Source organism: Sporosarcina sp. GTC18466 (genome assembly GCF_055389225.1).
This window is the reverse complement of sequence record NZ_AP044037.1, coordinates 1,204,844-1,320,186: the sequence shown is the minus strand read 5'-3', so window position 1 is coordinate 1,320,186 and position 115,343 is coordinate 1,204,844. Positions and strand designations below refer to the sequence as shown.

General features: G+C 52.1%; 88 protein-coding genes and 1 other annotated feature (2 of these 89 running past the window's edge). Of the genes, 58 read left to right on the top strand and 30 right to left on the bottom strand.

Features of this window, described 5'->3' with window-relative positions; all coding sequences use genetic code 11:
- Both ACZ5FK_RS06440 and ACZ5FK_RS06435 read left to right on the top strand, forming a co-directional pair.
- A protein-coding gene (locus tag ACZ5FK_RS06440) for a DHA2 family efflux MFS transporter permease subunit (RefSeq protein WP_464807077.1) crosses the window boundary here: on the top strand, positions 1-101 show its 3' end. Its footprint begins 1,663 nt before the window's first position; only the last 101 of its 1,764 coding nucleotides appear in the window; its start codon lies beyond the left edge, outside the window; its stop codon occupies positions 99-101.
- Between the two features lie 119 nt (positions 102-220).
- On the top strand, positions 221-523 hold the full coding sequence (locus tag ACZ5FK_RS06435; RefSeq protein WP_464807076.1) for a hypothetical protein: 303 nt from the start codon (positions 221-223) through the stop codon (positions 521-523).
- A gap of 158 nt (positions 524-681) precedes the next feature.
- Here ACZ5FK_RS06435 and ACZ5FK_RS06430 read toward each other — a convergent pair whose 3' ends face one another.
- Entirely contained in the window at positions 682-1,800 is a 1,119-nt protein-coding gene (locus ACZ5FK_RS06430) for a hypothetical protein (RefSeq protein ID WP_464807075.1), read from the bottom strand.
- Positions 1,801-1,962: 162 nt separating this feature from the next.
- Between ACZ5FK_RS06430 and ACZ5FK_RS06425 the strand changes: the two genes are divergently transcribed.
- The 5 genes from ACZ5FK_RS06425 to ACZ5FK_RS06405 are packed head-to-tail and all read left to right on the top strand — an operon-like array spanning position 1,963 to position 6,533.
- Positions 1,963-2,529, top strand: a complete 567-nt coding sequence (locus ACZ5FK_RS06425; RefSeq protein ID WP_464807074.1) for an RNA polymerase sigma factor — start codon at positions 1,963-1,965, stop codon at positions 2,527-2,529.
- A complete protein-coding gene (locus ACZ5FK_RS06420; RefSeq protein WP_464807073.1) occupies positions 2,516-3,271 on the top strand; it encodes a hypothetical protein in 756 nt (251 codons plus the stop codon). The genes ACZ5FK_RS06425 and ACZ5FK_RS06420 overlap by 14 nt, the downstream gene beginning before the upstream one ends.
- A gap of 1 nt (position 3,272) precedes the next feature.
- Positions 3,273-4,148, top strand: coding sequence for an ABC transporter ATP-binding protein (locus ACZ5FK_RS06415; RefSeq protein ID WP_464807072.1), 876 nt, complete (start codon positions 3,273-3,275; stop codon positions 4,146-4,148).
- Positions 4,148-5,392, top strand: a complete 1,245-nt coding sequence (locus tag ACZ5FK_RS06410) for a hypothetical protein (protein WP_464807071.1) — start codon at positions 4,148-4,150, stop codon at positions 5,390-5,392. Before ACZ5FK_RS06415 ends, ACZ5FK_RS06410 begins: the two co-directional genes overlap by 1 nt.
- A 13-nt stretch (positions 5,393-5,405) precedes the next feature.
- On the top strand, positions 5,406-6,533 hold the full coding sequence (locus ACZ5FK_RS06405) for an ABC transporter permease (RefSeq protein WP_464807070.1): 1,128 nt from the start codon (positions 5,406-5,408) through the stop codon (positions 6,531-6,533).
- A gap of 258 nt (positions 6,534-6,791) precedes the next feature.
- Here ACZ5FK_RS06405 and ACZ5FK_RS06400 read toward each other — a convergent pair whose 3' ends face one another.
- The gene (locus ACZ5FK_RS06400; protein ID WP_464807069.1) at positions 6,792-7,244 is read right to left on the bottom strand and encodes a hypothetical protein; all 453 of its coding nucleotides are present in this window, start codon (positions 7,242-7,244) and stop codon (positions 6,792-6,794) included.
- Positions 7,245-7,468: 224 nt separating this feature from the next.
- Between ACZ5FK_RS06400 and ACZ5FK_RS06395 the strand changes: the two genes are divergently transcribed.
- The 8 genes from ACZ5FK_RS06395 (at position 7,469) to ACZ5FK_RS06360 (ending at position 17,523) form a co-directional block, all read left to right on the top strand.
- Positions 7,469-8,821, top strand: coding sequence for a transposase (locus tag ACZ5FK_RS06395; protein WP_464807383.1), 1,353 nt, complete (start codon positions 7,469-7,471; stop codon positions 8,819-8,821).
- Between the two features lie 135 nt (positions 8,822-8,956).
- Positions 8,957-9,466, top strand: a complete 510-nt coding sequence (locus tag ACZ5FK_RS06390) for a MerR family transcriptional regulator (RefSeq protein WP_464807068.1) — start codon at positions 8,957-8,959, stop codon at positions 9,464-9,466.
- Entirely contained in the window at positions 9,417-10,922 is a 1,506-nt protein-coding gene (locus ACZ5FK_RS06385; RefSeq protein ID WP_464807067.1) for a class I adenylate-forming enzyme family protein, read from the top strand. Before ACZ5FK_RS06390 ends, ACZ5FK_RS06385 begins: the two co-directional genes overlap by 50 nt.
- Positions 10,919-12,589, top strand: coding sequence for an acyl-CoA dehydrogenase family protein (locus ACZ5FK_RS06380; RefSeq protein ID WP_464807066.1), 1,671 nt, complete (start codon positions 10,919-10,921; stop codon positions 12,587-12,589). Before ACZ5FK_RS06385 ends, ACZ5FK_RS06380 begins: the two co-directional genes overlap by 4 nt.
- A 129-nt stretch (positions 12,590-12,718) precedes the next feature.
- Positions 12,719-14,329 (top strand): M20/M25/M40 family metallo-hydrolase, encoded by a 1,611-nt coding sequence (locus ACZ5FK_RS06375; RefSeq protein ID WP_464807065.1) that lies wholly within the window; start codon positions 12,719-12,721, stop codon positions 14,327-14,329.
- 135 nt (positions 14,330-14,464) lie between these two features.
- Positions 14,465-14,752: a metal-sensitive transcriptional regulator gene (locus ACZ5FK_RS06370; RefSeq protein ID WP_464807382.1), complete on the top strand. Its 288-nt coding sequence runs from the start codon at positions 14,465-14,467 to the stop codon at positions 14,750-14,752.
- A gap of 63 nt (positions 14,753-14,815) precedes the next feature.
- Complete coding sequence (gene copZ / locus ACZ5FK_RS06365; protein ID WP_464807064.1) at positions 14,816-15,019, top strand: copper chaperone CopZ; 204 nt, start codon at positions 14,816-14,818, stop codon at positions 15,017-15,019.
- A gap of 89 nt (positions 15,020-15,108) precedes the next feature.
- A complete protein-coding gene (locus tag ACZ5FK_RS06360) occupies positions 15,109-17,523 on the top strand; it encodes a heavy metal translocating P-type ATPase (RefSeq protein WP_464807063.1) in 2,415 nt (804 codons plus the stop codon).
- 62 nt (positions 17,524-17,585) lie between these two features.
- On the opposite strand, the gene ACZ5FK_RS06355 is transcribed toward ACZ5FK_RS06360, so the two are convergent.
- Complete coding sequence (locus ACZ5FK_RS06355) at positions 17,586-18,125, bottom strand: GbsR/MarR family transcriptional regulator (RefSeq protein ID WP_464807062.1); 540 nt, start codon at positions 18,123-18,125, stop codon at positions 17,586-17,588.
- A gap of 275 nt (positions 18,126-18,400) precedes the next feature.
- On the opposite strand from ACZ5FK_RS06355, the gene ACZ5FK_RS06350 reads away from it, so the two are divergent.
- The 4 genes from ACZ5FK_RS06350 to ACZ5FK_RS06335 are packed head-to-tail and all read left to right on the top strand — an operon-like array spanning position 18,401 to position 21,546.
- Entirely contained in the window at positions 18,401-19,663 is a 1,263-nt protein-coding gene (locus ACZ5FK_RS06350) for a quaternary amine ABC transporter ATP-binding protein (RefSeq protein ID WP_464807061.1), read from the top strand.
- Positions 19,656-20,507, top strand: coding sequence for an ABC transporter permease (locus ACZ5FK_RS06345; protein ID WP_464807060.1), 852 nt, complete (start codon positions 19,656-19,658; stop codon positions 20,505-20,507). Before ACZ5FK_RS06350 ends, ACZ5FK_RS06345 begins: the two co-directional genes overlap by 8 nt.
- A gap of 2 nt (positions 20,508-20,509) precedes the next feature.
- Positions 20,510-21,424 carry a glycine betaine ABC transporter substrate-binding protein gene (locus ACZ5FK_RS06340; RefSeq protein WP_464807381.1) on the top strand — a complete coding sequence of 305 codons (915 nt, stop codon included), beginning with the start codon at positions 20,510-20,512 and terminating at the stop codon, positions 21,422-21,424.
- A complete protein-coding gene (locus ACZ5FK_RS06335; RefSeq protein WP_464807059.1) occupies positions 21,421-21,546 on the top strand; it encodes a hypothetical protein in 126 nt (41 codons plus the stop codon). Before ACZ5FK_RS06340 ends, ACZ5FK_RS06335 begins: the two co-directional genes overlap by 4 nt.
- A 26-nt stretch (positions 21,547-21,572) precedes the next feature.
- Here ACZ5FK_RS06335 and ACZ5FK_RS06330 read toward each other — a convergent pair whose 3' ends face one another.
- From ACZ5FK_RS06330 to ACZ5FK_RS06320, 3 genes are read right to left on the bottom strand one after another with little or no spacing between them, the layout of a single operon-like run.
- Positions 21,573-22,421, bottom strand: a complete 849-nt coding sequence (locus ACZ5FK_RS06330) for a MetQ/NlpA family ABC transporter substrate-binding protein (protein ID WP_464807058.1) — start codon at positions 22,419-22,421, stop codon at positions 21,573-21,575.
- A gap of 2 nt (positions 22,422-22,423) precedes the next feature.
- Complete coding sequence (locus ACZ5FK_RS06325; RefSeq protein ID WP_464807380.1) at positions 22,424-23,068, bottom strand: methionine ABC transporter permease; 645 nt, start codon at positions 23,066-23,068, stop codon at positions 22,424-22,426.
- The gene (locus ACZ5FK_RS06320; RefSeq protein WP_464807057.1) at positions 23,016-24,095 is read right to left on the bottom strand and encodes a methionine ABC transporter ATP-binding protein; all 1,080 of its coding nucleotides are present in this window, start codon (positions 24,093-24,095) and stop codon (positions 23,016-23,018) included. Before ACZ5FK_RS06320 ends, ACZ5FK_RS06325 begins: the two co-directional genes overlap by 53 nt.
- Positions 24,096-24,543: 448 nt before the next feature.
- Here ACZ5FK_RS06320 and ACZ5FK_RS06315 point away from each other — a divergent pair, with 448 nt between their 5' ends.
- Positions 24,544-25,344, top strand: a complete 801-nt coding sequence (locus ACZ5FK_RS06315) for an SDR family NAD(P)-dependent oxidoreductase (protein WP_464807056.1) — start codon at positions 24,544-24,546, stop codon at positions 25,342-25,344.
- A gap of 40 nt (positions 25,345-25,384) precedes the next feature.
- On the opposite strand, the gene ACZ5FK_RS06310 is transcribed toward ACZ5FK_RS06315, so the two are convergent.
- Positions 25,385-25,612, bottom strand: a complete 228-nt coding sequence (locus ACZ5FK_RS06310) for a hypothetical protein (protein WP_464807055.1) — start codon at positions 25,610-25,612, stop codon at positions 25,385-25,387.
- 137 nt (positions 25,613-25,749) lie between these two features.
- Here ACZ5FK_RS06310 and ACZ5FK_RS06305 point away from each other — a divergent pair, with 137 nt between their 5' ends.
- Both ACZ5FK_RS06305 and ACZ5FK_RS06300 read left to right on the top strand, forming a co-directional pair.
- Entirely contained in the window at positions 25,750-26,562 is an 813-nt protein-coding gene (locus ACZ5FK_RS06305) for an alpha/beta fold hydrolase (protein ID WP_464807054.1), read from the top strand.
- Positions 26,555-27,487: a GGDEF domain-containing protein gene (locus ACZ5FK_RS06300; protein ID WP_464807053.1), complete on the top strand. Its 933-nt coding sequence runs from the start codon at positions 26,555-26,557 to the stop codon at positions 27,485-27,487. Before ACZ5FK_RS06305 ends, ACZ5FK_RS06300 begins: the two co-directional genes overlap by 8 nt.
- Positions 27,488-27,564: 77 nt before the next feature.
- On the opposite strand, the gene ACZ5FK_RS06295 is transcribed toward ACZ5FK_RS06300, so the two are convergent.
- The 3 genes from ACZ5FK_RS06295 to ACZ5FK_RS06285 form a co-directional block, all read right to left on the bottom strand.
- The gene (locus ACZ5FK_RS06295; RefSeq protein ID WP_464807052.1) at positions 27,565-29,268 is read right to left on the bottom strand and encodes a GMC family oxidoreductase N-terminal domain-containing protein; all 1,704 of its coding nucleotides are present in this window, start codon (positions 29,266-29,268) and stop codon (positions 27,565-27,567) included.
- On the bottom strand, positions 29,252-29,869 hold the full coding sequence (locus tag ACZ5FK_RS06290) for a hypothetical protein (RefSeq protein ID WP_464807051.1): 618 nt from the start codon (positions 29,867-29,869) through the stop codon (positions 29,252-29,254). Before ACZ5FK_RS06290 ends, ACZ5FK_RS06295 begins: the two co-directional genes overlap by 17 nt.
- A 222-nt stretch (positions 29,870-30,091) precedes the next feature.
- Positions 30,092-30,844 carry a general stress protein gene (locus ACZ5FK_RS06285; protein ID WP_464807050.1) on the bottom strand — a complete coding sequence of 251 codons (753 nt, stop codon included), beginning with the start codon at positions 30,842-30,844 and terminating at the stop codon, positions 30,092-30,094.
- Between the two features lie 218 nt (positions 30,845-31,062).
- Here ACZ5FK_RS06285 and ACZ5FK_RS06280 point away from each other — a divergent pair, with 218 nt between their 5' ends.
- Complete coding sequence (locus ACZ5FK_RS06280) at positions 31,063-34,875, top strand: DEAD/DEAH box helicase (protein WP_464807049.1); 3,813 nt, start codon at positions 31,063-31,065, stop codon at positions 34,873-34,875.
- A 12-nt stretch (positions 34,876-34,887) separates the two neighbouring features.
- Positions 34,888-35,625, top strand: a complete 738-nt coding sequence (locus ACZ5FK_RS06275) for a hypothetical protein (protein ID WP_464807048.1) — start codon at positions 34,888-34,890, stop codon at positions 35,623-35,625.
- Positions 35,626-36,021: 396 nt separating this feature from the next.
- Here the strand turns inward: ACZ5FK_RS06275 and ACZ5FK_RS06270 are convergent, their stop codons facing one another.
- The 6 genes from ACZ5FK_RS06270 to ACZ5FK_RS06245 form a co-directional block, all read right to left on the bottom strand.
- Positions 36,022-36,450, bottom strand: coding sequence for a YflT domain-containing protein (locus ACZ5FK_RS06270; protein ID WP_464807047.1), 429 nt, complete (start codon positions 36,448-36,450; stop codon positions 36,022-36,024).
- Positions 36,451-36,516: 66 nt separating this feature from the next.
- Entirely contained in the window at positions 36,517-37,923 is a 1,407-nt protein-coding gene (locus tag ACZ5FK_RS06265; RefSeq protein WP_464807046.1) for a transglutaminase domain-containing protein, read from the bottom strand.
- A 462-nt stretch (positions 37,924-38,385) separates the two neighbouring features.
- On the bottom strand, positions 38,386-39,669 hold the full coding sequence (locus ACZ5FK_RS06260) for an amidohydrolase (RefSeq protein WP_464807045.1): 1,284 nt from the start codon (positions 39,667-39,669) through the stop codon (positions 38,386-38,388).
- Between the two features lie 16 nt (positions 39,670-39,685).
- The gene (locus tag ACZ5FK_RS06255) at positions 39,686-41,206 is read right to left on the bottom strand and encodes an AbgT family transporter (RefSeq protein ID WP_464807044.1); all 1,521 of its coding nucleotides are present in this window, start codon (positions 41,204-41,206) and stop codon (positions 39,686-39,688) included.
- Between the two features lie 17 nt (positions 41,207-41,223).
- Positions 41,224-42,645 (bottom strand): M20 family metallopeptidase, encoded by a 1,422-nt coding sequence (locus ACZ5FK_RS06250; RefSeq protein WP_464807379.1) that lies wholly within the window; start codon positions 42,643-42,645, stop codon positions 41,224-41,226.
- 199 nt (positions 42,646-42,844) lie between these two features.
- Positions 42,845-44,269: a YsnF/AvaK domain-containing protein gene (locus tag ACZ5FK_RS06245; RefSeq protein ID WP_464807043.1), complete on the bottom strand. Its 1,425-nt coding sequence runs from the start codon at positions 44,267-44,269 to the stop codon at positions 42,845-42,847.
- A gap of 173 nt (positions 44,270-44,442) precedes the next feature.
- Between ACZ5FK_RS06245 and ACZ5FK_RS06240 the strand changes: the two genes are divergently transcribed.
- Complete coding sequence (locus tag ACZ5FK_RS06240) at positions 44,443-45,363, top strand: patatin-like phospholipase family protein (RefSeq protein ID WP_464807042.1); 921 nt, start codon at positions 44,443-44,445, stop codon at positions 45,361-45,363.
- A gap of 42 nt (positions 45,364-45,405) precedes the next feature.
- Here the strand turns inward: ACZ5FK_RS06240 and ACZ5FK_RS06235 are convergent, their stop codons facing one another.
- On the bottom strand, positions 45,406-46,092 hold the full coding sequence (locus tag ACZ5FK_RS06235; RefSeq protein ID WP_464807041.1) for a C40 family peptidase: 687 nt from the start codon (positions 46,090-46,092) through the stop codon (positions 45,406-45,408).
- 389 nt (positions 46,093-46,481) lie between these two features.
- Between ACZ5FK_RS06235 and ACZ5FK_RS06230 the strand changes: the two genes are divergently transcribed.
- On the top strand, positions 46,482-48,218 hold the full coding sequence (locus ACZ5FK_RS06230; RefSeq protein WP_464807040.1) for an AAA family ATPase: 1,737 nt from the start codon (positions 46,482-46,484) through the stop codon (positions 48,216-48,218).
- A gap of 251 nt (positions 48,219-48,469) precedes the next feature.
- Positions 48,470-52,153 carry a DUF6359 domain-containing protein gene (locus tag ACZ5FK_RS06225; RefSeq protein ID WP_464807039.1) on the top strand — a complete coding sequence of 1,228 codons (3,684 nt, stop codon included), beginning with the start codon at positions 48,470-48,472 and terminating at the stop codon, positions 52,151-52,153.
- A 42-nt stretch (positions 52,154-52,195) separates the two neighbouring features.
- Here the strand turns inward: ACZ5FK_RS06225 and ACZ5FK_RS06220 are convergent, their stop codons facing one another.
- The gene (locus ACZ5FK_RS06220; protein ID WP_464807038.1) at positions 52,196-53,434 is read right to left on the bottom strand and encodes a cytochrome P450; all 1,239 of its coding nucleotides are present in this window, start codon (positions 53,432-53,434) and stop codon (positions 52,196-52,198) included.
- Between the two features lie 221 nt (positions 53,435-53,655).
- Here ACZ5FK_RS06220 and ACZ5FK_RS06215 point away from each other — a divergent pair, with 221 nt between their 5' ends.
- From ACZ5FK_RS06215 to ACZ5FK_RS06205, 3 genes are all read left to right on the top strand, one after another.
- On the top strand, positions 53,656-54,807 hold the full coding sequence (locus ACZ5FK_RS06215) for a M20 family metallopeptidase (RefSeq protein WP_464807037.1): 1,152 nt from the start codon (positions 53,656-53,658) through the stop codon (positions 54,805-54,807).
- 162 nt (positions 54,808-54,969) lie between these two features.
- Entirely contained in the window at positions 54,970-56,661 is a 1,692-nt protein-coding gene (locus ACZ5FK_RS06210; RefSeq protein ID WP_464807036.1) for a methyl-accepting chemotaxis protein, read from the top strand.
- Positions 56,662-56,798: 137 nt separating this feature from the next.
- Positions 56,799-58,289 (top strand): class I adenylate-forming enzyme family protein, encoded by a 1,491-nt coding sequence (locus ACZ5FK_RS06205; protein WP_464807378.1) that lies wholly within the window; start codon positions 56,799-56,801, stop codon positions 58,287-58,289.
- Between the two features lie 42 nt (positions 58,290-58,331).
- Here the strand turns inward: ACZ5FK_RS06205 and ACZ5FK_RS06200 are convergent, their stop codons facing one another.
- The 5 genes from ACZ5FK_RS06200 to sda form a co-directional block, all read right to left on the bottom strand.
- On the bottom strand, positions 58,332-59,480 hold the full coding sequence (locus ACZ5FK_RS06200; protein ID WP_464807035.1) for a polysaccharide deacetylase family protein: 1,149 nt from the start codon (positions 59,478-59,480) through the stop codon (positions 58,332-58,334).
- A gap of 83 nt (positions 59,481-59,563) precedes the next feature.
- On the bottom strand, positions 59,564-61,849 hold the full coding sequence (locus ACZ5FK_RS06195; protein WP_464807034.1) for an S-layer homology domain-containing protein: 2,286 nt from the start codon (positions 61,847-61,849) through the stop codon (positions 59,564-59,566).
- Positions 61,850-61,863: 14 nt separating this feature from the next.
- The gene (locus tag ACZ5FK_RS06190) at positions 61,864-63,327 is read right to left on the bottom strand and encodes an S-layer homology domain-containing protein (RefSeq protein ID WP_464807033.1); all 1,464 of its coding nucleotides are present in this window, start codon (positions 63,325-63,327) and stop codon (positions 61,864-61,866) included.
- Positions 63,328-63,394: 67 nt separating this feature from the next.
- Complete coding sequence (locus ACZ5FK_RS06185; RefSeq protein WP_464807032.1) at positions 63,395-65,044, bottom strand: YxeA family protein; 1,650 nt, start codon at positions 65,042-65,044, stop codon at positions 63,395-63,397.
- Between the two features lie 309 nt (positions 65,045-65,353).
- Positions 65,354-65,530, bottom strand: a complete 177-nt coding sequence (gene sda, locus ACZ5FK_RS06180; protein WP_464807031.1) for a sporulation histidine kinase inhibitor Sda — start codon at positions 65,528-65,530, stop codon at positions 65,354-65,356.
- Between the two features lie 410 nt (positions 65,531-65,940).
- On the opposite strand from sda, the gene ACZ5FK_RS06175 reads away from it, so the two are divergent.
- The 12 genes from ACZ5FK_RS06175 (at position 65,941) to ACZ5FK_RS06120 (ending at position 81,041) form a co-directional block, all read left to right on the top strand.
- The gene (locus ACZ5FK_RS06175; RefSeq protein WP_464807030.1) at positions 65,941-66,468 is read left to right on the top strand and encodes a DL-endopeptidase inhibitor IseA family protein; all 528 of its coding nucleotides are present in this window, start codon (positions 65,941-65,943) and stop codon (positions 66,466-66,468) included.
- A gap of 261 nt (positions 66,469-66,729) precedes the next feature.
- Complete coding sequence (gene ilvD, locus ACZ5FK_RS06170) at positions 66,730-68,397, top strand: dihydroxy-acid dehydratase (protein WP_464807029.1); 1,668 nt, start codon at positions 66,730-66,732, stop codon at positions 68,395-68,397.
- Between the two features lie 5 nt (positions 68,398-68,402).
- Positions 68,403-68,645, top strand: a binding site (T-box leader).
- 81 nt (positions 68,646-68,726) lie between these two features.
- Positions 68,727-70,484: an acetolactate synthase large subunit gene (gene ilvB, locus ACZ5FK_RS06165; protein WP_464807028.1), complete on the top strand. Its 1,758-nt coding sequence runs from the start codon at positions 68,727-68,729 to the stop codon at positions 70,482-70,484.
- On the top strand, positions 70,481-70,999 hold the full coding sequence (ilvN, locus tag ACZ5FK_RS06160) for an acetolactate synthase small subunit (protein WP_464807027.1): 519 nt from the start codon (positions 70,481-70,483) through the stop codon (positions 70,997-70,999). Before ilvB ends, ilvN begins: the two co-directional genes overlap by 4 nt.
- Before the next feature lie 39 nt (positions 71,000-71,038).
- On the top strand, positions 71,039-72,073 hold the full coding sequence (gene ilvC / locus ACZ5FK_RS06155; RefSeq protein ID WP_464807026.1) for a ketol-acid reductoisomerase: 1,035 nt from the start codon (positions 71,039-71,041) through the stop codon (positions 72,071-72,073).
- Positions 72,060-73,604, top strand: coding sequence for a 2-isopropylmalate synthase (locus tag ACZ5FK_RS06150; RefSeq protein WP_464807025.1), 1,545 nt, complete (start codon positions 72,060-72,062; stop codon positions 73,602-73,604). Before ilvC ends, ACZ5FK_RS06150 begins: the two co-directional genes overlap by 14 nt.
- Positions 73,605-73,654: 50 nt before the next feature.
- Positions 73,655-74,752 carry a 3-isopropylmalate dehydrogenase gene (leuB, locus tag ACZ5FK_RS06145; protein ID WP_464807024.1) on the top strand — a complete coding sequence of 366 codons (1,098 nt, stop codon included), beginning with the start codon at positions 73,655-73,657 and terminating at the stop codon, positions 74,750-74,752.
- A 16-nt stretch (positions 74,753-74,768) separates the two neighbouring features.
- Positions 74,769-76,178, top strand: a complete 1,410-nt coding sequence (gene leuC / locus ACZ5FK_RS06140) for a 3-isopropylmalate dehydratase large subunit (RefSeq protein ID WP_464807023.1) — start codon at positions 74,769-74,771, stop codon at positions 76,176-76,178.
- A gap of 18 nt (positions 76,179-76,196) precedes the next feature.
- Positions 76,197-76,778: a 3-isopropylmalate dehydratase small subunit gene (leuD, locus tag ACZ5FK_RS06135; RefSeq protein ID WP_464807022.1), complete on the top strand. Its 582-nt coding sequence runs from the start codon at positions 76,197-76,199 to the stop codon at positions 76,776-76,778.
- Between the two features lie 162 nt (positions 76,779-76,940).
- Positions 76,941-77,906, top strand: a complete 966-nt coding sequence (locus ACZ5FK_RS06130) for a hypothetical protein (RefSeq protein WP_464807021.1) — start codon at positions 76,941-76,943, stop codon at positions 77,904-77,906.
- A 63-nt stretch (positions 77,907-77,969) separates the two neighbouring features.
- On the top strand, positions 77,970-78,398 hold the full coding sequence (locus ACZ5FK_RS06125) for a cation transporter dimerization domain-containing protein (protein ID WP_464807020.1): 429 nt from the start codon (positions 77,970-77,972) through the stop codon (positions 78,396-78,398).
- A 375-nt stretch (positions 78,399-78,773) separates the two neighbouring features.
- Positions 78,774-81,041: an S-layer homology domain-containing protein gene (locus ACZ5FK_RS06120; RefSeq protein ID WP_464807019.1), complete on the top strand. Its 2,268-nt coding sequence runs from the start codon at positions 78,774-78,776 to the stop codon at positions 81,039-81,041.
- A gap of 45 nt (positions 81,042-81,086) precedes the next feature.
- On the opposite strand, the gene ACZ5FK_RS06115 is transcribed toward ACZ5FK_RS06120, so the two are convergent.
- Entirely contained in the window at positions 81,087-83,093 is a 2,007-nt protein-coding gene (locus ACZ5FK_RS06115) for an S-layer homology domain-containing protein (RefSeq protein WP_464807018.1), read from the bottom strand.
- A gap of 232 nt (positions 83,094-83,325) precedes the next feature.
- Between ACZ5FK_RS06115 and ACZ5FK_RS06110 the strand changes: the two genes are divergently transcribed.
- From ACZ5FK_RS06110 to ACZ5FK_RS06095, 4 genes are all read left to right on the top strand, one after another.
- A complete protein-coding gene (locus ACZ5FK_RS06110; RefSeq protein WP_464807017.1) occupies positions 83,326-84,789 on the top strand; it encodes an O-antigen ligase family protein in 1,464 nt (487 codons plus the stop codon).
- Positions 84,790-84,956: 167 nt separating this feature from the next.
- Positions 84,957-87,182: an S-layer homology domain-containing protein gene (locus ACZ5FK_RS06105; protein ID WP_464807016.1), complete on the top strand. Its 2,226-nt coding sequence runs from the start codon at positions 84,957-84,959 to the stop codon at positions 87,180-87,182.
- 482 nt (positions 87,183-87,664) lie between these two features.
- Positions 87,665-88,831 carry a polysaccharide pyruvyl transferase family protein gene (locus ACZ5FK_RS06100; RefSeq protein ID WP_464807015.1) on the top strand — a complete coding sequence of 389 codons (1,167 nt, stop codon included), beginning with the start codon at positions 87,665-87,667 and terminating at the stop codon, positions 88,829-88,831.
- 121 nt (positions 88,832-88,952) lie between these two features.
- Positions 88,953-90,119: a pyridoxal-phosphate-dependent aminotransferase family protein gene (locus tag ACZ5FK_RS06095; protein WP_464807014.1), complete on the top strand. Its 1,167-nt coding sequence runs from the start codon at positions 88,953-88,955 to the stop codon at positions 90,117-90,119.
- 519 nt (positions 90,120-90,638) lie between these two features.
- Here ACZ5FK_RS06095 and ACZ5FK_RS06090 read toward each other — a convergent pair.
- On the bottom strand, positions 90,639-91,496 hold the full coding sequence (locus ACZ5FK_RS06090; RefSeq protein ID WP_464807013.1) for a glycerophosphodiester phosphodiesterase family protein: 858 nt from the start codon (positions 91,494-91,496) through the stop codon (positions 90,639-90,641).
- A gap of 186 nt (positions 91,497-91,682) precedes the next feature.
- On the opposite strand from ACZ5FK_RS06090, the gene ACZ5FK_RS06085 reads away from it, so the two are divergent.
- The 7 genes from ACZ5FK_RS06085 (at position 91,683) to ACZ5FK_RS06055 (ending at position 100,283) form a co-directional block, all read left to right on the top strand.
- Complete coding sequence (locus ACZ5FK_RS06085) at positions 91,683-92,822, top strand: ABC transporter ATP-binding protein (RefSeq protein ID WP_464807012.1); 1,140 nt, start codon at positions 91,683-91,685, stop codon at positions 92,820-92,822.
- On the top strand, positions 92,819-93,715 hold the full coding sequence (locus tag ACZ5FK_RS06080; protein ID WP_464807011.1) for a carbohydrate ABC transporter permease: 897 nt from the start codon (positions 92,819-92,821) through the stop codon (positions 93,713-93,715). Before ACZ5FK_RS06085 ends, ACZ5FK_RS06080 begins: the two co-directional genes overlap by 4 nt.
- Complete coding sequence (locus tag ACZ5FK_RS06075; protein WP_464807010.1) at positions 93,712-94,530, top strand: carbohydrate ABC transporter permease; 819 nt, start codon at positions 93,712-93,714, stop codon at positions 94,528-94,530. Before ACZ5FK_RS06080 ends, ACZ5FK_RS06075 begins: the two co-directional genes overlap by 4 nt.
- A 35-nt stretch (positions 94,531-94,565) precedes the next feature.
- A complete protein-coding gene (locus ACZ5FK_RS06070; protein WP_464807377.1) occupies positions 94,566-95,921 on the top strand; it encodes an ABC transporter substrate-binding protein in 1,356 nt (451 codons plus the stop codon).
- Between the two features lie 186 nt (positions 95,922-96,107).
- Positions 96,108-98,486: a bifunctional 2',3'-cyclic-nucleotide 2'-phosphodiesterase/3'-nucleotidase gene (locus ACZ5FK_RS06065; protein WP_464807009.1), complete on the top strand. Its 2,379-nt coding sequence runs from the start codon at positions 96,108-96,110 to the stop codon at positions 98,484-98,486.
- Between the two features lie 410 nt (positions 98,487-98,896).
- Positions 98,897-99,067 (top strand): hypothetical protein, encoded by a 171-nt coding sequence (locus ACZ5FK_RS06060; protein WP_464807008.1) that lies wholly within the window; start codon positions 98,897-98,899, stop codon positions 99,065-99,067.
- A 112-nt stretch (positions 99,068-99,179) separates the two neighbouring features.
- Positions 99,180-100,283, top strand: coding sequence for a CapA family protein (locus ACZ5FK_RS06055; protein WP_464807007.1), 1,104 nt, complete (start codon positions 99,180-99,182; stop codon positions 100,281-100,283).
- A 44-nt stretch (positions 100,284-100,327) separates the two neighbouring features.
- Here ACZ5FK_RS06055 and ACZ5FK_RS06050 read toward each other — a convergent pair whose 3' ends face one another.
- The 3 genes from ACZ5FK_RS06050 to ACZ5FK_RS06040 all read right to left on the bottom strand — a co-directional run bounded on the left by ACZ5FK_RS06050 (position 100,328) and on the right by ACZ5FK_RS06040 (position 105,445).
- Entirely contained in the window at positions 100,328-102,511 is a 2,184-nt protein-coding gene (locus ACZ5FK_RS06050) for a 5'-nucleotidase C-terminal domain-containing protein (RefSeq protein ID WP_464807006.1), read from the bottom strand.
- A gap of 163 nt (positions 102,512-102,674) precedes the next feature.
- Positions 102,675-104,429 carry an N-acetylmuramoyl-L-alanine amidase gene (locus ACZ5FK_RS06045; protein ID WP_464807005.1) on the bottom strand — a complete coding sequence of 585 codons (1,755 nt, stop codon included), beginning with the start codon at positions 104,427-104,429 and terminating at the stop codon, positions 102,675-102,677.
- Between the two features lie 137 nt (positions 104,430-104,566).
- Positions 104,567-105,445 carry a C40 family peptidase gene (locus ACZ5FK_RS06040; RefSeq protein WP_464807004.1) on the bottom strand — a complete coding sequence of 293 codons (879 nt, stop codon included), beginning with the start codon at positions 105,443-105,445 and terminating at the stop codon, positions 104,567-104,569.
- Between the two features lie 415 nt (positions 105,446-105,860).
- Here ACZ5FK_RS06040 and ACZ5FK_RS06035 point away from each other — a divergent pair, with 415 nt between their 5' ends.
- The 4 genes from ACZ5FK_RS06035 to ACZ5FK_RS06020 all read left to right on the top strand — a co-directional run bounded on the left by ACZ5FK_RS06035 (position 105,861) and on the right by ACZ5FK_RS06020 (position 111,445).
- Positions 105,861-106,952 (top strand): glycosyltransferase, encoded by a 1,092-nt coding sequence (locus ACZ5FK_RS06035; RefSeq protein WP_464807003.1) that lies wholly within the window; start codon positions 105,861-105,863, stop codon positions 106,950-106,952.
- Positions 106,949-108,235, top strand: a complete 1,287-nt coding sequence (murJ, locus tag ACZ5FK_RS06030) for a murein biosynthesis integral membrane protein MurJ (RefSeq protein ID WP_464807002.1) — start codon at positions 106,949-106,951, stop codon at positions 108,233-108,235. Before ACZ5FK_RS06035 ends, murJ begins: the two co-directional genes overlap by 4 nt.
- Before the next feature lie 207 nt (positions 108,236-108,442).
- Positions 108,443-109,450, top strand: a complete 1,008-nt coding sequence (locus ACZ5FK_RS06025; RefSeq protein WP_464807001.1) for a TAXI family TRAP transporter solute-binding subunit — start codon at positions 108,443-108,445, stop codon at positions 109,448-109,450.
- A 21-nt stretch (positions 109,451-109,471) separates the two neighbouring features.
- A complete protein-coding gene (locus ACZ5FK_RS06020; RefSeq protein WP_464807000.1) occupies positions 109,472-111,445 on the top strand; it encodes a TRAP transporter permease in 1,974 nt (657 codons plus the stop codon).
- Between the two features lie 37 nt (positions 111,446-111,482).
- On the opposite strand, the gene ACZ5FK_RS06015 is transcribed toward ACZ5FK_RS06020, so the two are convergent.
- Entirely contained in the window at positions 111,483-113,078 is a 1,596-nt protein-coding gene (locus tag ACZ5FK_RS06015) for a SulP family inorganic anion transporter (protein WP_464806999.1), read from the bottom strand.
- A gap of 321 nt (positions 113,079-113,399) precedes the next feature.
- Here ACZ5FK_RS06015 and ACZ5FK_RS06010 point away from each other — a divergent pair, with 321 nt between their 5' ends.
- The gene (locus ACZ5FK_RS06010) at positions 113,400-114,137 is read left to right on the top strand and encodes an SDR family NAD(P)-dependent oxidoreductase (protein WP_464806998.1); all 738 of its coding nucleotides are present in this window, start codon (positions 113,400-113,402) and stop codon (positions 114,135-114,137) included.
- Positions 114,138-114,190: 53 nt separating this feature from the next.
- On the opposite strand, the gene ACZ5FK_RS06005 is transcribed toward ACZ5FK_RS06010, so the two are convergent.
- Positions 114,191-115,343 carry the 3' portion of an ABC transporter ATP-binding protein gene (locus ACZ5FK_RS06005; RefSeq protein WP_464806997.1) on the bottom strand. It continues 371 nt past the right edge of the window, so 1,153 of the gene's 1,524 nt are visible here — the last part of the coding sequence; the start codon falls outside the window, past its right edge; the stop codon is at positions 114,191-114,193.

Sequence of the window (115,343 nt, the reverse complement as noted above, 5' to 3'; positions counted from 1 at the left end):
TCAACGACGCATTCGTCGTCGCTACCGGCATCGCAGTTGTCGCGTTTGTGCTCGCCTTCTTCATCAAACGCGCAAAGCCGCCGGTGGAAGGAGAAGAATAATGAGGGAAACCATGCTCGCAGCGGGGCATGGTTTTCTGTTTTTCAGAACTGCATCGTGCCGGCGCTGGCAACGTAAGACTGTGGTATACTAATGAAAAATCGAACGGGGGCTGAGTCGGATGGAAGAACTGCTTCAACAAATTCTTTCAGAAGTCAAAGAGATAAAAACGGGGCAACAATGTCTGGAAAATCGTATGGAAAAGCTTGACGGTCGCATGGATAGGATGGAAGAAAAGCTGGATAGCATGTCCATCGAGATGCGCAGCAGTTTCAAGTATGGATACGACAAACTGGAAGAACATAAGGGGATTTTCGTTACTATATCCAGTGAAATAAAAGGCTTGAAAGATGATACAGCCTATCTTAGCAGCAAGACCGGCCGCCATGAGATGGAACTGAATCGATTAATCAACCGATTATAATATTGGCGTAAAAGAGCAGACCGGTATGCGGCCTGCTCTCTATTTTTATAATAGATTTTTGCTCGACTGGCCAGTGAATCACTTGTGCTGCCGTTACCGGTCCCCACGCTAAAACCCCGCCATACCAGCATGCAGCTAGTAGGCGGGGCAGTCTCTCATCATTCCGCGTCAAACGTCTCCATCGCGTGCTTCGACTCTTCGATGATCACCTGTGCTTCCTTCAGCAAATCCTCGTTCTCCGGCTGCAGCATCTCTTCGCTCGGATCGCTCGACATCGTGTAGGCGAATACATACTGATCATTGGAACCGACGTATTTATACACCGGATGCTCCCATGAAGAGGCGTTGCCATCATTCTTGAACACCAGAATGCTGAAGAGGCTTTGCTCGATGTTGCGCGCCTCATCTGTAAGCGTGAAGTCGACTGTCGCGAGCGCTTCCTGGTCCCAGGTGCCCGTGTCCACCTTCAGCTTGTCCAGCATAGCTTCCGGCATTTCAAAGGAGAAGCCGTATTCGCTGTTCGAATAGACCCCGTCCTGCTCATCCGCTTCGGCTGCGGGTTCGCTGCCCGGTTCATCCTTTTCAGCAGCTGGCTTTTGCTCCTCTGCAGCTGAACCGGCCGCGTCATCGTCGCCTGCCTCTTCTTCCTCAGCAGCATCAGCTGTCATCTCCACAGACTTCAGTTCAGAAAACGTGAATTCATCGCCGTCGCCGAATACGAAGACCGTCTTGATCAGACCGACACCCGGTGCATAGTAATGGATCGTTCTCCGGCCTTTTTTATCATCCGGAATTTCGGTCGTCACTTCAATGACATCTTCATATGTAGCGGCCGGAACTTCTAACGTCATGCCGATTTTCGTCATGCGGCTGACCGAATGATCCGCATCATTCTTGTCCCATTTAGGTTTGTTCGCTAGTTCTACAATGGATGTTTCTTCATTTTTCGCCGCGTTGACGACGTAAATCAATTTCACTTCCTGATCACTTACGTCATATTCCTTGATGGACTCAGCCGCGATTCCGCCTCTTTCATGGATGAACACCGTATCCGGACCGTCCGTGTTTTCCGATAGGTTCACCGTATCCGCCGACTCCATCGTTTCGCCTTCCGTTCCGTACTGGATATACGTCCGCTTCATGCCGACCGGCGGGAAGTAGCTGGAAACATCGATTGCTTCCGCGTCTTCCTTGCTGACGGATTCACTATCGTTTGAGCAGGCTGCCATCACAAGCGCAAGCACGCTGAGCACGCACAGCATTTTTAGTTTCTTCATTCTAATTAGTCACCCCTTTTTCATCCCCTATCGTACCATCACATGCGCCAAAAGAGCATCCCTTTTCGAGGTCATTGTAAAAAGTTCTCTTCTTCTAAAACTTTTTAGATGCGGAATTCGAATATACTTATAGGCAAGAAACACGGAAAGAGTGTGTGAATCATGGACGCCGAATTGCGGTTGATCAAACAGATACAGAAAAAGAACAGCGAAGCCGCGGCGAATACTCTCGTGACGGCCTATTACAAGGAGCTCTATGCGTTCCATTATAAGCAGACGCTCGACGCGGAACTCGCGAAGGACCTGACGCAGGAACTGTTCATCACAGTCCTGCAGTCGATTCAGGCGTACAATCCGAAAAAAGCGTCATTCCGGACATGGCTTTATAGGATCGCTTCGAACCGCGTCGTCGACCATTTCCGGTCGAAGCAGTACCGGTATGCCCAGCAGACCGAGGCGATGGACGAGCGGGAGACGGAACTGGCGGATGGATCCGATATGGTGCTTGACCTTGAATACAAAGAGCAGTTCGAAGCGGTGAATGAACTTCTAGGCGAACTCTCCGCGCAGTCGCAGCAGATTCTGCGCCTGAAACTGTTCGGCGGCTATACGCTGAAGGAGATTGCGGAGATGGAAGCAATGCTGGTTTCGACGGTTAAAACGCGGTACTATACGGGGCTGAAATGGCTTCGCGCAGAAATGGAGGCTGAACAGGATGAAGGACGGTAAACTCAAGATTCCGATGCCGGATGACCAGGAAATCGAGATGCAAGTCAGTTTGATTGTCGCAAAAGGATTGGTGAAGAAGGAGACATTCGTTTCGGTCATGCGGTCGATGGTACAGGAGGTCGGGTGGCGGCATCTGTTCGCGGACCGGCTGCAGCTGACAGTCATTTTCACCAGTATGGTGATCGCCCTATATAGCCTGCTGCTCCTCACGCCAGCCGGTTCGGATGTGCATAACCTGTATGCGGCGGTATTCCTGCTGTCGCCTGTCCTGTTCCTTGCTTTCTCGGTTTTCACCTATGTCCATAAAGCCAGCTCCGCGACATATGACGTCGAGATGGCCTGTAAATACAACGTTTACCAAGTGATCGCGTTGCGGATGCTGGCGTTCAGCGGGCTTGCGGTAGCTGTGAATACGGCTTTGATTGCAGCGCTGGCGGTGCGTTATGCCGAGTTCCAATTTGGCCATGCATTCCTATTGTCAGGCACGTCGCTATTCCTGTTCTCCTTCCTTCTAACTCTCGCATTACAAAAAAGGAGGACGAAAGGGATTGTCATCGCATCGGCGATTGTCTGGGTCGCCGGCAATCTGATCGTGAGAAACGCGAGTGGCGAATTTTACAACGTGCTGCTGTTGAACTTGCCGAATGCCGTCTATGCAGCTGTATTAATCGGCTGCCTCGTCCTCTACCTGAACCACTTGAAGAAGTTGGTCGATTTCAAGCAGCCGGAAGGAGTCTATTGATATGTTAGTTGTAAAAGAAGTGAGCAAGGATTATGGGGATTTCACTGCCCTTGAGGGGATCAGCCTGGAATTCGGCACGGGGCTGTACGGCCTGCTTGCGCCGAACGGAGCGGGAAAGACGACGCTCATCAAAATGCTCGCGACGCTGATCACCCCGACCAGCGGGGAAATCCTGTATGACGGGCAGGACATCTTTAGCATGGATGAGAAATACCGGGAGCTTCTCGGCTTCCTGCCCCAGCAGTTCGGCTACTATAAGAACTACTCGCCGAAACAGTATCTGCTGTACCTCGCCGCACTTAAAGGGATCGGGAAGAAAGAGGCGCTCCCAAGAATCGGCGAACTCCTTGAGAAAGTCGCTCTCGGGGATGTTGTGAATAAAAAGATGAAAAAATTCTCTGGCGGGATGATCCAGCGCGTCGGTATCGCCCAGGCGCTGCTCAACGACCCGAAAATCCTCATCCTCGACGAGCCGACAGCGGGGCTGGATCCGAAAGAGCGGGCGCGCTTCCGGCATCTGCTGACAGATCTCGCCCGTGATAGGCTTGTCATCATCTCGACGCATATCGTCTCGGATATCGAGTCGATTGCAAATGAAATTATCATGATCAAGAACAAGCGGCTGCTAGTTAAAGATTCTGTGGAGCATATATGCGGAAGGCTCGCCGGAATGGTGTTTGAGACGACCATCGACTTCAGCCGCCTTGACGCGTTCCGGAAAACTCATGTCCTCCTGTCCGAAAAGCAGGAGTATGGCAAGATGACCGTCCGTTTCATCTCAACGGGAGGGGCGGATGCAGACTGGAAAGCCGTCCCTCCCCAGCTAGAAGACGTGTTCCTCTATGAATACCGCGACGAAATCGAAGGGGATGCCTGATGCGGATCTTCATCCATGAATGCAGAAAGGCGCTCACTTCGCCGGTCCTGCTCGGGCTGCTCTTGGTGTTCATGGCGTTCAACGTGTTCGTCATCATCAATTCGTCGGACCATAAAGAGGAACTGAAAACAGTGAACGGCATCATCGACCGGTATGGTCTCGACATCACTGGCGACGCACTAGGTCGGTTCGAACATGACATGCAGAGTGATCTTGTGAAGCTGTCAGAGAAAGAAGGGCGGGCGATCAGCGATATCCATGACTTCCTCGAAAGCCTTCCGTTTGAAGAACAGCAGACGTACATAGCGGGGGACCAGTTTGTAAATAGGCTTCTTGTTAGAGACATGTACCTCAGCATGGCAAAGTCGATTGATGAAAATTATGCAGCAATTGACATCCATGCGTACGTGGACAGCGAAATCACGAAATACGGATTGACCGGGAAAGCCGCAAACCTGTTTCGCAAGGAAGCGGAAAAACTCGATGACCGTTTTACGGAAATGCTGGAGGACGGGGAGCACAAGCAATGGTTCTTCGCCGGAAAGGCGTATTTCATGCATAGCTTCCTCTATAAGACCGTGTTTTTGCATCTGATCATCGAGGCGCTCCTTCTCGTCGTCCTCTCGACCGGCCTGATCACGACATCCGAATTCGAGCACAAGACGCATCTTGTCGTCTATAGCACAACCCGGGGCAGGAAGGTGAAGGTCGATCAGCTGCTAGCCTCACTCGCACTTGCAGCAGGAATCTTCCTCGGGCTTTTCGGAGTCACGCTTGGCACGTATTTCATCATGTTCGACTACTCGCATGTCTGGAGCACGTCCGTCAGCAGTGCATTCAACTGGGAATATAACTTCCCGTATATTTCGTGGTGGAAGCTGTCAATGGCGCAATTCCTTGCAGGCGCCTTGCTGCTCGTCATCATCTCGCTTCTGCTATTTTCCGGCTTGACATACGCCGTAGCAATCCTTGTGAAAAACAGCTACATCACGTTCTTCCTGATGGCTGCATTCTTCATTCTGATGTGGCTGCTGCCGAGCTTCACGCCGAAATCATCCAACCTGCTATTTTACGCTGCGTATACACTATCGACACTCCTGCTCGCCATCCCTGCGTCGTTCATGGGAAGCAGCGGATTGATCCTGTTCGAGAATTTCGAATGGATGACAATCACCTGCTGGACGATTATCACGATGGCGGCTTGTTATCTGTCGTATAAACGATTCTTGAAAGAAGATCTATAAAGGGGGTGCTGACGTGAGAATCTTATGGAATGAAGTGCGGAAAATATTCACGTGGAAGACGATGCTGCTCCTTGCCGCTATCAATGGCCTGTTGTATTTTTTGTTAATCGAATTCTACATTACACACTTTCCGAATGGAAGTGAGAAATACTCGTATGAACTCGGCGTGGAAATGGTCGAGAAGTACGGCACTTCCATGAATGATGAGAAATTCAAGGATTTCAAGGAGGCATATGCGCGAAAGGTGGGGGAGGCGAATGAGTATTTGCAGTCGAGGGAAGATTTCGTCCAGGCGGGTCTTGCGGAATACGAGAAGGTGATGGCGTATGACTGGGAAGCTCCGGATTCCGAAGCGAACAGACTCCACGACACACTGTTTTTCGACAGCGACACAGAACTTTTCTGGCAACTGCAGGAGTATGAACGGCTGATGGAGTTCTATGAAATCCGAAAACTCATTCCGGACGATACAACAGACGCGCAAAAGAAGCGCTACGAGGAATTGATTGCGGAAGGGAAATACGGAATTTATCCGGAAGTCACTATCCAGAACTTCAAGCATTTCATCACGAACGTGGCAGTCGCGATCCTGTTCAGCGTCGTGCTCGTCATCTCGCCGGCCATCCTGAAGGACCGCACAGGCGGCATCGTGCCGCTGCAGTATACGGCGAAAAAAGGGCGCAGACTGTTCAGCACGAAACTTGCCGCTGGCTACATCGCCGCATTTCTCGTCATGACTGGGCTACTGGCCATCTACTTCGCACTGTATTCATTGAATGATACATCGATGTTTTTTGGCCTGGATATCAGCACATTCATCGCCAATGATTCCTGGTTTGATCTGACGTTCTTCCAGTTTATCATATTGTACACAGCTGCCATCTACCTGATCGGTTTCATCTTCGTCACGTTGTCGATGGCATTCTCGAATCTCGTCCCGAATTTCGTCTCGCTCATCGGCGTGCAGATCCCGTTCGTTGCCGCATTCCTCATCTTCGGCATTGGACCGCTCTTACCGCATATGCTCCAGACTTTCACACCTAAATGGCTGCCGCCGGTTTCGTACGCCGGAATGATGCTGGTATGCGTGTTGCTTGTGGCATTCTTATGGAAGAGAGAGAAGCGGATGGATGTTTTGTGAGGTTGAGAAAAAAGCAAGCAACCATGGATCGCCTGTCCGCGGTTGCTTGCTTATTTCTATTGCGTCATTTCAATTGTCCCGCTGTCCTCTTAACTTGCCATCTCCATATTTCTTATCAAACGCATCCACCCACTGCATATCTATCGGGCCATTCAAGACTTTATAGTAGCCAGGTTTGTTAAAGAGCAGCAGCCGGTTCGGGTGGATGGAAGCGCCCGATCCCTTTCCCTTTGAGTAAAGTAAGAACTCAAACCCTCTTTACTGGGACACATCTTGGTTCCATTCAGAATCCTTCATTCGCTTTACGCGATACTGGCTCAGGAATTCCAACAATTCTTCAACAGGCTCAGCTTCTTCCGTCCGCCATCCGTCAAAGTTGAAATTCATTGCCTCGAAACTCGATGCACGGTAATCGAATAATTCATCGAGCCCTTTTTCTCGGCGCTCATCGTATAGATTCCAAGAGAACAGCAAGGCGACTACGGAGATGCCGATGTAATGAATCTTCATCGGTATCATTTTCACTAGGAATCTTGCTGTCAGGAAGGCTGCCGGGATCAGCACAAACAAAATGATGAGATAGGCGAAGCCGTCCGGTATGAAACTACCCGAGATCCACCGATTCCACACATACCCAAGCACTTTAAAATAGAGCAAGAATAACAGAAACCCCCAAACATAGAACATGAACTTGCTGCTGGTTGAGTTCAATTTTACAGCCCCTTGCTGACAATATTTCTTTTTTTCTATTTCCTACTATACAGTAGAGAACAGGAAAAGGTTTCAAATAGTTTAATTCTTAAGAAGTTGAGTGAATTTCATAATTCCGAGCCCTTATCTATCAAGGGTTTCAAGACATCAAAAAAGAAGTACCTCCCCAAGTCTTGTATAATGGTAGTCGACTAAAACATCCCAAAAGACTGGAGGTACTCCCTTTGACCATTATACGACAACAAAGCCTATTTGGCATCCAAGAATTATACGACATGGAACCTACCCAACAATATCAAGAGATTATAAGTGCGCTCGATCTGGATGCAATCTTCTTTGCGATCAATAAGAAATCCAGTCTTGGTGCGCCTGTAGAGCTGAATTATGGAGCTATGCTTGTCAGCTTTTTTATTCGGTACGTTGAACGAATTCCTACGATTGCCGACTTAGTAAAACGGCTGAAACGGGATCTATCATTTAAACTGGACTGCGGTTTCAAGGTGTCCGATTCGATTCCTTCCGAAGCATCCTACAGCCGACTTCTCACGAAGTTAAGTGAATCAAATATCTTGGAGCGCGTGCAACAAACAGTCATCGAGACAGCCATCTGCGAAGGGTTTATTGCCGATGAAACAATCGCAATTGACGCCACTCACTTTGAAGCTCGGGACCAGGCGCCTCCGAAGGAGGCAGATACCAAGAAAACGCCCAAAAAACGGGGACGAAAAAAGAAAGAAGAGCGCGAGCAATGGTTGGCAGACAAGGCCCAAGAGGAAGCGAATTTGTCTCTTTATGAAAAGAAGATTGAAGCTCAGCTTGATGCGCCTCTTCATAAGTTACGCACAGAAATACCTCAAGCCCCTAAATGGGGCATTAAAAAGAACAGCGAAGGGAAAAATGTCTTTTGGTTTGGCTACAAAGGCCATTTAGCTGTGGGTGCGACCAGTCAATACATCCTGCAGTCCATTCTGTCCTCTGGGAATTTGAATGATGGAAAAGCGGCCATTCCGCTGTTGAAAGGGTTGGCGCAGTTCCAGCTGTCGACCATTCAACATCACTCCATGGATGCCGGTTATGACTTTGAACCGATTTATGAGCAAATCCATCGGATGGGACATCAGTCAAACATTGCTTATAATAAGCGAAACGAACGTGAAATGATCGGCTATGATGAACACTTTGCACCGACCTGTTTTAGGGAGCATTCCTATCGCTATGACAGCTATGACCCGAAATATGGAACCCTGAAATACACGCAACCACTCGAGTGTAAAGATTGTCCCCTCGCCAACCAAGGCCAATGCCAGAAAGTATATAAGGTTAAAAGTGCCACAGACCTTCGCAAGTACACGGTGCCAGCGCGCGGATCAAAAGCTTGGAAGAAAGTCTTCGCCCGCCGAACTGCGGTTGAACGTGTCAATGCCTATCTGAAAGAATTCTATCAACTCAACAATGTACGGTATCGAACTGGAAAACGAGCGAAAGTCCATTTTGACGCCATTGTCTTAATTTATAATGCCTCAAAGCTAGCAGCCGATCGTATTAACGTATCGTTACAACAACAAAAAGTCGCATGATTTCTGTTTTTTGAAATGCAAAATTCTTATCGGGAAAGTCTTTTCATTTTTAAAAAGAGCAATTATGAAATTGACTCAGTTAATGTTGACTTGAGATGGATGGACACCGCTCTCTTTTCTTATGTCTCATTTTAATTGACAATTCCAACAAAAACACTTGACCTTGACGTCAGCGTCAATGCTATAGTCATAGAAAAGGCTGAAGGGGTGGTGACGCTGAAGACGATCACGGAGACGGCGAAGTGGTTTGGGGTGTCGACGCGGACGATCCGCTATTACGAAGAGATCGGACTTTTGATGCCAGTGCGGACGGAGGGCAATCAGCGGCTCTATCCGCCTGGCGAGATTGCGAAGTTGAAACTGATTTTCCGGGGGAAGCGGTTCGGGTTTTCATTGGATGAAATCAAAGAGATGGTACTGCTGTTCGACAAGGACCGGACCGGGCGCAAGCAGCTCGAGCGGACGGTGTCGTATGGGGAAGCGCGGATTGCGGAAATCGACGCGAAGATCCGGGAGCTGCAGGAGATGAAGCGGGAGATGGGGGAATTGCTCGTTCAGTTCCAGGAGAAATTACAAAATGAGAGGGGTACGCAGGATGAACAGTTCAGAGCTGCTGGCACGAAACGGGAGGAAGTACGCGGATAAGGAAGCGGTCGTCTGCATGGGGAATCGGATGACGTATGGGGAGCTGGACGCGAACGTGAACCGGTTTGCGAACGCGCTAAAAAAAGAAGGGGTGCGGGCAGGGGCGAAAGTGGCGCTGTTTTTGCCGAATGTGCCGGAATTCGTCATTGCGTATTTCGCGGTGCAGCGGATCGGGGCGGTTGTCGTGCCGATCAACGTGAAACTGACTGCATCCGAACTGGAGTATATCCTTGCGCATTCGGACGCAGAGGCGCTCATTGCGCACGAGATGCTGTTCAGCACGGTGTCACAATTGAAAGCGCCTTCATTGCTGATCAAGACAGGCGAAGCGAGCGGCGCATGGAAGAGTTTCGGCCAGCTGATGGAAGCGGCAGCAACTGACATCGTTAAGTGCAATCTCAGGGAAGATGATGAATCGACCATCTTGTACACGTCCGGGACGACGGGCCATCCGAAAGGGGTCTTATTCAGCTACCGGAACATCTTGACGGTCGCTTCGATGATTGCAGTCGAAATGGAAGTGAAGCCGGAAAGCCGGGTCCTGCTCATGATGCCGCTCAGCCATTCTGCGCCGCTCCATCTGTTCCTGATGGCAGGAATGCTCGTCGGCTCGACTCTTGTGCTGACGCCGACATTCACGCCTGACCTGCTCATCGACAGCGTCCAGAACGAACGGACGACACACTTCTTCGGTGCGCCGGTCGCCTATCTGCTGACGGCGGGCCATCCGCGGCTGAAAGAAGCGGATCTGTCATCGATGAAGTGGTGGGTGTATGGCGGAGCGCCATTATCCAGGAAAGAGGTCGACCTCGTGCAGCAGGCGTTCAGGACGGACCGGCTCGTCTGTGTCTACGGCCTGACGGAGGCGGGGCCGAGCGGGTCGCTGCTTCTTGCAGATGAACACAACGAGAAAGCGGGCAGCATCGGAAAACGGGCGCCCCTGAATACGGAGCTGCGGATTGTGGATGAACAGGGCGAGGATGCGGCACCCGGTGAAGTCGGCGAGATCGTCCTGCGCGGCGAAGGGAATATGCTTCGGTATTATAAGAATCAGGAAGCGACGGGTGACGCATTCATCGGCGATTGGCTGAAGACGGGGGACCTGGCGAAGTTCGATGAGGACGGCTATATCTGGGTCGTCGACCGGAAGAAAGACTTGATCATCTCGGGCGGTATCAATGTCTATCCGAAAGAGATCGAGGAAACGATGCTGCACTTCCCGGGAGTCACGGAAGTCGCAGTCATCGGCGTGCCGAATCCCGAGTGGGGGGAGACGGTGAAAGCAGTGTTTGCGGCAAAAGAGACAGTGGATACGGCGCAGCTGAAAGCCTTTTTAGCGGATCGACTCGCGCCATTTAAAGTGCCGAGGCTGTATGTGCAAGTCGAAGCGCTGCCACGGAATGCGTCAGGTAAGATCTTGAAGCAGCCGCTGCGTGAAGGGGTGGAGATCGGATGAAAGTACTTGCGGAACAAACTGCCGCGGAACCGCGGAATTTCTTCGAGGGTGACGAAACGCTTCGCCTGATCCTGGAAGACCGGCTGGACGGCCCATTCCTGACCTATGCGCTTCGTGAGCTGCAACTCTTCGGGGAACGATGTGCAGGCGCGATCGACGAGCGGGCGAAGCATACCGACCGGGAAGGGGAGCCACGGCTGAACCGCTACGATAAATATGGCGAGGAAGTGTCCGAAGTCTGGGTGAACGAAGGCTACAGGCAGACCGTGCAGGAGACGTATGATACAGGCATCGTCGGCTATGTGCATAAGGACATCCCGGACCTCGGGCATAAGGGGAACTATACGTACAGTTTTGCACAAGGCTACCTGCTGTCACATGCAGAGGCGGGGTTCTATTGCCCGGTGACGCTGACGATGGCAACGGCGTACCTGCTTGACCAATATGCGGACGAGGAGCTGAAAGAACGATTCCTGCCCCATGTGTGCGCGACGGGTGACGTGCCGCTCTATGAAGGGGCGACGTTTCTGACAGAGCGGCAAGGCGGATCGGATGTCGGGGCGAACGTCGTAAAAGCGGTGAAAGAAGGCGACCACTACAGACTGCATGGTGAAAAGTATTTCGCGTCGAACGCCGGGATGGCAGGTGTCGCCATGGTGCTGGCGCGCATCGAGGGGGCGCCGCCCGGCTCGAAAGGCCTGACGCTGTTCGCGGTTCCATGGAGGAGCGAAGACGGGAACCCGAACGGCCTGCGCATCCGAAGGCTGAAAGACAAACTCGGCGTGCGTGCCGTGCCGTCCGGCGAAGTGGAATTTGACGGGGCGGCCGCGTACGTCGTCGGCGATCCGTCCAAAGGGATCCATTATATGCTGGAAGCACTCAACCTGTCCCGCACCTGCAACGCCGTCGCGTCCCTCGGCATCATGCGGCGGGCTTTCCTTGAATCCAAAGACTATGCAAGCCGCCGGAATGCATTCGGCAAAAAGCTGACCGACTATCCGATGGTGCAGGACACACTCGGGAAGATGGCGGCAAAACTCCACGTCGAGACGGCGACAGTCTTTGACTTCATCAAACTGTATGAAAAAGTGACGGACGGCGAGGCGTCACAGGAAGAGCAGGTGCTCAACCGGCTCTATATCGCTTTGCTGAAAAAAGAGACCGCGGAGCAGGCGATCCATTTCGCCCACGAAGCGATCGAAATGCACGGCGGCAACGGATATATCGAAGACTTCGTCACCCCGCGCCTGTTGCGGGATGCGCAGGTACTCACCGTGTGGGAAGGCACAGCGAACATCCTCGGCCTTGAGCTCATCCGGCTGGTGAATAAATTCCAGGCGCATAAGCTGTTCCAAGCGGATATGGACGCGCGTCTCGCAAACATTCCGGCTTCCGGCTTGAAAGAGGCCCTCGTCCGTGAAATTGATCAGCTGGGACGTGACCTGGCAGCGTTCGCAGAATATGACGAGGCGATGCAGACATTCGAAGCGAAAGGGCTGATGAAGCGGATGGCGTATGGGTATGAGAGTGTCGTCGCCCTCGAATGGAGCCGGAAGTATGGCGGGAAGTACGCGTTGCTTGCGGAAGTGTATCTGGAAGAGACGTGGGGGCTGAGGAAGCAGGGGGATGAGATGAAGACGGTCGTTCATTTCAAGGAACTGATGTAATTGCCGGGTGGTGACGGAAATCGTCACCGCCATTTTTTGTTAAACGCGTGTCGAAAAACGAAAATCATGTTACGATCGGAGGAGAAGGAATAGATAGAAAAATCAACCGCGCGGAAAGGGGAATGCATCATGACACATCTCTGGGACACACCTGAAAACCTGCGAGCGCTGCTATGCGAACTCGTCAGCTGGGACAGCCGGACGCTGCTTGAGGGTGAGCGGTTCTTCCCGCTGAAGCTCAAGATGAAACTGGGGGAGCTTCCGTATTTCAAGGATCATCCCGAATATGTCCAGCTGCATGACGTGGAACTGGGGCGGCACCTTGTAACAGCGCTCTATAAACATCCTGACGTGACCGAAACAATTGTGCTCATCAGCCATTTTGATACGGTGCATACGGAGGAATACGGCGTGCTGGAGCCGTTTGCGTTCTATCCCGAGGAACTGACGAGGAAGCTGCATGATCATAAGGATGAATTGCCGGAGGATGCACGCGCAGATCTCGAATCGGGCGAGTACCTGTTCGGCCGCGGCACGATGGATATGAAAATGGGACTCGCCCTTCATATGCAGCTGATTGAGCGGGCGAGCTCCGGGAAATGGCCAGTCAATCTGCTTCTCGTGACAGTGCCTGACGAGGAGGTCAACTCCGCGGGGATGCGGGAAGCGGTCACGGCGCTTGCCCATCTGCGGGAAGAGCTGGGGCTGTCGTATGAGCTGTTCCTGAACAGTGAACCGTCATTCTCGCAAAACCCGGACGATACGAAGGAGTATATCTACTCAGGCACAATCGGCAAGATCATGCCGGCCGCCCTGTTCTACGGAAAAGAGACGCATGCCGGGGAGCCGCTGAAAGGGATGACGGCGAATTATATCGCATCGTTCCTGACGCAGGAGATGGAATGGAATCCGCTTTTCGGCGAGACGGACCTAGGCGAAACGACGCCGCTTCCCGTATCGCTCCAGCAGAAGGATTTGAAGATGCAGTATTCCACGCAGACGCCGTACCGCGCGGGCGCGCTGTACAATGTATTCCTATTCAAGCGGACGGCGGAAGAGGTCATGGACATTTTCGAGAGAATTGCGGCGGACGCGATGGACAAGTGCAATCGCCGGTATGCGGAGGTGTGCGAGCGCGAGGGCGTCCAGGGGGTCGGACCTGTCCGGGTGCTCAGGTATGAGGAGTTACTTACGTATGCATTGCAGAAACTCGGGATGGATGAAGTGCGGCGGGTGAAGCAGAGCGTCCTGATGGAAGAGGGATGGGACGACCGCGAGATGGCGATCCGCATCGTCGACCGGCTGATGATCCAGTGCCAGGAGCTTGCGCCAGCGACAGTGCTGCTGTACACGCCGCCGTATTATCCGGCGATCAATTCATCGGACGATCCTCTCGTAGAATGGGCGATCGATCTTCTGAAGGAGAAGGCGGAAACACTCGGCGTGGAACTGCATCAGATCCATTATTTCAACGGGATCAGTGACCTAAGCTATGTCAATTACGCAGAAGACGTTGCCAGTTCCTTGGCATACGAAAACAACACACCAGTTTACGGGGATACGTACTGGATCCCGTTCGAAGACATGAGAAGCCTGCGAGCGCCTGTCCTGAACGTCGGACCGATGGGGAAAGACGCCCACCAGAAGACGGAACGCCTGCAGATCGAGAGTGCGTTTGTGCAGCTGCCTGTGCTGCTTGAGACTCTTGTCAAGAGAATGATTGAAAAGCTGAGCCGTTAAACGGATCACTCTTTCTGCTCCGCCGACTCCACTATATCGATAAGTTGCATGAAAACTGGGAAGCTCTCATTTGTACAAGCCTTCAATCAATGATAATATAGGGGTATGGGGTATATTAAGCTTGGAGTGATGAAGATGGCAGAAGCGGCGAAAAAGACAGTCCAACCGAATAAGCAGCAGTTGCTGAACCGCCTGAAGAGGATTGAAGGGCAAGTGAGGGGCGTTCATCAGATGATCGAGAACGACCGTTATTGTGTCGATATCCTGCATCAGATCAGCGCAATCCAATCAGCCATCAACAAAGTCTCCCTCGCGCTGCTCGAAGATCATACGCATCATTGCGTCGTGAATGCCGTGAAAGGGCAGGACGGCGAAGCGGCGATCGAAGAGCTGATGAGCGTCGTAAAGACATTGATGAAATAGAAAATTAAATTTGTATACCTGCTATGGGTATGTTACTATCAAAATAAAAGGAGGATGAACAGCATGAAAGAAGTATTGAAAGTGGAAGGCATGTCTTGCAACCATTGCGTCAATGCAGTCGAATCAAGCGTAGGGGAACTTGAAGGAGTCTCTTCTGTCAAGGTGGACCTTGCGAGCAAAGAAGTGACTGTTGAATACAATAATGAAGTGACACTTGAACTGATCAAAGAAACGATCGAGGATCAAGGATACGATGTTGTTGCATAATATGAGGACCGGGAAGTGATTGTACGTGCGCCGTACGATCCTTCTTTTTTGGAAACTACATACCCCCTATAGGTATAGGAGTGATACAGATGGCATCAGCGGAGAAGACGCTGAAAATAAACGGCATGACATGCGCGGCGTGCGCGGCGCGGATTGAAAAAGGCCTGTCGAGGATGGAAGGTGTCGAGAAGGCGAATGTCAATTTCGCGCTGGAGAGTTCGACGATCACCTATGACCCCGAAAAGGCGGGCGTCGATGATTTTAAGGCGCGGATAGAAAAGCTCGGCTACAGCGTCAGCCAGGAGAAGGTGGAGTTCGACGTCACCGGCATGACATGTGCGGCTTGCGCGGCGCGGATTGAAAAGCGGGTGAACAAGATGGATGGCGTGTACGAAGCCAATGTCAATTTTGCGCTGGAAACACTGACCGTCACCTATGACAGCGGCGCGACCGGCCCAGCTGAGATGAAAGCCGTCGTCAAGAAGATGGGGTATGAATTGATCCCGAAATCGGATGGCGGAGAAACGCTCAGCCATAAGGAGCAGGAGATCAAGAACCAGACACGGAAATTCATCTTTTCGGCTGTCCTGACGCTGCCGCTGTTATGGACGATGGTTGCACATTTTGAATTCCTGTCCTTCTTATACTTGCCGGCATTTCTCATGAATCCGTGGGTGCAGCTGATTCTGGCGACGCCCGTCCAGTTCATCGCAGGAGCGCAGTTTTACAAAGGCGCCTATTCGGCGCTGCGGAATAAGAGCGCGAATATGGATGTGCTCGTCGCCCTCGGCACAAGCGCCGCATACTTCTACAGTATCTTTTTGACATATGAATGGGTGAAGGCGGGAAGCACCGGCCATCCCGAACTGTATTTTGAAGCGTCCGCCGTCATCCTGACCCTCGTCCTTCTCGGGAAGCTGTTTGAAGTGCGTGCGAAAGGAAAGACGAGCGCGGCGATCCAGAAACTGATGGACCTGCAGGCGAAAACGGCGCGGGTCATCCGCAGCGGTTTCGAAATTGAAGTGCCGATCGAGGAAGTCATCGCAGGGGATCTGATCTTGGTGAAGCCAGGAGAGAAAATTCCGGTGGACGGCGAAATCGTCTCGGGTCAGTCAGCGATCGATGAGTCGATGATTACCGGTGAAAGCATTCCAGTGGACAAAGAAGCAGGCGATCCTGTCACCGGCGCGACGATCAATAAAAATGGCTCCCTGCAGATCAAAGCGACGAAAGTAGGAAAGGACAGCGCCTTGGCGCAAATCGTTAAGGTGGTCGAGGAAGCGCAAGGATCGAAAGCGGAAATCCAGCGCCTCGCGGATCGCATTTCAGGTATTTTCGTCCCGATTGTCGTTGCGATTGCGGTCCTTGCGTTCCTGGACTGGTATTTCCTCGTGACGCCCGGCGATTTCCGGGCTGCGCTCATCCCGACGATTTCCATCCTCGTCATCGCATGTCCGTGCGCCCTTGGTCTTGCGACACCGACTTCCATTATGGCAGGCTCCGGCCGTGCGGCAGAATTCGGCGTCCTGTTCAAAGGCGGGGAGCATCTGGAAAACACGGGAAGTATAGATACGATTGTCCTCGACAAGACAGGAACAGTCACGAAAGGCGAACCTGCATTGACGGACGCAATCATTACGAAGCGGTATGCGGAAAGCGACGTCCTGCGCTGGGTCGCCTCCGCAGAAAACGGGTCCGAACATCCGCTGGCGCGCGCCATTGTAGACGGTGTAAAGGAGAAAGGCATTTCATTGGCAGAGCCCCAGTCCTTCTCGGCCCTGCCCGGCTACGGAATCGAAGCGGTAGTCGAAGGGAAACGGATTCTCGCGGGCACCCGTAAATTACTGCGAAGCCGCGATGTGGACCTGCTGGATATCGAAGGCCGGATGGAAGCACTCGAAGCAGAAGGGAAGACCGCGATGCTGATCGCTGTCAATGAACAGCTGGCGGGCATCGTGGCGGTCGCGGATACGGTGAAGGATACGTCCGCGGAAGCGGTTGCCCGGATGAAGGCGCTCGGTCTCGACGTCATCATGCTGACAGGCGACAACCGCCTGGCGGCAGAAGCAATCGGCCGGCAAGTCGGCATAGATCATGTCATTGCCGAAGTGCTGCCCGAGCAGAAAAGTGAACAGATCCGCTCTCTCCAGCAGCAGGGCAAAAAGGTCGCGATGGTCGGCGACGGCATCAATGACGCCCCGGCGCTCGCTTTAGCGGACATCGGCATGGCGATCGGAACGGGAACCGACATCGCAATCGAAGCCGCGGACATCACGCTCATGAGGGGCGACTTGAACAGTGCGGCAGACGCCATCCTCATGAGCAAAAAAACGATGCGCAACATCAAGCAGAACCTGTTTTTCGCTTTCTTCTACAACACGATCGGCATCCCGGTCGCAGCGCTCGGCCTCCTCGCTCCGTGGGTCGCAGGAGCCGCCATGGCGTTCAGCTCGGTATCGGTCGTGCTGAATGCGCTCAGGCTGCAGCGGGTGCAATTAAAATGAATGAAAGAGCCTCTGCCGGATCTGGCGGAGGCTCTTTCTTATCGTATAAAGTAGGACACAGCTCAGTCATCCTCTTTCTTGGGCACCAGGTCAAAAATTGCATGATTTTCGAATGAATCCACAAGCCGGTCCAGCCACTCGTAGTAATCACGCATATACTCAAGTTTTGCCATGTCCTGATTGATGATGTCCTTCAATCCATCGTCTGTATCCGGGTGACCCAGAATGCTTTCCAATTCGGACATGGATTTTCTGATAGCGGACGCATGAAGAGAAATCGCCCTCCTCCACTTAATGGAAAACAAGTCAATGAAACTTTGATACCAGTCATCCTTCACTTGGTAGAGATCTTTGCGGACGCCCCGTTTCCACGCGCGCTCGACTAACTTCAAGTCGGATAAGGCACGAACCGACGTGCTCATGCTCGTCTTGCTCATGCCGAGTTCCTCTGTCATCTCATCGAGCGTCATTGGCTCATCATGAAAGAACATCGTCCCGAATTGTCTGCCGGCTGACGAGGTCAAACCGTATAAATGTATATTTTGCGCTATGGTTTCGATGATCCGCTCGCGTGCTTTTTCGAGTGCCTCGTTGCCTGCCATTTTTTCCTTCCCTCCACATGAAACGCCTCTGCTGTAGCATGATGATTGTTAATCATTATGAACAATACCTATCGCAAAGACTATCTATAAGCTAGCCAAATAAGCAAATGTATACTCATTTCAACAAGCGTATTATAACAAAACAAGAAAAGCAATTGAATGCATTTTTTATGTACGGTTTAAACTGTACGTAAAATTAATTTCGTAAAAACGGTTGTAATCGTTTTATGTTATGCATATACTTATAGACATTGAGTTTTGTAAGGAGTGTACGCATGGAATTCATGGAAGAAAGAAGAAAAATAGAAGTGCAGAATATCTCTAAGATTTTCGGCAGAAACAGCAAACGTGCCGCTCAGCTTCTAGAAGAGGGAAAGTCGAAAGCTGACATACTGAAGATAACAGGTACGACCGTAGGCGTGAAACGGGCGTCTTTTGAGGTTCTGGATGGGGAGATATTCGTCATCATGGGCCTTTCAGGAAGTGGAAAATCCACGCTCCTTCGCATGTTCAATCGGCTGATCGAACCAACGGCAGGTTCCATCAAGATTGATGGCAACGATATTGTGCGGATGAACCGTGAACAATTGCGGGATGTCCGGCGCAAGAAGATCGGGATGGTGTTTCAGAATTTCGCCCTGTTCCCGCATAGAACCATATTGGAAAACACGGAATATGGCCTTGAAATCCAAGGAGCCGGCAAAGCAGAGAGACGGGAGAAAGCGATGGAGTCTCTGAAGCTTGTCGGCCTGGCGGGATATGAGGATCAGTATCCAAGTCAGCTAAGCGGCGGCATGCAGCAACGGGTCGGGCTAGCGAGAGCGCTTGCAAATGATCCTGATATTCTTCTAATGGATGAAGCATTCAGTGCGCTTGATCCGCTGATCCGAAAGGACATGCAGGATGAATTGCTGCAACTGCATAATGACATGGGCAAGACCATCATCTTTATCACCCATGATCTGGATGAAGCACTTCGGATCGGCGACCGCATCGCTCTGATGAAAGATGGGGAAATTGTTCAAATCGGGACGCCGGAAGAGATTTTGATGAGTCCGTCGAATGAATACGTGGAACGGTTTGTAGAAGATGTCGATCTGGCAAAAGTGCTGACAGCAGGACACGTATTGAAAAAGGCGGATTCCGTACAAATCGATCGTGGGCCGCGCGTAGCATTGCGGCTGATGCGAAAACTCGGGATTTCCTCTATCTATGTTGTCGACAAAGGGAACAGGCTTCTGGGCGCTGTTACTGCGCAGGACATGGTAGCGGCAACTGAATCGGGCGCACCAATCGAAAGTGTCCTGATTACAGATGTACCGACGACCACTGCGGATACCGTCTTGTCGGGTCTGCTGGAAACCGTATCGACGGCAACCATTCCGGTTGCGGTCGTGAGCGGCAAAGGCCACCTCGAAGGTATGATTATCCGGGGCGCCTTGATCGGTGCGCTTGCTGGAGATGGCCAGTTCATTAACAATGGCGCTGAGCCTGAAGCATCGAAGCCGGTATTGGAGGAGGTGGCGAGCCATGAATGATCTATTGCCCCGCCTGCCATTCGCTGAATGGATCGATACCGGCATCGACTGGCTGGTCGTCCATTTTGGCACGCTGTTCGAAGGAATTTCCGGCATCTTGAAAGCGATTGTGGAAGGAGCCGTCGATGTGATGGATTGGGTGCCGTCCATTGTGCTCGCCGTTCTTTTCGCATTGCTTGCGTGGCTGCTGTCAACTCGGCGCATTGCAATCTTCACCTTAGTCGGATTGCTCTTCATCGACTATCTCGGCTATTGGTATCCGATGCTTCAGATGCTATCGCTCGTGATCACGTCGGTTGTCATCTCATTATTGATCGGCATCCCGCTCGGCATTCTTGGGTCACAGCAGCCTGCTGTCAAAAAAGTAATCAGTCCGATATTGGATCTGATGCAGACCATGCCAGCGTTCGTCTATCTATTGCCGGCGATTTTCTTCTTCAATATCGGCGTCGTGCCGGGTGTTGTCGCATCCGTCATCTTCTCCATGCCGCCGACGATCCGGCTCACGATGCTCGGCATTGAGCAAGTGCCGAAAGATCTGATCGAGGCGACCGAAGCATTCGGGTCAACGACAGGACAACGGCTGATGAAAGTCCAAATGCCTCTCGCAAAGCCGACAATCATGGCGGGGGTCAATCAGAGCATCATGCTTTCGCTGTCCATGGTCGTGATCGCTTCCATGGTAGGCGCGCCGGGTCTCGGGGAGAAAGTCTATCGGGCGGTGACACAATTGAAGACGGGGGTAGGCGTTGAGACCGGCCTGTCGATCGTCATCGTCGCAATCATCCTGGACCGGATCACACAACATGCAGGAAAGAAAAAACAAGGGGGAACTTCATTATGAATATGACAAAAAAATTTCTTGGACTTGGTGCAGCAGCACTTTTAGCAATGGGACTTGCGGCTTGCGGAAATGATGATGCAAGCAAAACGGATAACAGCAACTCTTCTTCTGATAAAGGGAGCAAATCCGTAGGGGAGTCGGTCGACTACAAAATCACGGGCATCGATCCGGGTGCCGGCATCATGGAGGCGACTGACAAAGCGATCGAGGAATATGGCCTTGATAAATGGACGGTGACGACCGGTTCTGGTGCAGCGATGACGGCAGCTTTGAAAAAAGCGTATGACAAAGAGGAGCCGATCATTATCACAGGCTGGACGCCGCACTGGAAGTTCGCCAAGTTCGACCTGAAATATTTGGACGATCCGAAAGGCGTATATGGCGGTGAAGAGCAGATCCATACGATTGCGCGCACAGGGCTTGAAGCCGACCTGCCGGAAGCGTATGAGATCCTTTCGAACTTCAACTGGTCTGAAGAGGACATGGGTGAGGTAATGGTTGCCATCCAGGACGGCGACGATGAAGAAACAGCAGCGCAAAACTGGATTGATGCAAATGCGGATAAAGTTTCCGAATGGACGGATGGTGTCGATCAAGTCGACGGTGACGAGATCAACTTGGCATATGTCGCGTGGGATAGCGAAATCGCAAGCCACAATGTCGTGAAATTGGTGCTGGAAGACATGGGGTATGATGTGACGTTGACACAAGTCGAAGCCGGCCCGCTCTGGACCGCAATTGCGGATGGCAGCGCTGACGCATCACTCGCTGCTTGGCTGCCAGTGACACACGCTACGTATGCGGAGAAGTTTGATGGGAAATTCGATGATCTCGGCATCAGCATGGAAGGCGTCAAAATCGGCCTTGTCGTACCATCTTACATGGATATTGATTCGATCGAGGACTTGAAAGAATGAATGAAAAAATGAAAGCCGGCTGGTTCCTCTATAACGGAGGGCCAGCCGGCTTTGTTTTAGTGGCAAGCAGTCAAAATGATCGTTTACCGGAAAGTGATGCCCCCGGCCAATCAGCTGCATGATAAAGATCAGGTGTAAACTCTTTCTGTTATCGTAATTCATCCGGGATGAACCAATAGTCGTCTTGGTTATGCTCTTTCAAATAGGCTTTGAATGCATCCGATTGGTAAGCGGCCACAATATCCTTAGCCCATTGTGCATCTTTATTTGGCGCATCGACGATCACAACAAGCTCAAGTTCTTTCAGCACATCCTCGGACACTAATTTAGTCGCTGGATCCAGCTTAGAAGAATAGACGATGCTTCCAGGGATGACGCCGTAATCGATGTCTTGCAAGGAACGGGGGATCTGGGCGGAATCCATCTCACGGATATCGAGATCGTACCGATTCTCCACAATATCGGCCGCTGTCGCCTTTACCAGTTCAACACCTTCTTTCAATTTGATCAAACCGGCCTTTTGCAGCAATGAATAGGCCCGCGCCGCATTCGATGGGTCCTTCGGTATTCCGATAATATCCCCGTTCGCGACAGCGTCAAGCGATGCTTTGCGCCCAGGGAAAATGCCTGCGGGTACAGTCGGGATCGGTGTGATCGGCGTCAACTGGGCATCCCGTTCCTTGTTGAAATTATTAGCATAGGCTGTGTGTTGATCCACATTGAAATCAATGGATCCTTCGGTAAGCGCAACATCAGCGGACAAGAGATCGGAAAATACGGTCGTTTTGATGGTATACCCCTGTTCCTCCAGAATCGGTTTGATCCCATCCAGGAATAATTCGCTATAAGGTCCCGGCGAAGTCCCGATGGTCAATGTCTTCTTATCCGGATCCTGCCCGGCTGTATTTCCCTTGCCGCACGCCGCCATCATTAGCAGCACCATTACGCTGATGGCCATTAAAAAGAATCGCTTTTTCACTGTTCTCATCTCTCCCATACTTATATTCTTCTGACTTTTCGTTCCAATAAATTGCCAAGTCCCTGGATCGCTTGCACAAAGATCACTAGGATAATGACCGTGATCACGATAGTCACCGTGCTGAAGCGCTGGTAGCCATAGGTGATCGCAACATCGCCGAGACCGCCTCCGCCAACCGTCCCCGCCATAGCAGTCGCGCCAATCAGGCCGATGGTCGCTGTCGTCACGCTGAGGATCAAAGAGGGCAGCGCTTCAGGAATCAAAAACCGGTGGATGATTTGAAATGGCGTTGCACCCATCGCTTTGGCCGCTTCGATAATCCCCGCATCCACATCCAGCAGTGAGTTTTCGACGAGCCTCGAGAAATACGGCCCGATATGCAGGACAAGCGGCACAATCGCGGCAGTCGTTCCGATTGACGTGCCGACCAGCAGCCGGGTAAACGGGATGACCGCGACGAGTAAAATGATGAAAGGGATGGACCGAAAAATATTGACAATCGGATTTACCACAGAGAAGATCAACCGATTTTCCAGTATATGTCCCTTCCTTGTCACAACAAGGAGCACGCCGAGCAGGATTCCTAATAAGCCGCCAAAAAATAGAGCGACACTAACCATGTAAAGCGTATCGCGTATCGCGGTCAGCATGATCTCCGCTGTCATATCCACTGCCTGTCACCTCCTTAATATCAACCTGTTCGCCCTGCAGGAAACGGAACGCCTGTTCCAAGCCGGCATCATCCCCTTTGAGTTCGAAAATGAGGTTGCCGAACGGAATCCCCTGCAATTCGGTGATGGAACCGAAAAGAATTGAAACATCTATCTCAAATCGCCTTGCGATGGTTGACAGGCAGTGCTGCTTCGACTGATCGCCCGCCACTTGCATCTTGAAGATCCGGCTTGTTGTGCGGGGGTGAGACAATTTACGGTACACACTTTGCGGGATTTCGACGTCAATTGCTGATTTGATGAAGTTCCGTGTCGTCTCTGTCTTCGGATGGGTGAATACAGAAAAGAGATCGCCCGCTTCGATCACCTTGCCATCTTCCATGACCGCCACTTTATCGCAGATTTCCTTGATGACCTCCATCTGGTGGGTGATCATGAGAATCGTGATCCGGTATTCCTCATTGACGCGCTTCAACAGTTTCAGTATCGATTTCGTTGTTTCCGGATCCAGAGCTGATGTCGCTTCGTCGCAAAGCAAGATGGATGGATTTGTCGCCAGTGAACGGGCGATGCCGACCCTTTGCTTCTGGCCCCCTGACAATTCATCCGGGTACTGGCCGGCTTTCTCTTCCAGCCCGACGAACCGGAGGATCTCCATGACCCTCGTATTTATAAACGCCTTCTCATGCTTACTGAGCCGGAGGGGCATCGCGACATTGTCAAACACGGTTTTGGAATTGAGCAAATTGAAGTGCTGGAAGATCATGCCGATTTTCTTTCTCGCCTCGCGCACTTCCTGGGGAGACAATTTAGAAAGGTTCTGTCCATCCACGAGCACTTCTCCGCCAGTCGGGCACTCCAGCAGATTGACAGTCCGGATCAATGTGCTTTTTCCGGCCCCGCTATATCCGATCACGCCATAAATATCTCCCTTGCCGATGGTCAGATTTATATTCGTCAGGGCATGGATTTGTTGGTCGCCGCTGTCATACACCTTTGAAACATTTTTAAATTCAATCAAGTCACCCCGCCCCTTTCAAAATATGTATCCTTATTCTATGTCTATAATTCATATTAGTCAACTAGGTTTTATAGGTTTATGATAACGAGAGAATTTAAAGAACCGGAAGCGATTCACCCAGACATGTCCGAATCGTTTTCATATGGTAAAGTAAGCCCTCTTGCAGAGAGGGTCTTTCAGAATAGAGCGCAGCGGGCATACACGGGATTGGCCTTCAGCGAACAGCTGGGACAAGCGGCCAGCACGGAAAGCGCGCCATAGAAAATGCGGTCATTGCCGCTTCACCTCCTTCCTTCATTGGCAATGGACCGCGAACTTGTGGAACCCGGCAAAATTACCGGGTTTTTTCTCTCTTTTTAAATAACAGGATTGGCGAGTACATAAGATGACTTTTTTCGGGAATATATGATATAGTTCCGTACACACTTACGAAAAGGAGAGATGTAAAGTGGGTAGAGTGGAAGGTAAAGTTGCGCTCGTCACCGGAGGCGCATCAGGAATCGGTTTGTCAGCAGCTGAGTTATTGGCGAAAGAAGGAGCGAAAGTAGTCATCGGCGATTTTAATATCGATGGTGCGAAAGAAGCGGCGGAACGGATCAAGTCCGCAGGCGGTGAAGCATCCGCGATTTTCCTCGATGCTTCGCAGGAAGAATCGATAAAGGAAGCTGTCCAGTTTACGGTCGACACATACGGAACAATCACTGTCCTTTATAATAACGTCGGCTTGACGAATCTCCATAAGGACCTTGATGTCGTCAATATGGATCTCGATGAATGGGACCGGCTCATGAACGTCAATCTGAAGAGCGTCTTGCTTGGAAGCCGTTTCGCCATCCCGCATATGCAGAAGGCAGGCGGAGGTTCCATTATCAACACTGCATCCATGGCAGGTTTTGCGGGCGATTCGATCCGCTCCGCATACGGCGCTTCGAAAGCGGGCGTCGTCAATTTGACCCGCTACATCGCGACGCAGTACGGCAAAGACAAGATCCGCTGCAACGCGGTCGCTCCGGGAATGATCATGACACCGGCTGTCGAGAAAAACTTGCCGCCCGCTGTCCAGGACATCTTCTTGAAATACAATGCAGTCAAATACCACGGCCAGCCGGAGGACATCGGCTATACTGTCGTATTCCTCGCATCTGACGAGTCCAAATTCATCACAGGTCAGACGATCCAGGTGGATGGAGGCCATTACATGACAAATCCGAGCATCTCGGACTTTGAAGCACTCAGCAAGCAGCAATAATGAAAAAGCTCTGTACCGATTCCGATCGGACAGAGCTTTTTTAGTGTGTCGCTTTCGTTTTATCCGTCCGGAAATATTCCGCAACTTGCGTCACCCGCACATTCCGCGTATCGAGCTCATGGTAGATGCCCCGGCTGTCTGTAAAGGAGATGTACTGCTCCCGTTCGCTCTGGACGAGGGCAACCGCACTCTCCACCGAATCGGTATGGATGAAACGACGGATATAATGCTCCTCATCAAAAAAATAGGTGATTTTAAATTCTTTCATTTCCACAATCAACCCCTTTTGTCCCTTGTGCCATGAATTATATTCCCCCTTCTGAAGCACTTCATGCCCGTTTTACAGAACGAGGATTTTTCTATAACCCTATGATAGAATACATGTATATGAAGAGGTGAATTGTTATGGAAATTACAAAGCGGAATCACGTGACGGTCCACGGCCGAGGCGATAGGACAATCGTCTTTGCGCATGGGTTCGGATGTGATCAAAGTGTCTGGGAGAAGGTGGCGCCCGCTTTTGAGGAAGACTACAGAGTGGTGCTGTTCGATTATACAGGTTCTGGCCAGAGCGACAAATCGGCGTATTCGCAGAAGCGGTACGGTTCATTGTCAGGCTACGCGGAAGACATCCTCGACATTTGCGAGGAGCTTGGACTTGAGCATATCTATTTTGTCGGACATTCGGTCAGCAGCATGATCGGCGCTCTTGCTTCTATTAATAGGCCGGATCTGATGGATAAGCTCGTCATGATCGGACCATCCGCCCATTATATGAATGATGGGGATTATCGCGGGGGATTCGACCGGGAAGATATTAAGGAACTGCTCGATATGATGGAAATGAATTACAAGGAGTGGGCAAAATACTTGGCTCCGGTCGTCATGAAAAATGAAGAACGCCCTGAACTCACGGAAAACTTCGAGTACAGGCTGATCAATAACAACCCGGCCATTTTGCGCCAGTTTGCTGAGGTGACATTCATGTCGGATGAAAGAGAGGAACTGGACAAAGTCACGACGCCGACTTTGATCTTACAGACGAAGGAAGACGCCATCGCGCCTGTTGAAGCCGGCGAATACATTCATAATCATATAAAAGGGAGCAAGCTCGTCTTCATGGAAGCGAAAGGGCATAACCCGCATATAAGCGACCCTGCAGAAACGATTGAATGCATCCGTGCGTTCCTTGAGGAAGGAACAAAAGCGAATGGATAAGCAGCTGGATTTTGCACCATGCGGCTATGTTGTCATGGACAAGGAGCTTACGATCATTGAGATGAATGCGACGATGAAGGGGAGGCTCGGCGACCGAGTCGGTGCGAACCAGTTTCCGGACTTGCTGACGGTCGCCTCTCGGATTTATTTCCAGACGTATTTCATCCCCGCCATCCATATACACGGCAAGGTGACGGAGATGTATTTGACGCTGAAAGGGCAGGACGGACAAGTGCCAGTCCTTGTCAGTGCGAAAGAGCAGGATGGGCACTATGAATGTGTCCTGATGGAAATGAGCATTCGCGATGAGTACGAGAACGAACTGCTTGTTGCAAAGCGGAACGCGGAGCAGATCCAGAAGGAAACGGAGAAGGCGTATGCGACACTCATGGGCCTGATGGATGAAGTGGAACAGAAACAGGCCGAATTGGTCGAACTGAATAGCCGCCTTCTTACACTTGCGACGACGGATCCGCTGACGGGACTGCATAATCGGCGCAAATTCCAGGAGAAGCTGGCCGAGTCCATTGCAGGTGAGCCGATTCACCACACGGGTTTCGGATTGATCATGCTGGATATCGACCATTTCAAGATGGTGAACGATACATTCGGCCACCAGGTCGGCGATGACGTCCTGAAAGAGCTGGCGGAGAAGCTCCGGACAGCTCTTCCGGCAGATGCGGTCATCTCCCGGATCGGCGGGGAGGAATTCAGCATCCTGTTGACGGAGAAAGACATGTATTCCGCCTCTGAACAGATCCGGCACTATATCGAGACGTCCGATTGGAGCAGCAGACCGGTGACGATCAGCGTCGGAGCAACCCTTTATAAGGAAGGGGATACGCCTGACGACATGTATAACCGCGCGGACAGTGCCTTGTACGCTTCTAAGCGGGGCGGCCGGAACCGGGTGACGGTGAAATGAAAGGCGGCCGCTATAAAGTGGAGGATATCCCGCAATTTGCAAAAACGCCTCACCTGTATGCGGGTGAGGCGTTTCGCTTAGAAGTATTTTTTGGCAAGCAGCTCTGCTGTCCTAGTCGCTAAAGCCTGTGTCGTCAGCGTGGGGTTGGGTCCGCCGAGACTGTTGTAATCCGCACTGTTGTCTGCAACATACAGCCGGTCGACTTGATAGGCTTCACAAGAGGTGTCGACGACGAAGCCCATGCGCATCGTGCTTTGCAGATGGATGAAAAGATTAGGCGGGAGGTCAGCGCGATGAACTTTTTCAGCACCGGCTTTCCGCAGCATTTCTGTCGCAATCAGCACCAGTTGCTCTCTTCTCTGTTTCGACTTTTCGCTCGGTGTGTAGTGGACAAGCGGAACCGGTCCGTGTTCGTCCTTGATCACCGGGTCCAGTTCGACTCGGTTATGAAATTGCACCTCATCATCAGTGACGATTAACAGTGTCAGCGTCCTTTTATAGTCCTTCATCGCTTGCTCCAGCTCTTCGCCGGTCAGTCTGCCGCGCTGGTCCCATAATGGCGAGTCGGATGGTTGTAGTTCATGGAATCCGGATTGGCTGAACCCGAAGAGGAGCTGAGATGTCAAACCTGGGCTTTCCCCCATATTCTCAATCATTCCGAGGCCCGGATAATCAAGCCTCGCTCCTGAAGTATGTCCGACGAATGGGTTCACGGAAGGGCTTCCTAAAATATCCATCAACGTTTGTTCATCGAATGTACCGGTCACCGCATCCATATAATGATTCGTCAATCCACGGCCAACCCACGGATTGTGGGGCAATCCAGAATTCAGCCAGAGCCGCGGTGTCTCGACGCAGCCACCTGCCATGACGACAACTTTTGCGTAGAGTTCCTCCAGTTCCCCTGTCCATGTATCTCGGATTTTCACTCCTACCGCAAACTCCTTGCCATCCGCTCCGCGCTCAGTCAGGACTTTCGTGACGAACGTATTGGGCCGAAATGATACATTTCCTGTCTTCATTGCGAGCGGGACATAGCTGACACAAGTCGTGCGTTTTGCCATCTTATCTAGCGACGGTCCATACGGGCAGCCCTGACCGCAGAAACCGCTTAACGTACATCCTTCCATATGGCTTAATTCTTCCAAGGAATATTCCGGATCCATCAAGTGCGGATTCGGCGGCAAAATCGCATTTGGTTGCGGGCGATATCCGCTAGTTGTCACATCTAATGTCTGATTAAGGCTAAAGCCGGCCTGCTGCGCCCCGAAATAAAAAAGGGCTTCTTTCGATGTCGTTGGCGCGAATTCAACCGGCAATGTCGCCTCCACCTTTTCATAATAGGGGATCAGCTCTTCATAACTGATCGGCCATTCTTCAATGGCGTGCGGGAAAGCGCGCGGACAGTTGGCGTAATAATGAAGTGTGGATCCTCCGATTCCGGCGGTTTGCCATAGCAAGGCGGGATCCGGAACGTTTCTGTACCAAGGCGTTCGCCTGCGGTCAGCAGATCCCCAGCGGAACTTTCCGGTCACCGGATCATTCATGTCCTCTTCGAGTCTCGTCAGCTGCTGGCGGTACAGCGCACCATCCAAGTCTTCGGGGCTGGAGCTTTCTTTTGCCCGCCCGCGGTTTTCATTCGGATTGGGCCATTTCTTATTGCCATACCAAGGACCCGCTTCCAGCACGAGGACACGGATTCCCATTTCACCGAGCTCTTTCGCGATTACCGGCCCGCCTCCGCCTGCCCCAATCACAATTACATCAGGATTCATCGTCATAATTCCCCTCATTTCGATTCATGCGCAATAGAAATCCACGAAACTCCCGATATCCAAAGGACACGCCCGGGTAACCGATCTGCCGCCAGTTCAAAGGGAAGAACTCGAGTCGCCGCTTGGTCGGCGGCAGCAGACGCGTTGTGCCGTAAGCCGGCCACTCTGAGTAGAATCCGAGATTGGAAAAACGGTTCAATGCATCTGCCACGTTCTTGACTAAGCCAGCGTTGTTTTGAAAAGGGGCTGGCAGGACGTTCAGATCGATCTCCAGATTCAAAAGTGCAGACAATGTCCGGATCCGGTCTCTCCGTGAGATACTGGAAAACACTCCGGGCCCTGAGAATTGCGGATAAGTGGAACTACGGTTCACGAGCTGTGCCGCTGCAATATCTAACATCTTGGCTGTAGGATAGGCAAGGGGGATGACAGGATGATTGAATGGTTGCTGGATGGAAATGGAATGATCCAGCTGGTAAATAATATAATCATGGACAGCCATATTCGGAAGATAGGCGGCGGACTGTGATGTGGATGGCAACAGCGCATCGGTAAGCGCCCGAAAACTAGCTTGCGTATACAGGTGAGGTTGTGCATAAACGTTCATACAATCACCTCTCTCTTTGAACATACAACATAATGTATTGTGTCTTTTGGTGTTTTATGAGAGACCCGGTGAAATGTTTGCGATAATGGTCTTGCAAAAAAACAGAAAGCACAAACACGCAGTCCATGTAATCTGCGCGTTTGTGCCTTTTCTTCTAATAAGCTCTTTGGATAGTGGCGATTGAATTTCTGCTTGACCCTGTATCATGCGGTGGACGGCTGCTTACTTTTTGGGCCCTGAATTCGTATCTGGATCATGCGGAATGTTCCGCAAGTCGATGACAATGGGTTCTTCCGGAGTGGAAGGTTCAAGAGGGATGGTTCCGGGCGGTCCGGATTCTTTCGCAACAGCGTCTTGCCTGTCCGTTTGGCTCTCTTGGAATACACCGGGCCATATTTTATCCGTATTCAAATCAGGATGACGGGTTTGGAATCGTTTTTCGTAATACTCCTCAATATGCATTCTCTCACGGTCACTCTTTGGATATCCCCGTGTCCGCAGATTCCTTCCGTCGTCTCCTTCATACGAGGTGGTATCAAATAGGGCTTCACCTCCGACTCGGCTGGCAGGCCTGAAAGAAGGTGCTTCCGTTCCATCCCCCTCCGCTCTTTCCTTCCGCTCTGCATTCACTTCGTAAACAGTCTTCGGTACAGTACCGTCCACATATAGCAGCAGTTGCCCGTTGTCGATGGCGTCTCTGTACTCCTGTTCCCTATGCCTCGGAACTCCCGCATCGACAAGCATGCTGCCAGCGGTATCTTCATCGGACAGGAAGCCGATGAAGCGGTCCACCCAGGAGGAAGGGGATGACTGGATTTCGTCCGATGTCCTTCTGCGTATAAGATCCACCGTACTTTCTTCGTCAGTCACGATATACATGTCGTGGTAATCAATGCCTTTATCGGTCAGTCCTTTAATTTCTTCAATCAACCTATCAGCGGTCTGGAACAACCCGACGATCGTCTTGTCTTGCAATGCAAGCACCTCCTCCATTCGTTACCAATTAAATACCCAGTTTGCACGGATGAAAACGGATTATGGACATCGGCAAAGCGGCTTGGCGTTCGCCGGACAGGCCGCTTCCGAGTGGTTTTCAACTTTTCGACATATGACCTACCTCTATAAATGCAAGGCCTTTTTGGTGTATGATAGAACGTATGACTTCATTTTAAAAGAGAGGGGGATGCGCTAGGATGGATCAGATGAAAGCGATCTGCCGCCTCGAGCTGACCCAGCGGGCGAAGAAGGAAATCGGACGCTGGGCGCTTGATGAGCGGGAGTTTTTCGCAATTCAGGACTACTACGACATCTATATCGAAAAATTGCCCGTAAAGCAGGAGCAGAGCGCATTCTCCCTTTACTTTGACAATGAAACGAACGGACCGCTGTCGAAACTGTTGAACGAGCGGGTCGGCGTGCTCGAATGCATTTATAAAAACGAAGGGTTCCTCGCCATCTCGTTCCGAGTGAAAGGACGGAAGGAACCTGTCAAGACGAACCGGCGCCTTCCTGTCCGGATGAAGTTCCAGATTGGAGCAGCGGGCAGGCCGATTCCGCTTGAGCTATATACGAAAATGCGAGAGCTGCCAGTTGCGGAAGAACGCTCTGCCTATGTGGAGAAACGGATCAAAAGCTGGGAAGGATACCTCAGGATTGAGGAGAAGAACGCGGATATCGAGGACATCACGGCCCGCTTTTCGAATATGACGGTCAGCGACGACTTCTCCCGCGCGACGTTCACCTGCGGGGGGCTGGAGGCGAAGGACTGGAATGTGCTCACGGGTTTCAGCGTAAAACTGAAAGGGAGCCAGGAGGATCTCGGTCAAGTTGCCGATGTGAAGCGGTCCCAGCGCAAAGTTGTCGTCGAACTCAGCCGCCGTCAGCAGGCGAATGCGCGCAAGGGAGCATTGCTGCAGAAGAAAGCGGACGAACTCGTCTTCAGCAATTTCGCGGCGCTCAGCCAGGTGCGGAGGCTTCGGAAAGGGTTCAAGGACCTGCAGGACGGCTATGCGGCGAATCCGAATCTCGAAAAGGTTTTATTCGAGGAACGGCCTGTCGTGCAGATCAAAAACAAGAAGATCGATCTTGATTTCCACCATCCGCTCAATGAATTCCAGCAGGAGGCCGTGACGGGCGCCATGTCGGCGAGCGATCTGTACGTCATCCAAGGGCCGCCCGGAACCGGGAAGACGACGGTCATCTCGGAGCTCTGCCACCAGCTCGCGCACGCGGGGATGCGGACCCTTGTCGCGTCGCAATCGAACCTTGCCGTCGACAATGCGCTCAGCCGGCTGCTGGCCGATCCTGGCATCCGGATCCTGCGCTACGGCCGGACGGAAAGCATCGAGGAGGAAGGGAAGCGGTTCATCGAAGAAAATGTCGCGGGGTACTGGCGCGACGAGACGCTTACCGCGGTGAATGAAGAGCTGGCGGCAAAGGAAGCGGCAGGCGAGGCATTGCTGCACGAGCTGGAAGCGCTGGAAAAGCGGAAAACCGACATACAGGCAGGCCTCCCGCTGCTTGAGGAAAAAATCGAACGCAAAAAAGCGGCGCGGGGTGAAAGGAAAGTCGTTTCTGAAGAGCTGTCCAGCGTACAGCGGCAGCTCAAGGAACTCACTGAACGCATGAAAGGGCTCGAGGCGGAGCAGGCGGATTTACATGCTGCAGCCAGGCGGCACCTAGGATCAGCGGAACAGCTTGAAGCGGATATCTCGGCAAGTACGCTGTCCGCAGCTGAACACGCGGAGAAGGAAGAGGCGGAGCGCAAACTTGCAGAGCTCCAAAATAGTATCGCCTTCTTTCAAGTGACCGAAGCGATCCAGGCAGGGCAAGCGATCAAAGGGAAGCTGGAGCGGGAACTAGCGGACGTGGCGGCTGCCAAGCGATTCTTTCCGTCGCTGCTCGAAAAAATCGGCCTTGCCGATCATCTGCGCGCGCTTCTGGACGTGCTGGCGGCCCATTCGTACGAACTGCCGCTGGACCTGAAACTCGACTGCAATGATCTGCACAAGATGACAACGGCAATCCGGTCGGAATCGTATTCCTATGAGTTTCAGGAATGGAAAAGCATCCATGAGCGGCTCGGAACGGCGATCGGGTACTTGCGGAAACTGCTCGAAGAACATAACGTACCAGCTGACGGCATTACGCCGAAAGAGAGCGATGCCTATAAGACACCTGACGAAATGCATGATATGGTCGATCAAATCGCGAAGTTCATCAAACTGAAGGCGAAGTCGATCAAAATCGCGCAGAGTGCCGAACGTGAGCGTCTGCTGGCGAGGATTGCCGACAATATCGCATACCTGCTCGGAAAAGTGGAGGAAGTGAAGCGGGCGGCTTCGCGCATCAAAGGGGAAGCGGCGCGCTCGGCGGAAATGAAATTCCATAGCGTAAAGAAGGACATCACGCGCGACGTGAACGCCGCTTTCCGGAAACTTGCAGACCGTGAGCAGGAGCTTGAAGCGGAGCTCGCGAGCCATCAGCAGCAGCTGCGGAAGATGGAAGAAGAACGTGATCAGCTGGCAGGTTTGATTGACCCAGAGCTCGAGGAAGGTGATGCAGTGCGGGAAGCGGAAGTGCAGGAACAGGCGATAGCGGCTTTCCGGGAGCGTGAAGTCCGCGCAGCGAAAGCCGCTGAGGATCTGGCAACTACGACGCGTCTAGCGGCTGAAGCGGAAGACCGGCTCAAGGAGTTGGACGCCCAGCTTGCTGAGTGCCGGGAATCGCATGACAGTTATGCAGGCCGGGCAGCGAAGCAGGAGGAGCAGCTGCGCGAGCTGGACATGATCATTAGCGAGAACCCGGAGCAGCTTCTAGCAGAAGCCAGGCAGGAATTATCCGGCATGGCGGCGCGGAAGCAGGAAATCGAAGGCAGGCAGATTCGCCATCAGCTGGAAAAGGAACTGCAGACAGAGTGGAGCGGCTTGCTTGAAGGGGCAGGTGAACATGACCTCGACGAAATCCGCAAAATGTATGTACGTCATGCGAACGTCATCGGCACGACCTGCGTTGCATCCGCCCGGAAAGAGTTCATGGAAGACTACCCCCAGTTCGATGTCGTCATTATCGACGAAGTGTCGAAGGCGACGCCGCCTGAACTGCTGCTCCCCATGCTGAAAGGGAAGAAGATCATCCTCGTCGGGGACCATCATCAGCTGCCGCCGCTCGTCGGACGGGAGACGATGGAGGAGTTCATCGAGGAGATCAAAGACGCGGGCGAGAAGGAAGAGCTGCGGTCCATGCTGAAAGAGTCGCTGTTTGAACGGCTTTTCCGGACGCTGCCGAAACAGAACAAGACGATGCTCGCCATCCAGTACCGCATGCACGAGAAGATCATGAGCACGATTGCGCCGTTCTATACGGAAGGCCAGTACCGGCTGACGTGCGGACTTTCAGATTCGGATGCAATGCGGGATCATCAGCTCGAGTCGCATTTGATCGGCCGCAGCGACCATCTCCTGTGGCTGGACTTGCCGAATTCACGCGAACATTTCGAAGCGCAAGTGAAGGGCGGCACGAGCCTGTACAACGAATCCGAACTCCGGAAGGTACGTGAACTGCTGCTCGATCTCGACAAGGCGGCAGAGGAAGCGAAGAGCGCCGGGCGTTTGCCGCATGATCAAAAGAAAAGCGTCGGCGTCATCAGCTTCTACGGGGAACAGGTGAAGCGGATTGACCGGCTGATCGAGCAGGAGATCATGCCGCAGCATCTGCATTGCCGGACAGGCTCCGTCGACAAGTTCCAAGGGATGGAGATGGATATCATCATCTTGAGTTTCGTCCGGAATCATGACCAGCCGAGCGGCACGATCGGCTTCGCGGAAGATTACCGCAGGCTGAACGTCGCCTTGTCGCGGGCAAGGGAGCTGCTCATCATCGTCGGCAGTGCGGATATGTTCACGAAGCGGCCGAAAAAGCAGGCGGTCCGTGACATGTATGCGAGGCTGGCAGATCAGGTGAAGGGACTTGGAGGATTCAAGACGCCGTTGCTTCTGAATGGCTAAGGGGTGGTGAAGATGGATTCATTAGAAAAAAAGCTGCGGGATGAACTGCTGAAGGATAGCCGCGTGAAATTGCTCGTCTCGCAGAGCTGGACGCTGCCAGTCCATGAAATCGAAATCTCCTTTGAAACGGTGAAACGCGCGAAAATGGACATCCTCATGAAAATGCTCCTCATCACCTTCCGGAAGATGCCGTTTGATTCCGCGGAAAAGGTGAGCGATCTGCTGCGGGTCGAGCCGCTGTTCGTCGAAGATATGACGGGCATCATGGAGCGCGCAGGCTTGATCGTCCGAAAAGAGGGCAGGTTCGCGCTCACAAAGGCGGGAGAGGAACAGCTGGAGAGCGGCATCTACACAGAAGCCCCTGAAAGACGGGAGCGCACGGCTCTCTACAGCGCGGTGCATGAACGATTTCTGCATGGTGAGCCGGAGGAAGCGAAAGAGGAGCCATTCAAATATGCGCCGGCCGGCTTTGATGTGGATCTGATTCCCGAATCCGCGGTCATGACCGAACTTGAATCGACAGACGCCGCCTGGGTAGACGGGAATGTGCAGCAGGAGATCCACGGGGTCCGCGGCGCCAGAGAACTCGAGATCCATCTGATCCTATGCCGCCAGTTCATCCTCCGGCACGCCGAAGACGACCGGCTCTTCGTCCGCGTCTGGAACACGATGACAGGAGAGTGGGACAGCACGCTTGAACAGCTGCTCATGGAGCGCGAACTCGCAGAGTGGCGGGAGAGGTATGCATGACGCCGCGGTTTGATGGCAATGAAGCAATATATCATGCAAAGGAAGCAATACGCCCCGAAGATTGAGCAACGTCGGCCCCGGATGAAGCAAGGACTCGGGGGAACGAAGCATGGAGCCGCTTGAACGAAGCAATGACTGCCGCGAACGAAGCAATGTGCTCTGCAAACATTCCAGGCACGGGCTGAAACATTGCAAGCGAAGCGGCGAACCGCTCAAACTTTTGATTGGCTGGCCTGCCAATCCCTTTTATTTGTCAAAGGCATACTGCGCGCCCGAGAAATCGATTTGATTGTTCGGTTTGTGTCCGCGAATATCGCGAATTCTTGAGGTACAGCTGCCTCCTCCATGCGCAATCAAAAAAGCTCTCCCAAGCCGGGAGAGCTTTTCGTCGTTTATTCACATGCGTTCCTGCCGGGCAGCCTGGATCTCATCCGGCGTGATCGGATCATAGCCGCCGTAGCGGCTGTCGTCCGTCACTCGATCCAGCAGCCGCTCCTTATCGATGGTGCCGTCAATGTACAATAACATCGCCCCGTCCTGGACAGCGTCATAGTACATTTCCGCCTCGCCGTCCGTGAAACCGGCGTCGGCAAGCATGCTTTTCACATTGTCCTCGCCCGACAGGAAATCGATGAACCGGTCGAACATCGAAGACGGCCCGCCGTGGATGTCCTGGGAAGTCCGGCTCCTGAGTTCGGCAATCGCAAGCTCATCCTTCATGACGACATACATCTCGTCATCACGGACACCTTTTTCATTGAGTTCTTTTATCTTCGAAATCAAGCGTTCCTGCGTCGGGAAACTGCCGATAAACGTCTTTTTCATTTGTAGTTGCCTCCTCACATTCTGTTGTAAAGGCAAATACCCGTTTGATCGGCAATGAAAACACGCTCACTCGACATGGAACAGATGGACGGTACCCTGTTTCATCACTTTTCCGGCAGGTGTCCGGACTTGTTCGATCGTCATCGTGTAATTGTGATGCTTGCCATAATTGCCGGCTGGCGGCAGGACGAGGAGCTTGGCAGGATCGGACGGATGCATCCGGTACGTGACTGGAATCCGATTTCCCGATTCATCCGTCATGCGGACCGTCTTTGCATTCACCGTCCCAAAGTCGACTGCCGTGTTGAATGTGACGGTCCATATTTTATCTGCCGCCGCCTTTACGCCTTGCACTGTTTTCGGAAGGGCCATGGATGATGCGCGGCCTGTTGCATGGTCGATGAAAGTCAGTGTCCGTCCCGATATCGCGAGATCAGTGGAATGGATCTTGTTCAGCTGGCTAAGACCGCTGCCATCGAGGTGCATCTTCGAAAGATAACCGCTGTTCGAATAGTTGCTGAAATAAATCCAGTCGCTGTCAATCACAAAATAAGGTGCGCGTGCAGAAGAGATGCGCTGTTTTCCTGTACCATCCTTATTGATTTTATAAAGCCGGCTGGAGTCGGAGCGGCTGCTGTAATAGTACATGCCGCCGATCTCCACAGTGCGGTCGAAATCGCGGTAAAACGCGAATTTACTGCTAGTCGCGGAAGGCCAGCCGCTTTCATTCCATGCATGATCCTTCCGAAGTTCAGCGGACGTCGTCAGGAAATACTGATACCGCACATAGCCTTTTCGGTCAGGGATCGGGTCATCCCATGTGATATCCATGAAATACGGCTGCCCGCCGATTTTCACAAGGTTCCAGGAGTGCGGCTGTCCGCCCGCCGTACCGGACACGTACTCGTTTTCGATGCCGAGCCGGTCGAGGAGGAGCTGGGCCGCTTTCGTATAGCCGTCGCACACCGCGATGCCGGTCACCAGTGCGCCGTGCGCCGAATAGGATTCTGCCGGTAACGTTTTATTTTCGAAATTGACCGTGTCATATTCCGTATGCAGCGCCAGGTAATCATGGATCGCCTTCACCTTTTCAAGCTCTGTTTGGCCAGGTTTGATAATGGAAGCGAGCACCTGATCCGCCTTCTTCTGAAGGGCCGCCTGGTTCGCTTTCACTTGGTCCGTTGGGATCGAATAGCGGAAGTGGATGGCGCCATTCGAACTGATCGTGCCGCCATCATAATACTGGATCGCCGGAGTTTGGTTGGCGATCCGCTGCACAAGGGCGCCGACTTCCGTGTAAGAAATCTCAGCCGGATCGAACCGCCCGTTTTCATTCCCTTCGAGCAGAGCCGCTTTGATCATTTCTGTCGAACGGGGAGCTGCCAGGCCCGCAGCGTCCGCCTTAATTGCTGTACATGTAGAAATGGTGAAAATGAACAATAGTGTTATCACGTATGCTGTTATCCGTCTCATCAAGTTCGCCTCCATACATATTATCGGAACCTGGCATGGCGGGCTGAAGAGGCGGAAAAAAATGTTTTTTTTCATAGGCCTGGATGACGAAGTGTTTGTGAAAAGTGCGTGACAGGTGGATCTGCAGGATTCAGATGAATAACTGGAATGAAGCAATCGAAGATAAAAACGGAGCAATCACAGCTGTAAATGAAGCAACACGGGCCGTTAGAAAGCAATGATGGCTGCAGTAGAAGCAATCATGGCCCGGAACAAAGCAATCTCTGGAGTAAACGAAGCAATCGGGAGGCCACGCGCTTGCCGCTACATGGCAAATGGAACCGGGGATATGCCGAAACCCCTGTCAGAAGCATGATCCGCGCAATAGGCGAGACGATATGACGCTGCCAAATCTTCCGCGGACGCCATAATCCAGACGGCATTGAAAAAATCCCCCGGGCGCTTAAGCCCAAGGGATTTCGCTCAGCATGCATTAAGAGACAGCGCCGCACGCGTCAGTACGTCTACGGCTGCGAACATCGTTTCTTCGTTGATGTCGAATTTCTCGTTATGGTGGCCTGCGGCGAGGTCCGTTCCGAAGATGCAGTAGGTCGCCTGGCCGCCGCGTTCTTTCGTGCGCTCCATGAAGTAGGTCGCGTCTTCAGATCCGGCAGAGCTGTTGTCTTCCGGCTCCGCGTGGTCGATATACGGGGAAGCGGCTGCGAGTTCAGCGAGGGCGGCTGCAAGTTCGGGTGTTCCGCTGCTGCTGACGCCTTCGCCGACGATTTCGATTTTACATTCGACGCCGTACATGAGGGCCGCTCCTTGCAATACAGCTTCCGCCTGCGAGCGGACATAGCTGTTGATGTCGCTCGTTTCGCCGCGGGTCTCAATTTTCATCGATGCCCGGTCTGCGATGATGTTGCGGCCGCTGCCTGCGTGGAGTTCGCCGACATTCACGCGTGACGTGCCGCCGGAATGCCGCGAAATCGCATGCAGATTGACGGCGGCGTTCGCCGCAGCAAGCAGTGCGTTGCTGCCTTCTTCCGGTTTCGCACCGGCGTGCGAGGCGGTGCCGCGGAACGTCACGTCCAATTTCGTTGTCGCAAGGAAGCCGTTCGCCGCCCCGACAAACTGCCGGTGGGGGACGCCGGTGCCGACGTGGCTGGCGATGAAATAGTCCGCATCATCTACGACGCCCGCCGCTGCCATCGATTTCGCGCCGCGCGTCCCTTCTTCTGCCGGCTGGAAAATAATTCGGATCTTTCCGCACAAGGAGTCCGCTGATTCGGCGACCTGGCTTGCAAGCCCGAGCCCGATCGAAGTGTGGGCGTCATGTCCGCACGCGTGCATGGAGCCGGGGACGGAAGAAACGAAGCCTTGTGCTGCGGGAATGTGGGTCCCGTCTTCATTTTCATGGATCGGCAAAGCGTCCATATCGACGCGGAATACCGTCACAGGACCCGGCTTGCCGGTATCCCATTCTGCGGTGATGGCCGTATACCCGTCCTCAAAATGGCTGATGAAACCGAGGTTTGCCCCGTTTTCTCTGGCCCATTCCACTTGCCGTGCAACTGTCGCCGCATCTGGCCGGCCCATCATTTCTTCCGGCACCATGACGTCCCGCCCGGTTCTCAATGAAAAGCCGAGCCTTGTCAGTTCAGCCGCGACAAGCGAAGCGGTCCGGACTTCAAGGAATCCTTGTTCCGGATGGCGGTGGAAATCCCGCCGCCATCCGATCAGTCTTTCTTTCAATTCTTCATTCATTTTACATCACCTCTCATTATTTCAGGAATGGCGTAATGCCAGGGCCGAACGGGATGCCCGCGTAGAAGAACACGAGTATCAGCAAAATCCACATGATCAGGAAGCAGACCGAGTACGGGATCATGAGGGAGATCAGCGTCCCGATCCCGGCTTTCTTATCGTACTTCTGCATGAACGTCAGGACGACGACCATGTAGGGGAGGAGCGGCGTCACGATGTTTGTCGATGAATCCGCGACCCGGTAGGCGACTTGCGTGAATGCCGGGTGATAGCCGAGCTGCATGAACAGCGGGACGAAGATCGGTGCTTCCAGCGCCCATTTTGCAGATCCCGAGGTGATCAGGAAATTCATCATGGCAGTGAAAATGATATAGCCGATGATCAGGCCGATGCCTGTGAAATTGATGTCTTTCAGGAATTCAGCACCGTTGACCGCAATCCATGTACCGATATTGGACCAGTTGAAGTAGGCGATGAACTGGGAAATCGCAAAGATGAGAACGATATAACCTGACATGTCTTTCATCGCATCCGCCATGTAGCCTGCGACATCCTTGCCGCTGCGGATCTTCTTGACCGTGATGCCGTATGTGATGCCGACAGTAAGGAACAGGAAGAGGATGATCGGCACAATGCCCGAGATGAATGGCGACGGGACCAGCTTGCCGTCGTCGCCGCGCAGCGGGCTGTCCGGCCAAGCGATTGCGACTACAAGCAAAGCGATATACAAGAGACCTGCAATTACGGCATTGCGGAATCCTTTGTTCGCATTCGGATCATCATCTTCCAGATCCACTTCCACCGCGTCGCCTTTGTATTTGCCAAGGCGCGGCTCGATGAAACGGGTTGTGATGAAACCTGCAAGAAGCGTCAGGATGAATACCGAAACAATATTGAAATACCAGTTGTCCGTCGGGTTGACGATGATCGTGTCGTCAACAATCTTAGCGGCTTCCGTCGAGATGCCGGCGAGCAGCGTATCGGTCCCGACGATGAACAGGTTCGCTGTGAACCCTGCGCCGGCAGACGCGTATCCGACTGCAAGACCCGCAAGCGGATGCCGTCCGACCTTATAGAAGATCATGGCAGCAAGCGGCGGAATCAAGAGCATGGCGGCGTCAGAGGCGATATTCCCCATGATGCCGACAAACGCCACTGAATACGTGAGCAGCCAAGGAGGTGATTTCATGATTGTCTTCTTGATGGCATAATCGAGCATGCCGACTTTTTCAGTCAGTCCGATCCCGAGCATCATGGCGAGCACGATGCCAAGAGGCGCAAAACCGGTGAAGTTCGTGATCATGGATGTCAGGATATAGCGGATGCCTTCACCAGACGCGAGATTCTTGATCGGTGTATCTTCACCTGTGCCCGGATGGACGACAGACGCACCGAACTGGGTGAAGATCCAAGACGCAATAATGACAATCACTGCGAGTGCCGCGAACAGCATGAACGGGTCCGGCAATTTGTTCCCCAGCCGCTCGATGCCGTTCAGGACTCTGTTGAAGAAGCCGGATTTTCTCGTATTCTCCATAAACTACTCCCCATTTCCTATTTGTTTTTTTGTAAAGGTGTCGGGACAACGCCATCCGGGATCGGACATGTATAGGGATGCGCCTCCGAGAACTGCTTGAACTCTTCTGTCACCCTATTCATTTCATCAGGCCGCAAGAACAGCTTCATGCCTGTCAGCGCCATGGAACCTGCTGCACGCAGCATCCCTTTATGGGCGTTGGATGAAAGGCCCTGGCTCGTCATCTGCCACGTATGAAGCGGCGTCCCGAGAGCGGATGTCGATGTCGACAGCTGCGCGGTCGGAATCGTCCAGCTGACATCGGATACGTCGGTGGAAGCGGACAGCACTTCTTCAGACGCAACATACGGCGAGATGAGATCGGAGAGGTATTTGCCTTCGAATTCACTGCCGTCGCCAGTGTAGCCGAACCCCTGCATGACGCCGAGGTAATCTTTCTGCTCGCCTTCCGTCATCGATTCAAAGATGGCTTTGGCGAACGCTTTCTCTTCCTCCGTCGGCGGCTCGATCCCGATCTCCGTCAGGCTCTCGTAAAGCAGCTTTTCAAGCGTCCGGTTCGGTATGTAATTGGAGCATGCCTTATCAAACTCGATGGTCAGTTCCGTCTCCGTCATAAGGGCTGCGCCTTCTGCGATTTTGCAGACACGTTTATAGATCGCATCGACCTGGTCCACTTTCGGAGCGCGCACAAGGTACAGCACTTCGGCATCCGCCTGGACGACATTCGGCGAAATGCCGCCTGTGTTCGTGATGGCGTAATGGATCCGCGCTTCCGGAATGACATGCTCCCGCAGATACTGCACGCCGACGTTCATCAATTCGACCGCGTCGAGTGCGCTTCGCCCGAGATGCGGCGAGTTGGCGGCGTGGGAGGTGATCCCTTTAAAGCGGAAGAACACCTGATAGTTCGCGAGGGAACTGAGGCTCATGATGCTGTTCACGGGGGAGGGGTGCCAAGTCAGCGCAGCGTCCACTCCGTCAAATGCATTCTCGCGCACCATGAATGTCTTGCCGGAACCGCCTTCTTCTCCGGGACAGCCGAAGAATTTCACAGTGCCGGATTGTCCGGTTTCTTCCAGGAACGCTTTAGCAGCACAAGCGGCAGCGAATGCGCCGGTGCCGAGCAGGTTATGGCCGCATCCATGGCCGGTCGCCGTCCCTTCCATCGGTTTCGGGGAAGCGAGGCACGGTTCCTGACTCAAGCCGGACAGCGCGTCGAATTCGCCAAGAAAAGCAATGACCGGCTCTCCTGCACCATATGTCGCGGTGAAGGCGGTTTCAATGCCGGCGACACCCCGTTCGACCGCAAACCCTTGCGCCTCGCACTGTTCTGCCAAATACTGCGAAGACTCATATTCTTCGAAGCGTGTTTCCGGATGCCGGAAGATGAATTCGCTCACTTCCTTGAAATAATCTGAATGCCTGTTGAGATAATCCATTGTGAATGTTTTATAGTCTTTCACAGAATCTTCCTTTCTTACTTTACAGTAGTAAATAGTTTCACTATATCGTAAAGTGGGAAGGCTCTGAAGTCAAGACGATTGTGACAGTTTAGTGAAGTTTTTGTCGAATCATAGAATGCCAGCACAATAAAAAGCCAGCCTTTCCCTGATGGGGGAAAGACTGGCCAAGACGAACTTATCGATTCAGTTCATCGTCGTCCATCGGCTTCGTATTCAGGCCTGTGGCGTCTGTCAGGTTATTGCGCGTCTCCAGCGTGGAATCCGTCAATGCATCCGACATGTCCTCCGGCGCCTGGCCGAGAGGTTTGTCAGGAGTCGTATTGATCGGGTCGTTCACGGTTGCGCCCATTTCGGGTTGTCGGAAGCTGCTCGCCTCGTTCGTCGGGTTGTTTGTGCTGCTCCACGAGGTATCAGACGACCCGAAGAAGTTCCTATCAGTATTCCATGCAGTCTCTGAGGAATCCAAGGAATTCCGCGTGCTGCCAGCTTGGCCATTATTCCATGATTGAGTAGTAGAATCCAAGGAATTGCGAGGGCTGTTCCAATCGTCTTTTTGCGAATCATAGAAACCGTCCGAAGACTGGTTTTTGAAGTCGCCCGTGACATCGACATTGCCGTCTTTGTCAATATGCGCTTCTTCGCGTCTCACCGTCTCATTGACCGTCTCGGTATCCTCGACCTGGCGCTTTCCGACGACAATCTCCTCCGATACTACCGGTTTCTTCGTCACTTCCAGACGCTCCTCGGTGACAGGGATCCGGATCGTATCATCTTCCTCCGTAAACTTCGCCTCCATGCCGGAAGCTTCTTCGTTCACAGGGCGACGCTCGACATAGACTTCCTCACGCATGACCGGAACATCGAATGACTGTTGTTCCTCGACAACATCTTTCTCGAGGGATACTTCTCCGGCTTCACGCTTCTCCTTGTCGACATTCAGCCGCTCTTCATGGAGCCGCATCCGCTCTTCCTCATTGCCGTTCCTGCCGTATTGGTTGCTTGGCGGCGTCTCATAATCGGTGCGGTCAAGAACCGCCTCACCGCCGACACGGCCATAGGTCTCCTCATTGTTCAGGCTGTCCCGGTATTGATTGCCGACGCCTGCGTCATTTGTGGCTTCATCATTGACACCGACCATGTTCGCGCCGAGATTCGGATCGGCTGCTGTGCCTGAACCCATTCCAAGCTCCGTGCTTGACGGCATGCCGGTGTCGAACGCCGCAGCGTCGCCGGTGAAGTCCCTTTCATTATCCGTATAATAAGTGGAAGCTTCTCCTTCATCCACATACAGAAGCATTCCGCCGTTCTCGATATCGCGGTAGTACCTGTCCGCTTCGTCATCGTCAAGGCCTAGGTGGTGCAGCATGCCGTGCACATGATCCTTGCCCGTGATGAAGTCCATGAACCGGTCAAGCCAGGATTCATGTTCTGTCGTCTGGACCTCGGCCGATGTCCGGCTGCGCAGCATCGACAGGTCCGTATCATTTTTCGCCACTACGTAAATATTGTCGTCCGCAACTCCTTGACCCTTCAATTCATCCACTTTGGAGATCAATTCTGATTCGCTATAGTACACTCCTACAAAACGCTTGTCATCCATGTTGATTCCTCCTTTGTGTTCTAGTGATTGAATACCCGGATTACGATAGAAGAAACGTCAATCCACCTGAAACTGGGAAACTGTAACGTGATTGTAACGGGAAGGGAAAGCCGGCGCGCGTTCTACTTTTCCGGTGTGCGGATTATGATAGAACAACACCGAGGAGGGATAGAGTGCTGATCGACGGGGTGTTTGCGGGAGGCGGGCTGAAAGGATTTGCGCTTGTCGGAGCGTATCAGGTTATGGAAGAGAAGGGCTACCGGTTTCAGCGGGTGGCGGGCACGAGTGCGGGAGCGCTCGTCGCCGCTTTCATCGCGGCAGGGTATACGGGGAAAGAGATGGAGCAGATGCTGCAAGACGAGGATCTTTCCTCCTTGCTCGACCGCCGCAAGTCTGTGATTCCCGTTCCGTTTATGAAATGGATCTCCCTGTACAGGCGGATGGGGCTCTACAAAGGGGATGCGCTTGAGGAATGGCTGTTTGAAAAGCTGTCGCTCAAGGGGTTATATACATTTTCCGACTTGCCGCCAGGGTCACTCAAGCTGGTCGCGTCCGATTTGACGAATGGCAAGATGATTGTGCTGCCGGATGATCTTGTGAATTATGGCATTGAGCCATCTGCCTTCTCGATCGCAAAAGCGCTCCGCATGAGTTGCGGAATCCCGTTCTTTTTCGAACCTGTGAGACTCAGGGTTCCGTCGGGAGAGACGATCATCGTGGACGGCGGCGTGCTGAGCAATTTTCCGATGTGGCTATTCGACGGCAAAGAAGGAAGGAGGGAACGGCCTGTCATCGGCATGAAATTGACGGGGCGGAAAGATGAGATGAGCGGCAAACGGATCGAGAACGCCTTGCATCTATTCGAGGCCCTTTTCTCCACGATGAAGAACGCCCATGATGACAGATACATTTCCAGGAAACATGAAAAGGATATCATTTTTATCCCTGTCGACCAGTACAGTGCGACGCAGTTTAATCTGGAGGATGAAAAGAAAGAGGAATTGATCCAGATCGGGCGTCTCAGGACGAAGTATTTCCTGCAGCAGTGGGAGCGCAGTCATCCACTGGCAACCGCGGGGCTGCGCGTCATATGACAATGAAAATCCGCCGGGCCACTATGGGCACGGCGGATTTTCTTATAAGCGCTTGAAGCTGTCGAATTTTGATTTCCAATAGCTGTTGCTAAGGCTGACGACTTGTGATTTTTTCCCGCCCGCATGGACGAATTTGTTGTTTCCGATATAAATGCCGACATGGGAGATGCCTTTGCGGTATGTATTCTTGAAGAATACAAGATCTCCCGGCTTCGGATTGGACACTTTTGTAGATTTCGCGTATTGGCCTAACGTATCGCGGGGAACGGTCTTTCCGGATTTCTTGAATGCATACTGGACAAATCCGCTGCAGTCGAAGCCGTTAGTCGTTGTGCCGCCGAAACGATACGGAATTCCGCGAAGGGACATCGCCTTGTCGACAACGGAATCTGCATATGCGACGTTCTTGCTTGAACTCGATACATGGCTCTTTGTCAGCAATGTGCTGAGCGCCCATCCTGTTTTGCCGTTGACGCTGACTTTGTACCATGTTTCCTTGCCGACTTTCGCCTGGCGTGTCACTTTTACAGTCGTGCCCTTTTTAGCAAGGGTGACGATCTTGTACTTCGTGCTCGCTCCTGTCCGGATGTTGACGTTATATGCTGTTTTATATGTGCCTGTATGTACGGTTTCTGTGATTTGCGATTTTGCGCTCGCCTCGGCGTTATGTGATACGGTACCGAACGCGAGGGATCCTGCCAGTAGTAACGATAAAGCAACTTTCTTCATGTCTTTCCCCTAACCACCATTGCTCATATGGATTTCTATATTTTTGTTTGGTGAGCTGTTTACGAGACCAATACTACTCTCTCCGTTTTACAGCGAGACTGCATAAACATTACAAAATGATTACATTCCGAATTGCGGTTTGTAACATAGAGGAAAGCAGGAAAAATCACTTTAGATATTGATTATACATAGGTGGAAAAATTAAGTTAAAAGATGATTTTAATTGGATTAAATCAAGATGTCGGCTTGTATTCTAAGAGCTTTAATTTACAAATAAGGACAGCGACCTAGCGTAATGAAAATGTCATAAGTTTTTAGCGTCTGCAACTAGGCATTCATTCTCATATCCTATATAATAAATTTATTCTTTAAAAGGAGTTGGGGATGGCTTGAAGCCAAAAACAAAAATTGCGTCAGCGATTGTCGTCCTGGTCCTCTTAGTCACTGGAATTGCAGCAAGTGTTGGGTGGTCTATGACAGGACCTAATAAGGCGAGCGACATTTCGTTTTCAGAGCTGGAGAAAACCATCCAGTCGCAAAACGGCAAGCCACTCTCCCTTAAGGAAAAAGCGGACGGAACCGTCTTCTTGGACACGGGGGATACACTCTACGTTACACATGTAAGACCGCAAAGCCAATTGGTCGAACAACTGGTTGAAAAATATAACCTTTCCTATAAATATGCGGATGGCGGCCAGTATGGAGGCCTGCTCGTCGCAGGGCTCATCATTTTGGCATTCCTCACGTTCTTCATCCTTCACAAGAAAGGCAAACTCGGTTTCGGAGCGTCATCCATGAAACATAGCGCGTCCAAATCGACGCCGCTTCCTGACATCACGCTCAGCGATATCGGCGGGCTGCCTGAAGAGATGAAAGATGAAATCGATCAGACACTGTCCATCCTGAAAGATCCGAAACGCGCAGCCGAAATCGGCGTAAAAGCACCGAAAGGCGTCCTGCTGTACGGACCTCCGGGAACGGGGAAAACATTGCTCGCTCAAGCGATTGCAAAAGAGATCGGTGCGACGTTCTTCTCTTCGAGCGGCTCCGCATTCACAGAGCTGTATGTCGGCGTCGGGGCTTCCCGGATCCGCACCTTGTTCGAAAATGCGCGGAAGCAGAAGCCGGCCGTCATTTTCATCGATGAGGTCGATGCGCTAGCAGGAAAGCGGAAAGAGCATGGCGGGGAAGAGTCGGAAAAGACATTGACTGAACTCCTCGTACAGCTGGACGGCGGGAAAGACAACGAGGATATCCTCTTCATCGCGGCGACAAACCGGAAAGACATGCTGGACGAAGCATTCCTTCGCCCCGGCCGGATCGACTACACATTCAATGTGCCGCTTCCGGATACGAAAGGCCGCCGGGAGATCATCGACATCCATACGAAAGGCCGCATGCTCGCGGACGAAGTGTTTGCGTCGCTCGACGTCCTTGCGGAAAGCACATCCGGTTTTTCTGGTGCGGAATTAAGTTCACTGTTTGAAACAGCGAGCAAACGGGCGATCCGTGACGGCCGCGAGCAGATCGGCAAGAGCGATCTCGACTTCGCAATTGACCGCACGATCCTCGGCAGCACATCCCGCGCGCTCAACGATATGGATACGAAGCGCCGCGTCGCGATCCATGAATCGGGCCACGCGCTCGTCGCGGCGCTCACCAAGCCGGGCTCTGTCCGGAAAGCGACAATCATCCCGCGCGGCCAGGCACTCGGATACGTCGCGCCGATACAGAAAGAGCTTCATTTGCAGACAGCAAGCGAGCTCATGGATCAGGTGAGCATGATCCTCGCAGGCGGCGTCGCAGAACGGCTCTACCTTGGTGAGCACAGCATCGGGGTAAGCGGAGACGTCCAGCAGGCGAAAGACATCATCGAGCGGATGGTGGATACAGGCTTGTATCAAGACAGCTTCACGCTCATTTTCAATAAGAGCGAAAAGGAAGCGAATATGCAGCGGATCTTCTCGGATGCAATTGCAAAGACAGAGCAACTCATTGCAGATCACGCACCGCAGTTCGAACATCTTGTAGAAGAGCTCTTCCGTCAAGAGACACTCGACGGTGATGAAGTACAAGAGATATGCGACGGTGCCGGTGTACACCAAGCGCTAGTCGTAGTTGATTAATAATATAGAAAGCCATTCCTCCGATTATGCTCGGGGAATGGCTTTTTGCTTGCTAGTAATTTTGCATCTATCTACCTTTCCTCTCACTCGCCATATGCCATATGATGTGGATGGGGAAAATGAAAATATATCCATTGACCGAGTCCAGACTATTGAATATTTACAGAAAGTCGCATGGAAAGGATTGGAGCGCTTTGATACGATTTGGTAGTAGGATGAATACCAATTACAAGCGGAATGGAGAGGATGGAGTGAAGACAGGCAAGAAGTTTCATGTAGCTGTCATTTTCATGATGTTGCTCAGTTTTGTGCTGCCTCATGCAGGCGTTGCAGCCGTCAAGGAAAACCCGGCAGCGACGAAGACGATATCGGTCGCCGAAGCGATTGCAGACAACAGCGGTAAAGCGACTGTGCGCGGGTTTGTCGCCGGGTATATCGTCAGCAGTTCGAATGTGGTGCGGAGCGGTTTCAAAGACGACCTGAACCTCGCTCTTGCGGACAAGCCGGGAGAGACGGACATCTCGAAGATGCTGTTCGTTCAGATTTCATCCAGCTTCCGGTCAGACTGGGGATTGAAATCGAACCCTGAACTGCTGGACCAGAAAATTGATGTGTCGGGCAATCTGGAGGCGTACTTTACGAAGCCCGGCCTGAAAAGCACGACATCTTTCAGCTTTGCAGGCGATGATGAACCGGGAACGCCGGATCCGGGCGAGCCTGGAGAAGTCATCTCGATTGCGGATGCGCGTGCTATGGCGCTTGGCAAAACGGTCACCATCAAGGGGCTTGTCGCTGCCAATTTGAAAAACACGATATCTGTCCAGGACGAGACAGGTGGAATCGCAGTGCGTCCACCTTCGCTTGGTGCCTCGGTAGGGGATGAGGTGACATTGACAGGGGTGCTTGCAGACTACCGCGGCCTGCTTCAGCTGGACAACGCGGCACTTGTCGAAAAGAAGGAAGGCGCCGGCAGCCCTGAGCCGAAAGTGGTCAAGGGTGCGCAGGTGGATGAAACACATGAATCCCAGCTCGTCACTGTCCATAACGTCATCTTGACGGACGAACAGGCGGGCAGCGGATGGGCGAACTACCTGGCGACAGACGGCGATGAATTCATCGTCCGCGACGAGACAGGGGCTCTCGGTCTCGCTGCCGGGACCACCTATGATTCAATTACAGGCATCGTCCAGCAGTTTGATAACGACTATCAAGTCATTCCGCGATCTGCTCAAGACATCATCCTCGACAGCAAAGCGATCCAGCCTGTCATGGCAACGCCTGGCAGCGGAACGTACGTCGGAGATGTTACTGTCTCACTGACAACATCGACGCCGGATGCAGATATCCTATATACGCTGGATGGCCTTGATCCGATTGAAAGCGGTTCCACGTATGCGGATCCGATAACAATCAGTGAAACAACTGAGCTGAAAGCGGTCGTACGAACGGCCGGCGGCGAGTATGGCGACGTTCAAACGTTCACGTACACGATCACCGAGCGCCTGCGGATCCATGACATCCAAGGGGAAGGGCATGTGTCCCCGTTCGATGGGCAGGTCGTTGAAGGAATCGAAGGGATTGTGACTTACAAATATGTGCTGAACGGCTCGTCCTATTACCATATCCAGGCGCCTGACGATGAGCGGGACGGCAATCTGAAGACATCGGAAGCGGTCGTCCTGTATAGCGGCAAAGATACATGGAATCTGGCGGTCGGCGATCTGGTCTCTGTCACGGGCGAAGTGAGCGAATACGCCATTGACGGCTATGCAGACAGGCAAACGACAGACTTGAAGACGACGCAGATCAACGTGCGCGACGACAGGGGCGGCAAGGTGAACGTGCTGAAGCGGGATGTCCCGCTGCCAACTCCGTTTGTCATCGATGAATCCAATCTGCCGAAAGAGCATATCGCAAGCCCGAACTTTGCAGAGTTCGACCCTGGAAAGTACGCGGCGGACTTCTGGGAAAGCCGGGAAGCGATGCTTGTTCAAGTAGGGGATGTGAAAGCGACCGGTCCGCAAACGCATGGCGATCTTGTCACCATCTTTGAAGGGGAACCGACGGAGACGATCATGGGCGGCATCCTTCTGAAGGAAGATGATGAAAATGCGAACCGCGTTCAATTCCGCCTTGAGCCGAACGGCGCGGCGCGTAATTTCGAAGTGGCGACTGGGGACAAGTTTGAAGGGCCGATCACAGGGGTTGTCGGCTATTCATTCCAAAACTATAAGATTTACACATCTCTTGACGATATGAAGGCGGCGCACCGGAAAGGGGAAGCAAAGCCTGAGAAAACGACGATCGTGAAGGCTGACGATAAACTGACGATCGCTTCGTATAACTTGGAGAACTTCTCGAATAACCGGAAGACGACAAGCGACGACAAGGCGCGGAAACTGGCGCGTGCATTTGCATCCGATATGCAAAGCCCTGATATCGTCGGCGTGACGGAAGTCCAGGACAATAATGGGCCGGATGCAGGCGGACCGCAGGCGAACGAAAGTTATGAACGCTTGATCCAGGCGATAGTGGAAGCGGGCGGTCCTCGATATAAGTATGTGAACATCGATCCGGTGAATAACGCAGATGGCGGGCAGCCGAACGCCAATATCCGCGTCGGCTTCCTGTACAATCCGGAGCGCGTGTCGCTTTCCGAAGGCATGCCTCATGGGGACGCAACGACAGCTGCCGGGTACAAGGACGGAAACTTGACACTCAATCCAGGCCGTATTGACCCGAATAACGATGCATTCAAGAACAGCCGGAAGCCGCTTGCGGCCCAGTTTGAATTTGAGGGCGAGAAAGTCGTCGTCATTGCGAACCACTGGAACTCGAAAAATGGCGATACGCCAGCATTCGGTGCAATCCAGCCGCCGCTCCGCGGAAGTGAAGTGCAGCGACGGGAAATCGCCCGCATCGTCTATGACTTCATCCAGGAGATCAAGCAAGACAATCCAGAGGCGAATGTCGTGTCGCTCGGCGATTTCAATGATTTCCAGTTCTCGGACGCCATCAAGATCCATGAGGGGGATCTGATGACGGATATGATCCGCAAAACCGAAGAAGCAGACCGGTATTCCTACGTCTATCAAGGGAACTCCCAAGTGCTGGATCATATTCTCGTATCAAACAATCTCGTAAGCCGCACAATCATCGATATCCTGCATATCAACGCAGATTTCACAGACATGGCGGGACGCGCGAGCGACCATGATCCGGTCATGGTGCAGATTGATTTCGATGGGGCGGCAGAGTGGGAACCGGTTCCGATCGGCAAATTCTACACCTTGGTGAACTTCCATAAGAGACAGCTCGTAATTGCGGAACCGAGTGTCGCTGTTACAATGGATGCTTCTTCTTCCTTGAAGGACGCAATCTATCTGAAAGGCGATTATGCGGAACTGACAGGAGACGGATTCAAGAAGACGAGGGTCATTCTCCAGCCGAAGAAGTCAGGCTTGATTGTCGATATGAAAGGCACTGAAATGGGCCATGTCATAGTGGAAGGGAATCATCCGCTTGAACTTCGGGGCGCTGAGAATATCCAGCGAATCGACACCAGGAAAGGAGCCGATTCTGCAAATATAGCGTTCTACAACTCGAAAGGCCAGCGGATCAGCAACCCGGCCGTGAATCATGCACCGGAACTTGTTAAACCGTTTGCAGATCTAAGTGGCACGGCGGGAGAGACGATCGTCATTAATCTGAATGAGCATTTCACGGATCCGGACGGCGACCGGCTTCTCTTTTCCTCGTCACAGGGCGTTATCGACCTCTTGGAAGGAACGCTCATCTTAAAGCTAGGCAAAGGCAGCCACGGGGTGGTTGTCACAGCGAGCGACGGAGATCAGTCTGTGACGGCGACTGTCAATATCACGATCAGTGAAAAGCCGATTCAGTCCCAGAAGAAAAAATTGAAGAAGACGTCATAAAAAACAGGCGGGGAAAACATGTCGTTTTCCTCCGCCTGTTTTTCAATTCACCTTCCTAATCAAAAGGCCGCTTCTTGGCTGCGTTGGCATACGGCTCATATTGATCGACAGATCTTGCTGTTGCACGACTTCATAATCAAGCCGGTCCGCGAAAAAGTGCAGGCTCGCCATGATGATCATGACGGTGACGTCCTCACCGGGGCAGCGATGCCCTTTCGCCCGGTCGCCTCCGCCTTGCGGCACAAAGTTATACAAGTCGATCTCCGTCTCGTCGAACCGCTCCGGCCGGAACACCTCCGGATCGCCCCAGATGGCGGGCTCGTGGTTCGTCCCGTACAGGTCAATCAACACCGAGTCGCCCTTATCAAATGAAACACCCTTCCAAGTGAAGTCTCTTTTCGCCATTGCACCGAGGAAGGGGGCAAATGGATAGTAACGGCGCACTTCCTGTGAGAAATTCTCCAATGTATGCCGGTCCGCCTCTTTCAGTTTTCGTCCTTCCTTAGGAAACTGGTACATCGCAAGGACGCCGAAGACAACGAACCGGGCGACCGCGACAGTCGGCCGGATGACATTGATCAGTTCGACCGCCGCAATCTGCACATCAAGCAAATCGCCATTTTCATCACGATGTGCAGCCACCGCTTCCAGTGCGCTGCCTGTACTATGCAGATCGCCGCTTCGGAACTTCTCGATGAATCCGCGGATCCAATCCTCTGTCCGCTCCCTCGCTTCCCGTCCATGCTGGTAACGCGGTCCGACCCCGCCGAATCCGTCGACCAATTGACCGAGATCATAGGCACGCTGGGCAACTTCCGATTCCCGCAGCGGCACACCCGCCCATAGGCATGCGATCCGGCAAATGACCTCCTCTGCTTCTTTGAACAGGCAAACCTCCTCACCGGATTTCCATTCCGCTGATCGGATGCCCCATTGCTCCAGCGTCAAATCCCAAAGATCCTCGATCCGCTCCGGGGTCATCAAGGAAAGGAACAGCATCTTCCGCACATGATGCGCCGCCCCGTCCAGCGTCTGGACTCCGCCTTCCCCGAACAGCGTCTTCTGCACACGCTTCGGCAACGCACCCGAGCGCTGGAAACGCGAGTTATCATAGAAAATCTCCACCGCATCCCGGCCCGTCATGCAAATGAACCGTTTCCCCATCAGCCGCGTTGCAAAAATGTCGGTATCCAGCTCCTCGAACCGCTTCGCCAGAAATCCATATCCTTCCGACAATAAATCAAATGTGTGATCCAATCCTTTGTCTTTAGGCAGTTGCATGATCTATACAAACTCCTATCTATTTTGTAATGTCTATTGAATATTCCCTGATACATAGGAATTAAATCATAGTAACTTGCAAGTGAGTATTGAGTAGTAATCTTTCTATACACACTCCATTGTAAATTCAATTATTTTGAATTACTATTTATGTAGTGAATATCCAAAGGAGAATGGTAGCAAGTGGTGAATAATTATGAAACAGAAAGGGGGCGCCCCACATGATCACCTATTTGCAGCAAAAGGAATCTGAAATGATTGAGTTGCTGGAGGAACTGGTATCGATCGATTCGGGATCCGCTGATAAGGAAGGGATTGACGAAGTCGGAGGCATTCTCCGGTCGAAGTATGAAGAATTTGGTTTTCAGGCGGAGGTTTTTGAGCAATCCGCAAATGGCAACAATATCGTTTTGACGTATGGAGAAGCGCAGGAGCCGTCCATCCTGTTCGTCGCACATATGGACACGGTCTTTAAAAAGGGGACGGCCGCGGCAAGGCCGTTCACAATCAAAGACGGCCGCGCGTACGGTCCGGGCGTCATTGACATGAAAGCAAGCCAGGTCGCTTTATTGTATACGATGAAAGCGATCAAGGAATCAAACCCGGATGTACTGCAGGACGTCCAGATTGTCTTGACGGGGGATGAAGAGATCGGATCGCCGACTTCGCGAAGCCTCATCGAACAATATGCGGCAGGAAAGCGGTATGCGCTGATCATGGAGCCGGCGCGCAAAGACGGATCCCTTGTGTCCGCTCGGCGGGGCGGCGGGCGTTATACACTGCGGGTGAAAGGCAAGGCGGCGCATTCCGGCATTGAACCGCAAAACGGCATCAGTGCGATTGAAGAGCTGGCCCATAAGATCATCAAGCTCCACGCCCTGACCGACCACGAGGCAGGAATCAGCGTAAGCACCGGCATCATCGAGGGAGGGGAATCGGTCAATACGATTGCTCCTCACGCGACCGGCCATGTCGATGTCAGGATTTCAAAAGCGGAACAGGCGGAAGAAATCGACCAGGCAATCCGGGACATTTGCGCAACGCCGGACGTCAAAGGGACATCGATTGTCCTCGAAGGAGGCATCAACCGGCCGCCGATGGTGAAAAACGAGCAGACGATCCAGCTGCTGGAAACGATCCGGAAAGTCGGAGAGTCGCTCGGCGTACCGATCACGGATGTCGCGACTGGCGGGGGCGGCGACGCTTCCTTCACTTCAGCTGCCGGCATCCCGACCATCGACGGACTTGGCCCGGTCGGAGGAAATGCGCATAGCGAAGAGGAATATTTGGAGGTGCCGTCACTCGTGGAACGCACGAACCTGCTGACCCATATTGTCCTAGTATTATCAACCGAAAAAGTTCCAGCATCATAAAGTATTGAGCTGCCCGTTGAAAGAAAACGGGCAGTTTTTTAGTCGTAGGAAAAAAGAATTAAAAAGTCTCTTTCTTTTAGGATTGTTCTATTAAGAAATGTATCCGCGCAGCCGATATCAACAGTAAGAAGCGCATATAGAGAGAGTTAGGGGAGTAGAAGAATGAGGATGACGATCGGCAGAAAGATTTATGGGGGTTTCTTGCTAGTTCTTGGCATATTGATCATGTTCGCTGTCTATAGCAATATCCAAGTGAACAATATCAGCAAAGATTATGAAAGAATGATTGACAACCGATTGCACCAGCTGCAGTTAGCAAGCGGTATTGAACGGGATATGGCGATGCAAGGGCTGTACATCCATGCGTTCTTCACAGAGCGGGATGATTCGGTAGTGACAATGATGGAAGAGCATCAGCAGCAGCTGAAAGACAAACTTCAGGAGATTGACACGTTAGCGTCTTCCCAGGAAATGAAAACATTGATTGCGGAAACCTATAAAGGCGTAGAGGCATTTGATGCGAGTGCTGCGGAAGTCATCGCGAACCTTCGAAAAGGTAAACTGACAGCTTCTCAAAAATTGCTCAACAGTGACGTGCGGGATGCTAACATCATGATCCAAGAAAGCGTCGCCCAAATGATTACATACCAGGAAGGCAAAGTGAATGAAGACCGCAAAGTGATAAATGCTGCCGTTGACAGCGCAAAACGAGGCACCGTCACTTCGACGATTGTCGATACAGTCCTCAGCTTGCTGATCGCTACATTCATCGGCCTTTCAATCGCAAGGCCGGTTCGTAAGCTCGCTGCGGCAACAGCTATCATTGCAGAGGGCGATTTGACGCAGGAGGATATCGTCGTGAAGTCGAAGGATGAACTCGGAGACCTGGCACACTCTTTCAATACGATGAAAGCCAACCTGCATAATCTCATCAGGAATGTGAATGACAATACGCTCCATGTCACCGCCTCTGCCGAGGAACTGTCTGCAAGCAGTGAAGAAGTGACGAACGGCGCGAAAGAAGTGACAAACCAGATGGGGCAGATGCTGGCTGGTTCCGAAACCGCCTCCGCCTCTGCAAAAGAAAGCTCCCTGGCGATGGAAGAGACTGCGACTGGCGTCAGCCGTATCGCGGAATCCGCGCAGAGCCTGCTTATGACAGCAGTGGATACGGAAAAACTGGCAAGCGACAGTGAACAGTCGATTTCTTCTGCGAAAGAACAGATGACGCTCATTTATGATTCTTCCTACCAAACGAGCGAACTTATCAAGCGTCTTGCCGAGCAGACAATCGAGATTGAACATATTACAAAAGCGATCACGGATATTACGGAGCAGACGAATCTTCTGGCACTCAACGCAGCGATCGAGGCGGCGCGCGCCGGCGAACACGGCAAAGGCTTTGCGGTCGTGGCGGATGAAGTGCGGAAGCTCGCGGAACAGTCGAAATCATCCGCGGCACAGATCGTCAACTTGACTGCGAACATACAAAGTGACACCCGGGATGTTGAACAGTCCGTAGCTGCAAGCCTTGGTAACGTCGAACGCGGCGTCCAGGTGATCGAAGAAGCGGGCACCGCCTTTTCGACTATTGTTGGTGCGGTCCAGTCGATGGGCGGGCAGATTGAAGAGATCTCCGCAGCAACGGAAGAGATTTCAGCAAGCGCCGAACAAGTCGCAGCATCCGTCCAGGAAATCGCACAACAGACAGATCATTCATCTAGCCAGGCGGAGCAGAATGTCTCTGCAATCCAGGAACAGCTGGCAACCATGGAAGAGATCAATACAGTTGCCCGCGACCTGAGCGAGCAGGCTGTCCATCTGCAGGAAATGATCCAGCAATTCAAGATTTGACCGAAGAAGCTGCCTTTCAATTGAAGGGCAGCTTCTTTTCCGACTTCTTATTTTTGAATTATTTTAAAAGACTTGCAGTTCTAAAATCAACTTGTTACTATAATAGAAAAGGGCTGGGAGGACTCGATTTTATGCCAATGACGGATGTCATCAAGCGACTTGCAGTGAATCAAGCAGACCATATATACACTTCTTTCAACGGACGGGAGTGGACTTACGGTGAGTTTTACAGGAAAGCGGAAAGCGTCGCTGCCTATTTCCAGGCGGAGGGCTTCGAAAAAGGGGATATCATCGCTTTATACGCACTGAATTCGGATTCGTTCCTCGCCTGTTACTTTGGCATCCAGCTTGGCGGATTCATTGTTATGCCGGTGAATACCAAACTGGCAGCGCCGGAAATCGATTACATCTTCAGCCATTCGGAAGCGAAGGCAATCATCTATGATGAAAGGCTGCAAGATACACTCGGCAAGACGTCCTATGTTTTCCAGGAGTCCGTTTCCATCCACAACATGGAGGAAATCATGGATGAAGGCAGGCAGCTGGGGGAAAATGTATCTCCTGATCCATCTGACACAGCAGTGATCATGTATACGTCCGGGACGACCGGCAAACCGAAAGGGGTCATGCTGTCGCATGATAACATCGAAGCGACGGCAGCCATCTGGGCGGAAGCGATGGACATCACGGACAACGACCGGATGCTCATTTCAACGCCGCTATTCCACTGCGCGGCGAGCCATGTCTTTGTCGTGCCGACGACCTACAAAGGGGGGACCGTGATCATCGAGGAGGCGTTTTCCCCGAAAGGGACTGTCGAATTGATGGAGAAAGAACAGCCAACGATGTTCTTCGGGGTTCCTGCCATGTATACCATCCTATTGAACCTGCCGGATATCAAGGACCTCGACGCGCCTTCGCTCCGTCTGTTCTGCTATGGAGCTGCGCCGATGCCGTATGAAATGGTGAAGAAATTGAAAGAGACTTTCCCGGATGTCAAAGTGCAGAACCTCTACGGGCAGACGGAAAATACCCCTGCTGCATCCACGCTGAAAGACCATCTTGCGCTTGAAAAAATTGGCTCGGTCGGGGAAGTGCTGCCGCAGACGGACATCCAAGTCGTCGATGAATTCGGCGATCCGCTTCCAGCAGGCCAGGTGGGCGAGATCGTCATGCGCGGTCCTCAGGTGATGAAAGGCTATTTGAAGAATGAGGAAGAGACAAGGCGGGCAATCAGAAACGGCTGGCTGTATACAGGAGATCTTGGCAAAATGGACGATGACGGCCTTCTCTACATCGTCGACCGCAAGAAGGATATGATCATCCGCGGCGGTGAAAATGTCTATCCAGTCGAGGTGGAAGAGGTGCTCTATCAAATACCCGAAGTGCTGGAGGCAGCTGTCGTCGGCGTTCCCGATGAAGTCCTCGGCGAAGTCCCGAAGGCCTTTGTCGTCCTGAAAGAAGGGAAGACGGCCACAGAAGAAGAGATCCTCGCATACTGCAGAACGCAGCTTGCGAAGTACAAAATCCCCGCGGAAGTCGACTTCCTCAGCGAATTGCCGCGGAATGCCTCAGGTAAAGTGCTGAAACATACGCTTCGGACAGATGCGGCGAAACCGGTCATGTAAGCATGATAAAAGGGCCTCTCGAGTGAGAGACCCTTTTGCTTTTTACCGTCCAATCAATTTCTGCGCAAACTCTTTCAAGCTCATGCTGGAATGTACGCGCTGGCGATTAAGCGCATAGATCGGATCGCCTTGGAACACATTGCCTTCGTTGATCGTAAATGCGATGGTGATGCCTGTGTCACGCAGCGCATGCAGCGTATCTTTGCTGTACTTGCCGTATGGATAGGCGAGGGCGTAGACGGAATCCTCTTTTCCGAGCATGGAGTCGATCGTTCCACTCGCCATTTCGAGGTCCGCCGTGATTGAAAACCGGTTCTCCGACTGCAGGGAGCTGAGGTTCGTCAATGTATTGAACATATGGAACTGATGCGTATGGTTCTGGTATGAATACACATCCTGCGTCCGCACGAGATCCCCCTCTGCGACCATGCCGCTCCTGCCGATCCGGCTCGTGATCAGGAAGGACGTCGCTTGAAATCCATGTTTTTTCAGGATCGGATACGCCAGGTCGATGGTCGCTGCATACCCGTCGTCAAACGTGATCAGGACGGATTTTGGAGGAAGCTTCCCTTTTTTATTCACCCAGTCCTCAAGCTGCTTCGGCGAGATGGTCGTCCAGCCGTTCGATTTAAGGTAATCCATCTGCTCCTTGAATCTGGCGAGTTCCAGTTCGGACACGTTGGAACCATGCTTCTCTTTCACAATGTCATGATACATAAGGACAGGAACGCCTGTCTCGATCTGCAGCTGGTTTTTCCGGATATAGCCCGTCTTGCCGCCAAAATTCACAGGGTAGTAATTCCCTCTGATCCGTTGCACATGGATCGTTTCATTCGGCTGGATTGTGCCGATCGGCTTTGCTTTCAATGAAGGCTTCTCGAGGACGTCCGCTTTGCCGACAGTCTTCGCGCGGATCGGGTGAAGCGCTTTGACGCCCTCCGTGTCACCATTTTTAACGGCAGCGTTCCTCTTCGAAAATTTCACTTCTTCCCCGCCGATCGCCGTGTAGTAATACTTGTCCGTCTCATCCGTCACGGCATGGACACTTCCCTTGATGAATACGGCTACTTTGGCCCCTTCTTTGAAGACCGGTGTCGCTTCTTTGATATGCACTGTCTTGATGGAACTAGCGGATGCTCCCGCCGGAAATAGAAGAAGGCAGGCCGCTAGTATGAATAGAAATCGTTTCAATCGCTACAAAAATCCTTTCTTATCCTGCACACAAGCGCCCTTTACGGCATTTCCCGCAAAGGGAGACGGCAGTTTGCTGCTAGTTACTGGATCAATACTCGCTTCACTTCGCCGATCTGGTTTCCTTTGCGGTCATAAGCGATGAAAAGTCCCTCGCTGTACAGATCGAAATTGTCGAGCTCGTTCTTATACCGATTCAGTTCAAAATACTGATGGCCGCGATTCGTCAGCTCATAGTCGACATCGCCCCGGCTCGATTGGAAGCGCACGATTACCCGAGCGGCCTCACAGCCACTTCTGAGATCTGTAGACATGGTCACATGATTTCCCGTTTTCCTGATTTCAGAGGCAGAAAACATCTGGATGCCTGGAGCGCAGACGAGCACCTTTTCGCCGCAAGTGATTTCATCCAATATCGACTGGTAGACGAGCGAAATGTCTTTGCTGTCCAGCACATGGAAATATGCGCCGCCGGTCTTTGCCGCAATATCACGGAGCAGCGGCTCGTTCAGCTGCTTGCTCTTCCCGAGTCCGATTGTGTAGACCCGTATGTCTTTTTTATTCGCTTCCTTAATCATCGCTCTCGCTTTATTAGGGTCGGATTTGCCGTCTGTCAGGAGAATCGCGATTTTAGGCGCAGTACTGGAGAGTTGGGCGAACGCCTTGCGCATTCCCTCTGATATGCTTGTACCGCCACTGGAATTGACGCCGTTTAGACTCCATTTGGCAATATCAGCGGTTGTCCCAGTCTCTAAAGGAGTCGCCTTGGAATTGAACTTAAGAGTGTTAAACAATGGTGGATTGTCTGGCGTATTTACTACATCAATCAGTTTTTGTGACTCCTTCACCCGCAGTTTATCCGGGTCGCTCCGCAGCATGCTGCCTGAAGAGTCGATGATAAACGCGACTTCCGGCATTGTGGCCGTGCAAGCCAAGTTCTTGTTCAATACGGTATTTGCAGGGATATCCAGATCATGCGGCTTATGCAGGATGGAGTGCAGATCGCCTGCATGCCAAGAGTTCCAGTCCACGAATTCCGCCCGTACATGGTCGGCCTTTAGCGAGCCGATTCCCGGGCGCATGAGTGAGATCCAGTAGGACTGGCTGGATGTGTTCACATACTCGGTCCATTCAGAATTGTCGTTAGAGAAGGTGAGTTTGATCCTTCCAGTAAAGCCGCTTGCAGTAATTCCGCCTGGAAGAAGCACGTTTGCTCTGACAAATGAACCATCACTTGTAGTCTCCAGCCACAACTCCGCCTGAGGGACATACGTCATTTGCAGTTCAATCGGCTTGTTCAAGCAATTTGCGACTGAAGACGAATTTCCGTCATATTGGATGGTGATCGTGTCCTTTAGTGTCTTCGACGATCTTGGCGCCTTGATGCCGAACGTGACATCCATCCCATCTGAGTAGACGGATTTTTTGCTGCTTCCGTTGTAATACCATTTGGTTTCATACTCTTTATCAAAACCTCCTACTTGGCGCTTTTCTTCCTCTGTCAGGATGGTGGCGCCTTCTTTCGACGTCACGATGAACGGCAGAGAATCCTCATAGGAGACCATCTTTGTACACTGCCCGAGCGACACGGTGACATAAGTCGTATCCCGTCCGTTCGCAATCAGCTCGCTCTTGTCCAGATCGATTTCAGCCGCTGTATGGCCGGGATTATTCACAACAGGAGGTTTTGAGTTATCCGGTTTTTCCGGGAAGAACACCGTTCCGTCTTCCATGAAGCCTTTTGGCAGCGGATAGTCGCTGTCATCGCTGCCGGACGGCTTTTTCGGAAGGCCGATGTCAAAGCAGGAGCCTTCCTCAGAAACGTTGCGCAAGAGGTCGACCGCTTCGGCGCGTGTCAGCTGATCTTGTGGCCGGTAGTCATTATACGTCGTTCCGGACGCATATTCGTTTTGATACAAGTAATAGACTGCCTGCTCTTTGCCCAGATCGACTCCTTTATATGCAGCAATAATGCGGGCTGCGTCACTCCGTTTCACCGGCCAGTCTTTGGCGAAATTGCGCGTCGCTCCGTCTAAAAGAATATTCTTGCGCGCCAGGTACCTGTAATTTCCGGCTGCCTTATGTTCCCCCGGCAGCGCGCTGAAAGAATCCGGCGATGCACAGTCGAGGCGGACGAGCATTGTCACCAGCTGAGCTTCAGTGATCGGCTTGTCCGGAGCGAAGGTGCCGTCGGGGTAGCCTTTGGTCAGGCCTTGATTATATGCCCATCCTACGGAGTCAAACGCCCAGTGCTGTTCTTTCACGTCTTTGAAGATCCTGCCGGCCGCGGCTGCGTCGATTGGCAACGCGGATAGCATGACCGTAAGGAGAAGCATTATCGAGAAAAGGCTTGCTTTTATTCGTTTCATCATCTGTACACCTCTCATTCCAAGAAGAAGACATCATCACGGTAGGCTTGTTTCAAATCGTTCTCCAGGAAATCGAGGAAACGGTCTGTAAGTGCCGCTGCCTGTGCGCGTGTCAGCTTCTCTTGCGGATTGAACCTCCTGAATTCGTCACCAGACACAAGGCCAAGCTCCGTTGCGACATAGACACTGTCTTTTGCCCAGTCGGAGATCTTGTAGTCATCTGCATATCGCGTCTTGAAGCCCGGGCTTGGTGCACGTCCTTCCATGCCAAGCGCCCGCACGAGGATGGCGATCGCCTGCACGCGCGTAATCGGGCCATCCGGATTGAACGTATCCGGGGTAACGCCGGTGACGATGCCTTTTTGGACGGCACTTTCGATATAGCCGTAATTCGGATCTTTGCTGCTGACGTCCTTGAAGATGGATGTCTTTGTCGTTTTCTTTTTGCTTTTCGGATCCTCAAGTACACGGAGGTCGACCGCTTTCAGGATGCCGACTGTGTACTGGTACCGTTTCATCGGTGTGTTCGGCGAGAAGAATTGCGTCGATTCATCGAAGATGCCGAGGGAATACAGCTTTTCGATATGGTCTTTTGCCCAGTGCTTGTTCAGATCGCGGAACTTCGGCACGATCAGGCGCTCGATGGTAGGCGACCGGTCTTGTGACAGCTCGATGGTGCCAGTATTGTTCAGCGGAGAGCCGAACGGCAGATTGTACGTATATTCGCCGATCATATTGGCGCTGCTGATGACGGCATGGCCGCCTGTGAAACTGGAAAGCGACGGATCATGCGGTTCGTATTTCAGCACTTTCGATTTGCTGTCGGACACTTTGCTCGTCACAAATCCCGACTGGTCTGCCGCATTGACGATCTCATAGTCGATCACTTGTGTTTCGGTTGCGCCCCAGAAATTCTCATATCCCATGTTGCGGCCGGAAAAATGGACGGTGAGCAGCTCCTCTTTCTTCGAAACGCCGTCCTTCACCTTATAGATCTTTCGCCCAATACCATTTCCGGAATAAAAATCGGATGCGGGACGGTTGTCGACGACTGTCCCTTGGGAGAATTGATAGTCGTCAAGCGTATAGGTTGTCTTATTCGAAAGGGTCACTTTCTCAGAGAAGCTCTTGACCTCGGCATTGGATGTCGTCTGGCCCTTGTCTTCACGCGGCTCGACATCCGCTACGTAGACGACGCTGCGTGTCAGTTTCGAACCGTCTTTCGCGGTGAGTGTAAACTTGTAAGTCGACGTCCGCTGATTTTTATTCTCTTTCTCGCTGACAGTCGCTTTTCCGGTGAAGATGATCGGATTCCCCGTCAGGAAGAAGGCTTCTTCATACGTGTATTCATTCATGACGCCGCCGTTGTAATCGGGCGGCTTTGCTTCAGCGCGTGCCGCAACAAGAAATACGGACAGCAGGATTGCGATGGCGGCTGTCCATCTCGGCAAGCGGCGGTAGAGTGGATTTCCTTTCATAATTGAGCTCCCTTTCTATCTAAAATAAAAGGCAGGCATGAAAACGGGTTCATGCCTGCCTTCACGATCAATCGACGAGGATGATCCGTCCTTTGACGCCCGATTCATGGACGATGAAGAGCCGGTCATTCTTCTTTAATTCCGAAGGGGAAATGACTTTGCCATCCTTCAGAATGGTCGCTTGTTCAATATCCATGTTGAATAGTCTGCCTGTCTCGGCCCAATATCCTTTCCACTGGCTGACATTTTCCACTGTCATGACAGCCGGGGACGTGCCGGCTGGCGGGATTTCAAGTCTGCCGACCGAGACGAGTCCTGCCATAGATACGCCTGGCTTCACGAGATGAGCGGCTGTGACATGGCCGTCTTTTACATAGAAGTAGCCGTACTCGCCTGTCCGCAGTTTCAAGTCGAGCTGCGGGATCAGCGAGTGGACGTACCAGTTCCTGTCCTGCACCGCGACCGTGTCGTTGCTGAATGGAAGCGACTCGGAGCCGGCGTATGACCATCCATGGCCTTCGAGCTTATAGGCACTGCCGATGGATAACGTATAACCGGCGGCCGAATCGAGTCTGCCATAGTAGAGCTCGGAGCCTGTCATGTTCGGGCCGAGCATCCCGTCATTCGCGATATGGATGACGTTCGCATAATCGCTCTTCGTCTTGCCTTCCGTGACAACGAGCGCCGTGCCTGCTGACTGAAGGCTGGCAGCATCGATAAGACGGCCATTCCGGATCATGATGGTGCCGTCATGGTAGCGGAACGTCCCCGAGCTGCGAAGTCCGATCTCTTTCTTTTTACCATTGACGGAAGCGAGCGGTTCATTGAAAATACGCTCGTTCGCCGACTTGATGACCATTTTTTCGATCACTTCTTTGCCGGCTTTCTTCACGGTTACATAGTAGACATCGTGATTGGCATAGTACCGCAAGCGGTCGTGGCGGATCTGTTCATCCCCCACATAGATCGGTGTCTTTGCGGAAAAACTGTAGCTGCTGTTGCTTCTATAGGTACGATCCCACCACAGCCAGTTCCGGAACACTTGTTCATCTTTCACGATGAGCTTGTTCGCCAGCCCGTCAATCCGCTGAATCTTCCCTTTGTAGAGTGCCTCCGCCTGGATGCCCGCCGCGATGATCTCTACTGACTCGGCCCGGTTGGATGTATACGAACCCGTGGTGATCTTCACGCGATCCCCTTCATGCAGGGAAGCGGTTGTCACAAGTGTTGTCCCTTTGTAGAATTTCGACAGCGAGTTCAGGAAATAGGTCTTTGTCCGGCCGTCATCCAGCTGAATGGTCATAAATTTCCCTTTTGGATCAAGTTCAGTGATAAGACCCGCTGTCACAGTACCTTTCGTATCGGTGACTGCAGGCACAGTCCCTGTGCTGCCGCGCAAAGCCGTCACGCGGCGCAGGTTCACATCAGCTTCGACATCCATGCCGAGCTTGAATGCTTCGATCTTCACAGGACGCGAATCGACCGTCAGTTTCGTGAACGCATCAATTCGCAGCGTAGTCGTCCTGCCTTGGCTGTTTTCAATCGTAATATCCTTCAGCCGTTTCTCGAACGTGTCCTTGCCGGTCTGCACTTCATCATATGTAACATTGACGAATGTCCCTTTGACAGGAGCGCTCGCCATCGTCCTTGCCGGCATGGCGCACATCATGAGAAGGGCAAATGCCGCCAGTATGTATAGTGAATATCGTTTGTGCATGTATTCGCACCTCCTATTCATTTATTCACCAAATAGGCCCTATGAAATATATCGGCCGCGCTTGGTCAGTTGTTAGGTTTTTTTGTTAGCACGGCTATATACTCATCCATAAAAACAAGACTTCCTTCTATAACTATAAAAACACAGCTTGTCACTTGATAGAATGCATTCATACAGACAGAATGAGAAGAAAGGGTGAACTAGAAATATACGCACATTATCAAATTTATCAATCGCACAAAACTGGTGAATGGATGATTCCGAATGCTGGTAGAGCGATCGGTTGCATAGAAAAAAGAGCTGTTTCTGTCAATTAATTGACAGGACAGCTCTTTTCTTTTCCAATTCTTCCGCGGATAGTCGCTCCGGATGCAGGTTCCGCCGCCGGATCTCTTTCTCCAACAAAGCGATAAAGTCAGGGCATAAATTCAAACGCAGCGCTTCGTAATAGGAATCAAGCAGCAAATCATCAGGCATCCCGCCCATATCCAAGCCCCCTCCAAGCCGTTCTACTTACAGATTTCGGACCATATACTGATAAGTTCATTGAAGTTATTCTTACTGTACCAGAAATCTGGGCAAGGAACAACCGTTCTCTTATTAACATAAGAAAGTGGATAACATGTGACTAACTTGTTTATAAGGCTGGAAAGTCCCGACATGACGTGGGGACAATGTGTACAAAGTTATCCACAGTTGTGAATGGAGAGAAACGTGTCGAAACTTTATTCTGAATTGTATTCCTCAAGGGGAATGGTGGGGAATCTTGTCGAAAAGTGACGCTGCGTGGGGCAAGGCCATATATATGACGCCCGCCTTCAAATCCGCCGCCTGATTGATTTGAAGACGGCGGGCTTTCATATGTTTATATACAAGCGAAATGGAGGGATGAGGGGATGCATAGCCGGCTGTTTGTATCACTGATGCTCTCTGCACTGCTTCTGATGGGCGGCTGCAGCGGGGCTCAGGGACAACCGAAAGCTTTGATGCCGATCGAGGCTGCGGAGCTTGCAATGGAATGGGCAAAGGCCGAATCGGTTATTCGAAATGGCGGTGTATACGAAGAGGGGGAATATGAAACATTCCTCTATGACGGGGTTCCGCATCGGTATTTGGCGAAGTCGGTCGGTACGAAGAAAGGGCTTATGGCGGAACTGCAAAAGACGATGACGAAAAAGAAAGCGAAGCGATTTATGAAGGAGAATGGGATTATCGTGTATAAAAAAAGGCTCATCCAGCCGGAGAGGGAGTTTTCGAGCGATCTGAACTGGGATATCGCCACAATTCGCGAACTGAAAATGAAAAAGGGGAAGCAGACGGTCGAAATCACGGTGCCGATCGGCGAGACAAGGACAGCACAGCGGGATGTCCTTACGTTCGTTTACGTGAAAAACAACGGATGGAAGGTCCATAAAGTGGAATGACATCAAGATGCAGGGAGAGGGGAAGAAGAAGCTTTGCGAAGTACACTAAAATTTATTGAAATCGATGAAACGCTTCATGCCGTAATTGTAAGCGATTACAATTAAAATTACAATTCATAATTGAAAAATAATTATAAAAAGAGTGTTGACTCTGCTGAAAATCCGATATATGATAGCAACAATCCATTTGATTATGTGATTTATTTCACAAACTTTACAAGAAATTTCTTGTTCTGTCTGCTTTGTAAGGAGAGGGTGCGAATGAGAAGCGACATGATTAAAAAAGGCGTCGATCGGGCGCCGCACCGCAGTTTGCTATATGCGACAGGCGTGAAGACAAAGGATCTAGAGAAACCTTTCATCGGCGTCTGTAATTCCTATATTGATATTATCCCGGGCCATAAGCATTTGAACCGTTTCGCTGAAATCGTCAAAGAGGCGATTTGGGAAGCGGGCGGCATCCCGTTCGAATTCAATACAATCGGTGTCGATGACGGCATCGCCATGGGCCATATCGGGATGCGCTATTCCCTCCCGAGCCGTGAACTCATCGCGGACTCGGCGGAGACGGTCATCAATGCCCACTGGTTCGACGGTGTGTTCTATATCCCGAATTGTGACAAGATCACCCCCGGGATGCTCATGGCGGCGGTCCGGACGAATGTCCCTTCCGTCTTCGTATCAGGCGGGCCGATGGAAGCGGGGGTTTCCGCGGAAGGCGCAGCTCTTTCCCTGACATCGGTGTTCGAAGGGGTCGGCGCTTACAAGTCAGGCAAGATGAGTGCGGAGCAGCTGCTGGATATCGAGCAGAACGCCTGCCCGACATGCGGTTCCTGCTCCGGCATGTTCACCGCGAACTCGATGAACTGCCTGATGGAAATGCTGGGGCTTGCACTTCCGGGCAACGGTACGATCGTTGCCACATCCGATGAACGCCACCGCCTGATTAAAGAAGCGGCAAAGCATTTGATCCGGATGGTGAAAGAGGATGTCAAGCCGCGCGATATCGTGACGAAGGAAGCGATCGATGATGCCTTCGCGCTCGATATGGCGATGGGCGGCTCGACCAACACGGTTTTACATACACTCGCGATTGCCCATGAGGCGGAGATCGAGTACAGCGTCCAGGATATCAATGTCGTTGCCGAGCGGGTTCCGTACCTTGCGAAGATCATGCCGGCTTCCGACATCTCGATGGACGATGTATTCCGGGCGGGCGGTGTCAGCGCCATTATCAATGAACTGACGAAAATCCCAGGAGCCATCCACCCAGATCGGATCACGGTCACCGGGAAGACGATCGGGGAAGATGTCGCTGCGCATCACATAACGGACCATGAAGTCATCCGGACGAAAGACAATCCATACAGCGAAGTCGGAGGATTATCGGTCCTCTTCGGCAATATCGCTCCTGACGGCGGCGTCATCAAAGTCGGAGCCGTCGATCCGACCATCAAGGAATTCACGGGTGAAGCGATCGTATTTGATTCACAGGAAGAGGCGCAGGACAGGATTGACGACGGAACAGTGAAAGAAGGCCATGTCGTCGTCATCCGGTATGAGGGGCCGAGAGGCGGGCCCGGGATGCCGGAAATGCTGGCACCTACGTCGGCGATACAGGGCCGGGGGCTTGGAACGAAAGTGGCGCTGATCACGGACGGCAGGTTCTCCGGTGCGTCGCGCGGCATTTCCGTCGGGCATATTTCCCCGGAAGCTGCGGAAGGCGGACCGATCGCCCTTGTAGAGAACGGCGATGTCATTTCCATCGATTTGACGAACCGCACGATCGAGCTGGAAGTGCCCGAAGCGGAACTTGCAGAACGGCGCGGGCGGCTCAAGCCGTTTGAACCGAAGATCCGCAAAGGATGGCTCGCCCGGTATTCGAAATTAGTCACCTCCGCCAGCACTGGCGGCGTCATGAAAATTTGATATGTATGAACGCGATGATGAGGCAAAAGTGATCAGAGAACGCATTCCCAGAGAGCCGGCGATGGTGGAACCCGGCAATGCGCCTGAACGCGACATCCCCTCGGAGCGGGCCGTTGAACTATAGTAGGCGGCCCCGGGCACGGAACATGTGCCCGTTACAAGCGGACATTTCGCACTAGTGAAGTGTCCATGAGGCGGCAGAAGCCGCGAACAAGGGTGGTACCATGAAAAGTTTTTTCATCCCTTATGCAAGTTGTTTTTGCATGGGGAGAAAAGGCTTTTTATTTTTTGATAAAAAAGCAATGAGAATAGTCAGGAGGAGTTAGCAAATGAGTGCTGAAGTTCAAACGAAGCAGGCCGTACTGGAACGTGCGCCAGAGATGGAGAAACCGGCAACACCCGTAGTTTCGGACGGATCGGCCGTCCTGATCCAGGCGCTGAAGGAACAGGGGGTCGAAGTCATTTTCGGATATCCGGGAGGAGCCGTCCTGCCGATTTACGATGCGCTGTACAAGGATCCGATCCCGCATGTGCTTGCCCGTCATGAACAGGGGGCCATCCATGCGGCGGAAGGATATGCCCGGGTGTCCGGGAAACCGGGCGTCGTCATCGCCACATCGGGCCCAGGTGCGACGAATCTCGTCACCGGGATTACGGACGCGATGATGGATTCACTGCCCCTCGTCGTCTTCACCGGGCAAGTCGCAAGCTCGGTCATCGGTACGGATGCATTCCAGGAGGCGGACATCATCGGCATCACGCAGCCGATCACGAAGCACAACTACCAGGTCCGTGATGTCCAGGACTTCCCGCGGATCATCAAAGAGGCGTTCCATATCGCTTCGACGGGGCGCAGGGGGCCGGTTGTCGTCGACATTCCGAAAAACGTGGCGACGGAAGTATTCATCACTCCGGACGTATTCGAAGCGGAAGTGGACCTGCCGGGGTACCAGCCGACGACGGTGCCGAACTTCCTGCAGATCCAGAAGGCAGCGCAGGCCATCTCTTTTGCGGAAAAACCGCTCATCCTGGCGGGGGCCGGCATCCTGCATGCGGGAGCTGCGGAAGAGCTTCAGGCATTCGCGGAACGATACCGTATTCCGGTCACGAACACATTGCTCGGCCTCGGCAGCATCCGCGGCGACCATGAGCTGTTCCTCGGCATGGCGGGCATGCACGGGACGTATACCGCGAATATGGCGATCAGCGAATGCGACCTTCTCCTGAATATCGGTGCCCGGTTTGACGACCGGCTGACGGGGAATCTCAAGACCTTCGCACCGAACGCGAAAGTCATCCATATCGATATCGATCCGGCGGAAATCGGAAAGAACGTGCCGACCGATATTCCGATTGTCGCAGATGCGAAAGAGGCGCTGAAGCAGCTGCTGCATGTAGAAATGAGTGCACCGGAGACCGCAGATTGGACCAGCGCACTTCAAGAAAAGACTGAAGATTTCCCATTGTGGTACAACAGTGACGAAGACGATCTGCTTCCGCAGCAGGCGATCGAAATCATCCACAGGCTGACGGAAGGGAAGGCGGTCGTCACGACGGATGTCGGCCAGCACCAGATGTGGGCGGCGCAGTATTATCCGCTCCATAACCCGGATCACTGGGTTACGTCAGGCGGTCTCGGCACGATGGGCTTTGGCTTCCCTGCCGCAATCGGGGCACAGATTGCGAAACCGGACAAGAAAGTCGTCGCCATCGTCGGAGACGCGGGTTTCCAGATGACGGCGCAAGAGCTGTCGTTGCTGCAAGAGATGCGCCTGCCGGTCAAAGTGGTCATCTTGAACAACGGTGCGCTCGGCATGGTGCGCCAGTGGCAGGAGACTTTCTATGAGGAACGGTATTCCCAGTCTTTGATTCCCGTGCAGCCGGATTTTGTAAAACTGGCGGAAGCCTACGATCTCAAAGGCTACCGGATCACGAAGCCGGAAGAAGCGGAAGCGGTTTTCAAGGATGCGCTGCTGTCTGACGAACCGGCTCTCATCGACTGCCGGGTGAAGCAGGGCGAGAACGTCTACCCGATGGTCGCCCCAGGCAAAGGACTACATGAAATGATTGGAGTGAGCCGCACATGAAGCGAATCATCACTGTCACCGTCATCAACCAGAGCGGTGTCCTCAACCGGGTCACCGGGCTGCTTATGAAACGGCAGTTCAATATCGAAAGCATCACGGTCGGCCATTCCGAGCAGCCGGGCATGTCGAAGATGACATTTATCGTCCATGTCGAAGACGAGCAGAAGATCGAGCAGCTCGTCAAGCAGCTGCAAAAGCAGATCGACGTCATCAAAGTGAATGATATCACCGATAAAGCGATCGTCATGCGGGAGCTCGCCATCGTCAAAGTCGTGTCGCCTCCGCAGGCAAGAAGCGAAATCAACAGCTTCGTCGAACCGTTCCGCGCAACGATCATCGACTCAGGGAAGAACGTCGTCACGTACCAGGTCGTCGGCAGCCCTGAAAAGATCGAGGCGTTCATCGATCTCGTCAAACCATACGGCATCAAGGAACTGTCCCGGACCGGCGCCACCGCCTTCGTCCGCGAAATGCAGAAAGCGCCCGGGTCCCAGCAGTTTTCCATTTTGAAATAAATCCGATAACTAAAAACCAAAAAACTAGGAGGAATTCCAATGGCTAAAATGTATTACAACCAGGATATCAATGAAGGTGCACTACAAGGGAAGAAGATCGCGGTGATCGGGTACGGTTCGCAAGGTCATGCGCATGCGAGGAACTTGAAAGACTCCGGCTTCGACGTTGTCGTCGGGATCCGCCCAGGTAAATCATTTGATCAGGCGAAAGAGGATGGACTAGAAGTGAAGACGGTCCGGGAAGCTGCAGAAGAGGCGGATGTCATCATGATCCTTCTCCCGGATGAAAAGCAGAAGAAGGTGTATGAGGAGGAGATCGCGCCGGCGCTTGCGGCAGGGAAATCACTCGTCTTCGCCCATGGATTCAACGTCCATTTCGGACAGATCAAACCGCCGGCTGATGTGGATGTCTTCCTCGTCGCTCCGAAAGGGCCCGGCCATCTCGTCCGCCGCACATTCGAAGCAGGAGCTGGCGTACCTGCCTTGTTCGCGGTATTCCAGGACAATTCCGGCCAGGCGAAGGACGTGGCGCTTGCGTATGCAAAAGGAATCGGGGCGGCTCGCGCGGGAGTGCTCGAGACTTCATTCAAAGAAGAGACGGAGACGGATCTGTTCGGGGAGCAGGCAGTGCTTTGCGGCGGCCTTACGTCACTCGTAAAGGCAGGCTTCGAGACGCTTGTCGAAGCCGGATACCAGCCGGAGCTTGCGTATTTTGAAACGATGCATGAATTGAAGCTCATCGTCGACCTCATGTATGAAGGCGGCATGGAAGGTATGCGCTACTCAATTTCCGATACGGCAGAGTGGGGAGATTTCGTCTCCGGCCCGCGCGTAGTCGACGCAGAAACGAAGGCACGGATGAAAGACATCCTGACGGACATCCAGGAAGGCAAATTTGCGGAAGAGTGGATCGCGGAGAATGAAAACGGGCGTCCGAACTTCAATGCTTACGAAACATCCGAAGCGGAGCATGAAATCGAAGTGGTCGGCAGAAAACTTCGTGAGATGATGCCGTTCGTCAACCAAGGCAAGAAAATCAAACGGGAAGAAGTGGTCGCGAGTGCGCAAAATTGATATTTTCGACACGACACTAAGGGACGGTGAGCAATCAGCCGGCATCAATTTGAACACGGCGGAGAAACTTGAAATCGCCCGCCAGCTCGAACGGTTCGGCGCAGCGGTGATCGAGGCGGGGTTCCCCGCTTCGTCGCCAGGCGATTTCGAGGCGGTGAAGCGGATTGCGGAGACGGTGAAACGTTCGACCGTGACAGGCCTTGCGAGAGCGATGAAGAAGGATATCGACATTTCGTGGGATGCATTACAGGCAGCAGAGCAGCCGCATCTTCATGTGTTTCTCGCCACTTCCCCCATCCATATGGAATACAAATTGAAGAAGTCGCCGGATCAGGTCGTTGATATCGCAGTGGAAGCGGTCAAATATGCGAAGCGGTCCTTCCCGCTCGTCCAGTGGTCGGCAGAGGACGCATTCCGATCCGATCCAGCCTTCCTTGTCAGGATTATCAATGAAGTGATCAAGGCGGGAGCGACGACGATTAATATCCCGGACACGGTCGGCTATGCGACGCCGGCGGAATACGGGGCGCTCTTCAAGTTTTTGAAGGAGAATGTGACGGGGATTGACCGGGTGAAGCTGTCCGCCCACTGCCATAACGATCTCGGCATGGCAGTCGCAAATTCGATTGCTGCCATCGAGAACGGGGCGGATCAAGTGGAAGGGACGATCAACGGGATCGGGGAGCGCGCAGGCAATGCGGCACTGGAAGAGATCGCTGTCGCCCTCCACATCCGGAAAGACTTCTACAACATCGAAACCGGCATCAATCTGCAGGAGACGAAGCGCACGAGCCAGCTCGTCAGCCAGCTGACAGGCGTCGTCATCCAGCCGAACAAGGCGGTCGTCGGGAAGAACGCATTCGCCCATGAATCAGGCATCCACCAGGACGGCATGCTGAAAAACCGGGAGACGTACGAAATCATTACGCCGGAATTGATCGGCGAGACGACGGCGCCTCTCGCGCTCGGCAAACATTCCGGCCGGCATGCGTTCAAGGACCGGGCTTCTGCGATGGGCTTCGAACTGTCCGAAGGGCAGCTGAATGAAGCGTTCGCCGAATTCAAGACGCTTGCAGACAAGAAGAAGGAAATTACGGAAGATGATCTGTTCGTTTTATTCACAGGGAAGCAGATCGAACATGTGGACGTGCCGGTGTATGAATTGAAAAACGTCCAAGTGCAATATGGTACCTCGAATGTGCCAACCGCGACCGCTACGGCGATTGTGCCGTCCGGCGAGGAGATGATCGTCGCGACGACGGGGGCGGGTTCGGTCGAAGCGATCTTCAACACACTCGAGCAGCTCGTGAATGGCAATGTCCATATCCTGGATTACCGCGTGACATCGATCGGTAAAGGAAGAGATGCCCTCGGGGAGGCGGTCGTCAACCTAAGTTTCGACGGCAATAGCCTGACGGGGCGTGCCGTAGCGCAAGACGTGCTGGAAGCATCCGCGAAAGCGTATCTGAACGCGATCAACCGGCATCTCGTGAAAACGGCAAAGTCCGAAAAAGTGAAAGTCATGTTATAAGCAGTTCCTACTATATATAAGAATCATCACTACAGAGGAGGAGAATGACGATGGAAAAAAGAGTGGCAGTATTGCATGGTGACGGAATTGGCCCGGAAGTGACCGCGGAGGCGGTCCGTGTACTCGATGTGATTGCTAGGCGTTTTCAGCACACCTTTCATTTCCAGCAGGGCCGCATCGGCGGGGAAGCGATCGAGGCATGCGGCAATCCGCTGCCAGCGGAAACGATCGAGTTATGTGAAGCGAGCGATGCCATCCTCCTCGGAGCGGTAGGCGGCCCGAAGTGGGACTTGAATCCGCCGGAGCTGCGGCCTGAAAAAGGGCTGCTCGGCATCCGCAAGCATTTCGGCCTGTTCGCTAATGTGCGCCCCGTAAAGGCGGTCGCCTCTTTGCTCCACGCGTCTCCTCTGAAGGAAGACGTCGCAAAGGACGTCGACATGGTGATCGTCCGCGAATTGACAGGGGGCATCTATTTCGGGAAACCGAGCCGGCATGACGAGCAATCAGCAGTCGATACACTCGTCTATACAAGGGAAGAGATCGAGCGGATTGTCGAAAAGGCATTTGAGCTCGCGCGCCACCGGAGAGGGAAAGTGACGTCGGTCGACAAGGCGAATGTGCTGTCGTCCAGCAAGCTGTGGAGACAGGTCGTGGAAGAGAAGAGCAAAGAATATCCGGACATCACGGTGGAACATCAGCTCGTCGATTCCGCTGCCATGAAATTGATCACACGCCCGGGAGCGTTCGACGTCATCGTCACAGAGAATATGTTCGGCGATATTCTGAGCGACGAAGCTTCCGTGATCACCGGGTCCCTTGGCCTTCTGCCTTCCGCCAGCATCCGCTCGGACGGCTTCGGATTGTATGAGCCGGTCCATGGGTCTGCGCCGGATGTGGCGGGGAAGGGGATTGCCAATCCGGCGGCCGCCATCCTGTCCGCTGCCATGATGCTCAGGTATTCATTCGGCATGGAAACGGAAGCTGCCGCGATCGAGGAAGCAGTCAATGCAGTATTTGCGGACGGCTGTTTCACATCCGATCTTGCAGGCGGGGAACGGACACATTCGACGAAAGAATGGACGGACAAAGTGATAGCGGAGCTCGATCTGCAGTTTGTTTCAAACAGCATCATGTTCTCATACGTGTGAAGGAGGAGACGGTCAAATGGCAAAGACGATTATCGAGAAAATCTGGAACCGGCATATTGTGCATGAGGAGCAGGGCAAGCCGGATCTGCTCTATATCGATCTCCACCTCCTGCACGAAGTGACGTCGCCGCAAGCGTTTGAAGGCTTGCGGCTGGCGGGGCGCAAGGTGAGGCGGCCGGATCTGTGCTTCGCGACGATGGACCATAACGTGCCGACGAAGAATCTTCCGGTCATCCGTGATGAAGTCGCGAAAAAGCAGATCACGACGCTGGAGCGGAACTGCCAGGAATTCGGCATTGAACTCGCGGACATGGAGCATCCAGACCAGGGGATCGTCCATATCATCGGGCCGGAGCTCGGCCTTACGCAGCCCGGCAAGACGATCGTCTGCGGCGACAGCCATACGTCCACGCACGGGGCATTCGGCGCCATCGCGTTCGGTATCGGGACGAGTGAAGTGGAGCATGTGCTGTCGACGCAGACATTATGGCAATCCAAGCCGAAGACGATGGAAATCCGGATCGGCGGCGAACTCGGCTTTGGGGTGACGGCGAAAGATGTGATCCTCGCCATCATTGCAAAATTCGGCATCGATGTAGGAACCGGCCATATCGTCGAGTATACGGGAGAAGCCATCAGGAAGCTGTCGATGGAAGAGCGGATGACGATCTGCAATATGTCCATCGAGGCTGGCGCCAAAGCCGGATTGATCAGTCCCGACGAGGTGACGATCGACTATTTGCGGGGCAAGCGTTTTGTTCCAAGCGGTGCACAGTTCGAGGAAGCAGCGGCTGAGTGGCTGGAACTTGCAACGGATGAAGGGGCGGTGTATGACACGACACTCGAGATCGATGCTTCTGAAATCGAACCGTTCGTCACATGGGGGACGAATCCGTCGATGGGCTCGGGGATTTCAAGGACAGTCCCGACTGCCGGAGACTGCGCCACGGAATCGGACCGGCAGGCGCTGCAAAAGGCCCTCGCCTACATGGATCTGGCGGAAGGGACACCTCTCACCGATATTGAAGTGCAGCACGTCTTCATCGGTTCCTGCACGAACGCGCGGCTCAGCGATCTACGGAGTGCCGCAGCCATCATTGACGGCCAGAAAGTGCATCCTTCTGTCACCGCGATTGTGGTACCGGGATCTCGCACAGTCAAGCGCCAGGCGGAAGAGGAAGGGCTCGACAAAGTCTTCATCGCAGCCGGATTTGAGTGGCGTGAATCGGGATGCAGCATGTGTCTCGCCATGAATGATGATGTCGTGCCGGCAGGCGAAAGATGCGCCTCCACATCGAATCGGAATTTCGAAGGCCGGCAAGGCGCCGGCTCCCGGACACATCTAGTAAGCCCCGCAATGGCGGCAGCTGCCGCAATCAACGGAAAGTTCACCGACGTCCGCTCCATGCAGCCGGCGCATGTGTGAGAAGGAGGCGGAATTCATATGAAACCGATCAATCAAGTAGACAGCGTCATCACCCCGCTCGACCGCAAGAATGTCGATACCGACCAGATCATTTCGAAAGAGTTCTTGAAGCGCATCGAGCGCACCGGGTTCGGCAAGTACTTGTTCTACCATTGGCGTCACCGCCCAGGCGGCGCTCTGAATGAAGATTTTGTTCTGAATAAAGAACGATATGAAGGATCGACCGTGCTTGTCGCCCATGAGAATTTCGGCTGCGGCTCCTCCCGTGAGCATGCGCCATGGGCGATCCTGGATTATGGATTCAACGTCGTCATCGCCCCAAGTTTTGCGGATATCTTCCATAATAATTGCTTCAAAAACGGTATATTGCCGATCCGCCTGGCAACCGCGGAAGTGGAGGAGCTCCTTGCGAAAGGAGAGGAAACACCATATGCCGTGCGTGTTGATCTTGAAAAACAGACAGTGGCGGGGGAAGACGGCGCAGTGTATTCATTCCACATCGATCCGTACTATAAACAGATGCTGCAAAACGGCTGGGATGAAATTGCGCTGACCTTCCAATATGAGGATAAGATTGCCGCGTATGAACAGCAGGTGTAAGGAGTCCGGATGACGGGCTCCTTTTATTTTTGTTCATAAAATCGTGCCGAATTCGGAAAGTTATCCTGTCCACTGGAGACTGCATCATGTATACTATGACTAAACGCTCAAATTCATAGATTGAATATATGTGACTAGAATATAGATGATAGAGGTGGACACGTGTTTATTTCAGCATTGAATGACCGTAACTTTTCGATGAAGATCCGCGAGGCTGGCAGCACTTCGGATGATGGGTGGAAGAGGGTCTTTGGAAAAGAGGCGGCGGCGGTGAACCCGCTTGCGGCAGTGAACCAGGGACGGAATTCCCTGATCCTGAGCGCAGTGAAGACGAACGACTGGTCTTCCTACCATGCGTTCGAAGCGAAGCAGCATCCCGCTTGGTACGAGAAGGTCGGCAGCGGATATGAGCCGAACAAACTGTATTACGCCAATCTGATCGACGTGCAGAACCGTTCGCTGCAGGAAGCGGTCCAGGGCGGTGACAAGGCGGAGATTGCAAAGCGGCAAGCCCGTCTTGACGAATCGATCGGCGACTTCAAGAAGGCGCCGGGGGACGTGCCGTACGTAGTCGCGTTCAGCACCAATCCGGAACTTGCCCAGAAGCATGGAATCGAAAAGCCGGCTGACGGCTGGTTTGATTCACCGTATAACAGCGAAAAGGCAAGAGCAGAAGGCCGTTTCGAAGACGACTATTGGTATAACAACCCGTATTTCGAAGACCATCCGAACGAGTTGGCATTTGCCCTGGAAGCAGCGCAGGAAATGCGGCCGGATCTTGCGAAGATTGCTGCGACGATCAATAAAGGGGCGTATGAGCGCAACGCGGCGTCCTCTTCATTCGCCGCTAAGCCGGTGGAAACAGCTTCGGCACCCGCGCCAGCGGTCATGCTGAAACCAAGTGAGGAAACAGAAGCAGCGGCGGCTGCCCAAAAACCGGAAAGGGAAGTGGCCATGATGCGGGAGTCCGTCGTGAACTTGGCGGAGCAGCAGGCGAAGTCTTTTGGAGCAGGCGAATTGATTGCCAACCTTTTCAGAGATAAAGAAGAAACAGTAAAAACGTCATATGACTTTCTGCTTGAGCGGCTGGATCAGCAAGCGCAGCAGCGGAGAAGTGAAGTAGTGTGAGCCTTGAAGCTCACACTTTTTTTATGGTAGAATGCCACCTAGACATTCGAGGAGGGGAAGAAAATGAAAAAAACGGCATTATTCGCAGCGATGCTCGGCGCTTCTTTTGTGCTTGGCGCGTGCAGCGACAAAGACGATAAGGCGAAGGAAGAGGACAGTGCGAAGACGGAGCAGGCCGAACAGGGCCAAAAGGACAACCTGAAAGATCAGGGGGCCGTTGACAAATCGGACACAGCCAAGTCGGATGATGAACTGAAAGAGGAGTTTGCAAAAGAGGAAGGCGTATCTGGCGTCAGCTTGATCGTCACGGAAGACGGAGGCGGCTACGTGCTTCTTGATTTCGATGTAGAAGGCGACATGAAAAAAGAGCGGGCGGAAGAGCTGGCGGACAAGTTCTTGAAAGAGATCGAGAAAAAATATCCTGATGAAAAGATTGATGTGCAAGCGAGAAAGAGCGGCGAAACGTTCGCACAGAAATCGAAGGGTGAATAAGTGGGAAGGCCATCTCCGCAAGCGGGGGATGGCCTTTTGACTTGCGGTGCGATGCGTGCCAGCTTCTTATTGCACGGTTACCGGCCGGGATTGCTTCGAAACGGGACGATGTTGCGTTCAGCTTCGCCGTATTGCTCAGTTTGGACAGGTTATTGCTCGTTTGCGAGGCGGCATTGCTTCATTTCGAATGATATTGCGCTGTTTGTGCATTTTGGAGCGGTGGCAGGTGGTTTGCTGAGCTCATGCCGTCGCCGTCATTGAGCAATGCAGGTAAAAGGGCGGAATTCTTTTCATGTATCCGCCAATCAATGGCAGGCTTCAAGTAAATCAGATATGATATGATGAATGAGAGAAATTATAGGAGGAAGAGAGGATATGCCACGAGGTAAAACGATGAGATTTTTGCATGCTGGGGCATTGACGGTCGCGCTCGCCCTGTTTGGATGCAGTTCGACGGATGCCGAGAGTGCCGTAACGGTGGAACAGAATTTTACGGACATACATAACGATTTTTGGGCGCGGTCCGAGGTGACGCGGCTTGTCGATATGGGGGTCATCAATGGATACCCGGACAAGCAATTCCGTCCGTCTGTCGAGGTCACGCGCGGCCAGGCCGCAAATCTGATGGCGAATGCGCTTAAATTGCCGGACGCCGAATATAAGCCTTTGTTTACGGATGTAAGCGCAAAATCGTCACACATGAAAGGTGCCATGGCGACATACGAAGCGGGAATTTTCCTCGGGAAGGAAAATAAAACGTTCGGCGTAGCGGATTCTTTGACGCGTGAGCAGATGGCAACCGTGATTGTGCGTGCGTTCAAGCTGGAGGACACTGGCGAGGAAATCCATTTCAAAGATGATTACCGCATCAGTGAATCGCATAAGGAAGGCGTGAAAATTCTGGCACAGCACGGGATCACGACCGGAAAGGAAGATGGCACATTCGATCCGAAGACGCCTGTGAACCGGGCGACGTATGTCGTATTCCTGCACCGGGCCATGGTTGAGACGGGGCTGATCGATGAAATTCAGGTCGTGTCCTTTAAGGAAGCGCAGACGTTCGGCGACTACGAGCCGATCCGGGCGGAACGGAACTTTGCGGAAGTGCCGGTGGCGGAAGACGTGAAGACCTATTTGCGGTCGACACATCAGCTGCAAGCGGCCGGAACGAAAACGGTGAAACATCCTCATGCGACCGATCAGGTCTATTCGTATAAGGTGAGCGGCGTGCCGGGCGTTCAGGTCAACGTGACGAAGCGGGAGCTGCCGAACGGCGATTACTTCCTGTTCACGGAAATCCGGAACAACGAGAGACTGCCGATCACCGTCGATCTGGTCCAGACGGAGACGGACGTCACGCGGAGCCTGCTCCATACGTATGACAGGTTCCCAATCAAAAAAGATACCGATGATACATTCGGCTTCGACTTGACGACATACCCGACAGGATTGTTCGAAGAAACCGCAGCGGACGGCAAGAAAGCTCAGAAGATGATCGGAAAATCATATCGTTCGAAGGAATTGACGATGAAATATCCGAATGGATCAGTCAGCCGGACACGGGAATTGAACGAAGAAGCGGAAGCGTTCAGCGGCGTGAAACTCGCGGACAGTCAGCTGTCGGTGTACCGCTTGAAATCCAGCGGGTATGATATCGTCGATCAATGGATCCTCGTCTCAGGTGAACAGCTGTTCAGCACGAAAGAGGAAATGAACGATTGGATGCTGGAATCGGCAGTTTATTATAAGAAACGAAACAAGTGGTATACGGCAGAAGGGCCGTACAATAAAATGGCGACTACGATCGAACCGATGCCGAAATCAGGACGCGGCTACGGCCGGAATCTTCTTCTTGTGAAAGAAGACCGGGTCATGGCAAAGTATCTCGTTACGAAAGAACGCTATTACGAAAGCCTTCTATATAATTCCTACGCGAACCTCGATATTTTCAGGGGGGACAAGACGTATTGGAATACGGAAGTGACGAGCACGTATTTGAAAGGCCTCTTCGGTTTGACGGCGCCGTTCGTCGACACAAGATTTAACGAACAGATCGCTTTGTTCCTTTACAATGGAGGGAAAGCGTTCGGACATACGGATTACAATGAAGGGCTGAAAAACTACGCGGACTTGCTTGTCTCACAGAAGAAAAAGGGGAATATCATCGAAGTAGCAAAAGACGCCTATTACATCCCTGATTACTTCCCGGCAAAGCAGAACGTGAAGACGCATACCTCGATGAACCATGCGCTTGGCGGCATGAACATTTTGCTGCTTGCCTACAAGGAATTCAGCGATCCGGTTTATCTGGAGACGGCGGAAGCGATTCATGCGGCGATGGAGAGGGATGTCGATCAATGGATCCGGCCGGACGGGGATATCTGGTATAAGATTTCGCCTGACCATACATTCGTCGGACGCGATTACACGCATCTGACGCTCGAGGATCTGATCAAATCCTATGAAATGTGGGGAGACATCGATAAAACGAAGCAGCCGGTGTTCGAGAAGATGATCCGGTCGAAAGCGGGCTTTATGGACCGCAATGAGAAAGGGTACACAACGAAAATCAAAGAAGGCCTTGAGCGGATCGGCATGTCAGACTTGCTGCCGCGCGGGGAAGAGCATACAGACGCGTTATAAAGAAAAATGCCCAATGGAGCGTGAATCGCTTCATTGGGCACTTTTTTATTCAACAATCTTTGTAACGAGGTCGGAACGGATCCATCCGAAATCGGACGGCGGATTCAGATCGGAGACGACCTGATACCATATATAGCCGTCGCCAGCTAACATTTCATCAACAATAACGACCGGGTAGCCGAACGCATTCTGATAGCCGGGGTTCCGCTGTTTGTAGGTGAACAGCTTCGCGCTCATCGCGTCAGGGCTTGTCCGCACGTTCACGCCGCTTGGCCCGTCGTAAGAGATGATGCCGAGCTGCGCCTGCATGAAGTCATGCTGGCCGAGGAACTTGTCGATCCGCCACATATGGCCCGCAATCTTGCTGCCCCAGTTCGGGTCGGACGCATATTTGACGTTGAAGCCGACCGCCTTATTGCCCGGAACGGCGCCGTTCGAATGCTGGCCGAGCGGGTTCGCATAGTTCAGATTGATGTACCGGTTGATGAACGCATCGATGCTCCGTTTCGGAGAGGCATACACTTCACCGGCTTCCGGCGTAGAGTCGAACACTTTGATGCCGAACAGGTTGTTCTTCTTCTGCGCGTTCGCACTGATGCCGTAGTCGCTTTCATGGATGGCAGCAGCGAGAATGAACATCGCATTGACATTATATGTCGCTTCGATTTCCTTCATATAAGTGCCGAGCCCGATCAGTTTGGACTTCGATGTAAGGCCTTGGTACCGTGCGATTCCTGTGCTTTCCCGTTCGCGGAGGACTTCCGTGATATAACGGTCGAGGTCTTCTCCGCTGTAAGAAGTCGGAATGCGCACAGATTGGAATTGGAAGTATGGGTAATGGGTGATCGTCCGTTTGCTTCCCGCTTCCGTGAAATGCACGCCGTCCAGGCTGTAGTAGGTGCCCGCCTGCATGTTACTCGCAGCGGGGCCGATCGAGTAGACGCCGTAGTTTTTGCTAAGGTTATCATACGCGTAATGCGTAAGGATTCCGCCAGCATCCACTTTATAATGATCATAGCCTGTCACCAGTTCTGCAGGGACAAGATCCACTTCACTCTGCTTCGCATAATAGGTCGAGCCTGCGACTTCTACGATGACATGATCCGGGCTGCTGCCGATATATTTCATCTCGCGGCCCTTTTGGATGTAGGTCACTTCATCTTTTAAGTTGGAGCTCTTATACAAGGACGTGAACTGCTTCGGATTCTGGGCGCCGAATGCGCGTCCTGTCTTCATTTTGATGATTTTATTGTTCTTTTGGATCGCCTGTATGGATGAAGATGCATTGTAGACTGCCAATGCATCTTCATAGTTTCCGTATATGGCGAGCGTCGGCACGACTTGTCCGTTTGTTATGGAGCTCACTTTGTACACTTCGGGATCCACATCCGGAACGCTTGGCGTTGTGCCCGGTTCACTTGGGACGGAAGGCTTCAGCACTTCAGCCGCGCTTTCCATGCGGTACAGGAATGCGGCCGCATGAGCGATTGTGGCATTAGCCTGCGGTTTAAAATAAATGCCGTTCTTCTGGTGGTCTCCCCGGATAATGTTCAGGTTGACTGCGGCTGCAACCGCATCCCGGAAGTTAGGTGAAATTTTTGCAGTATCTTTGAACTTCATGTCGATTGTCTGGACAGGCAAGTCCATATACCGGAACGCTTTGAAAATCATGGCCGCCATATGCTGTCTTGTAATTTTGTCGTTCGGCCGGAACGTGCCATCCGGATAGCCGGAAAGAATGCCTGCGCCGGCTGCGTTCTGGATTTCGACAGTGAGGCTTGAATTCGCCTTCAAATCCTTGAACGTATACTTTGTCGAAACGGGAAGCTCAAGGGCACGTGATAAATAAGAAGCGAATTCACCGCGCGTCACCGCTTTGTTCGGGTTGTAGTTTCCCTTTGCATCCTCCCGGATCACATGTTTCTGAATCCAATAATTCAATTCCGCCTCCATTTGGTGGCCTTTTATGTCACTAGCTTCGGCCACGGTTTGAAATAGAGAGGAAAGTATAAGCAATGTCAGTGCTGCCATCAATGTGAATCGTTTTTTCACTTGTAAACCTCCTTCTGTCTGACTATTAATATAGTAACAGATTCTGGAGGCAATAATAAGGTCTAATCTTTGAAAGTGTAATAGATTAGGAAAGAAAAAACGTGTAATCTGACGTTTTTTTGAAAAAGGAACTAAAGGGGACCCCGGTGCGTCCAAATAGATGCTATAATGTCAGGAGGGTTTGCCCCTTACTAAATCGGCGTGCATTCGTAGAAAGGGTATTAAATTTAACATGACAACGATTATGGATAAACTGAAGCAGAAAGAAAATGCTTATATACTGATTTCCCTGGCAGTGCTTCTTGTCGCTTTGTTCCTGCCAAGCTCGATCGCACTTATTGTGACGTCCTTATTTTTCGCGGCTTTCGCATTTCTGATGCCGCAGCAGAGCCTTGTCTTCCTCGTCATCTATGTCAGCATCCGGCCGCTTCTTGTCGAAGTCAACACAGGCGTGAAGCTGATCGGTGACTTGATCACGTTTGTCGCATTCTTGCGGCTGCTTATCGCTGCAAGGAAAGATTTCAAATCGCTGTTCCATTTCAAACTGTTCGAATGGGCGCTGTTCCTTCTTTGCATTGCGGGGGCGGTGAGCGGTTATATGCATGGGGTGCTGCCGGCAGCAATCATCTTCCAAGTGCGGACATTCATCATCATGTACTTGCTCTATTACATCGTGTCCCGCATGGTGCTGCCTGCGAGCTGGCTGAAGAGCCTTGCCTGGGCGACTGTTTGGACAGGCGTCATCTCCTGCGTCCACGGCCTGATCGAAAAGCTGTCACTCCGGCAGCTCCTCCTGCCGGATGTCTGGAAATACAAGACGCTGTCTCCGACGAACTTCGTGCGGATCTACGGCCTGCCGGGCAATCCGAACTCGCTCGCGCTTCTGCTGTTCTTCGGGATCCTTGCGATTCTGTTCCTTCAGCAGCTGTATAAAGGGCAAAAGTATACATGGTTCTTCCGAGTCAATCTGGTCCTGTTCATCGGGATCTTCATCTTGACGTATTCACGGGGCACATGGATTTCGGCGTTTGTATTCGGCGCCATTTTCATCGTGCTGACAAGGAACTGGCAAGTGCTAAAACGGCTCGCCATTTCGGGCGTCGCAGCGGTCGCGCTGATCTATTTCCCGGTCAACTGGGGTGTCAGCTATGTTCAGTCGCTTGGACTGGAGGCGCCGGAACCGGGTGCGGGAAGCATCGGCGGCCGGCTCGGCGAGACATTTGACCAGAAGAACCTGGCTCTGATGAGCGAAAGCGGGCGGTTCTTCTATATTAAAAAAGGGTTCGAGATCTTCAATGATTACAAACTCGCAGGAAGCGGATTCGGATCGTTCGGCGGATCGGCGACGCTTTCCTACGGTTCACCGATCTATGACCATTACGGCATCCGTTCCGATATATACGGTGGAAAGTACTTCTATTCGGACAATCAATATATCCAGATCATCACGGAGACCGGCATCATCGGCGTCATCCTGTTCGCCGCCTTCCTGCTCGGCATGCTGTGGATGTTCTGGAAAGAACGGAAGACGGTATTCGGCAAGTTCATGATCGCCTTCTGGTTCGCGACGTGCTTCTCGGGCGTCTACTATAACATCTGGGAATTGAAGCTATACACGATGTTCTACTTCCTGCTATTCGGAGCGTTCGCTTCCGTGACAGGGCAATATGCGAAATTCAAAATCCATGATAAATGACAGACAGCCACCTGTGCAGCTTTTGCTGCCAGGTGGTTTTTCCTTCTTATGGATTATGGAAAGCCACCTCCATCTCTGGTAAGCTGTAGATTGATTCAGAGAAAGGAAGGTGTCGACTTATCAAGTATTCTAGCGTAACGGCTCGATTTGCCGGAAAACAAGTCGCAATGGCAGGACTCGCTGCCTCACTCATATTCACAGTCCCGGCAGGCGCTTCTGCAAAGACAGAAACAGTTGAGAGCTATCCCGTATCCCGAGGCGTGACCTATTCACATTACACCCATTCAGGCACGAACCATATCAACCATCTGAGCATCAATCTGAACGACCCGTATACGAAGCTGTCTGCAGGCATCCCTTCGCCGATCGCGAAGACGGAAGCGACCACGACACTCGCAAACCGTGACTCGAAAGAAGGAAACCGGGTTGTTGGTGCGGTCAATGCATCGTTCTTCGACATGAAGACCGGCCTGCCGATCTATTTGATTTCACAGGGGAATGAAATCATCAACGGCGGCGCCATCTCGAGTTCCCCTGATTACTACGTCAGCCAGCCGATCGCGTTCGGCGTCATGAAAGACGGCCGTGCGGAAATCGATCACTTCAACTTCGACGTGCGCATCGACGCGAATGGGACAAACCTGAAAATGACGGGCCTAAACCGGGAACGGCAAGGTGGCGAAACGATCATCTTCACCCCGCAGCATATTTCAAAAACGACCGGTTCCAATGAATTCGGCATCGAAATTGTCGTGGACACCGGATCGCCGATCACTTCTACATACTATGGACAGAAGGTAACAGGGAAGGTCGTTAAGGTCCGCGACTATGGATCCAAAGAGAAAGTGGAGATTCCAAGCACGGGATTCGTCATCTCGGCGCATGGGGAACGTGCGCTGGAACGCTTGAAAGGCCTTGCGGTCGGACAAGATGTCTCTTTGTCGATCTCGATGGATGATAAGTGGATGGACTCGGAATTCATGCTTGCAAGCGGCCCGATGCTGTTGAAGGACGGCAAAGTGAACATCACGATGAATACAAACAACTGGCGGGCAAAAGCGATGACGGCACGCACTGCAATTGCGATCAGCAAAGATAAGAAGCAGGTCCATCTGGTCACGGTCGACGGACGCAGCGGCTACAGCAACGGCATGACGCTCACCCAGTTCGCGAATTACCTGGCGTCGCAAGGGTACGACCGTGCGATCAACTTTGACGGCGGCGGTTCGACAGCGATGGGCATCCGTAAATACGGAAGTAACACCGTTGTCCTCGGCAACCGCACAACAAGCGGCAGCCAGCGGAAAGTGTCCGCCATCGTCGAAGCGATCAGCACAGCGCCGACGAGCGATCCATCGATCCTGAGCGTTTCCCGCGCCCAAGTCGGGGAGATGCTGGTAGGGGCGAGTGTTCCGCTTACACTGAATTATGTGCTTGACCAATACTACAACCCGCTGAAGGCGGATCCATCCGCCGTCACGATCACGTCTGAAAACGGTAAAGTGAAAGGGTCAGGACTTACATTTACGGCGACGGAAGCAGGAACAGACCGCGTGAACGTCAACTATGGAGCCGCGACCCAGTCATTCCCGATCACAGTCGTGGACGCGCCAGCAAAAATGACGATCACGCCGGCAACAACCAAAGTGAAGCCGGGCTCGCAGACGTCATTCAAACTGAATGCGACGGACGCGCAAGGAAAGCCGGTCATTTATTCACCAGAGCAAGTGAAGTGGGATGTCACAGGCAGCATCGGTTCCATCAGCCAATCGGGTGTCTTCAAGGCGTCTTCCGTGCCGGGCAGCGGGCAAGTGACAGCTACACTAGGCACGAAGACTGTCACCGTACCGGTCGAACTGTCGGACGGTACGCCTGCGTTCAAAGACATTCCGGCTGATTATCCGTATTACGCGGAGATCAATTACTTGAAGAACCATGGGTATATCAAAGGGGATATCGACGGCAAGTTCAACCCAGGACAGACATTGTCCCGTGAACACGCCGCTGTCATCTTAAGCCGCGTATTCAATCTGGATACGACGAAGCCGGGTGCCGAGAAGTTCACGGACGTCCCAGCATCCCACCGCTATTTCAATGAAATCAACGCGATTGCGGAAGCCGGACTCGTCGGCGGCAACAACGGCAAGTTCGACCCTGCCGGCCAGCTGACACGCGCGCAAATGGCTGCGATCCTCGTCAAAGCATATGAGCTGAAGGGCGAATCGGCGAAGAAGTTCAATGACGTCCCGAGCAGCCACTGGGCGTACAAACAGATTCATATTTTAGCAAATCACGGCATCACGACTGGCAACGAAAAAGGCCAGTTCATGCCGAACAAGCCGGTCAACCGCGCTCAATTCAGCGCATTCCTGTACCGCAGCATGACGAAATAAGCGTGTGCCGCCCTTCTTGAGTGAGGGGCGGTTTTTTCGTTCGCGAGTTCCCAGTGCTCAGATAGCGATGATAAGCGGGCGGGTTGCTTCTTTCGGCGGGTGGATTGCTCGTTAGGAAGGGGCCTTGCTTTAAATGGGGATGTGTTGCTGTTATGAGCAGGCGGGTTGCTTAGTTTGATAGCTATATTGCTTCATTCAATCAATTGATACGCCTGGCGAGGGGTATTGCTCGCGTCACGGAAGAGATTGCTTCGATTCGCGGCTGTGTTGTCGTTTTAGCCGGGCCCATTGCTTCATTCGTTGCGAACATTGCTTCCTGACGCTTTGATGTTGCTTAGTTCGGCTCGTAAATTGCTCATTTGATCTGCGTGCATGTTTTCAACATCCGGTTCAAGTCACGCAACCGTAATTATCGGTTCATTTTCATGAATCTTGCAGCCGTGCTATAATGAACTCACCATTTATTAAAAGGAAGTCATCATATGAAAATCGGGATTGTAGGCAATTACGGAAACGATAATAATGGGGACGAAGCGATTCTCCTCAGTTTGATTAAACAAGTGACAGCGACATTTGAAATCAGGCGCAGCGAAATTACGGTGTTCAGCAATAACCCGAGGCAGACGGCTGCGAGGTATGGGGTCACAAGTTATCCGCTGTACCACCGGGCAGGCAATGCGGCGAAGACGTTCATTGCGACGTTCAAGAACAACAAGCGGATCGTCCGGACTTTCGACCTCCTCATTATCGGAGGCGGCGGCATTCTGATGGACCTGTATAAGAGGGAAGCGCCGCTGTACGGATCGTACGCGATGATGGCGCACCAGGGGAATGTTCCGTATGTCGTCTATGGCTGCGGGGCAGGGCCGCTTTCGACGAGCCTTGGAAAATGGTTCATCCGTTATATGTGCAAGCATGCGGAGAGTGTATCGGTACGTGATCCGGAATCGGCGGAGCTGCTGCGTTCGATCGGCGTGCGCGAAGAGGTGAAGGTGATCGGGGATCCGGCATTTTCATTGCGCACCGAGGAAGAGCGGAAAGAAAGCGAAGCGCCGCTGAAGATCGGTGTGACCGCAGTTCCGTATTATAACGCGGATTACTGGCCGCAGGGGAATACGGAAATCTACGGAAAGTATGTTGATGGCATGGCGCGCAATCTTGACAAGCTTGCAGATCAGCATGACGTCGATATCACGTTCTTTGCGACAAAGTTCCCGCAGGACGCAAACGTCACGAAAGACATCCAGGCGAAAATGCGCCATGCGGACAAAACGGCGATCATCGATGAGAACCTGTTGCCGGAGCGCATCTTGGAAGTGACGGATTCACAGGATATTATCATCGGGACGCGTCTTCACTCATTGATCCTGGCAACTTGCACGAAGACGCCGATCATGGCGATCGCCTATCATCATAAAGTGAAAGATTTCATGAAGCTGGCAGACCTCGAGGCGTATTCGTTCCCGATCGATGATCTGCATAACAACGACGGGCAGTTCCTCGATGCGTATGAAGACATGTCGAAGGACTGGCAGGAGACGCTGTCGAAAACGGCAGCCCTGTCGAAAGACCTGTATGAGGAATCAATGAAAGGCACAAGCCAGTTTAAAGAGGCGCTGAAGCAGACAAGCGACCGCGCAGCCGGATAAGAGGGAAACGCCGCAGAGGATCACTTTGCGGCGTTTTTTGATTGCTGAAAGTCACGGAAAAGGGTTTTCGGAGTATCATGTCGAATGAAGGGCTGGAAGATCACTTTGAGGGGGATGGAAGATGAGAAATGAAGAGATGCTGCTGATTCCGGGGCCGACGCCGGTCGTGGATTCGATTTATGATGCGCTGGCGAGCGAGACGCGCGGCCATACCGATCCGCGGTTTGTAGCGATCTATCAGCATGCAATCGAGCAGACCCGCGAACTGCTGAAGACGGACGGGGAAGTGTTCGTCGTGTCTGGGTCGGGGACGATTGCGATGGAAATGGCGCTCGTCAATACGGTTGCGCCTGGTGAGCGGCTGCTTGTCATCAGCCAGGGTTATTTCGGGGACCGGTTCATCGGCCTTGCAGAAGCGTTCGGCATCGAGATCGACGTGCTCCAGTCGGAATGGGGACAGCGCGTCGATCCGGCGCAAGTGGAGAAGAAGCTGGCAGAACACAAATATAAAGCGGTTACAGTGACGCATGCGGATACTTCGACGGGCGTCGCGGCGGATCTCGATGCGCTTGTGCCGCTTATCAAGAAACACGGTGCGCTTGTCATCGTGGACGGCGTCTGCGCGACAGCGGCTATGGAAGAGGACATGAGCAAGGAATACGGAGCGCCCGGCAATACGATCGACGTCGTGCTGACCGGATCGCAAAAAGCGATTGGCGTACCGCCGGGGCTTGCAATCGTCGCATTCAACAAGTCTGCGCTAGAAGCACGGGAAGCACTCGAGCGCGTGCCGGCGTATTATTGTGACATTAAAAACTGGCTGCCGGTCATGCATGATCCATCCAAATATTTCGCAACGCCGCCTGTCAATCTGATCTATGCGTACGAGGAAGGCATGCGGATAGTGCTTGAGGAAGGGATGCAGCAGCGGATCAGCCGCCATGCCGCTTTCGGAACGGCCGTCCGCACGGCGCTCCGCGAATACGGCATGACGCCGCTTGCGGAGGAGGAGGTTGCCGCCTCGACGCTCAGCTGTATCTTGTACCCGGATGGCGTCAATGATGCAGATTTTCGGGCCAGGCTCGCGGGCAGGAAAGTGATCGTCGCCGGTGCGCTTGCCCACCTCGCGGGCAAAGCATTCCGCATCGGCCATATGGGCAACACGACGGAAGACATGCTGGCGGAAGCCATCCGCCTGATCGGTGAAACAATGCAGGGACTTGGCCACGAAGCGGATTGCGATAAAGCGGTGACGCGCTTCCGTGAGCTGGCGTCTGTAAATGCTTGATTGAAAAAATGCCGCCCCGGCAGCCTGATGAAGATGGCTGCTAGGGCGGTTTTTGGTTTGGTTGCTGGGTGTTCATGGCGGTGAATAGGCGTTGGGTCGCCGTAAACGGACGATCAAGCTGAGGCATAGGCGTTGGCCAGTCGTAAACGGTCGTTCAGGCTGGTAAATAGGCTTTGGCCGGCCGTAAACGGTCGTTCAGGCTGGTAAATAGGCGTTCGTCGGTCGTAAACGGTCGTTCAGGCTGTTAAATAGGCGTTCGCCGGTCGTAAACAGGCGTTCAGGCTGGTAAATAGGCGTTCGCCAGTCGTAAACAGGCGTTCAGGCTGGTAAATAGGCGTTGGCCAGTCGTAAACAGGCGTTCAGGCTGGCAAATAAGCGTTCGCCAGTTGTAAACAGGCGTCCAGGCTGGCAAATAGGCGTTGGCCGGCCGTAAACGGGCGTTCATGCTGGTAAATAGGCATTCGGTTGTCATAAACGGGCGCCCGCCACCCTAAACGGCTAATTCCAGGATAATTCCTGCTACTCCGATCCCTCTTTCACGTCCACCCCGACATCCGGCTTGTCGGTAAACACGCCATCCGCGCCGATTTCCTTCAGATCAGCCATCTCAGCTGCATCGTTCACTGTATACGGGTGGACAGCGAGGCCGTGGGCGTGCATTTGTTGAATGAGCTCCTCTGTCACCATGTCTTTATTGATGCCGATGCCGGAAGCGTAGCGCGCAAGCCGTTTTAGCTGGCGGTCTGAAAAGTGGGGCGGTTTCTTGAAGGAGTAGAGCTGGATGAGTGGGATGGACGGCTCGAGCTTATGCAGGTGCTTCAGGCTTTTTGCGTTGAACGACTGAAGAATCACGGGAGGCAATTTCCCGCGAGCGGCAAGCAACCCCGCACTCTCCAGCTGTTCCAGCAATTCCTCCTCCATGCCGGGATACTCGGACGGCGCTTTTAATTCAATGTAGTAATTGGCATCCGTCCTGAAATGCCGGAACACTTCTTCGGAGCTGACGATCCTCGTCTTGAATGAATCCGGTTCGGCAGACACCATCCGTTTTCCATCCGCGTCGGTTTCGTCCTCTGTTTTAATTTCATTGAATGTCGCATCCTTGACGGCTATTTTTCCCTGTTCGGTCTGCACGGATTTATCATGCATGACGATCAGCTCCCCGTCCTTCGTGCGCTGCAGGTCGAGTTCCAGATAATCCGCGCCCATCTCCATCGCGAGTTCGTATGCCGCGATCGTATGTTCAGGCACGTAAGCGGAAGCGCCGCGGTGCGCAATTACAAGGAATTCATCTTCAGGGAGCGGCACGGCCGTTTCCGATTGTCCGCAGCCCGCGAGCGTGAGAAGGAAGAGAAGCGCAATCCATTTCTTTTTCATGAAGCAACCTCCCGAGTGAATAAACTGAAAGACTGGGCTGATGATCTGTTAGCATCCTGTCTTCATTGTAAAGCTTTCGTAAAGAAAAATCGAAAAAAGGAGGGAATTCGACAACTTTCGTTGAATTAAGTACGGGAAGCGGAAGATGCTTCCAGTATACGAGATAGAGAGAAAGGATTTGGATGCATGAAGAAAGTGGAGCTGGTCAATGTCTCTAAGTCATATGACAAGCAGGTCGATGTGATTTCAGGCATCAATGTCACGATCGAACCGGGCGAATTCTTCGTACTTGTCGGTCCGTCGGGGTGCGGGAAAAGTACGATGCTCCGGATGATCGCGGGCCTTGAGGAGATCACGGGCGGCACGCTGAAAATTGGTGAAAAGGTCGCGAACAACCTGTCGCCAGACAAGCGCGATCTGTCGATGGTCTTCCAGAACTATGCGCTGTATCCGCATTTGTCCGTCCAGCAGAATATCACGTTCGGGCTGGACGTAAAAAAGATGAAGAAAGATGAGCAAAAGCAGCGGGCCCACAAAGTCGCTGAGATGCTCGGGCTCACCGAGTATCTGGACCGCAAGCCGCGGGAGCTTTCGGGCGGACAGAGGCAGCGGGTGGCGCTTGCCCGGGCAATCGTCAGTGAGACGCCGATCTGCCTGATGGATGAGCCTCTTTCCAATCTCGATGCAAAACTGCGTGCCCATATGCGTTCGGAAATCCGGCGCATCCAGCGTACGCTTGGTATCACGATGATCTACGTGACGCATGACCAGGTGGAAGCGATGACGATGGGGGACCGGATCATGATCCTCCATGAAGGGAAAATCCAGCAGATCGGGAAGCCGATCGACATTTACAACTATCCGGCAAATCCGTTCGTCGCGACGTTCATCGGCTCTCCGCCAATGAATCTCGCAAAGGGGCGGCTTGACAAAGCAGCAGGTGCTCTTATAATCGGCGATGCGTTCAAGCTGCCTGTCCCAGCAGATGAAATCGGCCAGCTGCCGGAAGGTGATATGACCATCGGTGTCCGGCCGGAAAGCCTGCAGCCTGTTACAGAAGGGGCGGATCAGGCCAATGTCTTCCGGGCGCTAGTTGACAACGTCGAAGTGCTTGGAAATGAAACAATTCTCGCTTTCAAAGTGGGTGAGTCGGAGTGGATGGCGAAATGGCCGGGCCAATGGCATATCGAGCTTGGATCCGAAGTTCCCGTCCAATTTGAATTCGGCTCCCTGTCCATTTTTGACGCAGCGACCGGCGCTCTCGTCAAGAAGACTGATGACAAAGGCCAGTACGCCGGGACCCTCCGCCGGGAGGTGGGCGAATGACCGAGAAACGCAGCTGGTGGAAGCGGACTGTCGACGCACGCACGGCGCTGCTTTACCTATTGCCTTCAATCCTCGTTTTTTCGGTGTTCGTCTTCTATCCGATGTTCCGGACGATTTATCTTAGCTTTTTCCTGACAGATCAAGCGGGCAACGCGGCGATCAATGTCGGGTTTGAAAACTATCAATACTTGCTCGGATCTTCCGAGTTCCGCAACAGCATGAAGGCGACGATCCTGTTCGTCCTGTACACGGTGCCGATCGGCGTCGTGCTGGCTTTGTTCTTCGCTTTGCTTGCAAATGAAAAACTGAAGGGCATCGGCTTCTTCCGGACGATGTATTCGTCGACGATGGGAATATCCGTTGCGGCATCTTCAGTCATCTGGCTGTTCATGTTCAACCCGGGGATCGGAATGTTCAACCGTGTGCTCGGCCTGTTCGGCGCGGATCCCATCCAGTGGCTGCTTGATCCGCAATGGGCGCTCATTTCGGTCGCCATTTCGACGATCTGGATGAACCTCGGCTTCTCGTTCCTCATCCTGCTCGGCGGGCTGCAGAATATCGATGAGCATCTGTACGAGAGTTCACGGATCGACGGGGCGGGTTATTTTTACAGACTGCGGCGCATAACGATACCGATGCTGTCGCCGACACTGTTTTTCATTATCACGATTTCGCTGATCAACGCCTTCCAGACATTCGGCCAGATCGACATCCTGACGAAGGGCGGTCCGTCGCAATCGACGAACCTCATCGTCTACTCGATCTACCGGGAAGCGTTCATCAATTACCAGTTCGGCACCGCGAGTGCGCAGGCGGTCATCCTGTTCATCATCATCATGATCGCGACCATCCTGCAGTTCAAGCTCGGTGAGAGGAAGGTGCATTACCAATGAAAACAAGCCTTCCAGCGAAAATATGGATTTATTTCCTGCTCATTGTAACGTCGCTATTCGTATTTTTCCCGGTGTTGTATGCGTTCTTAATATCATTCATGACGGGACCGGAAATCATCCAAGGGAAGTTCTTCCCGGAGTCGTTCAGCTTTGATAACTATGTGAAAGTGTTCGACCGGCTGCCGCTCCTGAACTATCTATTAAACAGCTTTATCGTCTCGGCGACAGTCATGATCGGTCAGCTGATCGTCTGCAGCCTCGCTGCATACGCGTTCGTGTTCTTCCAGTTCAAGGGCCGGGATTTCATCTTCTTCCTGTTCATCTCCACAATGATGATTCCTTGGGAAGCGACGATGATCCCGAACGTATTCACCATCCGTGCACTTGACTGGTATAACACGTATCAAGGTCTGACGCTGCCGTTCTTTGCGCTTGCGTTCGGAACATTCCTGATGCGCCAGCATTTCCTGACCATCCCGAAGGAACTTCATGAAGCATCGCGCATCGCGGGTCTCAGCCGCTTCAAGTTTTTCTGGAAAGTCGTGCTGCCCGTCTCGAAAACAAGCCTGGTGACGCTTGGTGCATATGGATTCCTGACAACATGGAACATGTATTTATGGCCGCTTTTGATTACGACGAACCAATCCGTCCGGACGGTTCAGATCGGTCTGAAGCAGCTGCAGTCCCAGGAAATCGCGACCGAATGGGGGGTGGTCATGGCAGGGGTCATCGTAGTCATCATACCGACGCTGCTGCTGTTGTTCCTAGGACAGAAGCAGCTGCAAAAGGGATTATCGCAAGGTGCTCTAAAATAATTTTGAATTGAAAAGGGGAGTCATCATTCATGAAAATGGCTAAGAATCCGTTACTGGTACTGCTTTTCGCCCTGATGCTCGTTCTCGCGGCATGCTCGAACAGCGATAGCAGCTCTGGTGGTTCAACTAATGAAGGCGGCAAGAAAGAAGCGACGAAGACGGAAGACGGCAAAGTGACGATCGATTTCTGGCACGCGATGTCCGGCACAGGCCAGGAGTCCATCGATGAGATCGTCAAAGGGTTCAATGAATCACAGGACAAATACGAAGTAAAAGCGGAATACCAAGGATCCTATGAGGAGTCCTTGACGAAACTCCGCGGCGTGGGCGGAACGAAAGAAGCGCCTGCCATCACGCAAGTGTTCGAAGTCGGAACGAAGTACATGATCGACAGCGGCTATATCGAGCCGATGCAGTCCTTCATCGACAAGGACAATTACGACCTGTCGCAGCTTGAGGACAATATCCTCAACTACTACCGTGTCGACGGCGATCTCTATTCCATGCCGTTCAACTCTTCGACACCGGTCATGATCTACAACAAGGACGCTTTCAAGGAGGCGGGCCTTGATCCGGAAAAGGCTCCTCAAACGTTCGCTGAAGTGATGGATGCGGCGGAGAAATTGACGACTGGCGACATGAAAGGCTTCTCCATGCTGACATACGGCTGGTTCTTCGAGCAGCTCGTTGCAACGCAAGGCGGCCTGTATGTGAATGAAAACAACGGGCGTACAGGGGACGCGACAGAAGCGGTCTTCAACGGTGCGGAAGGGCTTAACGTATTCAACTTCCTCGACAAGATGAACAAGGCCGGCACATTCGGCAACTTCGGGACGAACTGGGATGATATCCGCTCCGCGTTCTCGACAGGAAAAGTCGCCATGTATATGGATTCGTCCGCTGGGGTAGCGGGTGCGATTGCGAACGCGCCGTTTGAAGTGGGCGTCGCGTACATCCCGCATGCTGACGAAGTGAAGCGCAATGGTGTCGTCATCGGCGGCGCATCCCTCTGGATGTCGAAAGGGATTGCGGAAGAAGAGCAGGATGGCGCTTGGGAATTCATGAAGTACTTGACGACGCCAGAAGTCCAGGCGAAATGGCATCTCGATACAGGCTACTTCGCGATCAACCCGAAAGCATATGACGAAGAGAATGTAAAAGAGAAATGGGCGGAGTACCCGCAGTACAAAGTGACAGTCGACCAGCTGCAGGACACAGTTCCGGGCTATCCGACGCAAGGCGCCCTCATTTCGGTCTTCCCTGAATCCAGACAGCAGATCGTAACAGCGCTTGAGGAACTGTACCAAGGCAAAGATCCGCAGGAAGTGCTGGATAAAGCGGCAGAAGGCACAAACCGCGCGATCGAAATTGCGAATAAAACGAAGAAATAAGGATGCAGCCAGGTGCGGACAGAGTGGAAAAACCTCTGTCCGCACTCTTTTTATGTGCAAGTGTTGTCAAAGTACTGATTCATTCTACGAAACTGACTTCTCATATGATATAGTAGTAACGTGCTTCGGTAAATGAGTTATCATTTTCCTGTTTGCATAAAGAAAACCAATAAAGGAGATGTAAATATGTCGTTATTTAAGAAGGCTGGAATGTGGATCGTCATCATGGCGCTCGCACTTAGCGGATTCGGAATGAATGTAAGCGCTGCCAGCTCTCAAGACGTCACGCGCGGTGAATTCATCAAAGCGGTCGTCGAAGCACTTGATTATGAAGTAGGGGACGGAAGTTCGCTGCAATTCGCAGATGTTAACAAATCGCTCGCGCCATTTGTTGAAGCTGCTGTCAAAAACGGCCTTGTGAAAGGCGCGACGGCGACCGAATTCAAGCCGAACGAGAAACTGAAACGTGAACAGGCGTTTCTGATCGTATCGCGTTCCATCAAGACGGAAGAGATGTATCCGGTTTCATTGCTGGATAAGTTCAAAGACAAAGACCAGTTTAAGACGAACGAACCTGAGGAGCTTGCAAAGAGTGTCGCACTTGATATCTTCAGAGGGTACGAGGCGGACGGAACAGCAAGACCACAGAACAACGTAACAAAGGTGCAAGTGAAGAAAATCATCGACCGTTTGCTGGAAGTACATAGCACTCAGCCAGAAGAGCAGCCGGCGGATGATACTGTTGCCCTCCGGATTCTCGGCACAAGCGATATCCACACGAATTACATGAACTATGATTACTACCAGGACAAGCCGACAAATGAGTATGGCCTTGCAAAAACTGCCGTATTGATCGAAGAGGCACGTGCAGAAAATCCGAATACGCTTCTGTTCGATAACGGAGACTTGATCCAAGGAACTCCGCTCGGCGCATACAAAGTGTCGGTCGATCCTTTGAAAGAAGGGGAAACTCACCCTGCATTCGCGGCATTCGAAGCGCTTGGCTATGATGCTGCATCAGTTGGTAACCATGAATTCAACTTTGGTTTGGATTATTTGAAATTGGTTATGGAAGGGACAACCATCCCGACAATCAATGCGACTGTCCATGATGCAAAAACAGGAGAGACGATGTTCAATCCTTATGTGTTGATCGACAAGGAAGTTGTCGATGGCAAGGGCGCAAAACATGACCTGAAAGTCGGCGTCATCGGCGTTGTCACGCCAGGCATCATGAAGTGGGACAAAGCGCTTCTTGAAGGGAAAGTGACTGCGGAGGATCCTGTCGTTTCCGTGAAGAAATACATTCCGGAACTGAAGGAAAAAGGCGCAGATCTCATCGTCGTCATCTCGCACTCCGGAATCGGTGATGAAACATACGAACCGGGCGAAGAGAACGTCACCTACCAGCTTTCGGAAATCGAAGGCGTTGACGCCATCGTGACGGGCCACGACCATGGTCTGTTCCCTGGAAAAGATTATGGACACTTGAAAAATGTCGACCTTGAGCAAGGTACAATCAATGGCACACCGGTTGTCATGCCAGGCAAGTTCGGAAGCCACCTCGGCCTCATCGACTTGACGCTGAAGCCGGCTGATGGCACATGGGAAGTAGTGGGCAGCAAAGGCTTCCTTCGCGAAGTTCATAAGGATTCCGATGAAGTCTCTGAAAAAGTCGTAGAAGCTGTAAAAGAAGCGCATGAAGGCACAATCGAATATGTGCGCAGCGCAGTCGGTGAAACGACAGCACCGATCACAAGCTACTTCTCGCAAGTGAAAGACGATCCATCTATCCAGATCGTGACAAATGCGCAAAAGTGGTACGTAGAGAAAGAAATCAAAGGCTCGCAATATGCGGACCTTCCAGTTCTATCAGCTGGTGCACCGTTCAAAGCGGGCGGCCGCAATGGCGCGAACTACTATACAGATATCCCGGCAGGTAAAATCGCGATCAAGAACGTCGCTGACCTGTATGTGTACGACAATACAGTCGCGGCCCTCGTCTTGACAGGCAAGGACATCAAAGAATGGCTCGAGTTCTCAGCAGGCCAATTCAACCAGGTCGACCCTGCTAAAACGGAAGAGCAATCATTGATCAATCCGGAATTCCGTACGTACAACTTCGACGTGATCGACGGCGTGACATACGAAATCGACGTGACACAGCCGGCGAAATACGACCGTTCCGGTGAAACGATCAACGAAGACGCAAACCGTGTGAAAAACTTGCAGTATGACGGCAAGCCGATCGACCCTGAACAGAAGTTCATCGTCGTGACAAACAACTACCGCGCAAGCGGCAACTTCCCGGGCGTTCGGAGCGCCATCGACACGATCGACTATGCGTACGAAAACCGTGAAGCGATCATGGATTACATGATTGAAGAAAAAACGATCGACCCGACAGCGGATGGCAACTGGAAACTTGCTCCGGTTGAAGGCGATGTCAACATTACATTCGAATCGTCTGCAAAAGCGGAGAAATTCGCATCGAAGGACGGCGATATCCAGTTCGTCGGCCCGACAAAAGACGGATATGCCAAGTTCTCAATTAAATTGAAGTAAGCACAAGGGCAGAGGAGCGATCCTCTGCCTTTTTTTATTGAGCCAGCAAGGATGATGAGTGATTCATTTAGCGGTCGGAACGAATCATTTAGCATGACGAGCGATTCATTTATTGTGGGGAACGATTCAATTAGTATAACGAGCGATTCATTTATTGCGGGGAACGATTCATTTAGCATGGCGAGCGACCCATTTATCCTCCGCAACGATTCATTTGGCATGACGCGATCCATTTATCGTCCGGAACGAACCATTTACCGTGCAGCGAACGAAACGTTCATCCAGTCGGCTGCCGGATTGCCAGATGGAACACCGGCTGAAACAGCGGCAGGCGGAAAATCTGAAACGGTTAATTCCCGTTTGTTGGGGTATCGTAGTAGATAGTATTGACCTGAAGGAGCTGTATAAGAATGAAGGAGAAGTTTCAAGCAGAGCCGAATGACCATGAGGGTAAGGATGAAAAGTTCACAGGTATGCCGAACGCGCAGTTTCCAGACATGGAGCCGAGGCAAGATGCTGAGAAGCAAGTGGAACAGTTTACGAATACGGTCGGAAAAACAGACCGCAATCCGCAAAATTAATTACCTTTATGGTGAAAGGCATCCCGGCGCACTAGCGCAGTGATGCCGTTTCTTTTTAGACAGCCTCTTTTCAAGAGAAGGTTTCTATGTATAATGGAAGGGGTGGTTATACATGGAAGGGTTTTGGTGGAAGTTGAAAAGAAGAATAGTGATCGCTTTCATAGTCGCAATTGCGGCTGCAGGCTGCAGCAAGTTGAAAGCGGAAGAACCGGCCAGCATTCCGTCGGATTTTACCGGCAAGCAATTTCAGATGGATTCCATTCAATTGGACGTGCAAACGAGCACCATCACGGTCGGGATGATCGGCGATATCCTTTTGCATAATCCTCTCTATACATATACGTCGTATGACAAGTCATTCGAGGATGTCCGAGATGACATGCAAGGGATCGATTTCCTTCTCGCTAATCAGGAATCCTTGCCGGGTGGCGTGGAACTTGGCATATCCGGCTATCCCAGGTTCAATAGCCCGAAGCATATTATCAGGGATGTAAAGCGAAATGGCGTCGACCTTATCAATATGGCGAACAATCATGTGTTAGACCAAGGGGAATCCGGACTGCGCAAGGCGATTGGGCATATGAAAGAGTATGATATGCCCTATATTGGCGCCTATGAAACTCCGGAAGACCGGGAGAGGGCGCGGATTGTTGACATTGACGGTGTCCGTCTTGGCGTCCTTGCGTATACGACAGGAACTAATGGGCTGCCGATCCAAAAAGGGAAGGATTATATGGTATCTCTTGCAGACCCGGAAATGATCGGACGAGAGATCGCCGAGATGCGCGGGCGGGTGGATTGTCTGATTGTATCCATGCACTGGGGCACGGAATATGAGTTGGCGCCTTCCGCGGAACAAGAGGAACTGGCACGAGTTGCAGCGGAGGCGGGGGCGGATATCGTGTTTGGCCATCACCCGCATGTCCTTCAGCCCTATGACAAGATAGGGGAAACGCATGTGTTTTATTCACTCGGAAACTTCTTTTCAGGCCAGCAGTTTGATAAGACAAACATTGGCGGGATTGCGACAGTGCAAGTGACGAAAACTGAGATGACGGGACGACAGGCGATAAAGACCGAAAAACCATCCTTTTATCCGACAGCTGTCGTGCGGGATGCAAAGCGGCGTTTCGTTGTGGTCCCGCTCGAAAAAGCCGGCCCAGGTGCCGCGCAAAATAGTGCATGGGTTCAGGAACAGATCGGCCTTCCTGAATGATGAAAAGAGTCCGTTCCTCGCCAAAGGAACGGACTCTCTGCATATTACTTCGCCTTTTCAAGCTGCTTTGTCGTTTGCAAGAAGTTGGAAACGATTTTAGCTGCCTGTTGATGTGTTGTGAATTTCTCAGGCATGAATTTGCCTTCATAACCGGAAGCGATATCATTTTCGTGCAGCAAAGAAATTGCGTTTACCGCTTCAGCCGAATACTTGCCGAAATCGGAGAATGGCGCTTGCTCATCCGCTTTCATCGTCTTGCCTGAGTAGCTCTCAAGTGCACGTTCGATGATCAATGCGAACTGGGCGCGTGTAACCTTGTCATTCGGGTTGAATTTGCCGTCTGTTCCTTTGATGATCCCGTGCTCATAAGCAGCAGCGATTTCAGACTGAAGGTCAGCGGACAATCCGGAGATATCAGAGAACGGCGCTTTGCCTGTCGCTTTCTGGTCGTGCGCTTTTACGATCCAGGATACCATTTCAGCACGCGTGATATAAGCACCCGGCTTGAAGGAATCTGCATTGCCGAGGATGCCGCGTACATAAAGATCGGAAATGTACGGGTATGACCAGTTGCTGAGCTTCACGTCTTTATAAGGGACTTGAGCAACAACGCGTCCTTCAAGATCGCCGTTCACTTCTTTAAGGGACTTCATATAGTCTGCAAGGTTTTCCCAGTCGCTGAAGCCAGGTTCGCTGACGCGTCCTTCATCATGTGCTTTGCCAAGTGCTTCAAAACCGTCGCCGCCTTTGGCAGTGAAGACGTTTGTCGCTGCTTTGTACATCTCATCGTCCTTCACTTCTTTGCCGCCGATTTTAATGGAGACGACGCGCTTGCCCGGTTCTGCATTCATATCAAATAGGACTTGCATGCCAGCTACGTGCAAGAAGCCGCCATTTTCTTTCGGGAAGTTTTTCAACGCATGTTCCATCGTCGATTTTAATTCCGCACCAGAAATCTTAGTGATGGCAAGCGGATTGCCGAATGGAAGGACTTCCAAGATGTTTCCGTATGTCACAGGGCCTTTTTTGATCGACGTCCGGATTCCGCCGCCGTTTTGGAATGCGATCGCAACGTCAGGGTCTACTTCCTGCGCTTTTTGAAGCATTGCATCCGCAATGATGTTGCCGAGATTCGTTTCGCCGGCACGTACGCCGCCTGTCAATGTCTTTAAATCTGTAGACTTATCGCGAAGGCCGTTCAAGAATACTTCCGCCATGGCGCCGGTCTTTTCGGATTTTCTTTTTTCAACCTGGTCCTTATATGGCTTAAGAAGTGCTGCCGCTTCTGCATCTTCTTCGACATCTTTCAGCTTGATCAGCTGGCCTTTATATTCTTTCACGACGCCATTTTCGTCAAATGTGACATCCAGCTGGCCAAGATTGTTCAAATACTCGCCAGTTTGGACAATCAGGGTAGGGACATCGCCATTTTTGATGACCTTAGGCTCTTTCAATTCCGTATGGGAGTGGCCTGCCACGATAATATCAATGCCAGGGACGTGTTCAGCAAGCAGCATGTCATTTCCGTAGCCGTTGTCAACTTCTGATCCGATATGCGTGACTGCGATGATCTTGTTGATGCCGAGGGCTTCGAATTGTTTTACCATGTCTTTTGCTTCGGTGATATAATCAGTGAACATTACTTCAGCGGGGCTTGAGATGCTTGGTGTCTCTTCCGTCGTCAAACCGAAGATGCCGATCTTTTCGCCTTCCACTTCCTTCACGATTCCGCTGTAGATCTTGCCTTCTTCAGGCTCTTCGGAGATCGTCCGGCTTTGGATGCCGCTGAGGAGCTTGTCCTTCGTGAAGTCGACGTTGGAAGCGACGATCGGGAACTTGGCCGTTTCAACAAATTCCTTGAGAGCCAAGTGGCCGTCAGTGCTTGTGCCAAGGTCGAACTCATGGTTTCCGAAAGTAGCTGCATCATACTTGAAATAGTTCATGAATGCGATGTCGGCTTTTCCAAGGAATTCATTGAAATAAAGCGTTCCGACAAAGTTGTCGCCGGCATTGAGCAATACGTTTACCGGATACTCCGCTTGTTTCTCTTTCAGCATAGTCGCTAGTTTCGGAGCATTTTCCAGATGACTGTGGATATCATTCGTATGGAATACAGTCATCGAGAAATCTTTGGACACTTCTTCCGCTGAAACGACAGCAGGCGAGAAGCCGGCCGCACTGAACAGCAACATGGAAGCCGCTGCTCCCGCAAAATATTTCTTCGACATGTTACACCATCCTTATTCAAATTTTCCTACCGCTTTCAAAACTATGAAAAGCAATGTAAGTGCATACATTACAAGTTTAGCATTATAGCGACAATAGAACAATAAAGTTTCTGTAAATTGTCAAAAGAAAAGCCGGAAAGGATGAATCCTTTCCGGCTTACGCTTATTGTGCTGAGTAGTATTGGACCAGACCTTGATAAATCGCTTCTGCATATATTTCAGCATATTTGTCACTTGTCAGTTTCTTATAGTCGTCCGGATTTGAGAGGAATCCAAGTTCCACTAGGACGGCTGCGACATTATTGTTGCGGATGACGTAGAATCGCTGGTCTCGTACACCGCGATCCGCCATGTTTGCCCGTTTGATTATATTATCATGGATCTTCTTCGCAAGCGCCCGGCTTTCAGCAGCATTCGGGTTTGTGGAAGAGTCATAATAGACTTCCGTGCCTTTTGCGGCCGTGGAGCCTGCCGAGTTAACATGGATTGAAACGAATGCTTCTGCATAATGTTTCTTCGCAAAATCTGTCCGTTGCTGAAGCGTCAGATAAGTGTCCGTAGAACGGGTCATCAATACTGTTGCACCGGCTTTTTTCAGTTTTGCTTCCACGCGTTTCGCTACATTCAGAGTGATAGTCTTTTCGTTCTCATGTGTCTTCATCGTGCCCGGATCTTTTCCGCCATGGCCGGCGTCAACGACGATGATGCGGCCTTTCAGCGGATTGCCCGATTGGTTGATCAATTTTAGATAGTTTTTATGGACATAGCCTGTCCCTTTATTCGTATTCACTTTTGCCCAGTTGCCTGAGATCGAGATGATCGGAACTTTTTCACCGAGTTTGAATTTGCCGATGACTGCTGAAGTGCCGTCTGGAGACTTGCGTACATTCAAGCTGTTCGCTGTCACTTTACCGATGAGACCAGTTGCTGTCTGTGGAACTTCAGGTTCTTCCGGTTCAGTGACTTCCGGTTCACTCACTTCCGGTTCGCTCACTTCAGGTTCAGATACCTCAGGCTCTTCAGGGGTTTCAACATCACCCGGTTCTGATGTGGCGACGTCATCATCCGGCTTCGTGACGCCAACGTCCTTCGTATAGTTCTTGCTGATATAGCCGTTGTGCCCATCTAGTATGATGAGGAGCCAATCGCCGTTTTGGCCAAGCACTTCGACGATTTCGCCGTCTTTCAGCTTACCGATCACATCCCCCGTGATGGCAGGGTGGGTACGGACGTTCAGCGTTGTTCCGCCGGTGGAAACTTTGGCGAAATAGGTCCGGGATGTTTGCTCCGGGAACTTTACGGGTAATTTGTATTTATCATTTAGTGCACGTGCGACGAAAAGAGAGAACTGTGAGCGGGTCAGAAGGTCGTTCGGAAGGAACTTTCCGTTATCGCCTTGTGAAACGCCGCTATAATATAAACCGTTGATCATTTCTGCATAAGGATGGTTCTTCAAATCTGTAAGCATGAGAGGGCGGTCGACTGTTATCTTCTCTGAAAGATCGAAAGCCTTGGAGAGGGCATAGCCCATTTCGTCACGCTTGATGTTTTCATTCGGATGGAATTTGCCGTCTGCGCCTACTTTCAGATAACCGAGTTCCACAGCACGGCTTGCATAATCATACTGTTCAGTGCCAGGCTTCAAGTCTTTGAATGAGATAGAAGGCGTTGGCATGTTTTGTTTTTTGTTGGCGATGACTAGCATCTTCGCCACATGGGCTCTAGTCAAATTGCCGCCCGGGTTGAATTTATCAACCTTGTTGACGATTCCGAGATCAGCTATGTAGTGGACTTGCTCGAAATATTCCTTGTCAGGTGAGACGTCTGAGAATTTGAACTGTGCTGAAGAGTGCCCCGGGACGATGGAAACAAGAGCGAAAAACAAGAGGGCGACTGCTGCCCATTTGATTGTTTTCATGATGTCCTCCTAAATGTCTTTTAGTGTAGTTTAAGTGTAACAGTGTCGTTTTCATAAATCTACATGTTTTTACATAGTTTAATAGCATTGTAATATAAAAAAACTGCCGCTCCATATCGGAACGACAGCTTGTCTTATTATTTGCTTAATTGCTCGACAATCTTGTTGAATTGCTTTTCAGTAAGCTGATCATTCAAGCCGAATGTTCCGTCCGCATAGCCGCTCGCGATATGGTTGTAGGCAAGCGTGCTGATATATTCAGTTGCCCAATGGTCAGCAGGGACATCTGTGAAGACTTGCGTCGAAGAACCTGTCAGCTGGAACGCTTCTACAATGATTTTTGCGAGTTGTGCACGTGTCAGGGAACCGTTCGGATCGAATTTCCCGTCGTTTCCTGAGAAGATGCCCGCGTTCGCTGCAGCTAGAATTGCATCATGCTGTGCATGGTCTGCAGGGACATCAGTGAATGTCATGCTATTATCAGTGACTTCAAGGCCGAGTTCTTTTGTGAGCACTTCAGCGACTTGAGCGCGTGTTACATAAACCGGTGTTTTTTCGGATGTTGCCGGTTCGTCGAAAGCGACCGTTTTGTCAGCTGCGAAATTTGCTACACGTTTACCCCCAAGGTACCGTTTTCCCCAGTATGCAGGATCATTGATCGATGAGATCATGACGCCTTTGCTTGTTGAAGAATGGATGAACCGGCTGGAGCCGATGTAGATGCCGACATGTGAAACGCGCTTGCCGGCTGTGTTGAAGAAGACGAGGTCTCCTGTTTTCAGATCGTTTTTCTTAACAGATGTTCCCATTGCATACTGTTGTCCAGCGGATCTTGGCAGTGAAATTCCTTCTTTTTTAAAAACATATTGCGTATATCCTGAGCAGTCGAATCCTGACGTGGTTGTCCCGCCATATGAGTATGGCGTGCCTAGATAGTTTCTCGCTGTACTGACGAGCGAAGTCGGTGAATTCGCTGAGGCCATGGCTGGAATCGTCGTTGAGATTAATAGTGTCATACACAAGGCTACAAAAAGTCTTTTCATGCTACTTCTCAAATTCCCCTTTCGCACGTTTGATACAGTGTGCTTTTATCTGAAACCAATACTAGCACAGCTAAACCTTCATTTCCGTTACAGGTATATTACATTACCGTTACAAAAACTATGTTTCTATGAAAACGCATTCATACTAGCGGTTTCTGGGGCCTTCTTTCTAAGTAAGGAGGCCTTTTTATGTGGAAAGTTGCAGAAAAAACTTGTTTACAGCACTCCAAATGGCTGGCAGGAACCTATTTGCATATGTTTCGTTTGGTTTATGACAGCGATGTAACATAAGTCGTTTTCGAGTAAGGGGAGGTATGGTATCCCCCGCTTATGGTATAATCGTTCAATGGCTACTAGCACGCAACATATCGAGATTGGAAGAGAATTGATGCAAAAAATAGCGGTTTTCAGCAATATGTACCCATCCGGGCAACATCCGACATATGGCATTTTCGTCAAAAACCAAGTCGGACTCCTTCAGGAAAGCGGACTTGATGTCGATGTGATCGCGATTGACGATCCGGCAAAAGGGAAGGCGGCAGCTATCAAGAAATACGGAAAGTGGTTTTTCCATTCCTTCTTCTATCTGCTGTCGAATCGGAAAAAGCTTTCGCTCACGCATTCGCATTACGCGTTTCCGACTGGACTCATCTCGTTGATCGGAAAAAAGATGATGAACATCCCGTATGTCATCACAGTGCACGGCGGGGATATCGACAAGATGGCGAAAAAGTGCGGAAAAGTCGCTTCTCTCACCCGTTCCATTCTGCATTCGGCAGACGCCGTCATCGCGGTGGGAGAGCGGCTGAAGGAGGAAATCACCGGTTCCTTCGGGGTGCCGGAGGACAAGGTTCACGTGATGAGCATGGGTGTCGACACGAAAGTATTTAAAAAGCTCCCGAAAGAGCAGACGCGAGAAAGTCTTGGCGTCAGGCCCGATGAAAAAATCATCCTGTTCGTCGGCAACTTTATTGAAGCGAAAGGGCTGCTGGAACTGGTGGAAGCGGTCGGCATTGTCAATAAAACCATGCCTGAGGCGGCGCTTCATCTGATCGGGTCACCGAAGGACACTGCATTTCTGGAGAAGCTCGGAAAGCAGCTTGCCGAAAAAGGTGTAAATGCTGTCCAGCTCATGCCGCAGCCACAGGCGGAGATCGCAAAATGGATGGCCGCGTCGGACGTATTTGTCCTCCCTTCCCACCATGAAGGGTTCGGCCTTGTAGCACTCGAAGCGATGGCATGCGGAACGACTGTCGTCGGATCGGATGTCGGCGGCCTGTCGAAGCTCCTTTCCGGCAAGTCGGGCATTCTAGTGGAACCGAAAAACGCCCGGTCGCTTGCAGACGGGCTGCTCACGGCACTGGATGGCAATGCGCAGGTGGATGAAGAAACGGTTGCACAAAAGGTGGACGAGAATTCGTATGGCGCGATTCTGAAAAGGCTGCTTGCCCTCTACAGCCGGATCGGGGACCGGCCATGAAAAATAAATTCATAAAAATCATCGGGGCGGTCGCCATTATCAATATCGTCGCCCGGCTCGTCGGCTTCCTGCGGGAGATGGTGATCGGCAATCAGTACGGGACCTCCTACGTGGCTGATGCCATCGCGACGGCCTACACGATCCCGAACTTCCTGTATCTAGTCGTAGGCGGCGGGATGACGACCGCCTTCATATCGGTATTCCATTCGACGAAAGCGGATAAAGGCCTGTTCGTGCGCAAGACATTCACGACCGTCCTCGTGACAATTTCGGTCATCACACTGCTGGCCGTCATTTTTGCAAGTCCGCTGCTAAAGCTTGTGTTTCCAGGACTCGAGCCGGAGCAGTTTTCCGCGACTTATAAGATTTTCATGTGGATGATGCCGTCGACGATCGTGCTTGTCCTTTCGACATGGATGAGCGGCTTGCTGAATCTGCATGACCGGTTCCGGCTTTCGAGCTATGCAATCCTCGTCTATAACGCGCTGTTCGTCCTGGTCGGTGCACTGTTCACCGCCATGATCGGCCCTGTGTCTTACGGAGTCGGCGCGCTTGCCGCCGCGGTCGCGATGGTCGCGTTCCTCTACTTCGGCATCAGAAGAAGCGGGCTGTACTCCCTGAAACCTTCCTTCGGCATGACGGAGGATGTGAAGAGGGTATGGGTCATCGCGCTTCCGATTTTGCTGGGCGGCGCGTCGCTGCAGTTCTATGCGATCATCCAGCGGGTGGCTGCATCCGGGCTTACAGAAGGTGCAATTTCCGCAGTCAACTATGCCTCAAAGCTAAGCGGCTTTCCGCAAGCCGTCTTGATGACAGCGGTGACGACAGTCATCTACCCGATGCTCAGCAAGAAAGAAGGGGAGGGAGATACTGCTACGGTCCGTGCCCTCTATAAGAAAGGTCTGCTGTATCTGACGGCATTGATCGTACCGGCGACAGCAGTGGCGTATTTCTTTGCGGAACCGCTTGTGCGGCTGATTTTCGGACACGGGAACTTCGGCGAAGCTTCGATCCAGATCACCGTGCCGATTTTCAAGGCATTCTCCCTGTCGATGTTTTTCCTGGCTGCGAATACGTATGTCACGCGGTTCTATTACGCGAAGGGCAACTCCGTATTGCCTGTCATTTTCAGCCTCGTCAGCGTCCTAGGGATCAACATCCTGATCATCTATGCATTCGTCGGTTCGTACGGAGCGGTCGCGATCGCCTACGGAACTGTCATCAGTTCGGCTTTCAATTTCATCATGCTGTGGATCTACGCACGGCTGAAGTGGAAGTTGTAATGAAGAGCATTTCTCCCAAGCTTCGGGAGAAGTGCTTTTTTATTTAAAGTTTTTTCAGAAGAGAGCGACAAACGATTGATATAAATGAAATACTCTGTATAATTGAGCTAAGAATCCATTTTCATATTGTGCGAGACTGCTTAGAGATTCTCTATCAACCATTTTGAAAGCGCTTACGAAAATGGGTGCATAAAAAAGGGGGTAGAAATGGTGAAGAGAAAACAATGGGGGTTTGTTCTGTCGCTTCTTTCGGTGATGCTAGTCCTGGCCGCTTGCGGCGGGGGCGGAAAGAAGAACATTGCGATTGGTCCGCCGGCGAGTGAGACGAACAACGTATCAAAGATCATCTTACAGTCGTACGGAATCGAGGACGGTGATTATAAGGCGTTCCAAGAGAGTTTCGGGGCGGCGGCTGACGGAGTGCAGGACGGCAATATTGATATTTCCATCGGAATCCTGGGGCTTCCTGCGTCCAGCATCGAAAGTTTGCAGGCATCTGCGGGTGACGTGAAGATGATCAGCCTGTCGGATGACGCGATCAAGAAAATCGAAGAGGATTCAGGCTATAAGCCGTTCACCATTCCGAAAGATTCGTATGATTTCCTGACGGAGGATGTCCAGACGGTGACAGCGTATGCGATTCTCATGGGGAACACCGATACGATCGATGAGGAACTCGGCTATGAACTTGCGAAGAGCATGATCGAAAATGCGAGCGAGAATACACATGCGCAAGCAAAAATGATGATCCTTGAAAATGCGCTGAACGGAGCGGAAGGGCTTCCGATCCATCCAGGCGCGAAGAAATATTACGAGGAACAGGGCCTGACAGTGGATAATGACGTAGCGGAACTGTCCGCGTCAGCTGGCGACCGGAAAGCTGAGCTCACGCTCGGAACAGGCAGCCAGGGAGGCACCTATTACCCGCTTGGCGGCGAAATGGCTAACTTGTGGAATAAATATATCGACGGCATCAATGTGACGAACGTGGAGACAGGGGCATCGGTCGAGAACTTGTCGACAATTTCACAAGGGGATATGGACCTCGGCATGACGGTGCACGTGCCGGCGCTGAATGCGATCAATGGCAAGGCGGACTTTGACGGCAAGCCAGTCACGAACGTGGCGTTCATCGGCCATATCTATCCGGAAGTCGTCCAGATCGTCACTCGTGAAAAAACGAAGATCACTGGTTTTGAAGACTTGAAAAAATAAAGAGGGCAAGGAGGGTATCAAGTGAAAAAAGGAAATGAAAAGGTGGTCGATGCGCAGGATATCCTCGAAAAGTATGATAAGGAGAACCAATTTCGCGTCAATATCGGAAGATGGGCATGGGTGGTCGCTTTTCTAGCGATCTCCCTCACCATCTTCCATCTGTATACCGGTTTCACAAGTGTCCTGCCTTCCCAGCAGCAGGGAGCGATCCATCTGGGCACGGCGCTCGGCATCATCTTTCTGCTTTATCCTGCCAAAAAGGCTTGGAGGAAAACGCAGAAAAGCGTCCCTTGGTATGATGTTTGCCTGGCGTTCCTTGCGATGTATGTGTCTTATCATAAGATCATCTTCTTTGACGCCATCCTTCAGAGCCGGGTGTCCGGCTACAGCATCCCGGATATCCTGATTGCGACGATCGGAGTCCTGCTCGTTCTCGAAGCGACGCGCCGGACGGTCGGTCTGCCGATTGTCATCGTGGCGTCGATCGCCATCCTGTATGCGATATTCGGCAACTTGATACCGACCAAGATCTTATCGCACCCGGGTTTTTCCTTTGACCGGACGACAACGAATCTCTGGTTCCGGGAGAGCGGCGTATTTGGAACACCGCTGCAGATTTCAGCGAAATTCATTTATCTGTTCCTGTTTTTCGGCGTCCTGCTCGTCAATACGCCGATCGGACAGTTTTTCAACAATCTGGCCTTCTCTTTGACAGGCCGTTATACGGGCGGCACGGCAAAGGCCGCTGTTGTTGCAAGCGCCTTGCAAGGGACCGTATCCGGAAGCTCGGTCGGCAACACGGTTGCCACAGGTTCGTTCACCATTCCGATGATGAAACGTGCCGGGTTCAAGCCGGAGTTCGCGGCGGCGACGGAAGCATCCGCATCGACGGGCGGGCAGATCATGCCGCCGATGATGGGGGCTGCCGCATTCATCATGATGGAGTACTTAGGGGTCAGTTACGCGGCAATCATGATGGCGGCCGTCATTCCGGCTATCCTATATTTCACAGGGATTTTTATCGGCACGCATTTTGAGGCGAAACGGCTGAGGATCCTTGGCTTGCCAAAGTCCGAGCTGCCCGTTTTCAGGAAGATCTTCATCCGGGACGGCTATATGATCATTCCGCTCCTCGTCATTATCGTGACGATCATGTCCGGCTTCACGCCGCAGCGGGCCGCGCTTTTCGGAATCGCTTCGGCATTCGTCATCTGGATGTTCAACGCATTCGCCAGGAAGGAATCCGAATTCTCTTTCCGCAAAGTGCTGTATGTCCTTGAGCAGGGAGGACGCGTTGCCTTGCCAGTCATCGCAGCAGTCGCCACAGCCGGGATCATTGCCGGTGTGGTGAGCATGACGGGTCTTGGCGCCAAATTTGCGGCTGGCATCATCGCCCTCTCGAACGGCTACCTGATCCTAGCGCTGTTCTTCACGATGATCTCCTGCATCATCCTTGGCATGGGCTTGCCGACGACGGCGAACTACGTCGTGACCGCAACGATTGCGGCGCCGGCGCTGATCAATGAATTCGGCATCGCGCCGATCGCGGCCCATATGTTCGTCTTCTACTTCGGAATCGTGGCCGACATTACGCCGCCTGTTTGCTTAGCGGCCTATGCAGGCGCGGGTATTGCGAAAGCGAATCCGTTCAAGACGGGGACGACAGCGGTGAAACTGGCGATTGCAGCGTTCATCGTTCCGTATATTTTCATCTATAATCCGATATTTGTATTTGTCGATGTGACAATCATCGGTCTCATATTCGGTCTTGTCACTGCACTCATCGGCATGATGGGTGTCAGCAGTGCGGTGATCGGGTACTTTGTCCGTAATTCACGGATATGGGAACGCATCATCTTGTTCGGAGCGGGTCTCCTTCTCATCATTCCAGATTTGATGACCAGCTTGGCGGGTGTCATTTTGATCACGCTAATTTGGGCTATTCAGCGAAGGAGACCGGAAGAAGGGACAGAGACGGAAATTGTGACAGTTTGATAGAAGGGAAAGACCCTCCTGTGCATGGGAGGGTCTTTCACGTTTCCATAAAGAAGTTTGCTTCTCCAATCCGTGCGTAGAGTCCGCTTCGTTTGAAGATAGGTGTTTTTTCTTTCGGCAGCCGTTTCACTACGATCCGGACCCCTTTTCGATCCGCTTCATCAAGCAAGGCGAAGAGGGCTGCTTCGCCCGTTGCATCAATCATCGATAATCGGGAAAAATCAATAATGACGGTAGAGGCGCCTTCGAGCAGTGATGATGAACGGTCTTCCAACACCTTGGCTGTACCGAAAAAGAGAGGGCCGGTAATTTCATATTTCATGACCCGTTTCAAATCGTCCCCGAACAGATGCAGTTCCACTTCGGAAAGCTTTCCTTGTTTGATGTCGAGCTTTCCACTCATCTTTTTCAAGAAAGATAAAGCGGCAAGCAGGATTCCGACTTGTACGGCTACCGTCAGATTGACGAAGACGGTGAGCAAAAAAGTCATAAGGAGCACAATCGTGTCGCCAGTGCGTAAAGATGCGATATGGACAAAGGCTTTGCGCGCACTCATATTCCATGCGACATACATGAGGATCGGCGCCATGGCGGCGAGCGGAATGTAGGAAGCGTATGGCGCGAACAGAAGCAGGAAGCCCAGGACGAAAAGGCTTTGCACCATGCCGGATACCGGACTGACCGCACCTGCCCTGATATTAGTGGCGGTCCTGGCGATTGCCCCTGTTGCAGGGATGCCGCCGAACAGCGGGGTGATGATATTAGCGATTCCTTGGCCGAACAGCTCGCGCTTCGAATTATGTTTTCCTCCATCCTGCATACCATCCGCCACGACTGCAGATAATAATGATTCGATTGCGCCGAGTGCTGCGATAATCAATGCAGGCTGCCAAAGGGTGACCAGTTTGGAGAAAGTGATTTCCGGAAAATGCAGTCCCGGCAATGTCTGCGGAATCCCGCCGAAGGAGCTGCCGATTGTCTCGACGCGGCCCGGATACAAGAATATGGATAACAGCGTCGGAATGAGAAGGGCGACTAACAGCAAAGGAACCCGCGGCGCGACTTTCGGCAAAATGAAGATGACAGCAAGACCCATGCAGGCAGTCAAAATGCTGAACCAGTTCAACGTATGGAACTGCCTGGCGACGCTTGTCATATTCTCATGGAAAAATTCATGGTTGCCGAGACCCGTCAAACCGAAAAAATTACCGAACTGCCCCGTGAAAATAATGACCGCAATCCCGGTGGTGAAGCCGATCGTCACGGAGCGGGGGACAAAGTGGATCAAATGACTGACACCAAGAAAGCCCATGACTAGTAAAATGACGCCTGCCAGCATCCCTGCGAGGAGAAGATCCTCATATCCGTACTGGAGAACAATCGCAAGTAAAATTGGAATGAAAGCGCCTGTCGGACCTGCAATCTGGAATTTGGAACCTCCGAACAGCGCTACGAGGAATCCGGCGATGATTGTCGTATAAAGACCATATTCCGGCTTTACGCCGGAGGCAATGGCAAAAGCCATCCCAAGTGGAATGGCTACGATACCGACTGTAATGCCTGCAATCAGGTCTCTCCGGAAGGCTGACATGTTATATTGCGCAAAACGGTCATCTGTAAACAAATATTTCACTTCTCCTATAGTAATATTTGAATAATTCTACTAACTATATTATACTCAAATTTGAAAAAAGAGACAAGAGAGCTAAATAAATGTGTTAGAGACACCAATTAATGAGTAGGTAGTCTTAGATTGTGGAAATAGCCGGTTCTATTGTATGTAAACGTTCAGGCAGAAAACAAAGGATTGCTTAGTGACATTATAGCTATCCAATGCGCTCACTTAACAGGTAGTGCGGTTCATTGATAGCTGGCCGCAATAGGGTTACTCTAGAGAGTGTACAAGCGTTAACGATGTAATTATTTTCAATAAATAATGATGAGAAGAGGTCGTATGATGAAATTTGAAGGAAAAGTTGTCTTTATCACTGGCGGGGCATCTGGCATGGGCGAAATGATGGTACGGTTGTTCGAGGAAGAGGGCGCGCATGTGATTGCTGCCGACATCAACGAGGAGGCGCTTGCTGAAAAGTGGGGTTCTCATGACAAAGTCGACTCTGTCCGTCTGAATGTGACGAGCGACGAGGACTGGGCAGCTGCGATGGAAAAAGTGATGAGTACACATGGCAAACTTGATGTACTTGTCAACAATGCCGGAATTTCTACGGAGAAACCGATGGATGCCATCACCATTGACGACTGGCGTAAACTTTCGGATATTAACGGTTTCGGAACATTCCTCGGTCTTAAGCATGCACTCGCCAATATGAAGGATGCGAAACAGGGATCCATCGTCAATATTTCTTCCTATACAGCGATGATCGGAATGGGGCTTAATCCATATTCTGCATCCAAAGGATCGGTGCGCGCGATTTCCCGCGCAGCGGCAGCAGAGTATGGCCAATTTGGCATCCGCGTGAACACGGTTTTCCCGGGAGTCATTGAAACACCGATGACAAAAGGCCTCGAATCTTCCAAAGCGACGCTTGAAATGCTCATCAAGATGACGCCGCTTGCTCGCCTTGGACAACCTGAAGATGTCGCGAAAGCGGTCATGTTCCTAGCTTCAGAAGATGCTTCGTATATTTCTGGCGCTGAACTGGTCATTGACGGAGGCTATTCTGCACGGTGATCGATAGTTGAAAAAGGAAGGCATCTGCCCGGTAGCTGGCAGATGCCTTTTTTTCATATTTGTACGGAAGGGAGGGGTTCTAAGCCTGCTGCCGCAAGTACGTCCTGCTTGCGAAAGACTTCCTCGGTCTTCCCGTCAACTAGGACAGAGCCAGCCGCGAGAACAACCGTCCGGCCGAATGTCTCCTGGACAAACCGCATGTCATGCAAGATGCAGACGACCAATTTCCCTTCACCGTGCAAGCGGCGGATCAGCTGCTGCACTTTTTTCCTTCCCGGGTAATCCAGGCCGGCAATCGGTTCGTCAAATAGGATGATGTCGGTATCCATCGCCACGACGGAAGCAATGGATACAAGCTTTCGGTTGGCGAAGCTCAGGTCATACGGATTTTCGTCAATCGTTTGCTCAAGCCCGACTTGCCGGAGCGCCTGGAGAGCCATTTCCTCTGCCGCCTTCTTGTCATAGCCGATATTCAGCGGACCGAACATCACTTCTTCCAGAACAGTGCTTTTGAATAATTGGTCGCTTGGATTTTGGAAGACAAGGCCGATATCCCGGGCCAGCTTGGCGGCCGTCGTTCGGGAGATATCGGAGCCGTTGATCAGGATCCGCCCGCTCCCAGGTTTTATCAATCCTTTCAGCAACTTCATAAGCGTCGATTTTCCCGCACCATTTTCGCCGACGATAGCGACAGGCTCGCCTTCCATGCGGAGAGAGATGCCCTTCAGCCCTTCGCTTGAAGACGGATAGCTGAACCGTACAGCGTCCAGTTCGATTGCAGCTGTCCGGTTCGAAAGGGGCGGCCGCTGAATGTCTACTGGCTGCATGCCGGCAAAAGCTGCATCCGGAGGTTCGATTCCGAAGTGCTCCAAATCCTTTCGTGCTAGTATCTCACCAGGCAAGCCATCCTGCACCAATTTCCCTTCATCGAGAAGAAGGATCCGGTCGGCATAAGCCGCTAGTTTCTCGGTCTTATGCTCTGTTATGATCACTGTCATCCCTTTCGAGACGAGCGATCGTGCGAGAAGGAAGATCTCTTCGGTGCTTGCCGGGTCCAGCTGTGATGTCGGTTCGTCAAGGATCAGGATATCCGGCTTCATCGCGACCACACTTGAAATGGCAACGCGTTGCATCTGACCGCCTGATAATGAAAAGGGGTTCCTCTCTTGCAAATGGGTGATGCCGAGAAGTTCCATGCTCTCCCGG

Bases quoted from the DNA above. Each gene is read 5' to 3' on its own strand.
- ACZ5FK_RS06435 (WP_464807076.1), top strand. From the start codon at position 221: ATGGAAGAACTGCTTCAACAAATTCTTTCAGAAGTCAAAGAGATAAAA.
- ACZ5FK_RS06430 (WP_464807075.1), bottom strand. From the start codon at position 1,800: ATGAAGAAACTAAAAATGCTGTGCGTGCTCAGCGTGCTTGCGCTTGTG.
- ACZ5FK_RS06425 (WP_464807074.1), top strand. From the start codon at position 1,963: ATGGACGCCGAATTGCGGTTGATCAAACAGATACAGAAAAAGAACAGC.
- ACZ5FK_RS06420 (WP_464807073.1), top strand. From the start codon at position 2,516: ATGAAGGACGGTAAACTCAAGATTCCGATGCCGGATGACCAGGAAATC.
- ACZ5FK_RS06415 (WP_464807072.1), top strand. From the start codon at position 3,273: ATGTTAGTTGTAAAAGAAGTGAGCAAGGATTATGGGGATTTCACTGCC.
- ACZ5FK_RS06410 (WP_464807071.1), top strand. From the start codon at position 4,148: ATGCGGATCTTCATCCATGAATGCAGAAAGGCGCTCACTTCGCCGGTC.
- ACZ5FK_RS06385 (WP_464807067.1), top strand. From the start codon at position 9,417: ATGAACAGTTCAGAGCTGCTGGCACGAAACGGGAGGAAGTACGCGGAT.
- ACZ5FK_RS06380 (WP_464807066.1), top strand. From the start codon at position 10,919: ATGAAAGTACTTGCGGAACAAACTGCCGCGGAACCGCGGAATTTCTTC.
- ACZ5FK_RS06375 (WP_464807065.1), top strand. From the start codon at position 12,719: ATGACACATCTCTGGGACACACCTGAAAACCTGCGAGCGCTGCTATGC.
- ACZ5FK_RS06370 (WP_464807382.1), top strand. From the start codon at position 14,465: ATGGCAGAAGCGGCGAAAAAGACAGTCCAACCGAATAAGCAGCAGTTG.
- copZ (WP_464807064.1), top strand. From the start codon at position 14,816: ATGAAAGAAGTATTGAAAGTGGAAGGCATGTCTTGCAACCATTGCGTC.
- ACZ5FK_RS06360 (WP_464807063.1), top strand. From the start codon at position 15,109: ATGGCATCAGCGGAGAAGACGCTGAAAATAAACGGCATGACATGCGCG.
- ACZ5FK_RS06355 (WP_464807062.1), bottom strand. From the start codon at position 18,125: ATGGCAGGCAACGAGGCACTCGAAAAAGCACGCGAGCGGATCATCGAA.
- ACZ5FK_RS06350 (WP_464807061.1), top strand. From the start codon at position 18,401: ATGGAATTCATGGAAGAAAGAAGAAAAATAGAAGTGCAGAATATCTCT.
- ACZ5FK_RS06345 (WP_464807060.1), top strand. From the start codon at position 19,656: ATGAATGATCTATTGCCCCGCCTGCCATTCGCTGAATGGATCGATACC.
- ACZ5FK_RS06340 (WP_464807381.1), top strand. From the start codon at position 20,510: ATGACAAAAAAATTTCTTGGACTTGGTGCAGCAGCACTTTTAGCAATG.
- ACZ5FK_RS06335 (WP_464807059.1), top strand. From the start codon at position 21,421: ATGAATGAAAAAATGAAAGCCGGCTGGTTCCTCTATAACGGAGGGCCA.
- ACZ5FK_RS06330 (WP_464807058.1), bottom strand. From the start codon at position 22,421: ATGGGAGAGATGAGAACAGTGAAAAAGCGATTCTTTTTAATGGCCATC.
- ACZ5FK_RS06325 (WP_464807380.1), bottom strand. From the start codon at position 23,068: ATGACAGCGGAGATCATGCTGACCGCGATACGCGATACGCTTTACATG.
- ACZ5FK_RS06310 (WP_464807055.1), bottom strand. From the start codon at position 25,612: ATGAAAGAATTTAAAATCACCTATTTTTTTGATGAGGAGCATTATATC.
- ACZ5FK_RS06305 (WP_464807054.1), top strand. From the start codon at position 25,750: ATGGAAATTACAAAGCGGAATCACGTGACGGTCCACGGCCGAGGCGAT.
- ACZ5FK_RS06300 (WP_464807053.1), top strand. From the start codon at position 26,555: ATGGATAAGCAGCTGGATTTTGCACCATGCGGCTATGTTGTCATGGAC.
- ACZ5FK_RS06295 (WP_464807052.1), bottom strand. From the start codon at position 29,268: ATGACGATGAATCCTGATGTAATTGTGATTGGGGCAGGCGGAGGCGGG.
- ACZ5FK_RS06290 (WP_464807051.1), bottom strand. From the start codon at position 29,869: ATGAACGTTTATGCACAACCTCACCTGTATACGCAAGCTAGTTTTCGG.
- ACZ5FK_RS06280 (WP_464807049.1), top strand. From the start codon at position 31,063: ATGGATCAGATGAAAGCGATCTGCCGCCTCGAGCTGACCCAGCGGGCG.
- ACZ5FK_RS06275 (WP_464807048.1), top strand. From the start codon at position 34,888: ATGGATTCATTAGAAAAAAAGCTGCGGGATGAACTGCTGAAGGATAGC.
- ACZ5FK_RS06270 (WP_464807047.1), bottom strand. From the start codon at position 36,450: ATGAAAAAGACGTTTATCGGCAGTTTCCCGACGCAGGAACGCTTGATT.
- ACZ5FK_RS06265 (WP_464807046.1), bottom strand. From the start codon at position 37,923: ATGAGACGGATAACAGCATACGTGATAACACTATTGTTCATTTTCACC.
- ACZ5FK_RS06260 (WP_464807045.1), bottom strand. From the start codon at position 39,669: ATGAATGAAGAATTGAAAGAAAGACTGATCGGATGGCGGCGGGATTTC.
- ACZ5FK_RS06255 (WP_464807044.1), bottom strand. From the start codon at position 41,206: ATGGAGAATACGAGAAAATCCGGCTTCTTCAACAGAGTCCTGAACGGC.
- ACZ5FK_RS06250 (WP_464807379.1), bottom strand. From the start codon at position 42,645: ATGGATTATCTCAACAGGCATTCAGATTATTTCAAGGAAGTGAGCGAA.
- ACZ5FK_RS06245 (WP_464807043.1), bottom strand. From the start codon at position 44,269: ATGGATGACAAGCGTTTTGTAGGAGTGTACTATAGCGAATCAGAATTG.
- ACZ5FK_RS06235 (WP_464807041.1), bottom strand. From the start codon at position 46,092: ATGAAGAAAGTTGCTTTATCGTTACTACTGGCAGGATCCCTCGCGTTC.
- ACZ5FK_RS06220 (WP_464807038.1), bottom strand. From the start codon at position 53,434: ATGCAACTGCCTAAAGACAAAGGATTGGATCACACATTTGATTTATTG.
- ACZ5FK_RS06215 (WP_464807037.1), top strand. From the start codon at position 53,656: ATGATCACCTATTTGCAGCAAAAGGAATCTGAAATGATTGAGTTGCTG.
- ACZ5FK_RS06210 (WP_464807036.1), top strand. From the start codon at position 54,970: ATGAGGATGACGATCGGCAGAAAGATTTATGGGGGTTTCTTGCTAGTT.
- ACZ5FK_RS06205 (WP_464807378.1), top strand. From the start codon at position 56,799: ATGACGGATGTCATCAAGCGACTTGCAGTGAATCAAGCAGACCATATA.
- ACZ5FK_RS06195 (WP_464807034.1), bottom strand. From the start codon at position 61,849: ATGAAACGAATAAAAGCAAGCCTTTTCTCGATAATGCTTCTCCTTACG.
- ACZ5FK_RS06190 (WP_464807033.1), bottom strand. From the start codon at position 63,327: ATGAAAGGAAATCCACTCTACCGCCGCTTGCCGAGATGGACAGCCGCC.
- ACZ5FK_RS06185 (WP_464807032.1), bottom strand. From the start codon at position 65,044: ATGCACAAACGATATTCACTATACATACTGGCGGCATTTGCCCTTCTC.
- sda (WP_464807031.1), bottom strand. From the start codon at position 65,530: ATGGGCGGGATGCCTGATGATTTGCTGCTTGATTCCTATTACGAAGCG.
- ACZ5FK_RS06175 (WP_464807030.1), top strand. From the start codon at position 65,941: ATGCATAGCCGGCTGTTTGTATCACTGATGCTCTCTGCACTGCTTCTG.
- ilvD (WP_464807029.1), top strand. From the start codon at position 66,730: ATGAGAAGCGACATGATTAAAAAAGGCGTCGATCGGGCGCCGCACCGC.
- ilvB (WP_464807028.1), top strand. From the start codon at position 68,727: ATGAGTGCTGAAGTTCAAACGAAGCAGGCCGTACTGGAACGTGCGCCA.
- ilvN (WP_464807027.1), top strand. From the start codon at position 70,481: ATGAAGCGAATCATCACTGTCACCGTCATCAACCAGAGCGGTGTCCTC.
- ilvC (WP_464807026.1), top strand. From the start codon at position 71,039: ATGGCTAAAATGTATTACAACCAGGATATCAATGAAGGTGCACTACAA.
- leuB (WP_464807024.1), top strand. From the start codon at position 73,655: ATGGAAAAAAGAGTGGCAGTATTGCATGGTGACGGAATTGGCCCGGAA.
- leuC (WP_464807023.1), top strand. From the start codon at position 74,769: ATGGCAAAGACGATTATCGAGAAAATCTGGAACCGGCATATTGTGCAT.
- leuD (WP_464807022.1), top strand. From the start codon at position 76,197: ATGAAACCGATCAATCAAGTAGACAGCGTCATCACCCCGCTCGACCGC.
- ACZ5FK_RS06125 (WP_464807020.1), top strand. From the start codon at position 77,970: ATGAAAAAAACGGCATTATTCGCAGCGATGCTCGGCGCTTCTTTTGTG.
- ACZ5FK_RS06120 (WP_464807019.1), top strand. From the start codon at position 78,774: ATGCCACGAGGTAAAACGATGAGATTTTTGCATGCTGGGGCATTGACG.
- ACZ5FK_RS06110 (WP_464807017.1), top strand. From the start codon at position 83,326: ATGACAACGATTATGGATAAACTGAAGCAGAAAGAAAATGCTTATATA.
- ACZ5FK_RS06105 (WP_464807016.1), top strand. From the start codon at position 84,957: ATGGCAGGACTCGCTGCCTCACTCATATTCACAGTCCCGGCAGGCGCT.
- ACZ5FK_RS06100 (WP_464807015.1), top strand. From the start codon at position 87,665: ATGAAAATCGGGATTGTAGGCAATTACGGAAACGATAATAATGGGGAC.
- ACZ5FK_RS06095 (WP_464807014.1), top strand. From the start codon at position 88,953: ATGAGAAATGAAGAGATGCTGCTGATTCCGGGGCCGACGCCGGTCGTG.
- ACZ5FK_RS06090 (WP_464807013.1), bottom strand. From the start codon at position 91,496: ATGAAAAAGAAATGGATTGCGCTTCTCTTCCTTCTCACGCTCGCGGGC.
- ACZ5FK_RS06085 (WP_464807012.1), top strand. From the start codon at position 91,683: ATGAAGAAAGTGGAGCTGGTCAATGTCTCTAAGTCATATGACAAGCAG.
- ACZ5FK_RS06080 (WP_464807011.1), top strand. From the start codon at position 92,819: ATGACCGAGAAACGCAGCTGGTGGAAGCGGACTGTCGACGCACGCACG.
- ACZ5FK_RS06075 (WP_464807010.1), top strand. From the start codon at position 93,712: ATGAAAACAAGCCTTCCAGCGAAAATATGGATTTATTTCCTGCTCATT.
- ACZ5FK_RS06070 (WP_464807377.1), top strand. From the start codon at position 94,566: ATGGCTAAGAATCCGTTACTGGTACTGCTTTTCGCCCTGATGCTCGTT.
- ACZ5FK_RS06065 (WP_464807009.1), top strand. From the start codon at position 96,108: ATGTCGTTATTTAAGAAGGCTGGAATGTGGATCGTCATCATGGCGCTC.
- ACZ5FK_RS06060 (WP_464807008.1), top strand. From the start codon at position 98,897: ATGAAGGAGAAGTTTCAAGCAGAGCCGAATGACCATGAGGGTAAGGAT.
- ACZ5FK_RS06055 (WP_464807007.1), top strand. From the start codon at position 99,180: ATGGAAGGGTTTTGGTGGAAGTTGAAAAGAAGAATAGTGATCGCTTTC.
- ACZ5FK_RS06050 (WP_464807006.1), bottom strand. From the start codon at position 102,511: ATGTCGAAGAAATATTTTGCGGGAGCAGCGGCTTCCATGTTGCTGTTC.
- ACZ5FK_RS06045 (WP_464807005.1), bottom strand. From the start codon at position 104,429: ATGAAAACAATCAAATGGGCAGCAGTCGCCCTCTTGTTTTTCGCTCTT.
- ACZ5FK_RS06040 (WP_464807004.1), bottom strand. From the start codon at position 105,445: ATGACACTATTAATCTCAACGACGATTCCAGCCATGGCCTCAGCGAAT.
- ACZ5FK_RS06035 (WP_464807003.1), top strand. From the start codon at position 105,861: ATGCAAAAAATAGCGGTTTTCAGCAATATGTACCCATCCGGGCAACAT.
- murJ (WP_464807002.1), top strand. From the start codon at position 106,949: ATGAAAAATAAATTCATAAAAATCATCGGGGCGGTCGCCATTATCAAT.
- ACZ5FK_RS06025 (WP_464807001.1), top strand. From the start codon at position 108,443: ATGGTGAAGAGAAAACAATGGGGGTTTGTTCTGTCGCTTCTTTCGGTG.
- ACZ5FK_RS06010 (WP_464806998.1), top strand. From the start codon at position 113,400: ATGATGAAATTTGAAGGAAAAGTTGTCTTTATCACTGGCGGGGCATCT.